This window comes from Idiomarina sp. OXR-189, assembly GCF_034373425.1.
GTDB classification, from domain to species: Bacteria; Pseudomonadota; Gammaproteobacteria; order Enterobacterales; family Alteromonadaceae; genus Idiomarina; species Idiomarina zobellii.
Genome location: NZ_CP139706.1, coordinates 2,413,961 through 2,529,303, shown reverse-complemented (window position 1 = coordinate 2,529,303; position 115,343 = coordinate 2,413,961). Strand labels below are relative to the sequence as shown.

Sequence of the window (115,343 nt, the reverse complement as noted above, 5' to 3'; positions counted from 1 at the left end):
TGTGTTTGCGCAACTAGAGCATGCGTTTGATAACGGCTGGGACCTTCAAATGGATGTTGAGCGCCGTGAAGGTGAGATGGACGGGTATCTTTTGTACTTTTCTGGCTTCCCGAACAAAGAAACGGGAGAAGGTCTGAGTGCGTCTCCTAATCACTATGTGTCCGACCGGGAGCAAACGTCATTCCGTATTTTAGCTTCGGGCCCTTTTGAGTTATTGGGTCGCGAGCACCAGTTAACGGCAGGTGCTCTCTATGCTGAGCAGGATGTTAATGCTACGTCTTATGGTATTACCGATACTATTGTGGTTCCTAGCTTATTTGACTGGGGGAGTGGAGTACCTCAACCTAACTTTAGCGATACACCAGCATATAGCACGCTAGAGTCTCATACTCAGGAAGGCGTTTATGCTGCCGCACAGTTTAGTTTAACGGACGAATTTACCGCGATAATTGGTAATCGTTTAACCAACTACGATTCATTGTCTGAGTCGCCCTGGGCAACAAGTGACTACGAGAACTCAAGCGTCAATACGCCTTATCTCGGCCTTGTTTACGATGTGACTGACATTATTTCCACCTACGCCAGCTACACCGAAATTTTCCAGCCCCAAAATGCATTTAACGCTGACGGCGAGCTGATTGGTCCAGTTGAAGGGTCCAATTCAGAAATTGGTATTAAAGGTGACTTCTTTAACGAAGCCCTAACCGCCAGTTTTGCGCTGTATAAGGTTAAGGAAGATAATTTAGCAATCAATGACCCTGATAATACGGACCCATTGCCGGGCACGACCATTTTTCCTTCCATAGGTGTGGATGGAGCAGAAAGTGAAGGTTATGAGCTGGAGCTAAATGGTAAACCAACAGACGCTTTGAACATTTTCTTCAGCTATACGCATAATGAGTCGACGGATCGCGACGGTTCAGATTATGCACCTTACTTGCCGGAGGACATGGTCAAGGCGAGTGTGCTTTACACCGCTACTGATGCCTTAAAGCTTGGTGTTAATGCAAATTGGCAAAGCGATGTATCTAACCCTGGTATTGGCCCTAATGGCGAAACCTTTACTCAGGACAGCTATACAGTTGTAAACGCTATGGCGAATTACAACTTAGGTAAGAACTTAGATCTAAGCCTGAACGTCAATAACCTGTTCGATGAGAAGTATTACTCAAGTATCGACTTCTATAATCAAGGCTTCTTCGGCGCAGAGCGTAATTTTGAGCTAAGTCTTAAATATGCGTGGTAAGGTAACTGCGTAATCACAGAAAGGGCGGTGCAACAATACTGCCCTTTTCTTTTGGCCGTTGCTAAGAGCTCTTTGGCTTGCTATAAATGCGCGCAAATTTTCTATGAGCCCAACTATATGAGTCAGTCTTCGAATATCGTTGTTATGGTGCGCCCGCATCACTTTGCATCGAACCCGGAAACTATGGGCGATAATGCTTTTCAGTCGCTGGCGAAAGACGGCGTTAACGTTGCTGAAGCGGCATACAACGAAGTGACCGAAGCGGTCAACAAGCTGCGTGAGCACGGTGTTCAGGTGCACTTATTCGAGGATGAAACCACAGAAACACCTGACTCGGTATTTCCCAACAACTGGTTCAGCACTCATGCCTCTGGCGAGCTGGTTCTATACCCTATGTATTGTGAAAACCGCCGCAAAGAGCGTCGTCCGGACATTATTGAATTTCTTCGTAATGAATATGGCTATCAACAGCTTATTGATTTAAGCGCGCAGGAAAACGATGGCGTATTCCTTGAAGGCACGGGATCTATTGTGTTCGACCATGAACATAAGCTTGCTTATGCCGCCCGATCTAAGCGTATGCACGAAAGTGCGCTGAAAGAGCTTTGCCTAAAACTGAATTACAAACCCGTGGCGTTCAATGCAACCAGCCGAGACGGCAAGCCGGTGTATCACACCAATGTGCTTATGGCTGTTGGCAGTGAGTTTGTCATGGCGTCCGCTGAGATGATTCGTGATGACAAAGAACGGCGCCGGTTTATGGATACGGTTGCAGCAAGTGGTAAAGAGCTGGTGCAGTTGACTGAAGCTCAAATAGAGCACTTTGCCGGCAATACTCTGGAGTTAGAGGCAGATGGGCGCAAATTATTGGCTATTTCTGCAACCGCTTATAACGCTTTAAGTGCTGAACAGATCCAAAAACTGGAGCAATGGGTGACACTCGTACCCATTAACGTGCCAACCATTGAGCTGGGCGGCGGTTCAATTCGGTGCATGCTGGCGCAGATTTTTAGCCCAGTTTGACTATAAATCAGTTTTATAAAATAAATTGAAAATATTCTTTGACATTATAATAAATGAGCGTACAGTGGGCGGCGTTGGATAAGAAACAGATAGTTAAACACTCCTCTACGTCACATTATTAGAAGTAATCGTCTCGTCCTGTAGTTTTAAGTTTCACATTTTTTACCCCGCACGATCATCGGCGTCGAGATTGTCTCGGTCCGGTACTTTTATAGTTTTAAAAATTTCAGGATATTATTATGTCTAATACAGTAAACGGTGTTGTTAAGTGGTTTAACGAAGCAAAAGGTTTTGGTTTTATCGAGCAGCAAGGTGGCGCAGACGTATTTGCTCACTTTAGCGCGATTGTAAGCGACGGCTTCAAAACCTTAGCTGAAGGCCAACGCGTTTCTTTCTCAGTGACCCAAGGCCCGAAAGGCCCTCAAGCTGAGAACATTCAAGCGCTATAATCCCTTGCGGATAGAGCCCTTGAAGTCGCTTTAAGCGAACCAAATTTAAGAAGCAGCCTACGGGCTGCTTTTTTTGTGCCTGAATTTTGTGGCGAAACCCCGTAAACTTAAGTTTTAAAATTAATAAGAGCTTCCGCCGTGATACAGCCATTTGACCAACTCATTTGCCCTCTGGATAAGCAGCCTTTGCAACTGAATGAACGCACCTGGCGCTGTGAAAATGGTCACAGCTATGACGTGGCAAAGCAAGGATACGTCAACTTGCTGCCAGTGCAGAATAAGCGCTCGAAAGACCCCGGTGACAGCAAATCGATGGTGCAGGCAAGGCGTCATTTTTTGAGTCAGGGCTTTTATCAGCCATTGGCTGACGCGCTGTCAGATAGTGTGTTATCGGTTGGCGATCAGTCAATTTTAGACGCGGGCTGTGGTGAGGGATATTACCTTCAAAGCATTGTGTGTAAAGCTGAGCAGCGTGACGTATTGTTAGAGGTTGCAGCGCTGGATATCTCAAAATGGGCGGTACAGGCAGCCGCAAAGCAAGATAAGCGCTTGAGTTGGATGGTAGCATCGAATAATGCAATTCCGTTGGCAAACAATAGTGTCGATACTATTTTGTGCGTGTTTGGCTTCCCTGTTGAAGCTGAATTTAAGCGGGTATTAAAACCTGGTGGTCGATTGATTATGGTTGATCCGGCTTCTGAGCACTTAATCGAACTCAAACGAATAATTTACCCAGAAATAAAAGCAAAATCCGAACACTTACCAGTCTCTGAAAAAGGTTGGGTTTTGTCATCAGAAGAGAGAATCAGCTTTAAAGTTGAGTTGCCTGATACTGAAGCCGTACATGACCTACTCACCATGACACCACACCTCTACCGTGCTAGTAAAGAAGGCATAGAAAAGGCAGAAAAGCTACAAAGCTTGGCCATAACGGCTGATGTATGGGTACGTGTTTTTAGCCTTAAATAGTTTGCTAAGATAAACCTCAACATAAAGAAGAGCTTCTGGAGGCTCGGGATGAATACTTTAGAAATTGATCGCCACCCTGTTGCAGTGAATGTATCTGTTACCGAAGCTGCGCTCGAAGTTGAACTGGCTGACGGACGTAAAATTTCGGCTCCCATTGTTTGGTTTCCTCGCTTGGAAGCTGCCACGGAAGAAGAACGTAATGATTGGCAATTATTAGGCAACGGCCAGGGCATTCATTGGCCGCGTCTGGACGAAGATATCAGTGTGCTTGGGCTTTTAAGCACCTAACCCATGCGTGCCGTTGTTCATTCTACAATAACGCCAATATCCAAGGCGGACTGGAACGGGTTGTTCAACAGTGGCTATCCGTTTACGCAATATGATTTCCTGTTGGCGCTTGAGCAGGGTGGTAGTCTTGGGCCGCAGCGTGGCTGGTTGCCCCAGTATGTTGCGGTACATGATAACAGTGACAAACTGATTGCCATTATGCCGTGGTTTAAAAAGACCCATTCCTATGGCGAGTATTTGTTCGACTGGGCTTTTGCTGAAGCCTACGAGCGTTATGGTTTTCAGTACTACCCCAAGCTTATCAACGCCATACCTTTTACCCCGTGTCAGGGACCTCGTCTGGCTACTGCCGAGAGCGTTAATGCTGCTGATGTTCTACCGGTTATTGAATCGGCGTTGATGCAGGAGCACGATGTCAGCAACTTACAATGTCTGTACGTTGAGCCGAACGTAAGCGAGGCACTGGCAGAAGAGGGTTGGTGGCAGCGCTTTGATATTCAGTTCCTCTGGCAGAACCGAAATTATAGCTCCTTTGACGACTTTCTGGGGGCTTTGGTGTCACGCAAGCGCAAGTCCATACGCAAAGAGCGTCAAAAGGTGTCCGAGCAAAATGTCGAAATGAGAACCTGGCATGGCAACGAATTAACTGCAGATTTCTGGCATCAATTCATTGTGTTTTACCAGCGCACCTATTTAAAACGCTCGGGCCATGGCGGCTATTTAAGCCCGGCGACATTTGAGCTTTGGGGTAAGTTATTGGCGGAGCATATTGTGGTTTTTGCGGCTTACCGAAATGACCAAATGGTGGCGGCGTCATTATGCTTCAAAAGTGAAAACACACTTTATGGACGCTATTGGGGCTGTCAGGAAGAGCTTGAATTTCTGCATTTTGAGGCCTGTTATTATCGGGGCATTGACTACTGCATTAACCATAATCTTAATTATTTTGACGCCGGTGCGCAGGGTGAGCATAAGCTGCATCGAGGCTTTGAGCCTGTGCTTCGTGAAGGTTTTTATCGATTTACGCCATCTCCTCTTAACGACGCCATTGAGCAGTATTGTCGGGATGAAAGCACCGCGTTACGCGAGCACCTAAAAACACTGCGAACTTACTTGCCTTATAAAGACCGCGGTTAATACAGCGGCCACACCAGCAATATCATGACCAGAGCCACGGCGGCGACAATCAACGACAAGGGAAGGCCAAGCCGCCAGTAGTCACTAAAGTTATAGCCGCCCGGTCCCATTACTAAAATGTTCGACTGGTGGCCTATTGGCGTCAGGAATGGAACGGCAGCACCTATAGCGACGGCCATTAAAAAGGGATCCATACTGGCGGCGAAGCTGTTCGCCATGCTTATGCCGATAGGTGCCATAAGTACAGCGGCAGCAGCGTTATTAACAATATTCGACAGCAGCATAGTAACAACCAGCAGCAAGGCAACGGCAACAAATTCAGGCGCACCAGAGCTGATATAAAGCACCCCGTTGGCAATGGTATCGGCAGCACCACTGCGCTCTAATGCTGAACCCAGCGGTATGGTTGCTCCCAGCAGCACAATAATAGGCCAGTCGATAGCGTCATATAGCTCTCGCAGGGGTAGAATATTAGTCACTACCATAAGTCCGGCAGCCAATGAGAAGGCGACGGGCACCGAGAGTAATCCAAAGGCGGCCGATAAAATCGTTGCGGCAAAAATACCCAGCGGCAACATCAGTTGCTTAGAAGAGCCAATGCGCAGGCTTCGTTGAGCCAGCGGGAAACAGCCAAAGCGTTGAAACACGTCATTCAATATTTCGGCGTCGCCCTGAAGTAACAGCACGTCTCCAGGTTTGAAACGGATGTTACCGAGCGCTGTCCCCAGTTTTTGACCTTCCCGCGCTACACCCAAAACGTTTATGCCATAGCGACTGCGCAGTTTAATGTCGGCGGCAGAGCGACCAATAAGCCGTGAATCGTGGCCAACAATACCTTCAATGACGGTAATATCGTCAGACTTTAAGAAGCGATCATCAATGTCTTCTTCGGCGTTAAGCTCCAGTCCTGTACCGTCAATAACGTGCTGAATGGTTTCTGCGTTGGCTTCGACAATTAATACGTCTTCGGCTTTTAAACGCAGATACCGGGCGGGTGCAGACCAGCGTTTTTCGCCCCGTTGCAGCGCGACAATAACAAAGTCATCTTCGGTGCGGTTTTCCAACTCATACAGCGTTTCGCCAATAAACCCGGACTCTTCCGGGACATACAGTTCAGTAAGGTAACTGCTGACATCGTACAGAGACTCTGACTTGGACTTGCCACTTTTTTCAGGAACCAACCAGTGGCTGAGTAGCCACATAAATAACAGGCCGGCAACAGCAATACTTAAGCCGACGGGCGTAAACTCGAAAATGCCAAAAGACTCCCCCATGGCTTCCCGGCGAATGTCAGCAATAATAATATTAGGAGGTGTACCCACCATGGTTATCGCGCCGCCAAGCAAAGAGCCAAATGCCATTGGCATCAGTAGCTTCGAGGGGTTATTGCCGCTGGTTCGGGCCAGCTGGAGTGCAACGGGGATCATTATGGCCATGGTGCCGGTGTTGCTGATAAAGGCGGAGCAAATGGTGGTGACCGATGTCAGCGCTATCATTTGAATCCAGCGCTTGTCGCCTGCGCGTTTCATGACTGAAGCTAAAGCGTCAACCACGCCCGAGCGCCATAATGCATGGCTAATGATAAGTACCGCAGCAACGGTGACAACGGCGGCGTTGCCAAAACCACTGAACACTTGGGGAGCTGGGACAAGTCCCAGAATGGCTGCTGACAGAAGCGCCATCATGGCAACTAAGTCATAGCGCCATTTATCAATGACGAACAAGGCCAGCATTGCCAGCAAGATAATACCAATAAGCCATTGATCCAGCATACAAAGCCCGCCGTTTACTATTTATACAATGAACATTGCATAAGTTACGATCGGGTGCAATATTTAGATGAACACCTATTTCAGGAGGCATAACGATGAAGTACCTTAGTTTAGCAAGTGCAGTAGTCGTTGGCCTGGCGGGAATAAGCAGTGCGCCGGCGAACAGTGATGACCACAAAGAATCTGGATTGGCGAATGCTGAAATTCAGGAGTGGCAGGTGCCGTGGGAGGACTCCCGGCCTCGTGACCCTTGGGTGCACGACGGCACGGTCTGGTTTGTGGGTCAGGGAAGCCACTACGCAGCAACTTTTAATCCAGAAACAGAGGAATTCAAACGCTACGACTTGCCTGACGGCGCAGGGCCTCACACCGTTATTGTCGATGACAGAGGCGCTTGGTACGCCGGGAACTTAAAAGAACACATAGGCCTTATTGACCCAGGTACTGGCGATATTAAGCAATTTGAATTACCCGGTAGCGGCCCCAGAGACAGTCATACTATGGACTTCACTGCAGCTGGCGACATTTGGTTTACGGTTCAGGGCGGTAATCAAATTGGCTTTTTAGAAACCAATGGTGGCGAAATGATGCTGTGGGAAGTGCCGACAGAGTCAGCACGACCTTATGGCCTTATCGTTGAAAATGACCGCCCCTGGGCGACTCTGTTTGGTACGAATAAACTCGCAACCGTCGAGAATGGCAAACTAAAAGAATTTGAACTGGATAGAGAAAAGTCGCGACCTCGTCGCCTGGGAATGACCGATGACGGAACGCTTTGGTATGTCGATTATAACCAGGGGTACGTCGGTAGCTATGATCATGTAACTGGCGACAACAAAGACTGGCGTGCACCTGCTGCCGGTAATTCTCGTCCATACGGTATGGCGGTCGACAAGCGTAATGATGTTTGGTTTGTGGAAACGGGTGTGCAGCCGAATTGTCTAGTGGGTTTTGACACAGAAACTCACGAATTTTCAGAGCCTATCGAGCTAGAAAGTGGCGGCGGTACCGTTCGTCACATGTTCTATGACGAAGGCACCGACTCCATTTGGTTCGGCACCGACGCCAATACACTGGGCGTGGTCCGCTTAAGCGAACCACCGGTTGTCACTGCCGATTAATTACATCGGCAACACTTCTAACACGGCAACATAAGAGCCCTGGCGTTTGGTCGCCGGGGCTTTGCCGTTGTTATCGGCGTATTCAGCTTCTAGCCAGTACATACCCGCTTCTTCAACAGAGAAGCTGACTTCGCCTTTTTCGTTGGTTGTCAGCTTGGTTGGCTCTGAACGATCGCGATACCGTTCACCACCTTTCACCAAGACCAGCTCAGTGCCAGCAGCGGCTTTGCCGTCCATTGTAAATTTAAACGTAATGTTTTCGCCGGTGTATAAGTCGTTAGGGTGCGTTACTGGCTCTAACTCTAAGCCTTTACCGGTTGGGCCTAAAGTGTCATAGGTCGGCGCGCCTGACGTTACAAAAGCTTCAACTCGATGTGAGCGTTCACTGACTTCTAAGTCTTTGGCGTCCTGAGGGACTTCTTTATAAAAATCGTCATTGGTTTTTTGCGAGCCACGTGGCGGCCAGTATTGGCGTTCGCCGTTATCGTCTACCCAGCGAGCCGATAATCCTGAACTGGCCGAGTAAACGGTGTATGTGCCTTCTTTTTCGAGCTCTATGTCAAAGACAGAGCGTAGTTTGCCTTTGTAACCGTTCTCTAAAGTCACTGCAGACCCGTCCGGTGCCATAGCTTCGACTCTGTCTAAGCTCAATGGGTAATGATCGGGGTAAAAAATGCCGTTCGCAATTGCGGCATCGAAGGTGACCCACTCAGAGTCGCCGGATACAACGGTAGCGCTTGGTTTAATCCAAACACGGTGTGCTTCACTGCTGGCGCTGGCAAACAGCGTCAACACAGCAAGACTTGTCGTTATTACAGAAGATAATTTCATGCTTAAGGCTCCAGTTTTAGGGACACACGGCCAAGCTCGTGCTCACCGCGGTCTGTTATGGATATTGGGTTGTTAAGGGGTAAAGACAACGGCAAGCGCAGCATTTCACGGCCGCCAAGCTCGCGGGCGGCTTCTACGTATAGGTAATAGTTGCCGTCACTAAGCTCGGGTAATTTACTCAGCATGGGGGTAAGGTCGACCCGCTGAACGCCTGGGCGTCGGGTTGCGCCAGAGACACCATCAATTGGCATATCGGCCATACGGCCGCTGCGTCGCCACCATTGGCGCATGTCTTTCAGCCACTTTTCGCCTTCATTGTTTTCAAGGTTCGTGTCATACCAAACGGCAATGTCGACAACACGCTGATGTCGCTCGTTGGCTAACCAAACCGCGACATAAGGCACGTGATACTCAGCCACAGACAGACGCGGAATTTCTACGGTTAATTCGTTTTCCGCAGCATGAGCAGAACCAATGACGGCGAAAAATGGGATGATGAATCCGGCCAGGACCAGCGGCCAGGTCGATTTTCGGCCCTTACTGTACTTTTTCAAAAGCAATAACCCCGTAATAGTGAAAACAATGCTGGCAATCGCAAAAATATCGATGAATAAGCTCCACAAGAACCCGGTATTTCGGGCTTTATGCAAGTCGTTAAAATAAGCTATCCAGCCCCTGTCGGTAGTTTCAGAATAAAAAGCACCGCTGTCTAAATCGACGCTGAACCAGCTGTCGCCGCCAGGCCGGGGCATAGCGACGTACACTTCGTAATCACTCCATTCAATTTGGGCGTTTGAACTCAAGCTGTTTTGCGTTTTGTCTTCGTACCAGCGGTGAAAAGAAGCTGGCAGAGTGTCATTCCCTGACGCATTCACCAGCCGTTCCAAGTCCTTTTGAGGGAGAGACCCTTCATGGCTTTCTATGCTAGGCGCAGACTCTATCCACCCCGCATGGTTCAAGGTAATACCGGTGACAGAGAACAACAGCATGCCAATAAGACATACCGCCGAACTTATCCAGTGCCAGTCCTTTAATGACCAGCCGCGTTTTCTTGATCTATTTCTGCGCGCCATAAATTACTGCTGTTAGAATTGGCTAAACCAATGCTTTTATTTGATGTTTAATGAATATGGCGTTAGTCTATATGAAAATCATTCTTATTCGCAATTTAGAAATAATGAAGTGATTTTTCAGTTTTTAAACGCAAAGCGTCACTTTTGCCGTAGTCCCTCCAATAGCTGGAGTTAGAAGCAGGAGTTTTCATGAGAAGTACTATTGCCGAAACCGTCACTCAGGTACGCCACTGGAATGACACCCTATTCAGTTTTAGAACCACCCGTAAGCCAAGTTTCACTTTCGAAAATGGCCAGTTCGTAATGATGGGACTGCAACTTGAAGACAAGCCGTTGCTGCGCGCTTATTCAATTGCCAGCGCCAACTATGAAGAAGAGCTGGAGTTTTTCAGCATAAAAGTGCCCGATGGCGCATTAACGTCACGTTTGCAGCATATTCAGGTTGGCGATGAAGTGGTGCTGTCGACGCGCCCTACCGGCACCCTTGTTCCGGGGCATCTGCTACCGGGTAAAAACCTGTATTTGCTGAGTACCGGTACAGGGCTAGCGCCTTTCATGAGTGTGATTAAAGATCCGGATATCTACGAGCAATACGACAAGGTGATTCTCGTGCACGGTGTACGTTATGTCTCTGAATTGGCCTATCAAAAAGAAATCGGTGAAGACTTACCGAATAACGAGTTTTTTGGTGACTGGGTAAAAGAGAAGCTGATTTATTACCCAACCGTTACGCGTGAGCCATTCAGAGATGAAGCACACCAGCAGCGAATTACTGATTTACTGACTTCAGGCACACTGACGCGCACCATTGGCATGCCCGATTTGAACCCCGAGCATGACCGTTTTATGCTGTGTGGTAATGACGCTATGCTGCAAGACTTAATGGCTATACTGAATGAGCGAGGCTTTACAAAAGCCACTTCGCGCAAACAAGGCGATTACGTTATAGAGCAGGCATTTATTGAGAAATAATCAATGAGGTAATCATGAGCTCCTGGCAAAATTTGCTGACAGAGGTTCGTCAATGCACGCTATGCGAACCTGAATTGCCAATGGGAGCTCGGCCGGTTGTCCAGTTACACCCTAATGCGAAGATCTTAGTGGCAGGCCAAGCCCCCGGCCGGCGTGTCCATGCCTCAGGTAAGCCGTTTGACGACCCCAGTGGCGACCGGCTGCGCCAGTGGATGGGCATTGATACAGCCACTTTTTATAACGCTGAAAAACTGGCCATTATCCCAATGGGGCTGTGCTATCCGGGAACCGGCAAGTCCGGCGACTTACCACCGCGCCCAGAATGTGCTCCGGCATGGCGGCAGAAACTATTACAGCAGCTGCCAAATTTAGAATTGACGTTGGCCATTGGGCAGTACGCACAAAGCTGGCACATTGACGAACCAAAACAAACGCTCACCGAGCGAGTAAAAAACTGGGAGAGTTATTGGCCAGAGCTTTTGCCGCTGCCGCACCCAAGCCCACGCAATAATTTGTGGTTAAAACGAAATCCATGGTTTGAGGACAGCATTATTCCGACACTGCAAGAAAGAGTTGCTGTACTACTGAATGCCTGACTACCACCACCGGCCGGTTTCCCGACAGTAACTCTTGTAGGCCTCTCCAAAGGTTTTTGTGAGAATGCGCTCTTCCGGCTGAATTTGAAACTTACTCATGTATGCAACGTATAGCACCAGCCCCCATAACGACAGAATACTGCCTAAAAACACGCCCCAGGCCATTAACATAAAGAAAAAGCCGAGATACATTGGGTTTCGGGTCCGCTGGTAAATGCCTGTTGTGACAAGCTCGGTGCTTTTGTTCGGGTCTCGCGGGTCGACCGTCGTTTTCGCGCGGCGAAAGCTCATAACACCGAGTAAAGGCAGTAATACACCCAGCACCAGTAAGAAAATAGCCGCAGCGCGCTGGCCAACGTAGAAAGCGTTTAACTCTGCGGTATAATGCGCCGTTAACCACATAAGTCCTGCTACTATGGCAACAACAATGACGGGTGGAACTTTGAGCTCTAAAGACTTCATATACAGAAGCCTCCTTTTGGTGATACTAAAATGACAGCCGAGATACCTACGATTATTGAGCAAACCCAGCGTTGGGTGCAACAGCTTATTGTGAAATACAATATCTGCCCGTTTGCGCGCCGCGAAGTTGAGCGCAAAAGTATTCGCTACGTTGTTGCAGAGCAACCGGACATAGCGTCAGTGTTACAACAGTTGCTGGATGAAGCGAAGCACTTAGACGAAACAGCTGAAACCGAGACCACGCTTTTTATTCTTCCCCAGGGTTTCGAAGGCTTTCATGGCTTTTTAGACTTGGTCGACATGGCCGACGCACTGCTTATTGAGGAAGGCTATGAAGGCGTTTATCAACTAGCGCATTTTCATCCGGACTACTGCTTTGACGGTGAGCCCCAGGACGACCCGGCCAATTACACCAACCGCTCTCCATTTCCGACATTGCACTTATTACGCGAAGCGAGTTTAGAAAAGGTGATTGAGCAGTACGAAAACCCGGAGTCTATACCCGAGCGCAATATAGAATTTTGCCGTCGCAAAGGGGCCGAGTTTTTTATAAAGATTTTAAACGGTTAACTTGGGCTGACGAATTGAATGGCGTAGGCTATTCTTTATTGAAGAGTAAAGGTGAGGATTATGCCAGAGCGTCAGCTATCGAATAAAATTCTGGAAAAGCTACCCACTATGGTCGCTTTCATTGATGAAAAGCGGCGCTACCGTTATGTCAATAAAGCTTACTGCCAATTCCTGGGCTTAAAGAAGGAAGAGGTTCTTGGCTACTCTGTGTCTGACGTACTGGATGACGAGTCCTACGCCCGAGTAAAAGTAAAACATGACAAAGTGTTTGATAAAGGAAAGCCGACGTCCTTTTCTGAAACGGTGAGTTTTCGTGATGGCCGCAAGCGCTTTCTCGATGTTCGTTACCTTCCCGAACTGAATGAGGAAAAGAAAGCTATTGGCTTATACGCCATTATTGAAGACGTGACAGAGTACTATGCTTCTGTCGACTTAATGCGCACCATTCATGATGTTATTCACAAGCGCGGCCGTCGAATTGACCCTGTCTCTATTGATGAGTTGTTGAAGTTTGGTGTCGACTATTTAGACGTAGATATTGGCATGGCAAGCTCAATCATCGATGGCGTATACACCATTGAGTGGGTGCAAACGGCAAAGTTAGACCTGGAAGCAGGCACTCAGCTGCCTTTAGAGACAACCTATTGCTCGGTTGTGTTAGCAGAGAACGAGTTGGTTCATACCAACGAAGCCGACAAAGACGAACGCTTTAAAGACCACAAGTCCTTTCAAACTTATGGCCTGCAGTCGTATATCGGTACCCCAATTGTTATTAATGACGTTGTTTGGGGCGTACTGGGCTTTGCTAAGAAAACGACACGCCGGGAAGCTTTCAGTGAGTTAGAAATTGAAATGGTTCGTATGATGGGTACGGCCGTTGAAACCGTTATTGCTGAGCAAGCTGTGCGATCAGATCTCATGCGTCAACGCGATGATATGGCGTTAATTGCTTACACCGACTCCCTTACTGGCTTAAAAAACCTGCTCCGCAGGCATGGAAATGTTAGAGCAGGGGCTGGCAACCCACTATAAAGACAGCTGTTGTGTCGTAGCCGTTATCGACTTTGACCACTTTAAGTCCATTAATGACACCTACGGTCACGACGTCGGTGACCAAGTGCTGATAGCTGGTGCCAACGCTATGAACGACAGCTTAAGAGGCAGTGACACTGTCATTCGGGTCGGTGGCGAAGAGTTTATGATTATCCTGCCCTACACGGACAAAGACAACGCCTCAGCGGTACTAGAACGTGTTCGCGAAGCAGTAGAGAAAACCGTTGTAACCCTGGATTCAGGCGATGTCATTAACCCAACCGTGAGCATTGGGGCGACTACCAGCGAGACAGGTGACGATGTGTCCAGCATTTACCGCCGCGCCGACCAGGCTCTTTACAAAGCCAAGCACGCAGGCCGAAACTGCATTGTTTGGTCAAAGTAGCGTAGCGATCTAATCCGGGCCTTCAATGCGTATGATCAGACAGTTAAAATTGGAGGTGAATTATGAAAGTTTCCGTTATCGGTGCGAATGGAAAAATTGGTCAGCACCTTGTCGACCAGCTGCAGAATGACGATAAACACGACGTTGTTGCTGTGGTGCGGAAACAGAAACAAAAGCAGGCATGGGAAGAGAAAGGTGTTGAGTCCAGGCTCGCAGACTTAGAAGGCTCTGTGGATAATTTGAAAACAGTGCTTAGTGGTATTGAAGCTGTTGTTTTCACCGCTGGCTCTGGCGCTGGCACAGGTGATGATAAAACACTTTTAGTGGATTTAGACGGTGCAGTGAAAACCGTTGAAGCTGCTGAGAACATCGGCGTGAAACGCTTTATTATGGTCAGCGCATGGCAAGCTAATAACCGCGAGAACTGGGCGGAACAGCTACTGCCTTACTACGCGGCGAAGCATTATGCCGACAAAGAGTTAATGCGTAGCAGCCTCAATTGGACGATAGTGCGTCCCGGAGCCTTAACGGATGACCCTGCCAGCGGCAAAGTGGTTGTAGGCGAGTCACTGGCTCCAGGCTCTGTGCCTCGTGAAGATGTAGCGAACGTATTATTTCGCTGCCTCGACGAATCAGGAACAGAACATCAAGCTTTTGATTTGATGTCGGGCGACAGTGACGTTCAGCAGTCCTTACAAGCTATGAAAGAACTCGCTTAACACCTCAACAGTCCGTTCAGTTTTTGCCGGGATGTTGTCCTTAACTGGCAACACCGCATGCACGCTGTACGGACTGCCTTGCCAATCTGGCAGTAAACGCAGTAAGTGACCACTTTCAATGTGGTGTTTAACTTCTGGTTCTGGCAGTAACGCATAGCCGACGCCATCCAGTGTTAGCTGAACCACAGTTTGCATATTGTTCAGCATGATTTTTGGCTGTGGGAACTGAAGCTCTGATGAGTTCGACATATGCCCAATAAAGCAGTCTTCGGGGAGATCCTCAAAACTGTTGATAGTATTCTGCGCAGCCGGGTGTGAAGCGGCAATACAAGGAACCATGTTCCAGTCGGCTAAATGTTTAGCGTAAAGGGCGGAATCAGCCAGTGGACCAATACGAATGGCTAAATCGGCACCAGCGGTAATTAAATCAACAGGTTCGTCGGTCATGTGCAGCTGAAAATGGACGTTTTTAAACTCTTGTTGCAGCTGCTTTAACGGCTCACTAAGCAACCCACCACCAAAACCAACAGGCGCTATCATTTTAATTTGCCCTTGCGGTGTTTTGGTCAGCGCCTCCCACTGTTCCTGATTACGCGCCGCAATGTTCAGCATGTCTAAGCACGACTGATAAAACACTTTCCCGGCTTCGGTCAGCGTTAGCGTTCGAGTGTTTCTGTGGAACAGCGCTATACCGTTGTCTTTTTCCAGGCGCTGTAACTGTTGGCTAACCGCAGATACCGTCATGTGCAGTTCCTTTGCCGCCCCACTCATACTGTTCAGCTCGACAGTTCGGGTAAAAGCCTTCATTGACCGAATCATTTTTGGGTTCATGTTTTAGTCCTGCTTAAAACCTATTTCAGAATTTCGACGTTGATGAATTTATCTTAACATTTATGATCGCCAATGAAAATTATTCTCATTTAACAAAGGGGCGATTTGTGAACGTTATTAAGAATGGCTTGAAACTGGGTGTACTTTCAATGGCTATTTTTTCTGCCTTGGGTACCGCTCATGCACAGGACGGTGCAGACGACGATCGCGAAAAACGACGTCACAAACATAAAGATATGGAGGTCATGGTGGTTACGGCCTCTGGCGTTGCTCAGCATATTAAAAAGGCACCTGCTTCTATTTCTGTCATCGACAAAAGCGAATTGTCACAGCGTTTTTATAAAGACTTAACCGATGCCATGACCGATGCGCCGGGCGTTGTAGTAACTGGCGGTGGTGATCGTCAGGATATTAGTCTGCGCGGGATGGGAGCCGACTACACCTTAATTTTGGTGGACGGTCAGCGTCAGAGCTCTCGTGAAACCCGCCCGAATAGCGATGGCCCTGGTGTGGAAGGTGCCTGGACGCCACCACTGGCGGCCATCGATCGCATTGAGATTATTCGAGGGCCGATGTCTTCACTCTATGGTTCAGATGCAATTGGGGGCGTTATTAATATCATTACGCGTAAAACTCCGGACGAATGGCGCTCTGAAATTAAAGTTGATGGTACGTTGCAGGAACGATCGGAGTCGGGTAACAGCTATCAGACAAATTTTTTTACGGCAGGCTCACTCATAAAAGATACTTTAGGGCTTCAGCTATCAGCAGGCTACACGCGTCGGCTAGAAGATGAAATTGTCGAAGGCTTTCGTGATAAAACGGCGCAAGATGCGGACATGAAACTGGCTTATACGCCAAACCGGGACCATGAAATTCTGTTTGAGGTAGGTACCGCTAAACAGACAATAGATGCGTCTTTGGGAAAAACGGTTGAGCCGCTGGCGCCGGGTGAAGAATGTGGTCGCCGCGGGTGTCCTGAGTCTTCAAGTACCGTCTATGACAGTAGTTCCGTGTCCATTGCTCACAACGGGCAATGGGGGTTAGTGGGCGCCCGCAGCTACTTAAAACGCGACGAATATGAAAACGAAGCGCGTCTAATGACTATTACTAATACCGACTTCCAAAGCCACTGGAATTTACCGCTATTTGATGACAATTCAGTCAATACCGGCGTTTCCTACTTTAAGGAAGAGTTGGAAGACTTAACCAGCAACCAAGTCAGTGATCGTACCCGAGTAGAGGGCTCGCAATGGTCGGTATTTGCAGAAACGGCCTGGCCGTTGTTTAAAGGTTTAGACTTAACTACAGGTGTGCGCTACGACGACGATGATATTTTCGGCGGCCATTGGAGCCCTCGCGTTTACGGTGTTTATAATTTGAGTCGCGCAACAACCATAAAAGGTGGTGTTTCAACGGGGTTCCGAGCTCCAGGCTTACGTGAAACCACACCCGATTGGGGCCAGGTCAGCCGTGGTGGTGATGTTTATGGTAACCCAAATTTAGAAGCAGAAACGTCGACCAACTATGAGTTGGGTTTGTATACCGACTGGAGTCGTCATACATCGACCTCTGCAACCGTCTTTTATAACCAGTTTGACGATAAAATTACTCGTGTCGCCTGCCCTGCAACGATTTGTGACGCTGGGCCTAACCAGTTTGGCTCAATGCCAACGACACGTGTGAATATTGATGAAGCGGTGACCCGCGGGGTCGAGCTGACGGTTGACTCACGGCTGAGTCGTCATTGGTCCGTAAAAGGTAATTATACTTACACTGACTCTGAGCAAAAATCGGGTGAATATGCAGGCGACCCTCTAAATCAATTGCCTAAGCACCTAATACAAACATCGTTAAACTGGAAGCCGAATAAACGATGGAACAGTTGGTTACGTGTGCATTATCGTGGTGAGGAGAGCCAGCCAACAACAGGCCCTTCGCAGGACGTATTGGTTGCGCCTTCCTACACATTGGCGGACTTGGGTGTTAATTACTATGTCACGAGAGACATTAAGTTGGCGGCAGGTATATATAACCTACTAGACAAAGAAATTGGCGTAGAAGAATACGGCTATGTTGAAGACGGCCGACGTCTTTGGTTGTCAGCCGCCTACAGCTTTTAATCGTTAAAGTACGTTATTTAACGCAATACCGATACCGAAGCGAGTTTGCTTGTGGTTGTAGTCAATCAAGCTCTCTCCGTATCCGGTGAAAATTGACGTATAACCAATAAACTTACCGCCGAGTGGAAACGTCCAGTTAAGCTCGGCGGAGCCTCTGCCGGTGTCTATGGCGTGGTTAAGCTTTAAAATGTACTCGAAATCGCCGTCGCTGTATGCGGTAGTGAATTCGTAGTTGCCAACATAGTCCGTAATATTTGGGTTGTCGTCACCACTGGACTGAAGCGGGTCGGTTTTTGCGTCTTCTTGTAGGCGAACCCACGGCTTAAGCGAAAACACAAAACGGCCTTTTTCAACGACAAACTGAGCGTAGAAGCGATTCCAACTGCGCGACAGTGGTTGGCTGCGACCATTCGACAAATGTTCTGCTCCAAACACTAAGGCGGTATTGGTACCAAACGGATGCCAGCCGGTCGGCGTTGCGTAGAAAAACTCAGGCATGTAGTTAGTTTCGCGGAACGGCTTAGAAATATTGTCCGAATAAACTTGCCACCACGACTGCACAGTGAAGCCAAAGAAAAACTGGTCATCTTCGAACAACAAGCTTTCTTTATTGAGCGGTACTTTAAAGCTTAGCTGAAACTTTGACTCGTATTCTTCGAGGTTTTGCTTATAACCTTCTATGTCAGCGTACTGAATGCGGTTGATATTGTTCGTCGTGAGCACGGGAAGCATATAGTTGCGGCGGTGTGGGGTAAGAACGTAAGGGTCAAACTGAGTGACCTTTTCACTTTTCATTCTGTTGGTGAGCACACCTGGCTCTTCCACGGCATCGACTTCAACCACTTCCTCGTCTTCAGCACTGCGTAATTGCTCTTCACACTGGCTGCGAACATCTGCAATGGTCGTTTTCGTTGCTTCTGCCGTATTCATTTTATCGAGTAGGCACTGCTGCATTTCGGACAGCTGCTGTGCGTGAGCCATTGTAAAAAGAAACATACAAGAGGCTGTTGCACTAAGACGAATCCATGTTTTCATAAAGGTACGACTCCAAACGGTAAGCTTCTGTCTACTATAGCGGAATTAACAGTTTTAGATCACTCATTCAGGTGAGTTTTATTATACACTTACAAAAAGTAAGTGATTAAAAAGGAATTCAACTTGCGGGGGAGAAAGCGTATTTCATATCGCGCGCTCGAATTATTCGACAAACTGCCACTTTCGTATCGTTTTGCAGCGGCTTTGCTATTGCCGATTATCGCTATTATCTGGATGTCAGGCTCTAACATTCTGGAGCTGCGTCAGTCGGTAAACAGACTAGATGCGCTGAATGATAATATCACGCTGGTGACGGCGGCTGGTCAGCTTGTGGGCACATTGCAGCGTGAGCGAGGCTTGAGTGTCTTAATAGCTGATGCTGGCGCAGACAGGTTTCGAGCCAGGCTCGCGCAGAGCCGTGAAAGAACCAACCAGCAGTTAGAGCACTTAAAACAGCAGTTGAGCTCGGTCGATATTAACCCCGAAACCCAGTCGCTCTACCAGAGCCTTAAAATAACAACCGACGCGCTTAGTCAGTTACCGGTCATGCGGGAACGTGTCGACAACAAAGTCGCCACGGCTGACGAAGCTATTCAGTTTTATACCAGTGTTATTCAACAAACCAACAGTCAGCTCAGCGAATTAGCGAGCGACTTACCTATTGTTAGCCTTTCCCGGGAAGTAAATGCTTACTTTATATTAAACCGATTAAGAGAGCTGCTGGGGCAAGAACGAGCTATTGTCGGTAAGGCATTAGTCACCGGCGAAATCAGTCAGAATGACATTCGCCAACTGGCCTACAACGCCGGTCGCCAACGTAGCTTACTTATTGGTTTTGAAAGTCAGACCACGGTGGAGCCAGACGGTGAATTGTCAGCGTTAACGACGGAATTTCGACAAAAGCTACTAGCAACACGAATGCCAAATGAGTTACTTCAGGGCATGGACGCTGATGTTTGGATCGCTCAGCAGACACAGCTTATTGCGACCGTTCAAGATGTTGAAGAACGACTAATCTCGAATATTAAAGAGAGTGCGACGAACTCCTACGAGTCGTCCCTCAATGAGCTATGGCGCTACGCCATTATATCGCCGTTGGTGTTGCTGGCCGCGCTATTCTTAAGCTGGCTAATTTTACGCTACGTGCGTCGGCAAATTATGCTGGCCGACTCGGTTTTTCAGCATACGCAGGACCGCATTACTATTACCGACGCCGATGGCCGCATTCTCGATGTGAACCCCGCGTTTACGCGCATTACCGGTTATAAAAAACGTGAAGTGCTTGGCAAGAACCCTCGTTTTTTAAAGTCGGGGCGTCAGGGTAAGTCGTTTTATCGAGCTATGTTCCAGCAGCTGATAAAAGACGGCTTTTGGCAGGGCGAGCTTTGGAACCGCCGTAAAAATGGCGAGTTTTATGCGGAGCTTGCGTCCATGAGCGCCATTAAAAATAAGCGAGGCGAGGTGCAAAACTTTGTGGGCATTAGCTCCGATGTGACCGAACGCAGCTTCGCTCATAAGCGGGAGTTAGAATACCGAACCTACCACGATGCCCTGACTGGCTTACCCAATATTCTGCTGGTGCGCGACCGCTTAGAGCACGCCTTAAGCATTGCCAGCCGTAAAAACGAAATAGTGGTGGTGGCGTCAATAGATGTCGATAACTTCAAGAATATTAATGCTCAGTTTGGCCATACCGTTGGCGACAAAGTGATAGAAAAACTCGCCAAACGCCTTAGCGCAACCTTGCGTGAAGGGGACACTGTTGGCCGCCTCAGCGGCGATGAGTTCTTGTTGGTTATTGAAGGCGGCGAAACCGAACTGAAGGTTAATGAGGTACTCGAGCGCATAAAGTCGGACTTGTCAGAAACCGTTACGGTTGGCTCATACACGATGGATATTACGGTCAGTATTGGGGTTACGGCGTATCCGCAGGACGACAACGATGCCGATACCCTCATTCGCCACTCGAGCCAGTCGCTGCATCAGGCAAAACGTAATGGCCGCGACCGCATAACCTGGTTTGATACTCAAAGAGAGCAAGCGCAGACCCAGTTAACGCAGCTTATTCAGCGCATGGAACTGGCTATGAGCAATAATGAACTCGAGTTGTTTTACCAGCCTAAAGTCAATATGAAAACCTGCGAGGTTATTGGCGTTGAGGCGCTTCTGCGTTGGCGCGACCCTGAACGAGGCCTGGTTCCACCGGGAGACTTCCTGCCTCTTATTGAAGAACATCCGTTCTCCATTGATGTCGGCAACTGGGTGCTCGACGCAGCACTGAAGCAGGTCAATGAATGGTGTTCACAAGGCATTGAGCTGCCGGTGAGCGTTAATATTAACGCGCTGCAACTGCTGGACGACGAGTTCCTGGACTCTGTGAACACTCACTTGCTCCATTACCCCGATGTGTCACCCAAGTTTCTTGAAATAGAAGTGTTGGAAAGCGCCGCCATTGGCAAAATTAATGTAGCCGCCGAGGTGTTGGCGAAATGCAAAAAAATGGGCATTGCCGTGTCTCTGGATGACTTCGGAACTGGCTTTGCCGCGCTCGACTACCTGAAGCGGCTGCCTGCTCAGACTTTAAAAATAGACCAAAGCTTTGTGCGCGATATGCTGACAGACGAAGGCGACCTCGCCATTGTAAAAGGCATTATTGGCCTGGCCGACGCCTTTAACTTCAGCATTATTGCCGAAGGCGTCGAAACCGAACCACAAGGCAAAACACTTGTAGAGCTAGGCTGTGTGCTGGGCCAAGGGTACGGCATTGCGAAACCGATGCCCGCAGAAGACGTGCTGCCATGGCTTAAAAACTGGAAATGCCCTGAAGGTTGGGGTGGGTATGAGGGGTTGTGAGGTGGCAATGTGGTTTTTCCGCGAATGGCCGTTAAGTGCCATTAGCAGACTTTAACGCCTCAAGAAGAGGCGCGATTTACCGCATCCTTCTTGCTTGATTTGTTAGGCAGTAGCGGCTGATTTTTAGATATAATATGACTAGTATAAACAGTAGCCCACCCAATATCTTTTAAGAACCTCTCATCATCAACATAACCTTCAAGCTGTTCAATTAGGGAGTCTAGCCAAGAGTAATATTCCCAGCCCTTACCAATAAGCAGAGATAATTGATTAAACTTAACTTCAATATCTAAGTTGAATTGATATGAGTGCAATGAAGACCAGTCATTAATTCCAATGTAAAGCTTTTCAAAATCACGAGGCCACACACTGCCAAAGCCTTCAAAACTTGGATTCAGTGATAATTCAAAGACTTTCGTGCTTAAAATAATAGCTCCACTTTCTGCCCTTTTTAATGAAGATCCTTCGGGAAGAGTGAGTTCAAAATGGTTAAATATCGCGCCATCTTCTCCGGTAGCCCATACAACTTTTCCAGGGAGGTCATCATCACCTTCTCTTCCCACAAAAGATGCCCTTTCATCCATAGGCTTTGTAAATAGGTCAAAAAATTTATTACCCAATAAAAAATCAGGCAAATCCTCTCTCGAATACTCCTTTAATACAGACTTATCAATGCTATTTTTAGCAAAGTAAGCTTGGATATCCATTGATATTTGATCAAGTAAAGTATATTCGATAGCTTGCTTTACTAGCTGATTGGAGTTTAATTCTTTTCCCGTACTTTCGGGAAACATACACGCTATTGGTTTTTTATCCCATATATTCTTAAGGGCAGGATTTTCCGTAAAGGCAGATCCAAGGTACTCAGAAACCTTAGAGGGTATCTTGTAATTTTCTACTTCTAGGGGAGTAAGCCCTTCATCAGTTTCTTGAAAAGTAAGCGTCCCTTCATATCTGATAGTCCTCTCTAGACTACTCAGAATCCTATGGGCAAGAAAGGTAACTAGTATTAATACGGATGCTATAGAAAGAATGAGCATTGACACTTTTTTAAGTTTAAAAATATCAATAGCAACACTGCCTAAGATGCTTACCGAGAGACCTAGAGCTACAGCTATTAGTAAAATGTCAACAAAGCCGCCTTTTAAAACCAAAAACCTTGATAGGGGATTCTTCTCTTTCAAATGAACCTCTTTTGTCTCTAACTGATGTATGCCTAACCTTTGTATATTGTGCGTGTGCACTTTGTAACTCACTCAATTCATAGTTGTTGACTCTTAAGTTACTGAGTTAACTACGGTTCCAAACTTAGAACCATCTGAATAAGGGAAAGCAATTTGAGCATATTCAGTCACACTTAAACGCACGCACAATATCTAACCTTCATTTTTTGTTATGTCATTGACAGTAAACGACTTAAATACACAAAACAACAACAAAACGCGCAATATTGCCGACGTGAATATGCCATGCACCGCTAGCGACACCCACACTTACGAATAACGGGACGGCTAGTCACTAGTTGGAATTGACTGAAAATAAGAAGGTCCGCTCTTCGCGGACTGTTGACATGAAGTTTCTAAGTTCCACTGAAATGTTGTATAGACTTTTTTAACCGACAAGAAAGTGCAAAAATAAGCCATGTAAGTTATTAAACAGTTAGAAGGTTAAAGAATGCGACAATTTTTCGCTTTTGACCCGCATAAAAGCTTTTTCCAGCTGCGAGTAGTTCAGGCCACTATTCTCCTGGGTTTCTTAACAGCTGCAGTTATTTCCGTAATAATTGCATCTCATTCCAACCTAATAACAAAACTTGATTACGAGGGTTTCAATTTCTTTGTGAAGGCTTATAAAGTGCCGATAGGTGTTCTGGCCTCTTTAATCCCAGTCATAGCTTTATTAGCTGCGAACCACCGTTCCGTGCAAACAAAAGAACAGATACGAGTTACTCAATCAAACAATAACTTTTCAAATTTTTTCAAACACCAACAGGCTTTTGAAGAATATACTTCCTCGATAAATCCAGCTAAATCAAGGATATCGAATTTCAAAACCTTGCACAAAGCGATATTTCCTGATGCTAGGTCGGGGGATTTAGCAGTCGGCAGTAGCTACAGCGAATCTTTAGAGAAGCTATCTTCTGATATCTCAGAGGGGCTAAGCAGATTAGCTCAAGAAACCCCATTTGAGGAAAAAGTCGATGTTGTAATTGAACTAACCGAAATAACCAGAAACTTTGGACTAAGTATATCGGTCAGCACTTCATTTGGAGGGAGTGGCACTCGGGTCAAGTCGTCCTCGGGGCAACAACTAGTAGTTCAGGACGGTGATTTATCTTTTGTACTTAAAGACATTGCGTCCAATTTAAAAAATTTTGTTGAGCTTGCACAGTTTGACTCCGAGTTTTCTGAGCCGGAAAGTCTTGAAGGGGTACGTGGTCGTCTTAAGAAAGCTCCAAAATTGTTGAGTAAACAAAAACCTTCCGGCTCATATAAGTATTCAATATGACGTGAGGGTGAATACCGAATTCTGTCAACGGTGATTGGTCCGTACTTATCCCTTGTATTGTTACTCAAAAAAGACTGCTAAGAGCGAGCAGCGGACTTTTCATCCTCAAATCCGAGGAATCAAAATGAATCTAGTGCTCTCATGCCTCTAAAAACTCTCCCTTTAATTTGGTCTCTGGGAATAAAGCCGATGTAGCGCGAATCTGGACTATTGTCCCTGTGATCACCCAAAATAAAGTAATTACCTTCAGTGACTGTTATTTCTTCAAAGCTGCGAACCGGGCTATTTTCTGGAGTGTAGGTAATCAAATGCTCCGCGCTTCCTAATGTTTCCTTTACAACCAATTGCTCGAGAGTATCTCGGAGAGGAATATCATCAAAAGCGGTTGTAGTGAATTTGGTTAACTACCAACGCCAAGTTTCCGTCTTTTCATATATGACGACAAAGCAGCCGCATCGGGGTGAGTGCTTTCTCGAAGTGCTGAGAACACCCCTTCTTGGTCATCGGTTTTTCGATGCTGCCCCAGCTTTTCCTTGGCGTGAATATCGTCAACAAGAATTTTGAAGCCGACAACCCCCTTGCGGAGCCTTGCTTGATAATCAGGTGGCATCAGTTCCTGATCATCAAGTAACTCAGGCTCATACTTTGCCACTAGTTGACTCATTGCCCGCTCGTTCTCTTCGTCGTCCAGTAGCGTTACAATCCCGTAACAGTGAACTGCTACGTAGTTCCAAGTTGGAACGGCGGGCTTAGACTTATACCATGAGGGGGACACATACGAATGCGGCCCGTTAAAAATGACCATTACACGCTGGTTCTCTAAAGTCTCCCAGTGCGGGTTAGACCTGCCAAAATGTCCATAAAGACAACCGAGCTCTCCCTCTTCTGGTTCAAAAATTAAAGGCAGGTGAGTTCCTGACAAGTCAGGTGAGACCAAAACACCGAACCCATAATCAGAAATAAATTTGCTGATTGCTTCGGCTTCAGTCATTTCCATATTTTTCGGTATATACATAAGTTCCCGTTAGTTGAAGGCAGTTAAACGTTTTAATCAGCCGATACTGCTCAAACATTACCCTTGAGAATCTGATTCAGGCTCTTTGCCTTGAAAGATCCACTTCAATGTCTGGCGGTAAGTTTCAGCAATTGTAGCCGCGTGCGTCCCACCTTCCATGATAAACTTTTTTACTGTCCAGGGCGCACTATCAGAGTCCATCCAGGTATCAGACCACTCTTTGACAAAGTCTTGGCGTGACTGTGTGTCTTTTGTTCCTATGGTAATTGCAACCAGCCCGTCTTTGTTTGCACTTTCTGAAGCCTCAGAAAACAACCTGGAACGCTCGTCCCCAAAGCTTGTATTACTCGCTATTCTCGCCCAAAATAAATCAGGCTCTTGAAGAGCCGACCACAAAACAAAGAAGCCACCATAAGACTGGCCTACTAACACACGTTTACTTTTATCTGTTCTATACTGACTTGAAACTGTCGGGAGTAGCTCATACTTTAAAAACTTCAAGAACTTATCAGGGCCATGTGGCTCATCGCTCTCTTCGCTAGCAAACTCGTGAAAATCAATGTCTCGTTTGTTCACATCACCAAAGCCGCCATAGGCAATACCGACGACAATGGCTTCAGGTATTTGCTCGTCGTACGTTAGAAATAAATGGGTCGGTGCCAACATCGGAAATAAGCTATCACCGTCTAATAAATAGATAACGGGGTAGCTTTTTGATGGATTTTCCTCGTAGCCATGAGGCAACCGAACAAATATGTGGTAAGGACGCCCTACGCTTTCGGAGTCATGCTTAAAATAGTCACCGGCAAGAGCCGGAAGATAGTTGATAGGAGTTTTCGCGTTATCAGAACGTTCGCTTCCATTACTGGGGGCGCTTAATAAAACAAGCAGCAACGCTATAACAAGTTTTAGCATTTGGAATTCCTTTCGTGTTGGGTGATGCGAAATAGTTTCTTAGCAAGACCAACGCACAACATCGTCATGGTCGTAACAACAAAAAACTGTCCGAACATTTGGAGCGCAAACTTAGGCCAAAAGTTAATTTCTTCGGTGAAGAGTGGATGCCAAACATATATCAACGTTAAGCTCCCCGGGAACAGCAGCACCTTAGAGCCGGGCATAGGACCGCCAAGAACATCGTATAAATTCCAACTCAATGCAAATGTTACTGCTCCAATAATGACAGAGATTAAACCCGCATAGACCGCAGTAGTTGTCGTTTTAGTATTCATCATGAATCAACTCGACAGCCGGTGCCGTTTATAAAATTATCTATAACTCTATTAATTTCATCTTTAAGCCACTGAGGACCGTAATCACTCATATTGTTGTGCCGGGATTTTGGTATTTCTGTAACGCACATACTGTACTCTCGAGCCTCTCTCGGTGAAGGCAATACTCCGTCGTCAGCAGGGTAATCACTACCTCGAATCGAGAGGACATTAATATCCTTTCTTCTGGGAAGCGGAACGCGACGATGGTCAAGTGTAATTACAGTATCAATGTAATTCTTGCCCGCATTTGCAAGCCACGAGGAAATATCCCCACCGTTTGAATGACCAATGAGTAGCAAGTCGTTGAAGTTATAGTTTTGGTAAGTAGATGCCAGCCTGTTTTTAATAAAGTTCAGTGTTTCTGCGCCTCTCATCCAGTTTTCGCTTCGAGTTTCATACAAATTACCCGATACCGAAAGCGGAGGATCGTTCTCTAACTCGTGCCCAATAGCTACAACCATGTAACCAAGTTGGTTTAGCTGTTCGGACAAAAAAGTGTATTTAGTATGTGATACGCCGTAACCCGCGCTAAGTAATGCCACTGGGCACTTCTGGGTCTCGTTGCATTGTTCTTTTTCAAGAGGATGCGTAACTTCTATCGGAATATGCCTGTCCCTGGATTCATCATAAACCCTATCGCCTGCAAAACTTAAAGCGCTAAAAAGTAAACTTGCGAATAATGTGAGGAGTTTCAAATTATAGTCCTTTACGATTTGATTTTTGGCGATTCGTGACTGTACTATGGTTTGTAATAAATGTCCGCTTTTCGGTGTGAGTTCAATTGGTCAAAGCGAACACTGCTATTATTATCCGGGAGTTTATTCTGGACTAGAGCAGTTAAAGTAAAGCCAGCAAGCGCTGGCTTATACTTAGTTACATTCCGGACCCATGACACGTTTTAGGTGAGTCAAGACAGTATCCATTGTTTCTTTATTATAACTGTAATGGTCTCCATCCAAATCGATATGCAGCACGGGGTTCTCATAGCTATTATCTGACAACCTTTGTTCAATTTTATTAGCCATTTCGAATGAAGGCCAAATTTGGTCTTGCTTTGCTGAAACCAGCGTGACCGAGCCCTTGATCTTCTCGACAGGAATTGCAGCGTCGCTTAACTCTTTTGGAGAGGCTTCCGATAAAGCGTCAGTAAAGGCATCTCGGTACTCGCCGGTAAAAATACCGGACAGCATATCAAAAGATAATAAAGGGGCCTCAATGTAAGGTAGTGGCTGTCCGTCGATGGTCCAGCTTGAGTAGCTCATTGGTGTTTTCACTGCATTCCAAGCAACATGACTCGGGTATGCAGCAACAATGTGATTAACCGTATTAAAATGACTGCCAAGCAACAAAGATAATTCTGCACCTTTTGAGAAACCGAGAAGTGCAACACACTGACCTTTAATGCTCGGGTCTTCAGTTATTGCCTTAATACGCGCGTCAATTTCGTTTAAAGACAGCTCAATAGGGCTATCGGGCGTTCCCAACGTATCAAAGTAACCCATTGATGCAACAGAGAATCCATAATCGTGATATCTATCCATCAACGGCTTCATATTTGGATTGGCAAAGTAATTACCACCGTCACTTCCTCCTACCAAAATGACTAACGGGTGTGCTTCTCCGTCGCTAATGTAATTGGTGTATAAATCAGGTGCTGGTGCGTTTTCGCAGGACGCAAGAGCCCCCACCAGTAAAAATGGTGTTATTAATTTTTTCATTGTTTTTCCTTATTTTTTAGGGTTAAGCACTACACCTTTAAGTGCCTTTTTAGTTGGCGTGCGCCATTTCGGCTGGTTAATACTTCCAGCTTGGAGTGAATAAATCTTAAGAGCAAGCGCCCATTAAGCCAGCGCTCGGCTTCGCTCAATCGAAGCCGATTAATGATTGCGCCACGATGGACACGGAGAAAGTGTGCTGGCAGTTGCTGCTCCAGCTCAGTTAATGTCTTGTCTAGAGGGTAAGTCTGCGAACCGCAATGGGCCACTTGCGTCCCGTTGTCGATAATAATGGCATCGATATCCTCAACTTTTACGTTTCTCATACGTTGCCCCACCTGACTAATCAATGTTTGTGGCAGCGTTTGGGCTCGTTTTAGTCGCAGCCGCTCAGCGACTCGTTCAAGTGCGAGCTGAAGTCGTTGTAGGCTAATCGGTTTGAGAACGTAATCAGCGGCGGCACCGTTGAAGGCTTCAACGGCATAACGGCTGTGTGCCGTTGTGAAGATAACTTCGCTATTGCAGTGTTCCCGGTTTAATTGCGACAGCACATCGATTCCATTCAGTCCTGGCATATTAATATCGAGTAAAATGACATCGGGTTGTGACTCTGAAAGACGCTGAAAAAGCTCCTCTCCGGACCTTAGCTTGGCTTCAATACGCCACTCGGGTAATGCACTTATAAGCTGATTCAGCTTCAGTCTACTTGCGTATTCATCGTCAACGATAAAAAGGGTATTAATCATGATTGGACATCCAAGCTGATGTTGACAACCGCTCCCTTAGACTCTGGGTTATTCGACAGCTGGATATTGGCATGGCGCATAAGACCAATCCGTCGGATTGTCGTGCTCAAACCGAGTCCCGAATGCTTTAAGTTTTCAAGTTGAGTAGCCAGAACTGTGTCAGGAAAACCGGGACCGTTGTCGCGGATAATAACCTGCAAAGCACTGCCACGAGCTCTACACGCTAACGTTAATTCAATTGGAAGCCGCGTGGCATGTTTAATTGAGTTTTCCAGTATTGGTTGCAACAAAAACGGGGGAATCTGCACATCTAGAGTTGCTTCATCAATGTCTATATCGATTTTCAAATCATCACCGAGCCTAGCACGCTCTATATTCAGCCACTTTTGTAGGATCATTAATTCATGTTTTAGGCTGATGGTATCGACATTATTCGTATCTAGGATATGTCGCAACACGGACGCTAAATCGTGAGTCAGCAGCTCTGCCTTTTTCGGATTCGGCGTAATGAAAGCCGTTAACGTATTAAGGCTGTTAAACAAGAAATGAGGATGCAAGGAGTGCTTGAGTTGATTCAACTCAGCATGCTGGCGCAGCAAACGTTCGGTTTGTAATGCTTTGTAGGCTCTGTAGGCACGATAAAGAATATACGTTCCAATAGCCCAGGGAATTGACATGAAAAAGACGTCAAGCCAACCAAATTCAACACCTGTATAAATGCCTGCTAGAGCAAAGCCCCAGATTCGATAGCCGATATAAAAGCAGCCAAACCATAGAAGCAGCTCATAGAAAATATTGTTGATGCCGAGCCTTTTGATAGCGAATACAGCCGAATAAATAGGTACCCAAAATAGGAAGATAATCGCAACAGCTCCAGCTAACAGAGCGTCATTGGTTCCAACCTGTCCTCGCTGCCACCAGTCGAGAAAGGTAATCGTGGCACTGATAAAACTTAACCCGAGTAATGCGATAAACAGTTCTTTTTTAGTGATTTCTGGCATCGGTATATTCGCTGCTTTGGTTATGTAGACATTATTAAAGCCCTGAAGCTGAGTGTCACTGTGTTTCTGACTGAATGGTTAAAATAAAGGGTTGAATTGTCGCTAGGGTTCGTCCGAGGCTCACTCAGAGCGAACACTTCAAATAACAGAAAAGTTTAATGATTTCGGACGACTTAGTTAATTCGAAAAACATTTAGCAACATTTCCGCACTGGATTTTGGCTTACTGAATGGTACGGTTAACAGTAGTTTAATAGGGACATTAAGAGATCAAGCATGAAATATCTACTAATTGCTGTTACGACGTACCTTTTAAGTTTTACCGCTATGGCATCGGATGCCGTTGAATATCGTACAGAGCTGACTTTTTCACTCGAAAGCTCAGCGTTAAACGCGGTAACTGAGATGCAAATACCAAAGAAGTACAGGAGTAGCGGTACTGTTGCCTTATTTCTGAATAAAGACTTTTCGGTAGAGTCTGTTACTGGGCAGCACATCGAGAGCTTTGAGGTAAAGCAATCGAAGAAGGTGCCTGTTTGGAATGAAGTGATAATTGAGTTTAGTTCGTCAGCTCAAGCAAACAATAAAGCTATACGCATTAAATATGCAGGCACTATTGATAATAACGCTCAGCACGGAAATTTCATTACCTCAAATCAAGTTCACCTGAGTATTGATTCGGCGTGGCATCCGGTATTCAGTGACTTTTCAACGCCAATTATAGGAACTGTTAGCGTCGAATTGGATGACGACTGGGAAGTGTTTGGTCCGGGAAGTGTGACCAGCAGTGGAAACAATTATCAGGTGATAAGTACAGAGCCAACAATCGACGTATCGCTTTATGCAGTGAAAAAGCCGACCAGCATTTATAGCGATGGCTTTACGGTTGTCCACGATGACGTTAACGCCGAGAGGGCAGAATTCGTATTAAATGCAGGTCGCCAATGTTTTGAAAAAATGAACGAGCGTTTTGGGAGGCAGAAACAGCTAAAAGCCGCTCAGGTAGTTCTTCTTGAACGCCCAGGCCCTAGCTTCGCGAGAGGAAACTATATTTCATTAAATTCTCAAACTTTGGGCTCTAAGGTCCATACGCATCAATACTTATGCCACGAAATAGCGCATAACTGGACAAACTTCACAAGCGCCATGTCGCATGACTACTGGATGATTGAATCGTTCGCTGAATACATTTCGGCCAGAGAGGTGGCACGTATTTATGGTGAAGAAGAATTTCAAAATATCGTGGAAAAATGGCAAGCGCGGGCGAAAGGCGAAGCGTTTATTTGGCGCGAAGATACTGCTCGCAGAGCGTCGCACAAAGTTAATTATGGTCTCGGCCCTATCGCTTTAATGAAGTTACAGGAAAAGCTGGGAGAAACTGCTTTTGATGAACTCATTGACTGGTATATGACCAGTGACGTAACCGAGACAGAAGCGCTAATTACAAAAGTGGGAACCTTTGCTGGTGCTGATACCAAGCGTTGGTTTAGCGCTTTATTAGCTGGCAAACATTCGGAATGAATTACTGAAATAATGGTAATTTGTAGTACGGTGGAAATATGGAATCAAAAGCGTTAACCATAATGTTTTTTATTGGGGGGGCTATGTTTCCTCATCACCAAACTCGGACATTCGCAATAACTGACTACTATGCCTTACTGTCAGAATATCTATTTGGCCTCTGACGCTGTAAATGATCCGATAGGCTCCAAATATAACTTCCCTGATGCGACGTCCTCCTACTTCAGGAACGACGCGCCCACTTTCAGGGAAGTCTGATAGCCGCTCCACAATGTCAAACAAACCTTCAACCCACTCAACAGCAGCGCTGGGTTTATCTTCCGCAATATATTGAGATATCTGTTCAACACGCTCTAAGGCGAGGGGAGACCAATTAACCCTCATTGTGCAAGCCTGCTCAGAACTCGTGATTTTGCCTCCTCATGAGAAATACCTTCCCCATTGGCCAGCTGCTCTTCAGCTTTATAAACCTCTTCCAACAACTCTAGCCGTTCTTGCATCTTTTCGTATTCTTGGACGTCCACCAGCACGACAACGCCACGGCCTCTCTGAGTTAACACCATAGGGCGGCGGGTTTCATGTATCTGTTTTACAAATGATGCTACGCCCGCTCGAAATTCGGAAAGGGGGCGGATATCTTCATCGACGCGAACTCTTGTCATGGGAATCACCTAAGTACATTTAGTTGTACTTTTAAGTGTACGCCGATGATTTAGCGTTGGCAAGCAGGGTCTATGAGACATAACCTCTATATATTGTGCGTACGCACATTATATAGATTTAGCTAAACCTCCGACCCACAAGCAAAACCACTACTCCAAGCCCATTGGAAATTGAAGCCTCCCAGCCAGCCGGTTACGTCCAGTACTTCGCCAATGAAGTACAGACCCGGTTGTTTCTGGCTTTCCATGGTTTTAGAGCTAACTTCGTCGACGTTTACGCCGCCTAGGGTGACTTCGGCGGTGCGGTAGCCTTCCGTGCCGTTGGGCTTGAGCTGCCAGCGGTTAAGGTTATCGGCTATGGTCTGGAACTGTGCGTTCGAGGTATCGGCCAGTTTGTTGCTGAGTGGCCATTGGTGGTGCTCGGCTAATGCGGTAACCACGCGTTTGGGGAAGTGTGCTTGTAAAACGGTGTTGAGTTGGCTTTTAGGTTGTTGCTGCTGTTGTGTTTTCAGCCACTCGTAAGCGTCTAAGTCGGGCAGTAGGTTAATGCTCACGGCTTCGCCGGGCTGCCAGTAGGACGACACCTGTAAAATAGCGGGGCCGCTGACGCCTCGGTGCGTAAACAGCATGGCTTCACGGAAATAGCCGTCGTTAGCCTCGGCAGTCACTGGTACGGCAACGCCGGAAAGCTCTGCAAAGCGTTTTTTGTCTTCTTCTTGCAGGGTAAATGGCACTAAGCCAGCGCGTACCGGCACAATGGAGTGCCCAAACTGCTCGGCAATTTGGTAGCCCAGAGGCGTAGCGCCCAATTTAGGCATGGAAAGTCCACCACAGGCAACCACTAGCTTTTCGCTGCGGTATTCACCACGGCTGGTTTCTACGCAATATCCGTCGTCAAAGTCCACCGACACAATCTCTGTACGCAACTGTACCCGCGCGCCGTAGCGGTCGCACTCGCTCATTAGCATGCGCACTATGTCTTTGGCGGAGTCGTCGCAAAACAACTGGCCTAAGGTTTTTTCATGGTAGGGAATGCCGTATTCAGCCACTAACCCAATAAAGTCCCATTGGGTGTAGCGGCTAAGCGCAGACTTACAAAAATGCGGGTTGGATGACAAAAAGTTATCGGGGCCTGCGTACATATTGGTGAAATTACAGCGGCCGCCGCCAGATATCAGTATCTTTTTCCCTGCCTGCTTGGCGTGATCAAGCACTAATACGGACCTGCCGCGTTTAGCCGCATGTGCAGCGCAGTGAAGCCCGGCTGCGCCGGCGCCGATAACAATGACATCCCAGTTCGACATTACTTTTGCAATTGCTCCAAAATGTATTCCGCTTTGCTGACTTCAAAGGCTTTTTCGTCTTCAACGTATAAGCCTTTTACGGTACCGTCGGTAATGATCATGGCATAGCGTTTTGAGCGAATACCGCCAAAGTTGCCAGTGTCCATTGCCAGGCCCAGCATTTGGTTGTAAGCGCCGTTACCGTCTGACAATAACCGAACTTTTTCTCCGATCCCTAATGCTTCGCCCCAGGCCTTCATCACAAAAGCGTCATTTACGGCCACGCAGTTAATGCTTAAAACACCCGCTTCTTCAAGTGCTTCCGCGTGTTCGACATAACCGGGCAAGTGTTTTTCCGAACAGGTCGGAGTAAAAGCGCCGGGTACGGAGAACAATATGTGGGTGCCCTTAGCAAATATCTCTGCCGGGTCGTAATTTTGAATGCCAAGCTCACCTTTGCTGGTCAGTGAACCGGATGGAATTTTATCGCCTTCTTTAATTTGCTGACTCATTGAAACCTCGTTTTATGTAAACATCAAAGCGATGCTTTTTACTCTTAATTTGGCTGTTTGGTTCACGCTCTGCCAGAAACGGTGCGCTGTTTGGGCGCTTAACCACCACCCGGAATTTAGCATGGGCAAGTGCAGGCTCAAGCAGCAAGTCAGCGTCGTTGTCGCTGCCGACCAACTGCTGAAACATTTGCATGTCCTTTTTCACCTGCGCTTTTTGCTTGCCGGTTTTGGGGTACATTGGGTCTAAATACACCACGTCGGGCTCGTGGGTGAAGCCTTTGCCGGAGTATAAGTTGTCTGTGCCTATTAGGTGCATACGCTGACAGGCTTCGCCAATATCGTCGGCTTCTAACTGAGCTCTGTGCAGGCCGTTATCGAGCAGCGCAGCGACCACGGGGTGCCGTTCTATAAGCTGCACGTTGCAGCCTAAACCGGCCAGCACAAAGGCGTCTCGGCCAAGGCCGGCAGTGCCGTCAACCACCGACGGTTTAAACTGCCCGGTGACACCCACTGCTTTGGCTATGGCTTCGTTTTTTAATTGCGTATTCTGAGCTCGGTAGGCCGCTTTACCCTGATGAAAGTCGACCACTAGCGGTGACATTTTTTGTGGGCTTTGCAGCCAGTGCAGGGCTAACTCACCCTCATTCAACCATAGTTGAAAAGCGTCATCGTCTCTGGCTTCCGACGGCAGCCCCCAACGTTCGGCAATAGTTTTTGCGGCAACGATGTCAGCATCGCTGCTTGCTAGTACCGGAACCCGAGCTGTGACGGTCACTGGGCCGCCTTACGTTCCATATCAATGTGTGGAATATCGTCTTCCAGATATTCTTCGCTGATAGGTTCAAAGCCGAAGCTTTTATAAAAGTCGAGCAGATAAACCTGAGCACCCACGCGAATAGGCGCCTGAGGTGCGTACTTCTCAAGATAGTCGATGCTGCGCTGCATAAGCTGAATGCCAAGCTTTTGGCGGCGCACCTTCTCATGAGTTAGCACGCGGCCAATACGCGAGTAGCCAGTGTCTGCGGTGGCAAGGTAAAGACGCGCGTAGGCGACCATTTCATCGGCGGTGTTGCGTGCGTATAAATGCAGTGCGTGTTCATCGGCGCCGTCGGCATCGAGGTACGGACAGGTTTGCTCGACAACGAACACCTCCTGGCGAACTTTCAGTAAGTCGTAGAGATCGTGAAGGGAAAGGTCGTTAAATGCTTTTAAATGCCAGTTCATGTGCCTACTTTCTTCAGTTTTTTATTAATAGATACGACATTGCTTGCGGGTGAATCTGTATTATAGAGCGCAAGCAACTCGGTAACGGGCTTACGACCGTCACCCTTTTGACTAATACTGCGCGACACCGACAAGCTGCTAATATCGGCTTGCTTGTAGAGAGCTCGCGTTAGTTCAGTATCGTGATTGCTAATAAGCACCGGTATGTCTCTTTTCTTAGCCACTTGCGCCGCCCGGCGTGCGAGCTCGTGTTGGTCGGTTAGGCCAAAGCCGCCGGTGGCGTAGCTGGTGAAGTTAGACGCTTGTACTAATGGCGCATACGGTGGGTCGCAATAAATAACGTCGCCCTGACGTGCGCGGCGGAAAACCTGCTCGAACGGTCGACAAATAAACTTGGCTTTGCGGGCTTTTTCGGCAAAATGCTCGAGCTCTTTTTCCGGGAAATAGGGCTTTCGGTAGTCGCCAAAAGGAACGTTAAAAATGCCTTTGCTGTTGTAGCGGCATAAACCGTTATAGCCATGTCGGTTCATATACAAAAACAGCAAAGAGCGGTAGTAAGGGTCGCTGCTGGCGTTAAACTCTGCGCGTAGCGCGTAGTAAGCGTCGGGCTGGTTGTTACGGTCAACGAAAAGCTTGCGGGCGTCCTGAATAAAGGTTTTAGGACGACGCTTCACGAACTGATACAGGGTTATTAAGTCCTGGTTAATGTCGTTCAGCAGGTAACTGTCGTAGTCTGTGTTCAGAAACACGGAGCCGGCACCAACAAAGGGCTCAATGAGCTTTTTACCTTGCGGCAAGCGTGCTGATATTGGCTCGATAAGTGAGTACTTACCGCCTGCCCATTTTAAAAATGCCCGATTCTTCTTCATGCGCCGGCCGTTGGTTGATCCTCAACGGATTGTAACCCAAAGGCCGGGGGATGAAAATTGCTGTGAGTATTAACGTCTCTGAATGTCGGCATGAACGCTGGCAAATGACTTAGCCCAGGGCTCCATTTGTTGAACTGCTTGCGGCAGTTCGCTGGCGGCATTGCGTGCCTGTTCAATGCTATTGTGGCTACCAAAAATAATGACATAGCGGTTATCGGCGCGCTGATACACCTGCGTATTGTCAGTTAAGCCGTAGTCCTGGCGGAAATCTGACAGCAGCTGAGTGTCGCTGATAATACTAATTTGTAAGGTATAACTATCGGTAGGCTGACTCAGTGCCCATTCGGTATTAAACGGTAATTCCTGAGTCTGTGCCGTTTGAGTTGCCGCCGGCTCCGCTTGGGCGGGCTGGTTGGCTGCTGTTTCTGCTGGCGCTTCATTGCTTTCACCAGACTCAGCAACCACGGTGCCTACCGGTTCAGCCTCTTTCGGTTGTTGCTCTTTAATGAAACCAACGCTGATATCACCTTCTGTAATTTCAGCGGCGGCTTTGTTGTTTAGCGTACCCAAAGAAGCTCGATAAGACGATGCCAACTCTTCAGGAACAAGCTCTAAAGAACGCTCGTTAATAGGCTCAAAGGTGGGTAACTCGGTTGTTTGTGGCTCTTCTGCCTGAGCAGGCTCACTCTCGCCCTCGGTTGCTTGTACGGATGCTGCATCAGTCGTCTCTGGCGACGGCTCTGCTTGAGCTGAGCTGTTGAACTGTTCCCATAACGGCAGTAACTGGTCTTTGTTCAGGTAGCCAGCGGCAGCGGTACTGATAAGTGCCGCAATTAAAATAAGAGGCCACAGCTTCATTTTTGAAGGTGTCTTCTCGGTGTCTGACTCGGACGCACTTGCCGGCGCACTTTGCTCTTGTTCTGTCGGCGATGAGTCACGATAGCGCGCCGCCTGAGTGGTTAAAGTCAGTTGCAGGCGCTGCTGAATTTCGCCGGGGTAGCCGTTAATCGAGTTTAAAAACTGTTGAATGCGCTCTAAATTCCAGAAGCTACGTTGCTTTTCTGGCAATAGCGCTTGTACAAAACGGATTTGTTCTTCGTGGCTAAACGGCTGCACTTCAACCATAGCAGGGCCTTGCACGCGAAGGTGTGGTGCCGGGCGTTGCTGCTGTGCCCAACGCGAACTACCGGCAACGATAATGCTGGTGCGTTGGCCAATGGCGCTGAGTTGTGAAACTGTTGATATGCACTCGGCCAGAAAACTTTCAGACAGGTATTCGCCGTTGTCTATCACAATAATGGCGTGGTTCAGGGGGCGTTGGCGCTGAATTTGGCGGCTGAGTGACTCGTCACTAATGCTGATAGTACCAAACAGCTGATTCAGGATTTGCGCCCGCAGACGGTCGTTGGTTGAACGCTCGTTGGCTGAAATGAAAGCGACTTCTGCATAGTCTGACGCTTGCTCCAGAAAAAGCTCTGCAACGGTTGTTTTACCGCTACCTTCAGCGCCGTGCAGCATAATTAAAGACACACTTTGCTGGCATTGTTGATGAAGTTGATCAATCGCCTGCTGCTGGCTCGGTTTATTTTTTACCGGTGCGGCAACAATGTGTTGTGTGGTCGCAAGTGCTTGCATCGTTTCGTTCCTGTCTGTTTAGCCGAATAGAGATAACGCAGGTGCGTTAGCAACATTCAGTGATCACAGCAGCAACGGTGGTGTGCTCTATATCTTTGACAACGTCTGCCTGGCCAATGGCGGTAGGCAATACAAAATGCAGCTGGCCGTCTTTGACCTTTTTGTCACGCTGCATGTACTCCAACCACGACTCCCACGGCATGTCCGGGCAACGGGTTGGCAGTTCAAACGCTGTCAGCAGCTCTTTAATTCGTCGAAAATCTGACGCCGATAGCCGCTGAGTCACTTCTGACAGCTTAGATGCAATTATGATGCCAGCAGAAACGGCTTCGCCATGTGTCCATTCGCCGTAGGTTGTGGCGGCTTCAATGGCGTGTCCAAAGGTGTGACCGAGGTTCAAAAGTGCTCGTAAGCCTTTTTCGCGCTCATCTTTAGCCACGACATCGGCTTTTATTTCACAGCTGCGCTTTATGGCATAGGTTAAAGCGTCAGGATCTTGCTGTTTTAACTCTGCCGCGTGGTGCTCCAGCCAATGGAAAAAGTCGGCGTCATAAATAATGCCGTACTTAACAATTTCCGCCAGGCCACTGCGAAAGTCTCGTTCGGTTAAGGTTTGCAGGCAGTCGATATCGATAGTGACCGACTTAGGTTGGTAAAACGCACCAATAAGGTTTTTACCGTGAGGATGGTTTACGGCGGTTTTCCCGCCCACCGAAGAGTCCACTTGCGACAACAAGGTTGTCGGTATTTGATAAAAATCGACGCCACGTTGAAAAGTCGCGGCCACAAAGCCTGCTAAGTCGCCAACCACACCTCCGCCTAAGGCAATAATGCCGCAGTCGCGGTTGTAGCCTTTACTGATTAACCGGTCCATTATTTCAGCGTAACTGTCGAGGTTCTTAAACTGCTCGCCGTCGCGCATTTCAAAAAAGTCGACATGGTGGTCGGTTAGCACGTTCAGCAAGGGCTTAAGATAGTACTGGCTCACCGTTGGATTGGTGATAATAAACAGCTGTTTATTGAGTTTATGGGCGTTGGTTGTGCGGAAGTTGGCAAGTTGTTCGTTGCCAATATGGATAGTGTAGCTGCGTTCGCCTAATGAGACTTGAACCTCGGCCATGAACGCAGCTCCTTTGTTTTATCCCAGCCCGTTAATGGTATCGAGCTGATCAATAATGTCATTGACGACAAATTTTGCACTTTGGTCGTCAGTTTGTACGGTAATGTCCGCAATTTCTTCGTACAGCGGGTTACGTACGTCAGCAAGCTCTTCTAATACTTCACGCGGGTCGTCGGCTTCTGCAATAAGAGGACGACGTTTATCACGCTGGGTACGTGCTAATTGCTTCTCAATAGGGGTTTTTAAATAAACCACAATACCCCGGGCTGATAAACGGTTACGGCTTTCTTTGCTCATTACCGAGCCGCCACCAGTCGCAAGCACTATGCCCATTTTCTCAGTGAGTTCTTCTATGACTTTCTCTTCACGCGCGCGGAAGCCTTCTTCACCTTCCAGCTCAAACACCCAGCTGATATCCGCACCGGTACGGCGCTCTATCTCTGAATCAGAGTCATAAAAGTCTAAATGTAATTGTCTGGCGATTTGACGGCCAATCGTACTTTTGCCAGCCCCCATGGGCCCAACAAGAAAAATATTACGTTTCTCAGCCATATTCCTGCTTACATCATTGGTTAAAATTAGCTGTAACTCACGAATCCGGAGTGTCTGGAGAATCTCCCAACCCAACGAAAAGAAGCGGGATTATCTCAACTCGGAGTCACTTTAGCAATAGCCATTGGTAGCCGTGTTAGTTTTGCTGCAGAATCGTTGGTGTGACGAATATCATCAACTCACGTTTCTCTTTGCGTTGCTGCTCATGTGAGAACAGACTACCTAACACTGGAACAGACCCTAAGATGGGGACGCGACTGTCATCATTCAAGCTGTGTTCCTGAAATATTCCGCCAAGTACGATGGTTTCCCCATTGCGAGCCAGCACCCGAGTGGACATTTCCTGGGTATCTATGGCGACAGCGGGGCCGGTGGGCGTTGCTACGGTGTCGCCTCGCGTATTTTGGGTAATGGTTAAGTCCATCAGTACATGATTGTTGGGTGTGATCAATGGCGTCACGCTAAGGCCCATAACTGCTTTTTTAAACTGCACCGCGGTGGCACCGTGCGCTGCGGTTTCAACATAGGGAATCTCCGTGCCTTGTTCAATGTAGGCTGCTTGCTGGTTCGAGGTAAATATTTTCGGGCTGGTAATAATTTCGGCTTTATTTTCCTGCTCTAGTGCGGTGAGCTCTAAGTCGAGCAGAATGTCGTCGCTAAGCCGGGCTAAGTTGGCTGAAAAGGTGCCTGCCGGGTTGGTGACAGGTAAGTCGACGTGCATACCTTTAATAAAACCGGCTCCTTCTTCTGGCACCGACAACCCATAGTTAGAAGCACCCCAGCGTACGCCCAGAGCTTTACTCACGTTGGCTTTAACGGTAACCATGCGCGCTTCAATAAGTACCTGTTGCACCGGAATATCTAGTTTCTCAATCACTCGACGAACCGACTCGACTTGCTCGGGCGTGTCGCGAATAATCAACGTATTGGTGCGCTCGTCGACGCTAACGGCACCGCCTTCCGACAAGAAGCTTTGCTGGTCGTTCTTCAGTAACGCGGCTAAGTCTGCGGCCTTGGCAAAGTTGATGCGCAAAAGAGTAGAGGTACGCTCGTCGTTGTCTTCTTGCTCCTGAGGCTCGGTGGTTACCCACAACAAATCGCCCTGCCGCTTTAAATGCAGGCCGTGTGTACTGACGACGCTTTCAAAGGCATTTCTCCAAGTGACACCGTTCAGTTTTAAGGTCGACTCTCCGCTTATGTCGTTACCAATAAGAATATTCAGCTCATGCTGGTCGGCCAGCAGTTGCAGTAACTGTCGAAGCGGCAGGCCGTCCGTAGACAGCGAAACAGGCTCATTTAGCTGCTGCTCAGACAAAAGAAACGTCCAGTCTAAGCGACTCGCGCTCACAGAAGATGTGTGGAATAGAAATAAAGAGGCCAGTAGGCAGGTTGTTATAAAATGCTTCATGAAGCGTCACTTTCCTTGTTGATGCGCAGTTGCTCAGAGTGTTTATGCCAGCAGTCTCCGGACTGTTGCCAGTGAGAAAGGATTAAGCTGTCTGAATGAATTGTGTCGAGTTGGGTGTGTTGTCCTAACCAGTCGCCCTCTAAAGCCGTTACCCACTTCTGGTTTTGGCTTTTAAAAATGGCTTTTCGGTTGGGAGCGGTTTGTATGGCGGTTAACCTTGCATCAGACATTTGAGGCACAACAAAATGAGGCTGTGTGCCGCTAAATGGTTTGTCATAACAGGACAAGGTCGGCACATTAATGGGCTTAAAATGATTAGCGTATATGGGCTTCTCTAATTGGCTGATGCTGTGCTCGGTTTGCCACCGAAATTGCCACTGGAGTACGCCGTAAACATCACTGTTGTTAGCGCCCAGAGCTTCCCAGCGCAGGCTTTCTGTCTCCGGAAAATGTGAATATTGTTTGTATTGAGAACGAACAACTTCAGCGAGGAACCGCGTTGCTTGTTGGGGGTCGGCTTCAATGGTGACCAGCCAGGTGCTGTCTGCAGAGCCAGAGCGTTGGTAGTGAAGGTTAATGGGGTAGCGTTGGACAATATCAGATAACAGCTCATCCACTGGCGCTGACGGACTCAGCTTAGCAGGCTCTCCGGCAAGCGTCGGAATGGGGCTGGCTAACTGCTCTGCGTTATCTGAAATAAGCTCACGTAACCGGTGCGACTGATGTGCGGTAAAAAAATAGGCCGACACAGCGCAAAGAATGCAAATAGCAACAAATAAGATTGACCAGAAGCCGATAGCTTTTGTGACCGAGCTTTTCATGACGATGACCTTTCTAGTACAAACAGCACGCGCTTTTCAGGCAGAAGTTGCTGATGCAGGGAGCTGGCAACTTCCGGGTTTTTCCAGTGCGCGTTCAACCAGTTTTTTAACGCCTCGATTTGGGCGATACGGTCGTATAATGAGGTCACTTCCAGTCGACTGTTGCTCAGCTTAACGCTGGCTTCGCCGGACTCGATAGGCAGTTTCTCTAGAAGCGCGGCAAATGCATTCAGTTCATCACTGACACTTTGTTGCCTGCGCAAAAAGGCGTCTCTTTTAACCTGTGCTTGTCGCTGCTTTTCATAAATGTGTTGTTTGTGCTTGCGGCTTTCTAACTGTTGAGACTGCTGCAGAGCTATTTTATTGGCGTTATCTATAATGGGCTGATAACTGACAATAAACTGCGCCGTTAAGGCAATAGCGCCCAGACACAAGCTAACACCAATAAAACTCAGCGCCGGATGCTTAAAAACATGATAGCGGTTGTCTTTGGAAACCAGGTTTAACGATGCCATTGACTGAACCCTCTGAGAGCTAAGCCGACAAGGGCTATTTCGTTGTCTAAGGCGGACACAGTGGGCGCGGGCTCGTCAGCAAACAGCGGTGCGGTAGATAAAGCAATGTGCTTGCTGAAAGACTGGCTCTCACACGTTGTGCGCAATGCGGATTGCGCGACCTTATCGCCAAAGCTGAATAGCCAGTAGTCATCCATATCAGAGACCCGTTGCAGCAACTCAGCAGTGGCCAGTTTCTCGAACCGTTGAAAGCGGCCACTTTCACAATAAATGAGTGTCGACACCTTTTGGCGCAACTCAGCAATAATCCATTTCATGTTCGAGGAAAAGCGAGCACCTTCCGGCCATAAATACGGAATGAGTGTATTGGTGGCGCGAATTATCGAATGGTAAATAGGCTCAATGACTTTGACCGGAATGTTAAGAGGCGCCAAGTCCGATATCAACTGTTGCAGCGCCCGGTCTGAGCTAATCGCCGCTTCAATTTGACCGCTATCATGCTGAATAAAGTCGTAAGAAAAACCGGCTTCGTTGTCCATAGTTGAGGGCAGCTGCTGTAAAATACTTTCCTCAACACTGACGGTAGAAGATTCGTTAGACAGCTGCTGGTAATGCACGGCTTGATAGTCTAACGCTGATATTAAGCCAGAGCGTTTGAACCGCTGGGTGGTTAATTGGGCGGTCAGTTCGTGGGCAAAGTTCTGAACGGTAAAGCGTCCGTGGCTTCTGTTCAGCTGCAAAATTTTACAATTTTCTTGCTGAATACAGACCGCGATGGGTGTTTGCTCAAGCAGCGACATGAAACAATATCCTTATTGTGTAAAAGCCAGATGCAATCGTAGTGTTCTGAACAAAAATCCGCCATAATATGCGGGTAGGAATTGAACGGTAGGTAGTGTCGGAAAATGCTTATTTTGCCGACAGTTACATTTTAAGTGGTTATGGAGCAGGTCATTGAAGTGGTTTAAAAGGCTACTCTACACAATGTTAATTTGTGTGGTTCTTGGTGGTGCAACAGTTGGTGGACTTTATTTATACGTCAAACCCGAACTGCCTAGTGTCGAAACGCTGCGCGACGTTCGTTGGCAGACCCCAATGCAGGTGTTTACCGCCGACGGGCACCTAGTCTCACAATTTGGTGAGAAGCGTCGTATTCCTATTAAGCTCGAAGATGTACCTCAGCCACTTATTGATGCCTTCCTGGCGACCGAAGACAGTCGTTTTTACGAACACTTTGGTGTTGACCCTATTGGCGTTATGCGGGCGTTTAGCGTGCTCATAACAACCGGTGAAGTGCAGCAAGGGGCCAGTACCATTACTATGCAGCTGGCGCGCAACTTCTTTTTGACGTTTGAACGCGCGCTCATGCGTAAAATTAAAGAGTCCTTTATTGCTGTGCATATTGAACAGCAACTGAGTAAAGACGAAATTCTGGAGCTTTACTTAAATAAAATCACCTTCGGTCATCGAGCTCACGGTATTGGTGCAGCAGCCCAGGTTTATTACGGTAAAGAGCTGCATGAGTTAACGCTGGCACAAATGGCGACGCTGGCAGGTCTGCCGAAAGCGCCCTCTAACCTAAACCCAATTTCTAATCCACAGGCATCAAAAGAACGCCGCAGAGTTGTGCTGCTGCGTATGCTGGATGAAAACAAAATTACTCGCACGCAATTTGATGAAGCGGCCAATGCACCGGTGACAGCGCGTCGACATGGTGCCGAAGTTACCGTGAGTGCTCCTTACCTGGCAGAAATGGTGCGTCAGGAAATGGTCGACCGTTTTGGTGAAGAAGAGGCTTATACTGGCGGTTACAACGTTTACACAACGGTAAAAAGTGATGTTCAGTTAGCCGCTCGTCAAGCCGTGTGGGATAACCTGCATAGCTACGACGAACGTCACGGTTATCGCGGACCTATCAGTATTCTCTGGTCTGAAGAAGAAGGCCAGGAAGCGTTACCTCAAGAAGAAATAGAGCAGTATTTAGAGCAGCTGAAACGCATTGGCGATGTAACACCTGCTGTTGTTACTGGCGTTGAGGAGCAGACGGCAACTGTGATGGTCAAAGGCGCTGGTGCTGTTACTTTGCCCTGGGAGTCGATGCACTGGGCGCGCGAATACCTCAATGAAGAGCGTCAGGGCGAGCCACCAGAAACCGCATCCGATATTATGCAGCCGGGACACGTTATTTGGTTGCGCACCGTTAACGAGCAATGGCGTTTAGCGCAAATACCCGAGCCGAGTTCAGCAATTGCGTCGCTAAGACCAGACGATGGCGCCGCGGCTGCCGTCGTTGGTGGGTATAGTTTCACTCTGAGTCAATACAACCGGGCGCTGCAGGCCGAGCGTCAGGTGGGGTCGAACATAAAGCCATTGATTTATTCAGCGGCGTTTGAAGAAGGATTGACGTTAGCAACGTTGGTCAATGACGCACCCATCAACCAATGGAACCCGGGGTCAGGCATTGCGTGGCGTCCAAAGAACTCGCCCGAGGTCTATGAAGGGCCTATTCGCTTGAGAAAAGGCCTGGCGAAGTCTAAAAACGTGGTATCTGTGCGCTTAATTCGCGAGGTTGGTGTTGAGAAAGTTGCCGACCACATTGCTAAGTTTGGTTTAAAAAGAGATACCATTCCTGAAAATGAATCGCTGTCACTGGGCTCGTTATCGATGACCCCAATGGAAGTGGCACGGGCCTATGCGGTATTTGCGAATGGCGGCTTTTTAGTCGAACCGTACTTTATCGACCGGATTGAAGATATGGATGGCAATACGGTTTATAAGGCTGATCCGGTGCGGGCTTGTTACGACTGCGAAAAGCCAGCTCCTCAAGTTATTAGCGAACAGAACGCGTTTTTGGTTGAGCAGGCAATGAACTCTGCCGTTTGGGGTGGTGGCAGCTGGCCAAATGGCACCGGCTGGAATGGTACGTCCTGGCGTATTCAGCGTTCGAAGCCTATTACTCAGGAAGTGGGTCGTAACATTGCCGGTAAAACCGGTACCACCAATGACGTGCGGGACACTTGGTTCTCGGGTTTCACTTCAGGCTTAGTGACGACCACCTGGGTTGGTTTTGATGACGTTTCAAGAAAGCTGGGACGCACCAGTAAGCACCCTGAAGTTGATTCTAGCCAGCAAGCGATAACAGGCGGTGAAGCCGGCGCAAAAACAGCTTTACCGGGCTGGATACTCTTTATGGAAAAAGCGATTCCTGAATACCCGGCGCGAGAGTTCAGCATACCGCCGGGCGTGGTGAATGTTCGTATCGATTTAGAAACGGGCAAACTGTCGCGTAAAAACGACTATACCTCACGGTTCGAGTACTTTATTAGAGGTACAGAGCCTACGGAGTACGTTCGCGGCGACAGTAACAACGATGATATTTTCGAAGATGAAGGCGGGTTGTTTTAACGCCCGCCTATTGAACCGAAAATTAATGACCGACAGACAGCTTCCCAAGTAGCTGGTTAAGGTCTGACTGCACCCCGCCGGCTGTGACGTGCTTGCCGGCTCCGGGGCCGCTAATTACTAATGGCATTTCCGAATACCAGTCTGTGTAAATCACGAAGATATTCTCGCCTGGAATAAGGTTCGCCAGCATATCGCCCTCAGGTATGTATTCAATACCAATGCTTGCCGTGACTTTATTGTCCTGGCTCACCGAAAAGCTGGCCAGTAAGCGAGGGACTTTTCCGTCTTTCGCTGCTTCTTCCAGCATTTGGTTCATAGGTTCATCCATGTCCGTTACTTTATCCATAAACTCAGCCGCAGAAATGTCCCGCAAATGCTCTGGCACCAAGGACTGAACCTGTATGTCCTGCCAGTCGAGTTTTAAGCCAATTTCGCGCGCAAGAATAAGCAGTTTTCGGACTAAGTCCTGACAGGAGAGATCCTCGCGTGGATCCGGCTCGGTGTAACCTCGGGTCTTGGCTTCTTTGACTAAGTCACTAAAGTTGACGCCTTTGGTGAAGTTTTCGAACAACCAGGACATTGTGCCTGAGAATATTCCAGAAATACTGCGAATTTCATCGCCTGAGTTACGCAGGTCGTTAATGGCATAGTTAAGCGGAAGCCCGGCGCCAACCGTGGTGTTGTATAGCCACTCGCGTTTGTACTCGTGTTGAATGGTGCGTATTTCGCGGTACAAAGCCTCGTCGGCCGAGCCTGCGCGCTTGTTGGCGCTAATAATGTGCATGCCGTTGGCAAACAAGCTTGGGTACAGTTGCGCTATCTGTTTGGCATCGGTTAAATCAATAACGACAAGTTCGTCATAAGGCGCGTTAGGTAGCTCTCTTAGCAGTTCGGTTAACACATAAGGGCGTGCCAAACGGTCAAAGTCGCTGGCCCACTCACCTAAGTCGACCCCGTTGTAATCCAGCCAAAGCTGGCGTGAGTTAGCAATGCCAATAACCCGTACGTCCATGACTTGGTTAATGCGGTCACGCTGTTGACGGAACAACTCGAGCCAGGCACTGCCAATATTGCCGCGACCAATCACTAAAACACCCAAACTGCGGCGATAGTTAAAGAGCTGGCTGTGCAGGCGGTTAAGCAGTCGGCTGTCGAGTGATTGCTCTAAAATAGCAACGGCAGAATCACCTTTTTCACTGAGTACGAAGCGACGAACTTTTTGCTCAGACAGCTGCAGCTTGAAGGTCGAAAACTGATCAGTTTCCTGAATACGGTTGCCCACAATGGCCAGCATTGAGTAGCCGCGAATTTGTGTAATGGCATCGTTGGCATCGACCTTGTCGAGCCACTCGTTAAGGTAGTCAGCATGGTTTTGATGAAAGACCAAATACTGCGTGTGATTTTCCGGCTCTACCCAGCTGACTAGTGGCGTTAAGTCCAGCTCGTCGAGCTTTTTAACAAGTGCTTTGTCGTGCAGCTGTACTTTAAACAGCAACACTTCAGAAAGCGACGTGAATACTTTGCCGCGAGGCTCTGTGTCGTGGAACTGACCAATGCGGGTTTTCTGGTTTTCCACTTTCAAACTGGAACGAACGGAAATGACCATGCGGTTACGGTCGACCGGCTGAAAAGTTCTGGGGTGCAGAACCGGGCTGCCCAGACGAGCCAATTCTTCGGCTTCTGTCCAGTCGAGCGTAGGCAAGCTGACAACTCGTTCGACTTTGCGCGGATCGGCTGAGTAAACACCGGCAACGTCTTTCCAAATCGTGACTTGTTTTACGTCGAGCAAACTGCCGACCAAGGTAGCGGAGTAGTCACTGCCGTTACGACCCAATGTCAGGCTTTCGCCATTTAAACCGCGTGCGATAAAGCCAGTGACAATAAAACGGGTGCCTGAGTGGGGCGCGACACGTTTGAGCAAATTCTCGCGTGATTTTTCGACCTGAATAACGGGTTCAGGGGCATCGGCGGCCAATAAGAAGTCACGGGCATCGATGTAGTCAGCGCGCGTACCTTGCTTTTGTAACAGGGCTGCCAGTAAGCGGGCAGACCAAAGTTCACCGTAAGATAAAAGCTCTGCGTTGTGCGTTATCGTTTCTTCGCCGGCCAGCCATTGTCGCCAACGGGCAAAGTCTGTGCAAGATTGCTTTAGTAGTCGTTCAGCGAGGTCGCCACTTAATAACTCTGTAATAAGCCCCTGCTGAAACTGTTCGAGTTGGTCAAGTAAAATAGATGCCGTGTCGCCTGGATTGTCTTTGGCGTTAATAATGGCAAGTATGCGGTTGGTGGTGTCGCCAGCCGCCGAAACCACAACGAGATCACTGGCGCCGGCGTATTCTGTTACAATACGCGCAACGCGGCGGTAACAGAATGCGTCTGCTAAGCTGCTGCCGCCAAATTTATGTACTTGCACGCTGTCAGCCACGTTTTGTTTTTCTGCGTCAGTGATCGGTACGTCTGTCATCCCATTTTCCTTAATAACTCTGCGTCTACTGTGGCTTTGGAAAGCGCTATTTCCTTAAGGCTAAAATATTGTGACGCAAATGTCAGCAATTTTTAGCCATCTAGACGGATAAAAATTGACGGGGCGGCTCAGTTGGGTACAATTCAATATAACTTATGTGGTTTTGTTATAACGCAGGGCAAAAATAATGAAGTGGAACGGTGAATATATCTACCCATACGCTGAACATGGTCGTAAGAGCCAACAGGTAAAAAAAGTGACGGTGTCTATTCCGACCCGCGTACTGAAAGTTCTTACGGATGAGCGAACTCGCCGTCAGGTTAACAATTTGCGCCATGCTACCAACAGCGAACTACTGTGTGAGGCTTTTTTACACGCTTTTACGGGGCAGCCGTTACCCACAGACGATGACTTGAAAAAAACGAACCCTGAGAAAATACCAAAAGCGGTGCGAGATGAGCTGGAAAAACGTGGTTTGCCCATCCCCACCGACGACGAATTGGACGATTAATCCATCATATAATTGTCCGGCATATCGATTTTGGCGACGCCGGACTTCACTGCGGCCTCCGCAACTGCGCGGGCAACGCGCTGACACAAACGTGGATCAATAGGTTTAGGAATAATGTAGTCTCTGCCGAAGGTTAGCGACTTTTCTCCTGCGCCTTTCAGTACTGAGTCCGGTACTTCTTCTTTGGCGAGTTGGCGAATAGCTTCTACCGCTGCCACTTTCATTTCGTCATTAATAGCGGTAGCCCGTACGTCTAACGCCCCACGGAACATGAACGGAAAGCAAAGTACGTTATTCACCTGATTTGGATAGTCAGAGCGACCTGTCCCCATAATGAGGTCATCCCGCGCAGCCATTGCTACTTCAGGTTTAATTTCCGGATCAGGGTTAGAGCAGGCAAATATCACCGGGTTGGGTGCCATGAGTTTTAACTCTTCCGGGCTTAATAGGTCGGGGCCCGACACGCCAACGAAAATATCTGCACCGTCAATTACGTCTTTTAATGTGCGCTTGTCGGTGTTGTTTGCAAACAGTTGCTTGTACTCATTTAAGTCGTCGCGGCGTGTATGAATAACGCCTTTTGAGTCGAGCATATAAATGTGCTCGCGCTGAGCGCCGCATTTAATCAGCAACTCCATACAAGCAATAGCGGCAGCGCCGGCACCTAAACAAACAATGCGTGAGTCAGCCAGTTTTTTACCCTGAATTTCCAGTGCGTTGAGCATACCGGCAGCGGTAACAATGGCGGTACCGTGCTGATCATCGTGAAAAACCGGGACATTACAGCGTTCAATTAGCGCTTGTTCAATTTCGAAGCACTCGGGCGCTTTAATATCTTCTAAGTTAATACCACCGAAGGTATCGGCAATGTTAGCGACCGTATTGATAAAGTCCTGTGTGGTGCGGTGACTCACCTCAATATCTATTGAGTCCAGCCCGGCGAAGCGCTTGAACAACAGCGCTTTACCTTCCATAACCGGCTTAGAGGCTAACGGACCTAAGTTACCTAAACCAAGAATAGCGGTGCCGTTGGAAATAACCGCGACCATATTGCCTTTTGCGGTGTAACGATAGGCATTGTCCGGGTCTTGTGCTATTTCTCGCACGGGCTCGGCAACACCTGGGCTGTATGCCAATGCTAAGTCTTTACTGGTTTCAGCGGGGGTGGTGAGCTCAACCGATATTTTTCCGGGGGTTGGGTATTCGTGGTAGTCCAGTGCCTGTTGGCGAAAGTCAGTCATGAGGTGCGTTGCCCAATTTGCGTTACTGAGAATAATGACAGTCTATCGCTTCTCAGTGAAGAAACAAATCATACCTCCCGTAAGTTAGCTGGCAGTAAACTTTTAGGGTGGTTAAAAGTACACCGGTTAACTTTTCTTTAACAATAGGCTTTTCAGCGGTGCGGGAAACAAAAAAGGCGCTGTTTAGCGCCTTTTCTAATAAATCTACTCTAAAGTAGCGTTTTCTATAGCTTTTCTTAGGCTTATTTCTTGCCCAGAGCGCCAAAACGCTTCTTAAATTTGTCGACACGACCACCAGTGTCCATTACACGTTGCTTACCAGTGTAGAATGGGTGGCACTCTGAACATACGTCAACCAGCAAGTCTTCGGTGCGGGTAGAACGAGTTTCAAATTTATTGCCGCAAGAGCAAGTTACGTTAATTGCTTCGTACTTAGGATGAATACCTTGTTTCATGGGGTTACCTCAGTTATGGGCCGCATCGCCATTCGATCCAAAGCCGAACACCATGCGCAAAAAAACATCAATGATTTAAGAGCCGCGCATTTTAAGCGATCAACGGCTTGTGATCAAGCAGAATCTATTGCCTTGTATTATCGGTGTCCGCGTTTCAAAATAGAGCCATGACGCAAGCCAATACCAGTGGTGAGCGGCGCTATAAAATTGCGTTGCCACTGCCTCTTAGACAAACTTATGACTACCTGTGCAACAGCCCTGAGCCATTGCCGCAGGGCGTAAGAGTGCGCGTACCCTTCGGACAACGTCAGCTGGTTGGCTATGTTGTCAGTGAAGCAAATGATCCTGCGCCTGAATTTGAGCTGAAATACGTAAAAAACGTGCTCGACTCTAATCGGTTGTGGCCAGACGATGTGTGGCAGCTCGTCAACTGGGCGGCCGATTACTACCATCATTCGTTGGGAGACGCTGCGGCAAACAGTTTACCGGTGCTGTTGCGAAAAGGCGATGCACCCGAGTATTTAACCGAAACCTTCTACGCGTTAACCGACTTGGGGCTGGCACAGTCCATTAACGACTTGAAAGGGGCAACACGACAACAGCAGGTGTTGGCCGCTCTGAAGCACCAACCGCTGCGGCGCAGTGACTTAAGTGATATTGGCGTAAGCTCGGCGGTGCTCAGAACGTTGCAGGACAAAGGTTGGATAACCGTTCAGGAACGGGCACCGAAGAAGCCGAAAGACTGGCGCAGTCAGCAGACGGTATTGCGTGAGGAAGGTCACTCGCTGAATACCGAGCAGGCTGTGGCGGTATCGACCATTAACCAGCAGCGCAAGCATAGTACGTTGTTGCTGGAGGGGGTTACCGGCAGTGGTAAAACAGAAGTGTATTTACAAGCCATGCAGCCAGTGCTGGAACGTGGTGAGCAAGTGTTGGTATTGGTGCCTGAAATCGGCTTGACACCGCAGACCCTGCAACGCTTTAAAGAACGCTTCGATGTGCCTGTGGTGATGCTGCACTCTGCCATGAGTGACCGCGAGCGCTTAAATACCTGGCTGGATGCAAAGCACGGCCATGCTGCCATTGTTATTGGCACCCGTTCGGCAGTGTTTACCCCCTGCCAGAAGCTGGGTCTTATTGTTGTGGATGAAGAGCATGACTTGTCTTACAAACAGCAGGACGGCTTTCGGTATCATGCGCGGGACTTAGCCACGAAGCGTGCGGCGCTTTTAGACATACCACTGGTATTGGGCAGTGCGACAGCCTCATTAGAAACATTAAATAACGCGGTGAGTAAACGCTTCCACTGGCTTAAGTTGGGTCAGCGAGCCGGCGGCGCGGAAATGGTCAAGCACGAGCTTATTGACTTGAAACAGCAACCGGTAAAAGCGGGTATTTCAAAAGCGTTGCAGGAGCAAATTCAAACCGAAATTGAGCGCGGCAACCAGGTGTTACTGTTTTTAAACCGTCGCGGGTTTGCACCGGCATTGATGTGTCACGAGTGCGGTTGGCTGGCGCAGTGTCACCGCTGTGACGCTTATTACACCGTGCATAAGACTCACCAGCAACTGCAGTGTCACCATTGTGGTAGCCAGCAACGAATACCGCGACAATGCGGTTCGTGTGGTTCGCCGCAGCTTATTTCGCATGGGGTCGGCACCGAGCAGCTGGAACACACGTTAAAAGAAATGTTCCCGGGGCGTGGTGTGCTGCGTATTGACAGGGACTCTACACGTCGCAAAGGTCAGCTGGACGAATACCTGCAAAAAGCGACTAATAACGAGTACCCGCTTCTGGTGGGCACGCAAATGCTGGCGAAAGGGCACCATTTTCCCAATGTTACTTTGGTCGCTTTGCTGGATGTCGACGGCGCGCTTTACAGTGCCGACTTTCGTGCAGCAGAGCGCCTGGGGCAGCTGTATACCCAGGTCGCCGGGCGTGCCGGGCGAGAACATAAAGCGGGTAAAGTGGTATTGCAAACCCACCACCCTGAACATGAGCTCATTCAGGACTTGCTCAACAACGGGTATTCGCATTTTGCGTTAACCGCCCTTGCTGAGCGTCAGCAAAGTGAGCTGCCGCCATTTTCATATTTGGCGCTGTTTCGGGCAGAAGCAACCGACCGCGACGCGGTCATACAGGCAATGACTCAAATTCAGCAGTTAATGCCCGACGTAGAAGGGGCTTTTTTATTAGGCCCAATGCCGGCCCTGATGGAACGTAAAGCCGGTCGTTACCGGTATCAATTGCTGTTACATTGTCCTTCAAGGAAGCTGCGATTCCAGCTTATTGAGCACTTGCTGCCGCAAATTAACGCCTTGCCGTTATTGAAGAAAGTACGTTGGTCGCTGGATATCGACCCACAAGACTTTAGCTGATTAACACTTAAGCGGTTTTTTTTATCGGGCGTAGCGATTAAACTATACGCTTTGAATTTGAGCGTCTTGAATTTCCTCTTCGATTTTTCATACAGGTAGTCGCATTAATGAAAGAACAACTTGAACAGTTACTGGCCGAAGCGATTGGTCAACTTAAAGCACAGGGCACTTTGCCTGATGATCTCCCAGTAAACATTAAGTTGGACCGTCCCCGAGACAAATCGCACGGTGATTTTGCGACGAACCTCGCACTGATGTTGGCGAAGCCTGCTAAGTCGAACCCGCGTCAGTTAGCCGAAGCCATTATTGAGGCGATTCCAGAAAATACGTTGCTGGCAAAAACCGATATTGCCGGACCGGGTTTTATTAATTTCACGATTTCACAAGACCAGTTGAAAGATCAGTTGAGCGCGATGTTCAGTAGCGACCGCCTGAACGTCGATGTTGCTGACAATAGCGAAACCATTGTTATTGACTACTCGTCACCAAACCTGGCGAAAGAGATGCACGTTGGTCATTTACGTTCAGCCATTATCGGCGACGCAGTGTCTCGGGTCAGCGAGTTTTTAGGGCATAAAGTCATTCGTCAAAACCATGTCGGTGACTGGGGGACTCAGTTTGGTATGTTGCTGGCGTACATGGAAGCGCTGGACAACCAGTCAGCAGAGTACGAACTGAGCAACCTGGAAACCTTCTATAAAGCGGCGAAACAACGTTTCGACGAAAGCGAAGAGTTTGCTGACCGCGCGCGTCAGTTGGTGGTGAAGCTGCAGTCTGGCGACGAGTATTGCCTGAAGCTTTGGAACCAGTTTATTGATGTATCTCTCAGCCATTGTCAGGACGTTTACGACCGTTTAGGTGTTAAGTTAACGCGCGACGACGTGATGGCAGAAAGTGCCTACAACGATAAGCTGCCGGGCGTTATTGAGCATCTGCGTGAAAAAGGGCTGTTAACGGAAGACGAGGGCGCACAGTGTGTTTTCCTAGAAGAATTTAAAGGCAAAGAAGACGAGCCTCTGCCAATTATTGTTCAGAAAAAAGGCGGCGGTTACTTGTATGCAACCACTGACTTAGCAGCTATTGAATATCGCCAAAAAGTCTTAGGCGGTGACCACCTCATGTACTTTGTCGATGCGCGTCAGTCATTGCACTTTGATCAGATTTTTACACTGGCTCGCAAAGCCGGTTTTGTCGAAGGTGATATTAAACTGGACCATTACGGTTTCGGTACGGTTATGGGCAAAGACGGTAAGCCATACAAGAGTCGAGACGGTGGTGTGACTAAGCTGGCCGACTTGCTGGACGAAGCGGAGCGCCGCGCACTGGAGCTGCTGCAACAAAAAACAACGGACCTAACCGAAGACGAGCAAAAACGCGTTGCTGAAGTGGTTGGCATTAGCTCGGTGAAATACGCCGATTTATCGAAAAACCGCACCAGCGACTACATTTTCGACTGGGATCACATGCTGACATTCGAAGGCAATACGGCCCCGTATTTGTTGTACGCCTTTACCCGTGTGAACAGTATTTTTTACCGTTTGGGTGAGACCGGCTTTGATGAAAGTGCCGACTTCATTTTAGACGACGAGCGTGAACTTGCGCTGGCAAACCAACTGGTTCGTTTCAACGAGGTGTTGGTTCAGGTGCAGAATAAAGCCATGCCGCACTTTTTATGCGGTTATTTGTTTGATTTGGCGGGGCGTTTCTCGAGCTTCTACGAAGCCTGCCCAATTTTGAATCAGGAAGACGAAGCACTGCGCAACAGTCGTTTGAAGCTGGCAAGGTTAACGGCCAATGTCTTGAAACAGGGCTTAGATTTACTGGGTATTCCAACGCTGGAGAAAATGTAGTTGAGTATGGATTACGCGAATCGTAAGCCGAAACAAAACAAGCGCAAGCCGTCGAAGAAAAAAGGCAGCAATAAGAAAACTCAGCGTGGTGCAAAACCGGTTAGTGACAGACAGCCAGTCCCCTGGGCTATCGTGATTATTGCGGTCGCAATTATTGCTGGCTTTGTCTATTTTCTGGTGTCTATTAGCGGCAAGTCTGAGGAACAGGCCAACCAACCTGAAGTTCAGGCACCTCCGGCGGACCTGCTTCCGGAGAAGTCAGCTGAGCGCTGGCGCTATATTGAAGAGCTGGAAAGCAAAGAAGTCGAAGTCGACGTGCCTGAACGCGAAGTGGGACCACAAAAACTTATGCAGTGCGGCTCATTCCGACAGCAGTCTGACGCTGAGCGTTTGCGCGCCCAAATTGCTATGGCGGGGTTAGAGTCGCAGGTTCGTGCCACCGAAGGCAGTAACGGCTTGTGGTATCGCGTTATCCTGGGGCCTTATGAAACCAAGCGTGATGCCGAGCGTGATCGCCATAAGTTGCAGCGTAATCAGGTATTTGGTTGCGCTATCTGGAACTGGAACATCGATTAGTCCCAGCCCACCATTGAAAAATCCTCAAAGGACCCTCAGATACTGGTCATCGTTGTCAGAAATTGACGCAAAGACAAAAAGAGGGTCCAGATTTGACTACTATCGTATCAGTACGCCGCGGTGACAAAGTTGTCATTGGTGGTGACGGCCAAGTATCTCTTGGCAACACTGTAATGAAAGGCAATGCTCGCAAGGTTCGCCGTCTTTATAATGACCAGGTGTTGGCTGGTTTTGCCGGCGGTACAGCGGACGCTTTTACCTTATTCGAACGTTTTGAAGCTAAGCTCGAACAGCACCAGGGCAACCTTATGCGTGCTGCCGTCGAGTTGGCGAAAGACTGGCGCACCGACAGAGCGCTGAGACGTCTGGAAGCGTTATTGGCCGTTGCCGACAAAGAGTCCTCATTGATCATTACCGGGAACGGCGACGTCGTACAGCCAGAGAATGACCTTATCGCAATTGGCTCGGGTGGTCCGTTTGCCCAGTCTGCCGCTCGCGCTTTATTAGAGAATACTGAACTAAACGCCCGCGATATTGTGGAAAAATCACTGACCATAGCGGGTGATATCTGCGTTTACACCAACGGCAATCAAACCATTGAAGAGCAAGAGTCGATTGTCGAAGACAAGATAACTAAGGGGAAAAGTTAAGATGTCGGAGATGACCCCAAGAGAAATCGTTGATGAATTGAACCGCCATATTATTGGCCAGGATAAGGCTAAAAAAGCTGTGGCAGTGGCGTTAAGAAATCGCTGGCGGCGCATGCAGCTCGATGATGACCTGCGTCAGGAAGTGACGCCTAAAAACATTTTGATGATTGGCCCAACGGGTGTGGGTAAAACTGAAATTGCCCGCCGCTTAGCGAAGTTGGCAAAAGCGCCTTTTATCAAAGTTGAAGCGACCAAATTCACCGAAGTGGGTTATGTCGGTAAAGAAATTGAGTCCATTATTAAAGACTTAACTGACGTAGCGGTTAAGCAAACGCGCGAAGAAATGATGCAACGCGTTCGCTACCGTGCAGAAGAAGCGGCAGAAGAACGCATTTTGGACGTGTTGTTGCCGCCGGCGAAAACAACCTCGCAATCGGGTTGGGCGCAGCAGGAAGAGAAGCCAGAGAGCGAAGAGCAACGTGGTACGCGTCAGGTGTTCCGCAAGAAGCTTCGCGAAGGTCAGCTGGACGACAAAGAAATTGAAATTGATTTAGCCATGCCGCAAATGGGTGTTGAGATTATGGCGCCACCGGGTATGGAAGAAATGACGTCGCAGCTACAAAACATGTTCCAGAACATGGGCAGCGACAAGACCAAAGCACGCAAAATGCGTATTAAAGACGCATACAAGCAGTTAGTTGAAGAAGAAGCTGCTAAGCTTCTGAACCCTGATGACGTTAAAGAAGCGGCTATTGAGTCGGTTGAACAGAACGGCATTGTCTTCTTAGACGAAATTGACAAAATTTGTAAGCGTGGCGACACCAGTGGTCCGGATGTTTCCCGTGAAGGTGTCCAGCGTGACCTGCTGCCATTGGTTGAAGGTACGACGGTGAACACTAAGCACGGTATGATTAAAACCGACCATATCCTGTTCATTGCTTCTGGTGCTTTCCAGATGAGTAAGCCGTCGGACTTAATCCCTGAATTACAGGGGCGCTTGCCTATTCGTGTTGAACTGGAAGCGTTAACCAGTGGTGACTTTGTGCGCATTCTGACAGAGCCAAGTGCGTCACTGACGACACAGTATCATGCGCTGCTAAACACTGAAGGTGTGGAAGTCACGTTCACCGAAGATGGCATTCAGCGCATTGCGGAAGTAGCTTTCCACGTGAACGAAACCACTGAAAACATTGGCGCGCGTCGCTTACATACGGTGCTGGAGCGCTTAATGGAAGAAATTTCATTCAACGCGACCGATCATAGTGGTGAAAAGCTAACGGTTGACGCGGCCTATGTGGATGAGCATGTCGGCCAGTTGTCACAAGACGAAGACTTAAGCCGCTTCATCTTGTAACCGTAAAGTAGGACTAATAAGCCGCTGCCACATCGCGTGGTAGCGGTTTTTTATTGCCCTGAATTTGGCGCTCGATGAATTGTTCAGCGAACTGCTGACGCATAGGCGGTGAGTAGAAATAGCCCTGCATCATATCGCAACCCAGTTTTTGCAGAATGTCCTGCTGCTCTTCGGTCTCAATGCCTTCAGCAATGACCCGCTTACCCAAGCCGTGGGCAAGGCGAATCATGGCTTTTAGAATAGTGACATCGTTATTGCTGTGTTGTAGCTCGCTAATAAAACTGCGATCAATTTTAATTTTATTAATGGGCAGCGAACGTAAATACGCCAGCGAAGAGTGGCCCGTGCCAAAGTCATCTATCGCGATACCGTAACCCATTTCACGTAACCGTTGAATCACGCTCATGCCGTTATGTAAGTCTGACATGGCAACGTTTTCAGTAATTTCCAGCTCCAGCCATTCTGGTTCAATACCAAACTCCTGCTGCAGGCGCTCCATTTTCTCAATAAGCTGGAAATGCTGGAATTGGGGCGCCGATAAATTCACGGCAATAGGCCAGCACACTCCAAACAGACGTTTCCAGTGCATAAGAATGTTCGCTGCCTCATTAAGCACCCAATCATCAAGCTCAGCCGACAACCCTAACTGGTCAATGTAGGGCAGGAACTCGACCGGACTCAGTAGGCCTCGCTCTGGGTGTTGCCAGCGAATAAGAGCTTCAAAACCACAAAGCTGTTGATGGTCAAAATCGAATTGCGGCTGCAGGTACAGCTGGAATTCGTTGTCGTTCATTGCTTTACGCAGTACCGGCTCCATATCCACCAGGTGTGAATACATCTCGTCCATGCCGCGTTCGTAAAAAGTCACTTTAGGTTGGTGGGACTCTTTGGACTGCGTAAGTGCGATAGTTGCCTTGTTGATAAGCACTTCTGAGCGGGTTCCGTGTTGTGGATACCTTGAAATACCCACTCCGGCTACGATATTGACGGTTTCATCGTTAACGTCAATGGGTTCAGCAATGCGGCTCTGGATTTCGACAGCAAGATCTTTAATACGACTACGGCTTTTCAGGTGGTCAAAAGCAACGGCAAATACATCACCACTAATGCGGGCAACAGTCAGCGGTTGTTTGTAGAAGTTTTGCAGACGTCTGGCGACCTCCTTGAGGACTTGGTCGCCACCGCGAATACCCATGTTTTCATTAACCACTTTAAAACGGCTGATACCGACTAACATGACCGTTAAATGACGGTTATTACTGCGACAGTACTCAATAAACAACGGAATTTTACTGACTAACTGATCGCGATTAGATACGCCGGTCAGTGCGTCATGAGTATGCAGATACTCGGCACGCTGAATTGCGCGAACGGCGGTATTTCGCTCAGACTCTAACAACCAAATAATGATCCCGACCATAACAGCGGCAATAATTATAACGGTGACTAACGCCTGGAAGCTAAGTAGCCAGTCCAGTGAATTACCGGTAATGGCATACAGGCCATAAAGTACGATGAAGTTCTTTATACCAATGCTGAGAAAGCCTGCAGAAACTAACTTAGGGCCAACACCTGAGCCCAAACGTCGCCACATGAAAACACCGATAACGAATAACGCCAGGCCTGTAACCAGAAAGTGCATAAAGCCGGAATTCGGGCTACTCGATGTGTAGCTAATGGAGGGCTCTAGCCAGAAGTAAGAGATAATGCCGCCAAACAATGACGCGGCATAAGCAACGTACAGCCAGTATTGCTTCGGTTTGTTATTAAAAACAGCACAGCTGGCGCCGAGACCAATAAAGGTTATAGCCAAATACTGTAGGGTCAGAGCAATACCCTGTAAGCCACTGGACCATCCCAGGGTTGATTCCGGATCGACCATGGCGCTGCCGGCTAATAGTGCCCGAATAAGTTCACTGGGACCAAAAGCGAAACAGGCAAACGACCAGTAACGCAGGTAATCTCGGCGGTAGAAGCTATAGTAATACAGAAGTAGGGCTGCGAAACCCAGTAAAAACAACGCTTGTATTGAATGCGTAAAGGTTTCTATGGCCAGACTGGTGATCAGATCGAGCTGAGGCATTAAGATTTAATCTGCTTTTATTATTCTTATAGTTACCTAGATTAAACGGGTTTTTATTCTATAATTCAAGAGGTTCGTTCACTGCTATTGAATCCTTTAGTAATAAGAGGATAGCAGGTATACTCCTAGCCCTAGCCAACAGCGACTTTAGGATACGCTCATGGAATACAATACTTCAGAACTTTGTGACCTATATCCCGACATGGTGGATGTGGTAGAACCCATGTTTGAATCCTACGGCGGACGACCGTCTTTCGGTGGGCGCTTAGTGATTGTTAAATGTCACGAAGACAAAGGCATTATTGAAGAAACAGTCGCCGAAGACGGTGGTGGCAAAGTGCTCTTAGTCGATGGCGGTGGCTCCTCACGTCGTGCACTGATTGATGCGGCCATTGCTGAACAAGCTATGGACAACGACTGGGAAGGCATTGTTTGTTACGGCTCGGTCCGCGATGTCGATGCGCTGGAAGAGTTGGATATTGGCATTCTTGGAGTCGCTTCAATTCCGGTTGCTGCAATGAGCGACGGTATTGGCGAATTTAACGTGCCGGTGAATTTCGGCGGTGTTACTTTCCTGCCTGACGATCACCTATACGTTGACACTACAGGCGTTATCTTGTCACCAGAACCACTTGATATTGAGTAATGAGTGATATTTCTTTTCTGGAACTGACAGACCCGGCGAAATGGGTCAATGTCAGAGAGCATGAAACGAAAATAGGTCAGGCAATACGGGTTCTTTCAGAAGAAGGTACCTACGAAGAGAGTTTAAAAAGTGCCTGGGAAGACGGTCAGCGCGTTGCTTTAGTCGGTATTCCGGAAAGCGTTGGTGTGCGAGGCAATCTCGGACGCGCCGGCGCAGAAGACGGTTGGCAGGCGTTCTTAAAAAGCTTTCTGAACCTACAAAAAACTGGTTTATTATCCACCCACGAATTGCTGTTAGTTGGTGCCGTAAATTGTGCCGACTTGATGGATACAGCAGCAGATTTAGACGCGAAAAACCAACACGACTTAGCGGAATTAAGAGCGCTTTGCGCGCAAGTGGATGCGCGAGTACGGGCTGTTGTAACCCCGCTGTTTGAACAAGGTTTTGAAGTGATTATTATAGGCGGTGGCCATAATAATGCCTACCCGCTGCTGAAAAGCTTGTCGGAAGTCTCTGAAGAGGCTTGCGGCTCCGTCAACTTAGACCCCCATGCAGACTTTCGTCCAAGAGAAGGCCGTCATTCTGGTAATGGCTTTAGCTATGCCTACATGGAAGGGGCGTTAGAGTATTACCATGTGGTTGGCCTGCATCAGGGTAAAAACTCAGCCGAAAGCTTACGACAGCTGCAACACGCCGGTATGCGTTATCACACCTTACACCGACTGTACGAACGCCCATTTTATGAAGTGATGGATGAAGTGGTTGCCAAAGCAGACTCCTGGCAACGTCCGTTAGGTATTGAAGTGGATGTCGATGCACTAAATGCGGTGCCAGCCAGCGCTGTTAACTATGCCGGGTTGAGTTTGGCGCAGGGTTTTCAGTATGTAAAACGCTTGTCTGAAGTCAATGAAACCCGCTATTTGCACTTAGCAGAAGCGGCGCCGTCGCTGTGCAGCGCCGGTTTTGAAGAAGGCATGAAAATATGTGGCCAGCTGCTTAGCGAGCTGACCACGGCTTACTTACACGGTCGTGAGCGACGCCGCTAAACCACAATGTTTGCAGTGGGTTAACCCCGGTTTGGTAGGTTAGCTCTGCTGCATCCTGACATTTCCATAATGCTAAGTCAGCGTAATTTCCTTCAGCGATAACGCCTCGACTGTTTTCTCCCAGAGCTTTAGCCGCATTGACCGTAACGCCCCGCAAGCATTCCTCGGGGGTTAAATGAAAGAAGGTTGCCGCCATTTGTAGCATCAGCGGTAAATTATGGATGGGCGATGAGCCTGGGTTAGCATCGGTTGCTACCGCCATAGGTACCTTGTATTTTCTTAATAACTCAATGGGCGGCTTTTGAGTGTCACGCAGAAAATAAAAAGCGCCCGGTAGCAATACGGCCACAGTACCGTTCTCGGCCATTGCTTTAACACTGTCCTCGTCTAACTGCTCTAAATGGTCAGCCGACAGCGCTTGATACTCAGCCGCCAGTTTTGCGCCTTGTTGATTGGTAATTTGCTCGGCGTGCAGCTTCACAGGCAAGCCAAGCGCTTTCGCTTTTTCAAATACCCGACGAGTCTGCTCTATACTGAAACCAATGCTTTCACAAAAGGCATCAACCGCATCGACAAGGCCTTCCTGAGCTAACGTCGGCAGAATGCTGCTGACAATGTCATCAACGTAGCCGTCGGCGTTATCTTTATATTCGGGCGGTACGGCATGGGCAGCAAGTAAGGTGGTTTTCACCTGTACGGGCAGTTTTTCGGCCAACTGACGAGCGACTTTTAATTGTTTTCGCTCGTTTTCCAAATCGAGACCATAACCAGACTTCACTTCCAGCGTAGTGACGCCTTGTGACATGAGCGTTTCTGCACGCTCTAAGGCAAGAGCCAGTAACTCTTCTTCGCTGGCTTCACGAGTGGCTTTGACGGTACTTTTAATACCGCCGCCCTGCTCGGCAATTTCCTGATAACTGATGCCATGCAGACGCTGCGCAAATTCATTAGCGCGAGACCCAGCCCAGACTAAATGCGTGTGGCAATCGATAAGTCCGGGTGTCAGCAACCCGCCGTTACCATCAACAACGTCCGCGGTTGGCGTTGCCGGGGCATCATAAGCAGGCCCAACAAACTCAACTTTACCGTCGTTAATAATAACCACGGCGTCTTGTATGAGCCCATAACCGGCGTCATCAGACATGGTAGCGGCAGTAATATTTTCGATGCGCTGCATAATAGTCCTTTCTTATTTGCGATGAAAAAAGAATAACAAAACAAGCTTGTATATACAATTATTCTCCACTAAACTTTCCCACCACAACTGCCTGTTTAGCGGTGAGGAATGCGGTGAATAAATTTACGAAAATTAAAGAGCACATTTATCACAAAATTGAGTCTGGCGAGTGGCCCGAAAACCACCCTGTTAGCTCGGAGAATGCCCTTTGTACACAGTTCTCTGTGAGTCGAATGACGGCGCGCAGAGCATTACAGGAACTGGCTGACGAAGGGTTAGTGATACGTACTCAAGGCTCTGGCACTTATGTAGCGCCTATCAAGTCGCAAACGTCATTTATGGCCATTCGTAACATTGCCGACGAAGTGCGCTCACGCGGCCATGACTACCGCGCCAAAGTACACCTGCTGAAAGAGCAGCCGGCCTCAGCACAAATTGCTGAAGCGTTAGAGCTGGAGGAAGGTGCTCCTGTGTATCACTCGCTGATAACGCACTACGAGAACGATCAGCCCGTGCAGTTAGAGGAGCGCTTCGTTAATCCGACGCTGGTGCCTGACTACCTCAAACAGGACTACAGCAAAGTGACGCCGCACGAATATCTCTGTGTGGTGAGCCCACTGACCGAAGCCAGTCACCAAATTGAAGCTATTTTACCGGTTCATTCGGTGTGCCAGTACTTAAGCATAGACCGTCATGAGCCTTGTTTACGAATTTTCCGCCGCACCTGGAGCTCTGGCGGCGTGGTCACTTTTGCCACGCTGACGCATCCGGGCTCTCGCTTTAAATTAGGCGGCCACCTAACGTTTAAGGAGTAACGTATGTCATTCACCCGTTTGGATAAAAGTCGCAAAATAAGCGCACCTCACGGCACCGAGCTAACCACTTGTAACTGGCAGGTAGAAGCGGCCAAGCGCATGCTCATGAACAACCTGGATGACGAAGTGGCGGAGCATCCGCAAGCTTTGGTTGTTTATGGTGGTATTGGTCGCGCGGCGCGTAGCTGGGAATGCTATGACAAAATTGTAGAGACGTTAGAGCGTCTAAAGCCAAACGAGTCATTATTGATTCAGTCAGGTAAACCAGTGGGCGTATTCCCAACGCATGAAGACGCGCCACGTGTGCTTATTGCAAACTCTAACCTGGTGCCCGAATGGGCGAACTGGGACCACTTTAACGAGCTCGATAAGAAAGGCCTGATGATGTATGGCCAAATGACCGCCGGCTCGTGGATTTACATTGGCTCGCAAGGCATTGTTCAGGGTACTTACGAAACCTTTGGCGCGGTTTCTCGTCAGCACTTCGACGGCGACGCTAAAGGTAAGTGGGTACTTACTGGCGGTCTTGGTGGTATGGGCGGTGCTCAACCGCTGGCCGCGACTATGGCGGGCTTTTGTATGCTTGCAGTTGAGTGTGACGAAACCCGCATCGATTTTCGTTTGCGTACCCGTTATGTCGACCACAAAGCCACCAGCCTCGATGAGGCTATGCAACTGATTAACGATGCTAAAGCCAAAGGCGAGGCAATTTCTGTGGGTTTATTGGGCAATGCTGCGGACGTTTATGCAGAGCTTCAAAAACGCGGCGTAACGCCAGATGTTGTGACCGACCAAACGTCAGCGCACGATCCGCTGCATGGTTATTTACCTCAGGGTTGGACACTGGATGACTACAAAGCGAAGCAGGAAAGCGACCCCAGCGGTACAGTAGCGGCCGCGAAAGAATCGATGGCAGTGCAGGTGCGCGCTATGCTGCACTTCCAGAAAGAAGGCGCTGCGGTACTGGATTACGGTAACAACATTCGTCAAATGGCTAAGGACGTTGGCGTTGATAACGCCTTTGATTTCCCGGGGTTTGTACCGGCATACATTCGTCCGCTGTTCTGCGAAGGCATTGGCCCATTCCGCTGGGTCGCGCTTTCGGGTGACCCGGAAGATATTTACAAAACTGACCAGAAAGTCAAAGAGCTCATTCCGGACAACGAGCACTTACACAACTGGCTGGATATGGCAAAAGAGCGTATTAGCTTCCAGGGCTTGCCGTCACGTATTTGCTGGATAGGCCTGAAAGACCGTGCCCGCATTGCTCGCGCGTTTAATGACATGGTTAAAAATGGCGAGTTAAAAGCGCCAATCGTAATTGGTCGGGATCACTTAGACTCAGGCTCGGTAGCCAGCCCTAATCGCGAAACCGAAGCCATGCAGGACGGTTCAGACGCTGTTTCCGACTGGCCGTTGCTGAATGCGCTGTTGAATACAGCTGGTGGCGCGACCTGGGTGAGCCTGCACCATGGTGGTGGTGTTGGTATGGGTTACTCTCAGCACGCTGGTGTGGTGATTGTGGCTGACGGTACAGAAGCAGCGGATAAACGCTTAAGCCGCGTACTGTGGAATGACCCGGGTACGGGCGTTATGCGTCATGCTGATGCCGGATACGATATTGCGAAAAACTGCGCCCGTGAACAAGGGCTTGATTTACCGATGCTGGATACGAAGTAAGGAGGTTGCATGAGTCATTTTGAATTACAGCCAGGAAAGCTGCAGCTAAGCGATTTGCGCAGCTGGTTTTACGAGCATCAGACGCTGAAGCTGTCTGATGAAGCAAACGACAATATTGCTACTTCCGCAAAAACTGTTGCTGATGTTCTGGAGCAGGGACGCGTGGTTTATGGTATTAACACAGGCTTTGGCTTGCTTGCGAATACTCGTATTCCACCTGAGCGTTTGACTGATTTGCAGCGTCGCATTGTATTGTCGCACGCCGCCGGTACCGGTGACTTAATGGAAGACGCTGTTGTGCGTTTAATGCTCCTGCTGAAAATTAATTCGTTGTCGCGTGGCTATTCCGGTGTACGTCAGGTGTTGGTGGATGCGTTAATCAAATTATTAAATGCTGAAGTGTATCCGTGCATACCGGAAAAAGGGTCTGTGGGCGCATCGGGTGACTTAGCGCCGCTGGCACATATGGTACTGCCATTAGTCGGTGAAGGCTCTGTTCGTCATAACGGCGAAATACTGAGTGCCGCAGAGGGTTTAAAAATTGCCGGTATAGAGCCGTTTGAACTGGCGCCTAAAGAAGGCCTGGCCTTACTGAACGGCACCCAGGCATCGACAGCATTGGCCTTGGCAGGTCTGTTCCGAATTGAGCGTAACTACCATGCGGCCATTTTGGTGGGCGCCACATCGGTAGAAGCCGCTATGGGTTCTCGTGCGCCATTCGATGAGCGTGTTCATGCTGTGCGTGGTCAGCCCGGCCAAATTAAAGCCGCCGAAATGTTCCGCCATGTGCTGACAGAAACGTCGGAAATTGCCAAAGATCACGAAGACTGCGAAAAAGTGCAGGACCCTTATTCATTGCGCTGCCAACCTCAGGTTATGGGCGCAGTTCTTGATCAAATGGAGCATGCTTCAGCGATTTTAGAGCGTGAAGCCAATGGGGTCACCGACAACCCGCTGGTATTCAGTGAAGAGCAGGATATTATTTCCGGTGGTAACTTCCATGCGGAACCTGTCGCTATGGCTGCCGATATTCTGGCTATCGCAGCCAGTGAAATTGGGGCTTTGTCAGAGCGTCGCAGTGCGCTACTTATTGATAGTAACCTAAGCAAGCTGCCAGCATTTTTGGTCAATGATGGTGGTGTGAACTCGGGCTTTATGCTGGCGCAGGTGACCGCAGCCGCATTGGCTTCTGAGAACAAAACCTTGGCGCACCCGGCTTCTGTCGACAGTATGCCAACTTCTGCTAACCAGGAAGATCACGTTTCGATGGCGACATTTGCAGCGCGTCGTTTGACCGATATTGCTAAAAATGTCAGTGACATTATTGCTATTGAGTGGCTTGAAGCGGCACAAGGTCTCGACTTCCGTCGTCCGTTGAAAGCTTCGGCAGCGGTTGAAACCGCCTTTAACTGCTTGCGTGAACAGGTGGCTTACTACGACCAGGATCGCTATTTTGCCCCGGACATTAAGGCAGCCAGTGACTTAATTCAGAAGGGTGAGTTAGCGGCAGTGGTGAAACTACCGCATATTTTGTCGTAAGCTTTGGCTCTAAGCGTTAGTCGCGCTTAGCCAATACAACGAAGCGGCCGGTAAATTCAGCGACCGGTCGCTCGTCATCCAAAATTTGCGCCTTCATCATTAAACGCGCATTTTTCCCTTCTTTAAGCGCCGAGAAGTCTCCCGTGACATCGCTTAACCGGGCGACAGCCCGTGGCTCCTGTGTGACCGGCTTATGATAATGGATATTGCCGTCACCCAACACAACTGAGCCTTCCAATTCTCGCTCGAGTAGCTGCAAGTGCAATAAGCCCCAACAGGTTAAAGTGCCCAGTGAATAGATGCTGCCGGCAAACATGGTGCCATGCACATTGATGTTACGTGATAACTGCGCGCGGGTTTCAAAAACACGGCCGGTATACTGATGAATTTTAATACCCATGGCGTCCGAGATAGGAATGTCTTCCTGCCAGGTCTTTTGCAGCTCTGCACACCAGTCAGGACGGTAAATTATACGGTTGTAGTCGTTAAATGACTTGCGTAACTGGTGTTCAGCCATCGGGTTATTGACCGTATCCGCTTCTTCAACAACGCCGTAGCCACACTTTTTATAAAAGCCGATGGTGTTATCGCGCGAGTTAATAACAACGTGGGTGGCGCCCTCCTGACGTGCCGCTATTTCTAACGCGTAAATAATGGCAACGCCATGGCCTTCACCCCGATATTCAGGCGCAACCGCCATAAAGCGTATTTGTGCTTCTTCCGGGCTGTTAAAGTGCAGCCGACCGACAGCGACGGCTTCGTCCGCTTCATTCACCACCATGCGATGGTGGCCAACTTGATCGTACTCGTCCTGCTCAGAGCCTAATGGGCGCTGAAAAGGCTCCCGCAGTACCCGCCAGCGTAAGTAATAATAACGTTCAAGTTCGGTGTCGGTTTGTGGTGTTATAACGCGATACATGGCATTACACCCTTAACTCAAAAGTAACGGGGCCGTCATTGACCAATTCAACCTGCATATCGGCAGCGAACTGACCGGTTTCAATAGGTAAACCGTGTTGTTTCATGGCGTCGCAGAACCTTAAGTATAGTGCTTTCGCCTGGTCAGGTGTTGCCGCGGATGAAAAGCTTGGACGGCGGCCTTTGCGTGTATCTGCTGCCAATGTGAACTGTGACACCACCAGCACAGAGCCTGACTCATCAATAACGCTATTATTCATCTTGCCTTCGCTGTCTGTGAAGACGCGGTAATTGGCAATGCGTTGAGCCAACTTGTCAGCGGCTGCTTCGTCGTCTGCGTGCTCAACACCCAGTAATATGAGCAGCCCTTTATCAATGGCGCCGACTATCTGATCGTCGACTGTAACTTTCGCTCGTGATACGCGCTGAATCAGTCCTATCATGTTAACCCGAGTCTGTTAAAACGAGCCTGTTATGGTCTTTTAAAAAGGGCCTAAGGTCAATCGGAAGTCGGCTCTTCCGGCAGCTGTTGATATTCTTCCAGGCTGACGGTTAACACTGCACCGGTCAGTACAATCATCCAGGACAGGTAAACCCAAATAATGAGAATGGGTACCGTTGCAAGCGCACCGTAAATAGCCTGATAGGTCGGAAATGAGGTGATATACAACGAAAAAAGCTGTTTGCTGAGTTCGAATAAAATCGCTGCAATGGCGGCCCCAAATGCAGCGTAACGCAGTTTAACCTGACGGTTTGGTACCAGTTGATACATTAACGTGAAAAATATGAAAGAGGTGGCTATCGGCACCATCCATAACGTGAAACTGCGTGCACCAGAAATATATTCATCAGCGAACTGACTTAATGAAATAAGGTAAGACGTTGCTGCGAGGCCGGAGCCAATCAGTAATGGTCCCAGAGTTAATAGCATCCAATAAACCGCGAATGAGACCAGCCAGTGGCGCTTATTTACGTCTCGCCAGATATTATTTAACGCCTTATCAATAGCTGACATAAGCGTAATGGCGACAATAAACAAAAAGCCGACACCAACGGCTGTCATTTTTGAGGCGTTAGCAACAAACTCATTAATGTATTCCTGCAGTTGCTCGCCGGAGGTGGGTAACAAATTCGCGAACAACGCCTGTTCCAGGTTGCCTTTTAGCTCTTCAAAGACCGGAAATGCAGAGAAAATGGTAAACATAACGACAAGCAGCGGTACCAGGGACAGCAGACTCACATAGGTTAAGTGCCCGGCAGTCACATTAATACTGTCGCTGTTAAACCGGCGTCCGAAATAAGTTAAAAATCGCCAGGTTTCGCTAACGTAATGTTTCCAGTCTATTTGTTTCATGCGATTGAGCCGCTTACCTGTCCGTTGCGTAGTCATTAAAGACTATCATGATTTAGGATACGCGAAATGGCAATGGTGATATTGGGCGCCGGCGGTGGTCTTGGGCAAGCACTGACAGCTGAGCTCGCTAAGCAATACCCCGAAGAAACTATCGTTACGGTATCGAGAAAAGCGCTGAAATTGTCAGACGAGCGCGTTCGGCATATACAGGTAAAGGATTACAGCGAAGCAGCTTTGCATACCGTTGTGAGTGACTTTAAAAGTCAGGGATTTCAGTTGACGGGGCTTATTTCAACAATAGGCATGCTGCACGACGAAGAGACTTTCCCGGAAAAGAAACTGGGTGACTTAAACGAAGCCAATTTACGCAAGCTTTTTGATGTGAATGCTATTCAGCCAATTTTGGCATTAAAGGCATTCAGCCCAATTTTAGACAGAAAACACACAAAATTCTGGGTTCAGTTGTCGGCTAAAGTTGGCAGTATTGAAGACAATTATTTAGGCGGCTGGTATGCATACAGAGCCAGTAAAGCGGCCGTAAATATGCTGTTAAAGAGCGCTTCCATTGAATTAAAACGCACCCATAAGCGCCTGGTTGTTGCCGCTATTCACCCTGGTACCACCGACACGGCATTGTCCAAACCCTTTCAAAACCGGATACCTGAAGGGAAATTGTACACACCGGAAATGTCTGCTAAAAGAATCATTAAGGTTATCAAAGGAATTCAACCAGAGGACACCGGCAAACTATGGCATTGGGATGGCACAGAGCTGTCTTATTAATGTGGCTATAATTGATCTGATAAGAGAGTTGTTTGGTAGAAGACGATAAGACTTTATTTGCTTTTACGCTGAGAATGTCGGTTAATTGGTAGTAAGGCCTTTCAGTGTAAGGAGTTTTTATGCTTTATATTTTAGCGATTTTATTTCCGCCGCTGGCTATTTTGTTCACGGGAAAAATTTTCCAGGCGATTTTTAACCTCATTATTGCCGTGGTTGGTGTGGTTTTGTTCATTGTCTCGGTCGGTGCCTTAGGTATCGTTTATTTAATTGCGATTATTCATGCCATTATCGCAGTGCACGACTATCGACAACGTAAGCGAGATGAGCGACTAATTAACTCGGTAAGAGGGAAAGACTAATGAAACAGTGGATTATTCCGGCAGTTGCTTTAGTAGCACTGACGGCCTGTCAAAGTGCTTACTACGGCACCATGGAAAAGTTTGGCGTTGAGAAGCGCGACATTTTAGTTGACCGCGTTGACGATGCCCGCGACTCACAAACTGAAGCACAGCAAGAGTTCCGGTCGGCTTTTGAACGCTTGGACGAAATGCTGAACATTGAAGGCGGTGAACTGGAAAAAACTTACAACGCGCTTAATGACGATTATGAGAGCAGCAAAGCAGCCGCTGAAGATGTAAGAGATCGCATTGATGCGGTCGATGACGTAGCTCAGGACTTATTTGATGAATGGAGTGAAGAGCTCGGCGAGTACAGTAATGACAATATGCGCCGCCAAAGTGAACGCCAACTTCGCGAAACAGAACGTCGTTATGCGGAGCTCCTGCGAGTTATGGAACGGGCTGCCGACAAAATGCAGCCAGTACTGGATAAAATGCAAGATAACGTGCTTTACCTGAAGCATAATCTAAACGCCAAGGCGATAGATGCCATTCGTGGTGAATTTAACAGCCTGCAAAATGACATTTCATCATTAATTGCTGACATGGAAGCCTCAATCGAGGAATCGAATCGCTTTATTGAGTCAATGCAGCAGTAATTATTAGGAGACAGTATGACGGTATTATTTATCGGGGGCAGCCGCCGCAAAGAATCACTGAATGCAAAGCTTAAGCATCGATTAGTTGAGGTGGCTGAAAAGCATGGTATACAGCATAAGCTGCTCGACGCCGACGCGCTGGATGCACCGATTTACCATGGGGACCTGGAAGAAGCAGAAGGTGTACCAGAGTCGATGCAGGCGTTGGCGAAAGCCATTGATGCCGCAGACAAAGTGGTGTTAGTGAGCCCTGAATATAATTCGTCGGTATCTCCGTTAATTAAAAATGCGATTGACTGGGTGTCTCGCGTTGATATTGGCGCCTGGGGCAATAAAACCGTTCTGCTGGCGGCCGCGTCACCTGGTGGCCTAGGTGGTTTGAGAGCGGTCAGTCATTTGCGTGACATACTGGCGAACGTGGGGGCGTGGACGGCACCTATGTGTGCAAGCTGTCCTAAAGCGAATGACAGTGCTATCGCCTCAATGGACGAAGAGTTTCTGGTTAATTTCCTGCGCCAGGGAGACAGCAATGAACCTTAGTGGTGTTTAACGCGGCAATCCTTTGACATAAGTGTCTATAGCGGTATTGCCGTACTCAACCAACGGGAAGAAGTCGGGCGCCAGTAACCAGTTGTAAATGAGCCCATCAACTAAAGAAAACAAACCAATAACTGCCGTTCTTGAATTGACAGACTGAGCGATTTCGCCAGCGTCTATGGCTTTTTGGAAAAGACCTTCAACATCATTAATACACTCATTCCGGCCGCTGACGTGGCGAAGTTTTATAGGGTTAACCTCGTCGATATATTCGCACTTGTGCAGCAGTATACTGGCAAGCGATTGTACCTGTGGCTCGTTTTGAACCCTTGCCAAAAACTCTTTAGAGCGGGCTTTTATTTCTTCAAGAATCTCAAACTCACTGGTTTCTGAAATTTGCTCGCGCATTTCGTCGATAGGCAACTTAACGCGCCCCATTAACGACTCAATGAGATCCATTTTATTTTCAAAATGATGGTATATCGCACCACGAGTGACTCCAGCTTTTTCGGCCACTTGCATCATCGACGTTTGGGTTACGCCCTTTTCACTGAACAAGGCTTCTGCAGCGTCCAGTAATTTAGAGCGAGTCTCCATGGCGTCTTCTTTTGTGCGTCTAACCATTGTGAACTCCAATTACTTAACATTCGTTCATTATTATAACGGATTCTGGTTAATCATGCACATGTGTATGTAAAAAGATTAGGCAACTAAATTCAAACATTTGTTCCAAATTGGTTGTCGAAATGGTTTTAGACCCCAATAATGAAGGTATACATTTCAATAAGAAGAGGTGCGGCATGAAAAATGAGCTAGACACAAAACTAATGCTTGATGCTTATGAGAAAATCCAAACCCACGGTGAAGCTCGCCAGGGACGTCATTATTTAGATGGCATTGAAGCTTATACCGACCACGACGGCTATACGGTCTTTTTGGAAGGTTACGGTGTAACGCTGACACTTCAATTCCATAGCTCGTATCACATGAACTATGAAAACGAGTCGCAAGTCGATAAGTTTATTCGTGCAGTAAAAAACATTGCTGACGGTTATGAGACCCCCGGGTACGAACGATGACTGAACACAAAGCTTATACAGCAATGGAGGAAGTCGCTCATGCATTGACGCATGGCATCGGTGCAGTATTAAGCATTGCGGCTTTGGTTGTCATGATACTTTGGTCCGTCGCGTATGGTGATGCTTGGCACGTGGTAGCAGCCAGCATTTACGGGGCTAGTCTTATTTTGCTTTACACGGCTTCGACGCTTTATCACGCGTTTCCCTGGCCAAGGATAAAAGCACTTTTTCAGCAGCTTGATCATGCGGCTATTTATATTCTTATTGCCGGTACCTATACACCCTTTGCACTGATAAACTTACGTGGCGCCTGGGGTTGGACGTTATTGGGCATAGTCTGGGGCATAGCAATAGTCGGGGTTGTGCTTGAACTGGCTATGACCAAACCCATTAAATGGCTGTCACTAAGCTTATATTTAGGTTTAGGGTGGATGGCGCTTATTGCAATAAAACCCATGATAGATAATGTCGATTTTGGTGGCTTAATGCTGTTGGTAGCAGGAGGGCTGGCTTATACTTTCGGCGTTATTTTTTATGTCAGGAAGTCACTGCCCTACCATCATGCTATTTGGCATTTGTTTGTCTTAGCGGGCAGTATTTTTCACTTCTTTTCTATTTTCTATTTTGTTTTGCCGCAACCAGAAATGATGGCAGCCAGTTAGGCTTAGGTAAACAAAGCGTTAGATACAAAAAGCCCCGCATTCAAAGCGGGGCTCTTTCTTTATTTGCTAAACTCTATTTAGCCTTTTGACTCGCGGCCAAGGCGTTTACGCTCGTTTTCTGTTAAAGCACGCTTACGAATACGGATAGATTCAGGCGTAACCTCAACCAGTTCGTCGTCGTTGATAAACTCAAGCGCTTGCTCCAGTGTGTACTTAATTGGCGGGCTCAGTGTTTGAGCGTCGTCAGTACCTGAAGCACGAACGTTGGTCAGCTGCTTACCTTTAAGGCAGTTAACAGTTAAGTCGTTCGAACGGTTATGAATACCAATAACCTGGCCTTCATAAACTTCGTCGCCGTGCGCTGCGAATAATTTACCGCGCTCTTGCAGGTTAAACAGTGCGTAAGTCAATGCTTTACCCTGTGCGTTCGAAATGAGTACGCCGTTCACGCGTTGGCCAATAGTGCCGCCTTTGTGCGGACCGTAATGATCAAACGTGTGATACATCAAACCAGTACCAGATGTCAGTGTCATGAACTCAGTCTGGAAGCCAATTAAGCCACGGCTTGGTACTTCGAAGTCGACACGAACACGGCCTTTACCGTCAGGTGTCATGTTTGTCATCTCGGCTTTACGTAGGCCAAGTTTTTCCATGACCGAACCCTGGTGCTGCTCTTCGATATCAACCGTCAAAGACTCATACGGTTCCATTTTCTTACCGTCTTCTTCTTTGATGATAACTTCCGGGCGAGATACAGCCAGCTCGAAACCTTCGCGACGCATGTTCTCGATTAATACACCTAAGTGCAATTCACCACGGCCTGATACGCGGAATTTATCCGGGTTATCCGTTTCTTCAACGCGAAGCGCTACGTTGTGAACCAGCTCTTGCTGTAAACGCTCAAGAATTTGACGTGAAGTAACGAATTTACCTTCTTTACCCGCGAACGGAGAGGTGTTGACCTGGAACGTCATGGTAACCGTTGGTTCGTCAACGCTTAGCGGTTTCATTGCTTCAGCTGCGCCAACAGCACAAACGGTATCTGAAATTTTCAGTTCGCCCAAACCGGTTATCGCACAAATGTCGCCTGCATGCGCTGATTCAGCGTCAATGCGGTCAAGGCCGAGGTAGTTAAATACTTTACCAATTTTACCGCTACGCTCTTTGCCGTCAGCACCGACAATGGTCACCGGTTGGTTGACTTTCACGCTACCGCGAGTCACACGACCAATACCGATAACGCCAAGGTAGCTAGAGTAATCCAGCTGCGAAATTTGCATCTGTAAGTCAGCGTCAGGGTCTGCGTCTGGGTGGCTAACTTCGTTAACGATAGTTTCGAACAACGGTGTCATGTTGTCGCCAACCGTTTCTTCTTCACGAGTCGCCCAACCGTTTAGAGCTGATGCGTAAACCACTGGGAAGTCTAATTGCTCATCAGTAGCGCCTAAGTTATCGAACAAGTCGAATACTTGGTCCATGACCCAGTCAGGGCGAGCGCCGGGACGGTCGATTTTGTTGATGACAAGAATTGGGTTTAAACCGTGCTCGAACGCTTTCTGTGTAACGAAACGAGTTTGCGGCATAGGACCGTCAACAGCGTCGACCACCAGCAATACGGAGTCAGCCATTGATAATACACGTTCTACTTCACCGCCAAAGTCAGCGTGTCCAGGAGTGTCCAGAATGTTGATGCGGTAATCCTGCCAGTTAACGGCTGTATTTTTTGCCAAAATGGTAATGCCGCGTTCTTTTTCCAGATCGTTAGAGTCCATGATGCGCTCTTCGAGCTCACCACGACTTTCTAAGGTGCCAGATTGTTGAAGTAGTTTGTCGACCAGTGTGGTTTTACCATGGTCTACGTGCGCAATAATCGCAATGTTGCGAAGCTTATTGATATCAAATGCCTGAGTTGTCATTAAGAAAGCCTGTGTTTGTCGGTAGTGAGTGTAAACCCAACCCTTCCGACGGGGGTTTATGAAAAATAGCGGCGTATTCTACCTTCTTAGACTCTATTAAAAAAGACCTGATTGTTTTTTGTTCGCTATTTTTACTGAATAATCGGACAATAGTTTCGAGACTTACTGTGAACTTTTGCACCGTCATGGTGCGTAATGGGCTATAGTGGTGCGAATTTGTTGGTGCGAAATAAATGATTTTAAGCAACCTTTTGATTTATAAAGGAAAGTAAATTGGCATAAGCTTTGCTATACTGTGCCTGTTACTTTTAAAAAGACGCTGTCTACTGGAGGACAACATGTCAGCTGATAAGATTTTCGATACCATTAAAGAAAACGACGTAAAATTCGTCGACCTACGCTTTACCGATACTAAGGGTAAAGAACAACACGTCACTATCCCGGTGTCGCAAATCGATGACGACTTCTTTGAAGAAGGCAAAATGTTTGACGGCTCGTCAATTGCGGGCTGGAAAGGTATTAATGAATCAGACATGGTGCTGATGCCGGACAACGAGTCGGCAGTATTAGACCCGTTCACTGATGAAATGACCCTGAATATTCGTTGCGACATTTTAGAGCCTGAAACGCTGCAAGGTTACAGCCGTGACCCTCGCTCTATTGCCAAACGTGCGGAAGAGTTCTTGCGCAGTTCAGGCATTGCTGATGAAGCTTATTTTGGTCCTGAGCCAGAGTTCTTCCTGTTCAACGACGTTCGTTTCCGTACCGATATGAGCGGTTCGTTCTACAAAATTGATGCCGATGAAGCAGAGTGGAACTCGGGTCGTGAATATTCGGAAGGCAATATGGCGCACCGCCCTGGTGTTAAAGGCGGTTACTTCCCGGTACCTCCGGTTGACTCAGCTCACGACATTCGTGGCACCATGAGTTTGGTTATGGAAGACATGGGTTTAGTGGTTGAGGCGCACCACCATGAGGTGGCGACAGCCGGTCAGAACGAGGTAGCGACCCGTTTCAACACCTTAACGACTAAAGCCGACGAGCTTCAGGTGTACAAATACGTTGTTCATAACGTCGCGCACTCTTATGGCATGACAGCAACCTTTATGCCTAAGCCATTAGTCGGTGATAACGGCTCTGGTATGCACGTACACATGTCACTGAACAAAGGCGGTGAAAACCTATTTGCCGGTGATCAGTACGCTGGTTTGAGTGAAACCGCGTTGTATTACATTGGCGGTATTGTTAAGCATGCTCGCGCGATTAACGCCTTCGCAAACGCATCAACGAACTCATATAAACGTTTGGTTCCTGGTTTTGAAGCGCCGGTTATGCTGGCTTACTCCGCGCGTAACCGTTCAGCGTCCATTCGTATTCCGTTGGTGTCTAGCGCTAAAGCCCGTCGTATTGAGGTACGCTTCCCTGACCCTAGCGCGAACCCTTACCTATGTTTCACTGCGCTACTTATGGCTGGTCTTGACGGTATTCGTAACAAGATTCACCCGGGTGATGCAATGGATAAGGACTTATATAACTTGCCACCGGAAGAGGCAAAAGATATTCCGACCGTTTGTCATTCGTTGGAAATGGCGCTGGAAGCATTAGATAAAGACCGTGACTTCCTGAAGCAAGGCGGGGTCATGGACGATGACATGATCGATGCGTACATTGGTCTGAAGTACAACGAAGTTGAAACACTGAAGAAGACAACACACCCTGTTGAATTCGACATGTACTACAGTGTTTAACAACCTTTAGAGGGCGGTTTATACCGCCCTTTTTATTTGCACCAACATGGTGCATAAGCTAATCTTCCCTTGTGAACATTAACTCATTAATTAATCAGCTGCTGACCGGGATACTCGCTTTAGACGAGAGCCTCACTATTCGTTACGTTAATTCGGCAGCGGAGTCCCTATTTGATCATAGTGCGAAGCGTCTGCTTGGAGAGCCTTTCTCGACGGCTTTTTTTCAGTGCTCGTTAGCCAGTGAAACCATTGCCAATTGCTTTCATTATGAGCAAAGAGTGCTCAATACGGATGCGGAATTCGCTTTGCATTCAGGGCATCGAATTACCGTCGATGTGTGCATTCAGACCATTCAGGATGACGGTCAAACACTGTTGTTGATGGAGCTTCGCAAGGCGGACCAACTGCGCCGCATTAATCAGGAAGACCAGCAGCGGAACCAATTGTTTGCTACCCAGCATTTATTGCGCGGTATGGCGCATGAAATAAAAAACCCATTAGGCGGACTACGCGGTGCGGCACAGCTGCTGGCGCGTGAGCTGAACGACGATTATTTAAAAGAATACACGGACTTAATTATCAGTCAGTCTGACCGTTTGCGTTTTTTGGTCGATCGCCTGTTAGGCCCTATGAAGCCCGGCAAGCGAGAACGGGTCAATGTGCATGAAATAACGGAGCGCGTGGCGAAGACGTTGTCTTATGAATACGGCGATGCACTGAACATTGTTCGCGACTACGACCCGTCATTGCCGGATATTATGATTGTCGAAGAAAGCTGTGAGCAGGTGTTTTTAAACATTGCACAAAATGCAGCCCAAGCGATGAACGGCAAAGGGAAGCTCATTGTAAGAACCCGAGTTGAGCATCAGTTAACGCTTTTCGGAGAGCGTTACCGGCAATGCGCTGTGGTTCACTTTATCGATAATGGTCCTGGCATTTCTGACGAGCTTAGTAACACCCTGTTTTATCCGTTAGTTAGCGGCAGAGCAGAGGGTACGGGGCTGGGACTGTCTCTGGCACAAACCATTGTGCACCAGCATAAAGGCAAAATTGAGGTCAGCTCTGAACCGGGACGTACTCAATTTTCTGTCTATTTACCTTATGTGAGTGAGGGCACAGGAAATGACTGACGCAAGTTTATGGATAATTGATGACGATGAGTCCATTCGCTGGGTGCTGGAAAAGGCTTTTGCAAACAGTCGTTATCATGTACGTACTTTTTCTGACAGCGCTACATTTTTTAGCGAACTTGAGCAGGCTCAGCCCACTGTGGTAATGACGGATATTCGCATGCCCGGTGACGACGGGTTAGTAGTGCTTGAGAAGTTGCAAGAAAGCCACCCTGATATGCCGGTGGTGGTTATGACTGCTCACTCTGACTTAGATACGACAGTCAAAGCCTTTCAGGGCGGTGCGTTTGAGTATTTGCCTAAGCCGTTTGATATTGATGAAGCGCTGACAACGGTAGACCGCGCACTACGGCATGCGGCTGAAAATAAACAAGGTTCGCAGCAAGCTAGAACCGCAAAAGTACCTGAGATTATTGGTGAAGCGCCTGCTATGCAGGACGTATTTCGTGCCATTGGGCGATTGTCGTCATCCAGCGTGAGTGTGCTGTTAACGGGAGAAACAGGGACGGGTAAAGAGCTTGTTGCGCGAGCATTACATAAACACAGTCCGCGAGCAGATAAGCCTTTTATCGCACTGAATATGGCGGCCATTCCAGCTGATCTCATTGAATCTGAGTTGTTTGGGCATGAACGCGGTGCATTTACCGGCGCTGATAAAAAACGCATGGGACGTTTTGAACAAGCCAATGGTGGCACGCTTTTTTTGGATGAAATAGGTGATATGCCGCTGTCAGTGCAAACTCGTTTACTGCGCGTACTTGCTGAAGGACAATTTTATCCGGTGGGGGCACATCAACCCGTAGAGGTCGATGTTAGGGTCATTGCAGCAACACACCGATCATTGGAAGCGCTGGTTGCTAAAGGTCAGTTCCGGGACGATTTGTATCATCGATTAAATGTCATTCGGCTTAAACTACCGCCATTGCGTGAACGGAAAAATGATATCCCTAAACTGATCGAGCATTTTTTAGAAAGTGCTGCAAATGAACTCAATGTGGCGGTGAAAAATCTGTCTAAAGATGCTGTGACGACACTAAAAAGATACCGCTGGCCGGGCAACGTTCGTCAGCTGGAAAATACGTGTCGCTGGTTAACTGTTATGGCTCCCGGTCAACGCGTGGGCGTGGATGACTTGCCGGACGATATTGTGAATAACGGCGATATTAAGTCTGAGTCAACAACGGAAACGAACAGTGAAACTTTGAGCAGTTGGCTGAGTCTATTAAGCGATGAGCTGGCTACAATACCCAATGATAATACTGACGTACTGACTCAGTACCAGCGCCGACTCGAACAAATTGCTTTAGAGCATGCGTTAGCCCGTTTTGATGGGCATAAACAAAAAGCCGCGCTATGGTTGGGTTGGGGGCGTAATACACTCACCCGAAAACGGAAAAACCTGCTAAAGTAAAAGTTCTGTAAATTGGGTCGTATATTGAGCGGTCATTTTGGATCATGAATTTATTTCTGGAGAGAACAACAAGTTATGAGACATTCAGTACTACTCATTGATGATGACAGCGAAATGTCCGTCATGCTGACGGAGTTGTTTAAACGTGAATCTGTTGATCTGACGACCGCTGAAGATGGGGTCACAGGGCTCGATGAAGCCCTCAATGGTGACTACGAACTCATATTGCTGGACGTTATGTTGCCGGGCATTGACGGTATGCAGTTGTTGCAACGCCTGCGCCAGCAACATCGTGATACTGCTGTTTTAATGCTGACCGCTCGCGGCGACGACGAAGATCGTGTTATGGGTCTTGAGCTGGGTGCCGATGACTACTTGCCTAAACCCTTTAATCCGCGTGAACTGGTTGCCCGGGTAAAAGCATTGCTGCGCCGCACGCCAAATACCACAATGCAAAGCGAGAAGTTGTCCGTTTGCGGTATTAATTTGGATCCTGCAACCACCGAGGTTCATTGTGACGGCTCAGAACTGATACTGACGCCCACAGAGTTCGATATTTTACGCTGCTTAATGCAACAGGCTGGACACATGGTCAGTAAAGATCAGCTGTCAGTGGCGGCTTTAGGCCGTAAGATGGAGCCTTTCGACCGCAGTCTCGATGTTCACATTAGTAATATCCGCAAAAAATTACCGACCAAACCGGATCGTATTCAAACCATTCGTGGTCGTGGGTATCGCTTACTTGCGAGTCTATGAAAACACGACGCACGCGGTGGTATCGGTCATTAACCTTAAGGTTGCTGCTGGTTTTCTGGGCGCTGCTGTCGGTTACTGCCGCCAGTGGCTACCTGCTTGCGATATGGAACAAACCTAAGGCGGAGCTCTCTCCGCTTAAACCTGAAATATACCAAACCCTGCAACCTTTGCTCAGTGATGCTCTCACTTTTCACTCTCTTCAGCCAGGCAGACTCATTGCTGGCGACTACCGCGTGGCTGCTCAACTATCCAATACCGGCAGCGAAAAGCTTTTAATGGATGAATTACTGCGCATTAAACATGGCTCAACGTTACTACGCATGCTTGGGCAGGAGCAGCCGCAGCAAATCCCTTTGGATGAACGGCTGTTAATGGGACCTTTTGAGCTTAATGGCAATAAAATATTGGTCACGCGGCCGTTAGGTCCTGAGGAATACGTCGATAAAGAGCAACTTGAGCAAGAGTCGATGCAGGCGCGGGCACTGACCGTAATTATCGGCAGTGGTGTGCTCGCTATTTTGTTAGGTATTTGGCTTATTCGCCCTATTCGCCGAATGATATTAGGTATGCGAGAAGTGGCAAAAGGCAGTGCAAAGCCCGACTTGAAGCGACTGCCAAAGCGGGGGGATGAAGTGGGTGAGCTGGCGCGAGCCTTGTCGCAAACCGCGTTGGACTTAGCCAAGTCGCGAGATGCCCAGCGGCGACTATTAAGTGATGTATCTCACGAGCTGCGCTCCCCAATGGCGCGTATGCAAGTGGCGTTGGATTTAACCGAAACCGATGCGCATGGGGATGATCCTAACTGGCAGCAACTGCGCCGGGACACCGAACGTTTAAGCGTTATCATCGAGCGTATTTTGTCGCTTTCCCGCCTGGAAAATGGACTCATCGAGTTGAACAAGGAAGCGTTGGACAGTGGCGAATTGGTCCAGCAGCTTATTAACGATATGTGCTATCAAAAACCAGAGGTAGAAGAGCGCTTAGTGAAGCTTGGAGATGCCTGGCCAGAGATTGAAACTGATGCAGAGCTTTTCCGTCTGGCGCTTGAAAATATTGTGAGAAACGCCCTGCATTACACCGAAGATAAGGTCGAACTGTCTTGCGAAGTAGGTCGCGACAATATGTGTGTGATAATACGCGACCACGGCCCGGGTGTGGAAGAGTCGACACTTGTTAAGCTATTTGAACCGTTTTACCGTGGTGATCCTGCCCGTCACCATAAAGCGGGTGTTGGTTTAGGTCTTGCTCTCAGCCAAAGAACAGCGGTTGTCCTCGGTGGCAGCCTCACCGCTAAAAACCACCCTGAAGGTGGACTGGAAGTCGTGCTAGAATTGCCAAAACGGTAATTTGAGCAGCACGCATGTCGCTAAACGACCCTCTTAAACAAAAGCCTTCCGATGACTCGCCGAATTGGCGAGCCTTTTTTGATGACACTATTGTGCCTTTTTGGGACACAAAGGTTGAGTCGAAGTATTTTAAAGGTGACGACGGCTTAACGTTGCACTATGCCTCTTATAAACATACTCCAGAAGCGCCGCTGGTTGTTATTAGCCCGGGTCGCATTGAGTCTGCGTTAAAGTATCAAGAATTATTCTGGGAGCTGGCACAGTACGGATTCTCAGTCACTGCTATCGACCACCGAGGACAGGGTTTGTCGAACCGTTTGACAGACAATCCACATCAGGGTCACGTTGACAGTTTTGATGATTTTGTCCGTGATTTTGCACGGTTTAACGATGAAATTGAGAAAGAGTTTGGCAATGTGCCGAAAACCCTGTTCTCTCACTCGATGGGGGGCACCATAGCTACGCTTTATTGCGCTAACTATAAGCATAGTTATCGGTCGCTCATTTTATCAGCTCCTATGTTCTCAATTGATACAGGCGGTGTGCCGTACAGCTTAGCGAAGCTTGTCGTGAGTGTCGGAGCGCGTCTTAACCGCTGGTTTGCGAGACCCTGGTATTTTCTGGGCATGAAGAATTATCAGCGTATTGCTTTTGAGGATAATGTCTTGACGCAAAGCCCGGCACGATACGATGCTTTTCGTGACGGATATGAGGCTCAGCCTAGTGTGCAGCTTGGAGGTCCAACATTTAATTGGTTGTATGAGGCGATAAAAGCTTCGGAGGCTGCGCAGGACGTCGTCAATGAAATAAACATACCGGTGACGCTATTTCGGGCCGGCGCCGACAAAGTTGTTTCGAAAACAGGGCAGTTAGCAGTGGCAGCAAAAGCAACAGAAGGCCACTTCACTTTTAGGACGATAGAAGGGGCGTATCACGAATTGATGATGGAAAAAGACTGTTATCGAACGCTCGTTTTGAACGCTATCGTTGAGCAGACCCTTCCACTATTGCAACAATCTCAGGGTCCATGTGCACAATAATATCGGCTCCCGGGAAGGCTTTCATCAGTTCAGCTTCAACGTCATCCGCAATGGCGTGGGCGCGCAGCAGCGATAAACTGTTATCGAGCTCAATGTGAAGCTGAATAAAGCGAACCGGACCCGCCTCACGAGTCCTTAAGCCGTGGAAACCCTTAACCCCGTCAACCGACATGGTTGCTTCAGCAATTTGTTTTTGGTGTTCCTCAGACAGCTCTCTGTCCATTAATGACTGGAACGCGTCCCAGCCAATCTTTATAGCACCAATTATAAGGTATACCGCAATGCCAATGGCGAATACGCTGTCTGCCCAAAACCATCCCATACTGGTTAGCATAAGAGCGACAATGACGGCCAAATTCAGCAGAATATCAGACTGGTAGTGCAAGTTGTCCGCTTGAATTGCCTGTGACTGCGTTTGTCGTATAGCAATGCGTTGAATAGTGATAAGAACCGCTGTAATAAGTATGGCGATAATAGAAACAATGATGCCGTAACCAGCTTTCGGAACGCTGCCGCCCTGAATGAGCTGCTGCACACTGTGAAAAACTAGCAACATGCTGGAACCGGCAATAAAGGCACTTTGTGCGAGAGCCGCTAATGACTCGGCTTTACCGTGACCAAAGCGATGCTCTTCGTCAGCCGGCTGGAGCGCATAGCGAATGGCAAAAAAACTGAAAATAGAAGCGCCGCTGTCGAGAATGGAGTCTGTTAACGAGGCCAGCATACTGGCAGACTCAGTTTGCAACCAGGCAAACAGTTTTATAGCAATAAGGGTAGCCGCCACAACAACCGATGAAGCACTGGCTAAACGAACCCAAAAAGAGTAATTTTGCTGATAATTTTTCTGCTTTGGCACGGCTTAGGCACACATTAAAAAGAAATATTCTGCTATTCTACCGTTTTTCTAAAAGCGATGAAAATGAGCGATGCTGCATTTAGTTTTATTTGAGCCTGAAATTCCGCCTAATACCGGCAACGTCATACGCTTAGCGGCTAACACCGGTATGCAACTTCACTTAATTAAGCCGCTGGGTTTTGAACTCGATGAGAAAAAAGTCCGTCGTGCCGGTCTGGATTACCACGACCTTGCTAATGTGAACATTCACGAGAATTGGCAGGCGTTTCTGTCCGATGTTGAGCATAACCGCATTTTTGCCTGTACGACGAAAGGCAAAACACGCTATACCGATGTGCAGTATCAAACTAACGATGTGTTGCTATTTGGTCCTGAGACTCGCGGGCTGCCAATGTCCGTTCTGGAAACCTTTCCATCAGAAAACTGGCTGCGGTTACCTATGGCTGATACAAGCCGAAGCTTAAACTTGTCGAATTCGGTCGCTATCTTTGCCTATGAAGCTTGGCGGCAGCTTAATTTTGAGGGGGCTCGTTAACGTTACTAAACAGGTAATTGTCGAACGCTTGCTTTAACGAACGACCCCGTTGTGTGTCAGGAAAGGCGACAAATAACGGGCTCGGCTCAGCGATTAATTGTTGTTTGTAGGGTTTTTCCGTCCAGTCTGGCAGGTTATCCCGGTAGTCGACAACGCCGTTTACTCGTTCCATATCCAGCAACGCAAAGCAATCGAGAGAGCTGTCTGCGCGGTAGAACGGACGTTGTGTATCGACGAGATCTTCAATGAATCGTGGGCCTGATACACAAATAGGTCCTTCGTTTTCTTCTTCTAACATGAACAAATACAGACTGTCGTCATAACCGATGTGGTATTTCGACAGCGTTATGTTCTCAATGTTTTGATTGGCGCGCACCCCTAAAAGCACATCAGCACGGGCCTCTTGAATCATCTGTTTAGCGCGCTGCCAACTGGTTACAACCGGGTGTAGTTGAGCCGCCATTTGCGGAAAAACCTGTTTTGCAAATGCCCAAAGTACACCTGTGCCGTCTGCGTTAGTCAGCCCTTTTTGGACAGGACCCAAAACAACAATTGGCTTAGATGCATCAAGTGGCTGGGCTGGTTTTTCTGCATACACCCCATAGACCTTTTGCAGCTCTTCGATACGACCACTTTCTTTTAGCTTTTGTAACTGGTAAGTCAGCTGTGGAATAAGCCGGGCATGCTCTTCGTTAAGGTAATGAAAACCTTGTTCGATAGAAAGCTGGTGAATAATAAAGTTGGGGTTGCTGCTCAGTGAAGACCCCTGGTATTGAAAGTCTGCCATAAAGGCTGCATCTACCCGGCCAGCCTCAACCAGTTTCACCACTTGCTCTAAATCTGTTGGGGTTACGACAGATGGCGTTTCAGCGAGGTCGTTAACGACTTTGGTGATGGCGTCCATGCCATTGACATAAGCCAGGCTTTCATAATTGCCGGGACGACAGAAGCCACAACGACGGCGGTCAGTTACCGCAACTACGTCGAAAGTAAATAACGGGAAAGGCACGCGACGTAATTCACGGCGTTTGTCTTCCAGTGATGGTGTTCGGCCCAACTCTCCGGCAATAGTACCCTCAGCCGCCAGTTGCTCGCCACGGATTCGAGGCAGCTCAATGTACTCAAGTTGAATACCGAGTTCACGGTACGCTTCTTCAAGCACTGCCGTGACATAATTGGTAAAGGCACTCTCGTCCGGCGCACGAAAGGTGAGCTTTTCCTGGGCCATTAAGACCCCTGAAAATAATGCAGTGAGTAGCGTTAACAACGCTGCCCGGACGATGAGTTTCATAAGTTAAAAATAACCTGAACGCGAACAACAGCGACCTAGTATAACAGCGAATACTAACTATAATAAATGGAGTATTTACGAACGTTTGTTGACACACACAGTCAGAATCTCTAGCGTTTCAGACGTTGTTATCCTATCGGAGTTTTTTATGGTCAAATCGTTGTTGTTTTTAGGTACTGTATTTTCGTTAGCTTTTAGTACTGCGCATGCTAACGAAGATAGCTACCGTCATGTAATGCTGGCGGGCGGTGGTATGTCTGTGTGTTCGAGTATGGCATCGGATAAATGCGATGACGCCGACTGGATAGACAGAGACACCATGCGCACAGACCGTTACCTGAATATTTCTAAGAAATTTCGTTCGAAAGCAACGGCAGAGTCGGTTTGGCCAACTTACCGCGAAGAAACCCGAAAAGAAGTTATTGATGCATTAGCACTGATTCATGATCGTATTAAGGAAGATATTGTCCCGGAGCGTGTGTTCTTAAGAGAGTTTACGCGTCGCGCAACCCAGCAGCTGTATAACAGTTTGTCGGATGCTGAGTGGAATCGCATTATCGATTTACTGGAAATGCCGGTGCCGGACAATATGGCCGAGATGGTGAATTTAGAGGATAACTTGTCTGGTGAATCGCGTGCTATTTACCGTCAGTTTGTGGGTATGGCTGAAACTGTTTCAGATGATGAGCAGCCCACTATTTACTTTTTAACGTCGTCGTCGCGTGACCCTTATGCAGAAATTGACTTTTACACCAGCGTATTCGAGCAACTCGGCGCCAAAGCGAAATGGCTGCCACTTGATTCTGCGGTTATAAAAGCACGCCGTGAAGGCCGCTGTGAAGAATTAGCAGAGATACAAAAAGAGAGTCAGGGCGCTTACGAGCGTGATCGTGTTTACCGCGAGGACTACGAAAAACAAGTCGAGTTTTGTAAAAATCCAGCAGCAACTAAGGACATGTTGGCAGAAGCGGATGCGGTATTTATCAATGATGGCAACGCCAACTTTACGCGTTCGACATTTGTAAAAAGCAACAACCAAATATCGGATGAACTGAAGCAAATTGTCACTTTAGTTCAGCAAAAAGAGCTGGTCATTGGTGGTGTCGGCGCTGGCGCAGCAGTAATGACGTCCAAACCTATGATATCTAACGGAACAACTGCCGAAGCTATTAAGTCAGGAGCCCTTGCCTCTGATCCACCACTGCATGGTTGTGACTTAGACACGACCTGTCCACCGAATACCGGGCCGGATACACTGACGTATCATCCATTAGGTGGTATGAGCCTGTTCCATTTTGCGACCGTTGACTGGGCAATGTCGGGTAACGGTCGTCACGGCCGTTTGTTAAGGCTGGCCGCTGAAACATCAACGCCACTGTCATTAGGCGTTGATGAAGAAACCTCAATGACCGTGAATTTAGAATCAGGTGCGTTTGAGATTCATGGTGAGCGCGGTGTGTTCTTTGTTGAAAATGCTCAGTCAACCGACAGCGCAGTGGCAGGAACCTTTCATTACCTGGTGGCGGGCGCTTCCGGTGTGATTTCGCCATTTGGTCTGCAAACGACTGAGTTCGCGGAAAGTGATAACGTTGTGCAAACAGCACCTACAACGAACTTCCTGAGAGATCGCGGCTTAATCGATTCTATGCGTATTCTGTGTGGAGAGCGCAACCAAGTCAGCTTATTAAATAAGAGTTACCGACTGGTTGCGCAAAAAGGTGAGTCGAGCCGTGTTCAGGCTGCAGGCGGAGAATGCCAGATAGTGAACGGTAGCATCGGCATCGCCTATCAGCCTGAAGAGAAGCTCTAGGCTACGCCAAACTCGCTGCGATAAGCTTCAACTTTTGGTAGATATTCTTTGAACGTGTTGTCATCCTTCAAAAAGGTGATGACATCGTTCAGGCTGACAATGCTAACCACTTTTGCACCAAAGTCGCGTTCAACTTCTTGAATAGCTGAAAGCTCGCCTTTGCCTTTTTCCTGACGATCCAAAGCAATTAATACTCCCGAAAGTTCTGCGCCATTGGCTTGAACAATATCCATTGCTTCGCGAATAGCTGTACCGGCGGTAATCACGTCGTCCACCAGCATTACTTTACCTTCCAGCGCAGAGCCCACTAAGTTGCCGCCTTCACCGTGGTCTTTTTTCTCCTTTCGGTTAAAGCAGTAAGGTGTGTCTTGGTTGTGCTGGTCGTAAAGTGCAACAGCGGTTGCCGTGGCAATAGGAATGCCCTTATAAGCCGGGCCAAATAAAACGTCAAAGTCGATACCTGAGTCGACCAGGGCCTCTGCGTAAAAGCGACCTAAGCGAGCCAAGTCTGAACCTTTATTAAAAAGTCCGGCGTTAAAGAAGTATGGGCTGGTGCGACCCGACTTCAATGTAAACTCGCCAAACTTAAGAACACCACGCTCAATCGCAAATTCAATAAACTCTTTTTGATACGCTTTCATTCGTTAACTTCCTGAACTATTACTGACACTAGGCTAAAGCTTTTTTCTGAATATCGATAAGCTCGCGGATGCTATGGCGCGCCATATCGACCAGACTGTTCATTTCATCAAAGCTGAAGGCTTCGCCTTCGGCAGTGCCCTGAATTTCGATGAATTTGCCGGCTTCAGTCATAACAATGTTCATGTCGGTGTCGGCTTTTGAGTCTTCAACGTACTCTAAGTCGCTGACCGGGTCGCCATCTAAAATGCCTACCGAAATAGCTGCAACCATCTCTTTTAACGGGTTCACCTTAACCATGCCCTGGCTACGCATCCAGTTAAGAGCGTCGACTAAGGCAACACAAGCGCCGGTAATAGACGCGGTACGTGTACCACCGTCAGCCTGAATAACGTCACAGTCGACCGTAATCGTATTCTCGCCCAGCGCCGCTAAGTCGACGCAAGTTCGCAATGAACGACCAATAAGACGTTGGATTTCCAAGGTGCGTCCACCTTGCTTACCACGCGATGCTTCACGCTGAGAGCGGGTATGTGTGGCACGCGGTAACATGCTGTACTCGGCTGTGACCCAACCCTGACCTTTGCCTTTTAAAAAGCGGGGAACGCCTTTTTCAACAGAGGCGTTGCAAAGAACTTTGGTTTCACCAAACTCAATTAATACTGAGCCTTCAGCGTGTTTGGTGAAGTTACGGGTAATGGTTACCGGTCGAATTTGTTGTGCCGTACGGCCACTTGGACGCATGTCATCTCCTTTTTGAGTGAATGTCGCTGTGTAAGAAATTGAACGCAATTGTAGCAGAATTGCACGATTAATGGATCGCGATTCCGTCGACAACGTATTACACTAGACGTAGCAAAATAAATGGACGGGAGGCGGTATGTCGCGTTCAGATGATGAAGAATTTGAGCTGTTTCGTCAGGAAATGACGGATGTAACGCCGTTAGCCGGTGAAGAAGTCGCTGATATTAAGCAGGCTTTTGAGCCAACATTGGCGCAGAAAGAGCGGCGCCGGGCAGCAGAAGCTGAAGAAGCAGAGAATGCTAACTTCTTGTCGACTGAATATGTCGATTTAGTGGAGCCAGATGAAGCCATAGAGTTTCACCGCGACGGTGTTCAGGCTGGTGTATTCAAGCGCCTGAAGCAAGGCCGCTATACTATGGAAGCAAGCCTGAACTTGCACCATCACTCGTTAGCGGAAGCGCGCACAGCATTATTTAATTTTGTGCAGGACTGCCATGCGGCGGGTGTAAGAACGGCTCTGGTGATTCACGGTATGGGTAAGCATTCAAAACCACACCCGGCGCTGATAAAAAGCTATGTGAATAAATGGCTGCGTGAATTGCCGCCAGTGCTTGCGTTTCATAGCGCGCAACGGCCGCACGGCGGCCGCGGTGCCGTGTACATTATGATGAAGAAAAACGCCGAACAGAAACAGAAAAATCGCGAAAAGCACGCGAAAAAATAAGGAAATACAATGATTCAAAGTATGACGGGCTACGCTCGCTACGAACATAAAGCTGACTGGGGCACCGCAACATGGGAAGTCCGCTCGGTAAACCAGCGTTATTTGGAGACCTTTTTCCGCTTGCCGGAAAACTTTCGTTCGCTGGAAAACGCACTGCGCGATAAATTTCGGAAAAATCTGCAGCGCGGCAAGGTTGAATGCAAGTTATACGTGCATATCGATGAAACGCGTCAAAGCGAGTTGTCTATCAATGAAGAGCTTGCGAAAAGCGTTATTGCCAGCGCTAAGTGGGTGAGTCAGCATTCGGCGGCAGGCCAGTTAAACCCAATTGATGTGTTGAAGTGGCCCGGCGTAGTGAACGCGGACGAGCAAGACACCGACGCTCTGCAAAAAGAAGTACTGAAAGCCCTGGATGCGACTATTGCTGAGTTCATAGAGAACCGTAAAAGCGAAGGTTCGGCTATTGATAAAATGCTGCAAGAACGTCTGGATGGCGTTAGTAAACAAGTCGCCTTTGTTCGTGAGCGCATGCCAGAAGTGCTCCAGTGGCAACGTGAGCGCTTACTAACCCGCTTTGAAGAAGCTAAAATAGAACTTGACCCGCAGCGCATTGAGCAGGAAATGATTATGCTAGCGCAAAAAGTCGACGTTGCCGAAGAGCTAGACCGACTGGATGCCCACGTAGAAGAAGCCCGAAAAATACTGAAAAAAGGCGGCCCCTGCGGACGTCGCCTGGACTTTATGATGCAAGAGTTCAACCGCGAAGCAAACACGCTGGCCTCTAAATCGATTAACGCCGATATCACCGCCGCCGCAGTGGAGCTTAAGGTCTTGATAGAGCAAATGCGGGAGCAGATCCAAAACATCGAATGATATTCGCCTTGTTTTATTTACATTCTAAAAGACCTTTTGTATAAGGGTTTTGGCTGATTGCTTTATTCGTTTTAGTTCGTCGTTTTTCGTCCTAAAGCAGTTTTAATTGGTGGGTAATATGGTGGGTGTGCTAGTATCCTAATAACTTAAAGTGGTGGGTAACTAAAAATTTCCTTTGGGAATTAGCACAATGGGTAATTTCAAAGATACGCAGCTAAAGGCGTTAGCTAAGAAGAAGATTGGGCGTCACCACGATGGTGATGGCTTATATTTTGTTGTTCCGAAGTCGGTGAGAAAGAATGAGGATGGGAGTGGCAAAGTAGAGGCCCCAGGAAAGCCATACTGGATGCTTCGGTTCACTTACAATAAAAAGCGTCATGAGATGACGCTTGGTCGTTACCCTGACTTATCGGCAGCTGAGGCCAGACTGGAAGCTGCTCTTAAGAAGCGGCAGGTTAGAGAAGGCCAAAACCCGATCGCTCTAAAGAAACGTGCTGAAGAAGAGGAAATTAAAACGGTAAATGACCTGTTCAAGGATTGGCACGAAGAAAATAAAAGCCGCTTGAAGCATTGGAAAATTCCCGAGAGGGTCTATCGGAAGGATATCTCACCTCATATTGGGGCACTAAACGTTGACCAAGTTACTGCCCGTGATATCCGCCGAGTAATTAAGACAATCAATGACTCTGGGCGTCCGACTATCTCCAACGATGCACTCTTGTATTGTAAGCAGCTATTTAACCACGGCATCAAAATCGATGTAGTAGGAGCTAATCCAGCGAGTGCATTCCAGGTGACGGACGCCGGTGGGATCGAGAAGAGCCGAGATAGAGCATTGACACTAGAGGAAGTTAGGCTAGCTTTTAAAACCTTCCGCGAGAATCAGCATATATTTACCCGCGACAATTACCTGGCATGTGCTTTGCTGGTCTTGTTGGGAGTTCGTAAGTCCGAGTTATGTGAAGCTAGGTGGAATGAATTTGATCTGGATAAGGCGGTCTGGGAGCTACCTAAAGAGAGAAGTAAGTCGGGGGTAGGTCTAACCATTCCCTTACCAGATCTGGCCTTAGAAATGTTTACAGAGCTTAAGACACGCTCGGCAGGCTCTGAATACGTTTTGCCAAGCAGAAGACAGGCTAAACGGCCACATATGGGGCCTGACACTCTTAACCGTGCGATTGGAAAGATGTTTGGTTATGAGCCAGGCAAAAATACCAACCCTCCTAATCTGATGGGCGATATGGAGTACTTCAGAGTGCATGATTTACGCAGGACATGCCGAACCCTTTTGGCTAGTATCGGAGTGCCGGGGCACGTTGCTGAACGGTGCCTAAATCATAAGCTTAAGGGAGTTGAACAAGTTTACGATCGGCATGATTATTTTGAAGACAGGAAGCGAGCATTGAGTGAATTATCACTAGCACTTAGTGGTTTGCTTTAGGTGACGTCAGTAACAGATAGTTCATTCTTTGAAAGTGCAATTATTTAGCTTGAAGCTGATAAGGTTGCTGCGTTCCTCACCTGTGTGTAAAGTGCATTTTTTTTGACAGTATCATGCGAGACTAGCTTGGAAGAGCTTAATGCAGCAGAAGAATCAATAGAATTTGAGAAATTAAATATGAGTTTGCGAAAGTTGATGTTAGAGAAAATATTCGAAACCCCTGAATACTGTCAGAAGATAAAAGCAATAGCTGATGATATCGTTCGGGCTTCCGAAAAATCTGTAAATGAAGCTACTATGGCTACGAATTTCGAGCTTAAGCTTTATGGCTTCATGACTTCTGAGCTCGGCATGCAGTTTGAACCCATAAAAGAGGAGTCGATAAGCACCAAAAGGCACATCAAAAAAGGTCGTATTGACTCTCGAATCGGAACACTAGTGTTGGAGTATAAGCACCACTCAGCGCTATCGAGCCCCAAGGACCGTCAAGATGCGGTTGGACAGCTAAAAAACTATCTGGAGCACCTGCCGAACGAATCACAGTCAAACATTGGGGTTCTAACTGACGGGCTCAAAATAAAATTCATTATTATGAATAATGATATTGTTGAGTCGGAAACCAATTTTGAGGCACTCAACGGGACGCACCTTACCAAAATAATACGAGGCGCTCTGTCGACGGAAAAGAAGGCCCTGACTGCTAAAAACTTAGTAGATACTTTTTGTCAAAGAGGAGGATTAGCTAGCCGTTTAAGCCAAAAACTATTTTCTCTTTCTAAAAGTTCAGCTACCGGTCGCACGCGTATGTTATTTACCGAATGGCAAGCATTATTTCGGTTAGCTCACGATGACGAGTCCAAACAAAAAACTATTGAACAAAGAAGAGAATCTCTAGCCAAGGCTCTCGATACTAAAATAGCTCAGGGTGATAACGTAACAGAGTACTTGGCACTTTATTCAATTCAAACAGCCTATGCGATAATAGTCAAAATCATTGCTAATAAGACTCTTTTAGAGATTAGAGGAACGTCGGGTAGCAGTTCTTTCGAGAGCCTCGCTGAGGCTGGCAAAGAGGCTCTGCGTTCACATATGGAAAACCTCGAGTCAGGGTCACTTTTTAGAAGCGAAGGATTTGGTAATTTATTAGAGGGTGATTTCTTTGCGTGGTACAGCACACAAGAGCAATGGACTGAAGAACTTGCTGGGGTAATACGAGAGGTTTTTTCAGTTTTATTAGAATATGAAAATCAAACTGTATTTTCTAGTGACCAAGTGCAAGATTTATTTAAAGACCTTTATCAAGGTGTAATCCCCGATAAAGTACGTCATAGTCTTGGAGAGTTCTACACTCCTCCATGGCTCGCTGATCATACGGTAAAAGCTGCATTGGGAGAAACATCCGTAGGTAATGGTTGGAGAGCGTTAGATCCATGCTGTGGCAGCGGAACCTTTTTGACGACTTGTATACGAATGGTTCTTGAGGAGCTGGAACACGAGACACCAGCAGAGAAGTTAAGGCAAGTATTGCAACGTGTAAAAGGGCTCGACCTTAATCCTCTTGCGACGCTGACAGCTCGCATAAATTATTTTATTAATATCGCACACTTGGTTGATAACAGTAGTCAGTTTGATGTTCCTGTATTCTTAGGTAATTCAGCTAACCTGCCGAGATCTTGTAGCATAGGCGATGTAGAGTGTGTTCACTACTCTATAAATACCGAGAAAGGTCCAATTGATATCCGCCTACCTAAAGGAATTTTATCTGACTTAGAAAATTTTTCTAAAATCATGTCCGCACTCGAAATCTTTATCGAAAATGAGGACATAGAGGGTGTCTCAGGAACATTAATAGCTGCATGTTCCAAGTCCGAGAGAACTAATCAAGTTCGAGAGGCTATTAATCACCTTAGTGAACAGCTAGTAGGCCTTCAACGAGAGCACTGGGATGGAATTTGGGCTCGGATAATTTGTAATTTTCTAACAACTTATAATTTAGGTCGCTTCGATTTAATAGTCGGGAACCCGCCGTGGATAGACTGGAAAAACTTGCCTCAGGGGTATAGGGAAGAGATTAAAAGTATATGTATTTCGAAAAACTTATTTTCGGGAGATTCGGTTACTGGAGGCATTAACCTCAACATTTGTGCCCTCATAACTAGTGTTACGGCGCAAAACTGGTTGTCTGAAGATGGAGCTTTAGCATTTTTGATGCCTGAAACTATTTTATTTCAGCAATCGTATGAGGGCTTTAGGCGTTTACCAGTTAACGAAGGCGACAAGGAGCTATTTTTTAATCGTGTTTATAACTGGACTAAGGCAGGCCATCCGTTTAGGCCAGTTCAACAGAAGTTTCTTACTTACGTTATTTCTCATAAAGCGGTGGACTATTCTACAGGCGTCCCGGTGACTTTCTTTGAAAAGAAGAGAACAAACGCGAGAAATGGAATAGGAAGCTTAGGCGATTATTCTCATGAGACACGCTTTGATAATGTTAAAAGTGTATTCAATGTTAAGAAAGGTTTAGCAGTAAAACTAAGAGACGACTCGACGAGCTTTACGTATTTTGAAAACGAAAACGATATTGAACTTACTAAGCGTTTAGCTGGTTCGAACCAATACAAAGGGCGAGAGGGAGTTGAAATTTACCCTCAAGAATTGTTTCTATTGGAGGTTGATGAAAGTAAGCCTGAAAGAAATAAAAAAGTTTACGCGACCAATATTCAGAACAGTCGCTCCAAACATAAAGTCTCTCAACAAACGGTTTTAATTGAAAAGAATTACCTTTGCCCTCTCGTTAAAGGAGTTCAAATCGAACGTTTTGGCTTGAAACCGTCCAACATAGTTGTACCGTTTCCTTATAACGACGGAAGTAGATCGCCAGTTTCACTCAGAGAACTGAGTACAAACTCACCGGAACTGATGCGTTACTTCAACAAGAACAAGGGGTATTTTGAAAGCCAGACTAAATATAACGCCCGAATAATCGGTAGTAAGCATGCAACAGAGTTTTATTCTTTAGCTAGAGTTGGTGAATACTCATATGCTGACTATTTTGTTGCATTCAGAGACAATACGAAATGGGGAGCAACTGTAGTATCGAAATTGAGAACTCCATGGGGTGAAAATAAGAGGCCTGTTTTCCAGAATCACGCAGTAACAATAACCCAACGACCTGATGGTAGCTATATTTCTGAAGCAGAAGCACATTACATATGTGCCTACTTTAACAGTGAAATTGTATCGAACTATATTCTCAGATCCAGTGACTCTAGGTCATTCAAAATTAACCCTCCGATTAATTTGGATTTGTTTGATCCGAGTGACGGGAGACATCTAGAACTGTCCAAGTTGTCTAAGACTGCTCACGAACTATATATTCGCCGCAGTCAGGGCGAGCAAGTAGAAGCTGAAGAACAAGCTACTCTTGAATCGATAAATGACATTGTAAAGAAGTTACTAATTGCTGACTAGCGCTTGACGGGTTTAAAGTCCTCGAGAGACTTATAAGCAACTAAGCTATAAGTCTCTTTTTGACTATCGATATGATTTAAACTCGAGAGTAAGGGTAGGCATTCTTTATATAGGTGTGTAAGAAACGACCTTTCGAGCCCTGTCTCATAAGCTCGTCATAGAGAGCTCTAGGTACATTATAATATTGATAGACAGCCCCACTTAGAAACTCTACCTCTAAAGTTTCGGTTGTGTCGTCATAACCAATAGATACCACGTTCGATGATGAAACATAATCTCTGTTCATACGGCAACTACTCCAAATCACCTGAGTCATCGTCAACAGATGACCTTTGAATATTTACTTGATTAACAACAGCTCGGGGTTTTTGTGCGCGCCACGATGCGACTAGTCTCTCATAACTTTCGTTTCTGCGCTTAATTGACCACTGTTGAGAAACTTTAGGGTCACTACTTTTAGGGCGGTGTTCAGGAGTTGGTAAAGTTACCCTACACCTCATCGGTAGCTTTGCTGCCTCGCCCATAATAATAGCTTCGCCGGTCCTCAATACTGGAAGAGAATCCAGTAAGCTCATCAATCCATCTGGAAGAGTACCTTGCACCCTCGCTCTATCCGATGGGTTGGTTAGGCGAAGAGCAAAGTATGTTCCACATTGAGACAAAATGGTCTCATCTACTTCAGATGGCCGCTGGCTTATCACCATAGCACCAACACCATACTTTCTTCCTTCCTTAGCAATTTTTTGGACAGTTTCCGACGCAAGACTTTTCTTACTGGTCGATAAATACCGGTGAGCCTCCTCCATCGCAATCAATAAAGGACGGCTAACTCCGCCCTCAGACTTCTCTCTTCCCCAAAAAATTGATTCATAGATAATCTTTAATATTGAGCCAACTAGTAGCTCCAAAACACTGCTTGGCACACCGGAGAGGTCTAAAATAGTTATAGGTTTATCGCTGCCAAGCCAGCCATGCAGCAGTGTGTCCAAGTCCGCTTTTATGTTTCCATCAATATCAGGACACCAATCGCCGGGATTTAAAAGAAAGCTGAATCTTCTATCGATTAACTTAGACCTTAGAATGTTTAGCTGACGTCTGATCCCTACAGCCTGGGTATTGAGAAATGGCCCATTTGGACCCATCGCATGAGGTTTATAAGTTGGTGCTACTAAATCATCAGCATCGCCAACATCCTGAATAGCAGGTTCATTTCTATTGACTCCCTCGTATGTAGTAAGCTCAAAGTTTATCAAATCGTACCAAAGCTTTTTGAGGCTAAATGGCAAAGGAGTGTCAACTGTTATAGAACTGTCATCTACTCCGTCAAATTTAAGTTTTTGCTGCGTATTTTGTTTTAGTTCAAATATTTTGTCCGTAAATGCGGTTTCTCTCACTCCCTCTACACCACCGGTCAAAAACTCAAGTAGCTCATGAGAATTCAAAGCCCAGTATGGAATTTGCAGTTGTTCCTCTTCGGGGCGTGGATCCACAGAGAAAACATTTGATATGTCGGCAAGAGCTTCTGAGTATTCACCATGGATGTCTAGCAAAAGAATTCTAGAGCTTGGGTAGTCGTGGTCAGAATCAGGGTTTGAGCAAATGGAGCGAAGTAGGCTCGCGGTAGTGGTTGATTTACCCGAACCTGTAGAGCCAAGTATAGCTGAATGACGCGTTACAAGTTCATTGAGTGAAACTTTAGCGGGGATACTTTCGGCGCTGGACAATGCTCCAATCTTTATTTGTCCAAAATCATTGCCTCCGTATATTTTAGCTAAGCTACTCTCGGTTACTGTATGAACATTGTCTCCTATATTAGGGAATTGGCTTATCCCTCTCTCAAAAACCCCTCCGACAGCTTCACCAACTAATTGAATTTGCATCCAGCGGCCGGTGCTATCTACATGTACGCCTTCTTGGTCTGGCATGGCTTTAGCACCGACTTCAGAAACAACACCAAATAAGTCCTGGTAGCCTTGTGGAATACGAACAAAGCTACCTACTTGACCGACTCTATATGTTCTTCCCTCAATTATTGATAACCCTGATGCTATTGACTTTGTCAACTGCACACTTACGCTGGAGCCGGAAACGGATGCGACCTCACCTAAAAATGTTGGATCACGACTAAGCATCTGGCTTCTCATCTGCACTAGAGTGCTCGTTTGAAGAGCTCTCGTGTTTGCTATCAGTTACGGTGGTTTCGTCTAAACTTCGGAACCCAGTCGCCTGAGAGAGAGAGAAGAACCTAGCTAGCTTTACAAAATCTCCTAAGATAAAAGAGCCTTCATGTGACGATGACGACCAGAAGGTTTCTCTAATCCTTTTCCATTCGTCACTAGGGAGTTGTCCCGGTTGCCATTTTCCTTTTACACCGTATATTACGGCTCCGTCGCTCGCATAAACGCTCATATTTGGACGCCGCATTGCGAGTTCGACAGCATTTTCCTCATTACTTATAGATTTATATTGGAAAGCAAGAACAGCAGTATGAGTGTTTGCTGAGAGCGCCTCGTCAATTACTGCTGTAATGTGAGCATCAAAAAATGAAAATCCAGTGCATATAAGTAAACTATCAGGAGTTGTTAAGAACTCTCTGAGTCGTTCAAATAGAGCGGAATATGGTTGTTTCGTAATTTGATTATATTTTAAATGATCTGGATATATCAGTTGTGTGGCATTTCTCTGGCCGGTTCGAATAACTGTATCCCCAGCTATATCCCAACCTAGAGAGCCGTGGATTTTCCATAACCTAGACCATCGAGGTGGCATGCTATCCGAAGATATACTAGTGGGATCGAAGAAGGGCTTATGTGAGCCTGTAAAACCATCAAAATAAGGTAGCTGTGCCCGTTCGAAGGCCTCTTCAAGTAGTAAGTCATAGTTAGGAGAAAAGATTTCGACTGGGTGCTCTCGATATGTGCCACCGATCCAGCTAACTAGCTCTGTGTAGGGGGTTGGTTGCTTAGGTAACTCTGCCGCCACAATCGAGCCAATGTGATCACAGATTTTAGTGGCCAACTCATTGTAATCATTTCCGTTTAAACCATGAATTTTAGCCCGCCCAATGGCTTGAGATAGTTGTCTTATTTTTGTAAGTATCGTTTCTATATTTGGTGATTTACCCAAGTCGGGAAGTAATGTTTCGATTACTTTTTGATCGTCTTCATCCAAACAACTGATAACAGTTTCCGTTAACCCAGATACATCCGGAATTATTGGTTTACCGGATGTATCATAGTTTCCTTGTTTATCAACTTTTATTGACACTGTAGCCCCTGCGCCCAGGAGTATACCGATCCTCTTTTTTCCTTGTGACAATATTTGCCTTAAATCTGACATATACCTGTCGGGATTGTGGATTGACGTCTGGTCCATAACGTACCCCTGCTAAGTTTATTTCCTGGCGTTGGCTCTATTAATTGAGAAACGAACAAACTGAATGTCATTTGTAAAAAATTAAAGCATACATCATCAGCATTGCTTAATATCTATGGCTATTTTAGCTAGTTCCCAAAATACAATAACGGGAACAAGCAAACCCACTAAAAACGGGCTATTTCCCCCTTTATACCCTCTTAAGTACTCAAAATCACGTTTTACAGCAAAAAAGGAACTCGATCATGGCCGAAGTACAAGCGGTTAAAGATCTGGACACCGTGAAGCTGATTAGCTACCTCCTTAAACGAACCTATGGTCAGCAGATTGCTGATGTTTGGGATGTAGGTCTTAATCTTGCTTTGCGGATATCAGACCTACTATCTATTAAGTTTGAAAACATTAACGATGAGCGTCTCGCCCTAGTTGAAGGCAAAACGTCAAAACAAGCGACTATAAAACTCAACGACAAGGCACGGTCAATCATCACACGAATAAAAGATGAGCACCCAGAGCACGTTTATCTTTTTCAGTCTTACCGAAATCAATGGTCCAAAACTGTGTCGGCTAAACCATTGAGTCGTCGATATGTGTCGAGGGCTTTTGCGGCTATTGGTGAAGAAGTAGGTGTTGACTTAGGTACACACTCAATGCGAAAGACCCGAGGTTATCACCTTTATAAAAACACGAAAGATATCGCTAGGGTAATGAAGATGCTGCGTCATAGCTCTGAGGCCGTGACATTAAGGTACATCGGCATTACCCAAGAGGATGTGGATCGCGACTTTGCTGAACTAGAGCTTTAAGGACCTTCGGGTCCTTTCTGTTAAATTTTTTGTCTAGCCTTGTGATAAGGGCCCTCATAAAGCCTTCGCCTTTGGAGACCCCTGGGTTAAGTGCCCGTATGCGTTCGCCTACGTTCAGGTGCAAAGAAAAATTAATCAAACCTATATCACCTGATGGCAGTTACGGCTGCAGTTAATTAACTGTCATTTAGGAGACTAATTATGTCGAACGTAACGGTGGTACACACCAAATCAGAACTTGAGCGAGCAATCGAAAGGCAAGATAAAACTATTGCTGTAAAAAGCGCCTCACTGGCTAATGACATAAAAACAGTCAAGTCAGCATCATCGGGTGCTTTTGCATTAGCCGTTGGCTCTGCAGGCGTTTTCGCCACGAACTTTTGGAATCCTCTTGGCTGGGGTTCAGGCATTATCGGAACGCTATCTACGGGCTCACTGATCACAGCGATTATAGCGATTGGTCTCAGCACGACGTTGCTATTCGCTATTTACAACGACTACTCGATAAAGGGGCGAACATCGATACGAATGGCTGGTGGTAACAGCATTGATGCTGATCTCGTTATGGAGAGGGAGTAGATATGGGTAGCATGAGACGAAACATTATCGCTGTTAAAACGCGTCCTGGTGAGGTTCGCTTTGTTTCTGTTGCATCAATTGAACGTGTAGAAGCGTTCGGCAACTACGTGAAGATTTACTTTGGCAACGAGCATGTGCTGCATCGAGCAACACTGTCGGACATGGAAGAGATACTAGATGATAGGTTCATTCGCATACACCGCAGCCACATAGTAAAGCGTGACCATCTGCGAAAGCTTTTATCATAGCTGGGTCGATACCAGGAAGTCGAGTTGGCTGACGAAACAGTACTGCCGCTAGGTGGTAACTATAAGCGCCAGCTAATGCTCGAACTTGGCTTATAAGGAATAGGCTCAGGGTGAAGTCACCCTGGGCTTATTTTTTGTCTTCGGTGTCTGTGTCACTGCATCGTCTCGCATAATGACGACGTCTGCTGGCGCGTCGATACCAAGCTTTACCTCGCCATCTTTTACCTTACAGACGGTAATCATTACGTCGTTGCCTATTGTTAGCTTTTCGGATGCCCTGCGGCTTAGAATTAGCATGTTGAAGTCCTTTTCCAATACGAATAAATGCCCCTAAGTGCAAAACATAATATCACCATTAGAAAAGCTTCATAGCTTGAACCTTAGTCTGCTTGTCGCTCAGAGCTGACACTCCGGAATCAGTGTTCGGTCAATGTATTAATCCACTGAATCGCATCCTCGACAGGACGCGTAGAAGACTCATCGACAGCTATTCTTCCACCGAATAGTTTACCATTCTTACTTGCCATCGTTGCTGTCGTAATATTTAAGGTTGCCCCATTACTTAGATTAAACTGTCGGTTAGCTGTCGACATACCACACGATGGTTTGCCAAAAGAGCGTATATTAGGTTTATCTTCAAAAGCGACTAATAATGACTCCCCAGAGCTCGCTGTTTGTTCGCTACTTAACACTGCTATTGGCATGTTTGCATCTCCCACTGAAGATTTTTCAATTCCAACCATAAACTGATTATTGAGAAAACTTTGTCCGTCATAGGTTCCCCAAGCAGTTTTGGATCCGTCAGGTTTCACAAAATAACCATGTACTCCGTTGCTTAGCAGTGGCGCTATTCCAGCTAACATCGGCCACATATTCCCACCCTTGTTATACCGAAGATCGATAATCCAGGCTTTTGTATCGCGGTCTTTCTGTCTATTGATCTCATCACGCAATCCTTTGATATAGCGAAGTTTAGTCTTCTCTGAGGAGGCATTGAAGCTATTGACGCGTAGGTAGCCAATGTGTCTAGGAATGATAGGTAAGTCATAGGTATTCGTTGCAACACATTCAAACTTTCTTTGCATCACAAACTTTGGTTCAACGGCACTTTTATAAAATGTATGGCCGGTATCAGCTCGCTTTAAGATGAGAGTTAGTGCCTCGCGTAAACTATCTCTGGTAAATGGACGTTCAATACTATCCAAATCAGACTTTAATAAACGCAGTTTACCTGGTCACGCGTAACAACATGCTCCTTCATCAAATTCAGAACTTCATATGCTGTCGCTTCAGGAGTTACATCCTCGCCAAGCACTGAATCTTGAGCGTGTACCGAAAATGTAAGTAGCTTTAAGAGCAGAAAAACGCGAAATATAAGCACCGACTTGAACCTCACTCCAAGTGAAAAAGTTAGGTTACACTAAAATGTGAATACAAATAAAATCAGCTTTTACTATTTCTCCTGTCTGTGGCTCAGCTCCTTGCCATGAATAGTTTTAGGGAAGATCGTGTCAGGCAGGTTTGAGCGATGAACGGACCATTGGGCTTTTTGCTTATTCCAACTAGTGAATCGCTTTTCTATCATTAATAACGAAGGATGACGTGAACCAGGCACGGCATGCTTATTTCTGAAATACTGCGCGTGTTGTTATTGTGCTGTGTATCTAAGTCGTTTACTATCAATGACATAGCAAAAAGTAAAAATTAGATATTGTCCGCTAGGCAGAGTGTGACTGAGCATGCTCAATTTGCCTTTGCTAAGCTGGAGCCTTTCAAGGAACTAATGCTAGATTTATCAGTAATTTAACAACCGAAATTATCGGCTGAACGAGTTCCTAAGTGGGCCCGCGCAATATATAAATGTTACGCAAGTGCTTAAATTATCTCCGACGCGATTTTGACGAAAATTTTTTAACGGAGATACGATGAGATTCATAACCGGTACGGCTACCGGCGTGCTATAGCAATGCCAGGTACAGACGGCTTTCGTTATTACTGCGCCTTCACTGCAGACTCTCGCAGGATGGGTTGATGAGGCCAACCACGAGGCATTTTTCATTGAGATGGAAGATAGGACTAAGCTTGAGGTGCTGGACTGGGGTGGTGATAACAAGCCGGTACTGTTTTTACTGGCAGGAATGCCCATGAACTCTCATACCTATGATGAATTTGCGGCACATTTTACGGACGACTTTAGGGTCGTTGCCTTGACTAGAATTGGGCACGGAAATTCTGAGCCCCCCAAAAACGGTGACTTTTCTATCGAGAGGCTGGCGACGGACATTATTAGCTCGTTGGACAGCTTAGACATTGAGAAAGCTATTTTTGCAGGTCATTCATTTGCAGGCTTTGAGCTCACTTATCTGGGTAAGCATTTTCCAGAGCGCGTGAACGGACTCATCTATATCGACGCAGTGCAAGCGTATGAACATATCCCTGAAATAGGAGAACACTGTCCTGATGTTGCGCAAGCAAGCATTGATATCTTTAAGTATAAAGAAAGCTTTTATAACACACAGCGGGTGCTTGATGATGACGGGAACTACCTGCCGTTTGCAGACCTCAACACTTTGAACAAGCTTTTTGAGCACGACAACGTGACGCCGGATTATAGAGGTATCACGGTTCCCTCCATTTCAATAAATCATATTCCGGAGCAGACAAAAGATTTACTGTTAGGTGTGGGAGAGCCCGGGCAGGCTTGTTTTGAAGCGCTGAATAAGATGAACTACCTGGGTATTGCCAGGTTCGTGAGCCAAATGGAAAACGCAGATGTGGCCGCGATACAGCGAAGTCAGCACGTGATTCACATGGTGACTCCCGATAAGTTAGCTGCAATCATGAAAAACTGGATTGCGCGTGAAATAACAACCAGCCAATAAGTTCAAGTAAGCGTTTTGGCGTAGTCTGTCAGCGTTGAGAAGCCAGTGTTGCAGGGTATAAGCGAGCATTGCAGTTAGCGATTGAAACAGGGAACGTCGAATATGAAAGCTATCGCACCTTTTCTTATCCTGATGATGCTTAGCGGCTGCGCGTCACAAAAGGTCTTCTTGAATGACTATGAGTTCAATGACTCAAGTGTTCAGCAATAAGAAAGTTTCACAAGAACGCTTGGGCATAGCTCAAATTTTCTGCCACCAAATATCTAGCTTTCTCGCGCGAAGGTGAGGAGTTAAAGGATAGTCGTGTTACCGGACGGTCAGTTCTGAGCGAGAAGCGGAAGTTCTTTTCCATCGCATACTAAAATTCAAGCTGTTTCAATAGATTTGCAGCAGACAAATGCGTCGTCTAGTATCAGGTTTTCCTAATCTGATTTTGGCAGTTATTAAGAGTGTAACGCAATAGGGGCTTTAATGAAGATAGCAGTCATACTAGGAAGTTCGCGTTCGGACGGAAATACCCGACAGCTCACTGATAAATTTGTAGCGCAAACCAATGCTGTCTTCTTTAACTTAGCGGATTACAAAATATCAGCTTACGATTATACGCACGAAAATAAAGGCGACGACTTTTTACCACTTATTCGTGAACTAGTTAAATTTGATCATCTAGTGTTTTCCTCACCCGTTTATTGGTATTCAATGTCAGCACTACTAAAGACTTTCTTCGATCGTTTGTCAGATCTTTTAACTGTGAACAAAGAGCTTGGTCGGCAGCTAAAAGGCAAGTCATGTTCAGTCTTGTCAACGGGCTTCGACATTGAATTGCCTCAGTGTTTTGCGCAGCCATTTGAACTGACTGCTAACTACATGCATTTGGTTTACAAAGGTTGTGACTATATTTCCATACAATCGGAATCAGACTTGTTGAACGTAAATAGATGTGTGACTGAAGCTTTAAAAAAGCTAAATTAAAACGGATTCGTAAAGTATTCATTAACAGTATAAGCGGCAACAGGCACTAACCGGACTGTCAGCTTTGAGCGAACAACGGACCTTGCTGCTACGCTTAAGGAAGCAAATTTATACCAAACTGTTTTAGCAATAAGGAAAACAGCCAAAAGCAAATTATCGTTACTATTGAGCTGATTAGTAATGATAGCCAAAAGCTATAGCGTTGCATCAGAGCTGGAAAAAGTAAAAACATGGGCAATGTTGGAAGTACATACCAAAAGGTGTACCAAGCATGATTGGCTATTTTCTCAGCAGGTTGCTTTTCAATATATAACCAAATCATGGTCAGAATGGTTACTGTCGGTAATGCGACTATCATTGCGCCTAGTTTATCACTTCGTTTTGCGAGCTCTGATGCCGCTACGATGACAGTTGCGGTGATCAAATATTTAGTTATTAGCCAACCCATACACAATCCTCAAATTTAAAAACCGATTGCCTATCGGTTTTTGTTGTGGCAATATAGCCAGCGAATTAAATAGAGTAAAGTATTATGCAATTAGGTGAACTAGAAAAGTTAGTGCTTCAACATTTCTGGAATGTCAAAGAGGCGGACGCAAAGCAAGTACATAAAGTACTGGGGCTAGCTCGTGGTAATTCGTTAAATACTATCCAAAGCACGCTTGATAGATTATTTAAAAAAGAGCTGCTCAAGCGCACTAAACAAGGCCATGCCTATTGCTATTCAGCTAGAGTGGATAGAGAAGGCTTAATTGCTCAGCTTATTTCAAATGTGACTAGTGACTTTGTTGAAGATGGTGAAAATAGCTTAATTGCAGCGTTCAGTTCTGCTTCAGCACAGCTTAATGACGAACAACTCGATACATTAGAAAAAATGATCGAAAAACAACGCCAGTTAAGAAAGGAACTTTCTTAATTATGTTAGTTGGAGATATGGCAATCGCACTAAACTTGCTCAGTGTTGCAGTGCTTGCGTTTGTGATCGGTATTGCAACTGTTGCTGTCGTATCTTGTTTTGTGTTGTTCAGACTCAATCAAGTCAGTTTTAATAGTCAAAAATTTATTTTGTGGTCACTTGTAAGTGCGCCTTGGTGGATAGCACTTTCTTGTATCGGTTACTTTATGCTTTACTCTTTAGGGTTTGATACAGTTTTCAACATAAGCTGGTTCGAAGATTTTGCCCATTGGCACCATATCGATATATTCAGTTTTTCAAGTTGGCACGCGTTAACCTTACTTTTGGCATTAATCTATTTAGCATGGCGCGTAACTCGGACTATCTTTGCTAGAACTAAACAGTCCATCGCATTATCGAGTTTACTAAGCTTTACTGATGCACAAGATGCTATGACGACGAATGGCAACCAATATTACCTAATGCCAGTTAAAGTACCCGTTGCCTTTACTACAGGTTTTATATCGCCCAAGATCTATGTATCAACCGGACTACAAACCCAAGTTAGCGAAGAACAACTTAATATCATCGTTAATCATGAACTTGCCCATGTAACCGCAAGAGATCCGTTATTTAAAGTGCTATTCACGGCATTTGCCAGCTTCTATCCGTCAGGTATAAAACAAGCCCTAATCGAGCAATATGTCTTGATGACGGAGAAGTTAGCCGATAATGAGGTCACTAAAGAATACGACAACCTTAATGTCGCACAGACACTGATTGATGTCGCTAGACTTCAAAAAGCACTTCCTACGGATTGCGATCAGGCGTCTGTTAGCTACTTCGGACATGATTACACAAGTCTTCGTGTTGAGGGTTTATTAAATCCAATTAATAAACCGTCACTTACTACTATCATCATTACTCTAGCATTATTGGCAACTATGCCAGTACTAGCGGCATCCACTGTCGATAGTTTTCATCACTTTATCGAAACTTTTTTCATCCATTAATTAAGGATATGGAATGAGATTTAACCCATATAACAGTAAAAGCAACGTAAAAAAACCGATAGGCTATCGGTTTTTGGCTGTTGGTATAGCTGTAAATGTAGCAACCGGGCTTGCTTTAACAATGCCAACTCCCGCATTTGCTAATTCACAAAACCAGCAGCAAATACAGTCGTCACATCAGATTATTAATCTGAGCAAGGCTGTAACCATGACCTTAGAGAGTCATCCTGAACTAAAAGCCTTGGTAGCTAAAGAAGCTGTGTGGCAAGGCAATATAGAGCAAGCTGGCATTGGAGAACGCCCTCAAATAGGTTTAATGATTGAGGATGCGTTAGGGACAGGTGAGCATAGTGCATTAAAAAGTATGCAATCAACGCTCACATACTCTTGGTTGCTTCAACAAGAGCAAATTGATGGCAGAGTTAATGCGGCAAAAAAACAAGCAAGTGCAGTAATAGTAGAACAAAAAATAAAAGCGCTCGATTTATCTGCGATGGTTGCTAAGCAGTTTGTTGAAATCTTGATAAAGCAAGAGCGCTTGAAACTCAATCAATTAGCGGTATCTCAAGCACAGGAAGTGGTTGACGCGATTGCCAAAAGAGTAAAAGCAGGCAAAAGTTCTAATGTTGAAATGCGCTTGGCTCAAGCTGAGTTGGTTCGAAGAAATCTCGCAGTCGAAGATTTAGAGCACGAATTAAAAGCCAGCCATTATCAACTGTCATCCTTGTGGGGTAAACCTCAGGTAGAGCTTAAGTTAACGGGGAATTTAATGCTTAAGCCGGAAATCCCATCGGTAGAAAGCCAACTAAACAAACTTAAGCAAATCCCGCAAATACAAAAGTTTGTTAATGAACAACGTATCGCCCAGTCTCAAATGGAACTTACACGCATTGAAGCAAAACCTCAGTGGCAATTTACTGCGGGATTAAGACGATACGAAGCGACCAATGATTTTGGTTTAGTGGCAGGTATCTCTATTCCTTGGGGAAGTGAAAATAGCAATGCAGGAACAATAGCTGCCTTACGCGCAAAACAAGATGTGCTGGCAAGTCAGCAACAAGCATTAATGCAGAAACTTGATGCACAGCTATATGTGCTATTGCAAGAAATGGCGCATTCCCACCATGTCATTGAAACGATTCAAGCACAAATTATTCCCGAACTAGAAACCGCATTGACTGAAGCAGGTCAGGCATTTGATATCGGCAAGCTTAACTACAACCAGTGGAGTGATATCCGTAGAGAGCTACTTAGCGCCCAAAATCAGTTACTTGATGCTTATCAATCTTTACACTTACAACATATTGAAATTCAACGTCTAACTGGCGTGTCCATTAGTGATAGCGAGTAGAACCGTGAGCAAACTTATGAAAAATAAAAATATCCTGTCGTCATTGAGCTTGGCGATCCTTATATCATTATCAGGTGTCGTTGCACCTAATGCTGTTGCATCATCAACACCTGCGGCTGAGCAAGCTGAACCAGAAAAAGGTCCACACCGTGGCCGCATGTTACGAGATGGTGATTTTGCAATTGAACTCTCTATTTTTGAAACAGGTGTGCCACCAGAGTTTCGTGTTTGGGCGACTAATGATGGACAGCCTATCGATCCAAATAAAGTCGATTTAAACGTAAAATTAATTCGTTTAGGCGATGGCACTGATGATATTAACTTCAAAGCCCAAGGTGATTTTCTTCGCGGTGATATGGTGATTTATGAGCCTCACTCTTTTGTTGTTGCCATTGAAGCAACTTATCAGGGTAAAAAGTACAATTGGCGCTATGACAACTTCGAGGGGCGCACCACAATTGAACAGGCAGTTGCCGATGCAATGGAAATCAACACTGAAATTGCAGGCCCTGCAACCATTCATCAAACCATACCCGCTTATGGCAAATTAAGTTTACCTGTGGACGCTAAGCGAAACATTGCAGCCCGTTTTGATGGTGAAATCACCAAACTGCATGTCAATTACGGAGAAACCGTTAAAAAAGGTCAAACTCTGTTTACCGTAGAAAGTAATGAAAGTCTTAAACCCTACGTTATCAAAGCTCCAGCTAGCGGTGTCGTTACTCAGCTATTTGCAAACGCGGGGGAGCAAACGGGCGGTAGAACTTTACTGACCATTACTAATTTCACTCGCCATATTGCCAAATTAGCGGTTTATCCTTCGGATTATTCCAAGGTGAAACTGGAAACGCCAGTTACGTTAAACGTTGAAGGCCATGAGGAAAGCTTTGCAGGTAAGGTGTCATTTATTGAGCCTAGCGTGAGAGATGATCAGGCAAGAATTGTTTGGGTCGAATTAGAAGATAGTAACCTTGCCGAAGGAAGTTTTGTAAAAGCTGACATTGAAGTTGCAACCATTGATGTGCCACTGGCTGTAAAGCGTGTTGGCTTACAAGGTTTTAGAGACTTTACTGTTGTTTACGCCAAAGTGGGTGAACAGTATGAAGTTCGTATGCTTGAGTTGGGCCGCGCTGGAGGCGAATGGATTGAAGTATTAGGTGGCCTAAAAGCGGGAACCGAATACGTGACTGACAATAGCTATATTTTAAAAGCCGACATTGAAAAGTCTGGCGCATCACACGATCACTAGGAGCGTATAAATGTTGGAGTCAATTTTACGCTTTTCAATAAAGCGCAAATTCCTTGTTATGGTGATGGTGCTAGCTGTGTCAGGTTTGGGGATATGGAATTTTACCAAACTACCGATTGATGCAGTGCCCGATATCACCAATGTACAGGTAATGATCAATACTGAAGCGGCTGGGTTTACGCCATTAGAAGTTGAGCAAAGGGTAACTTTTCCGTTAGAGACCGCGCTGTCGGGTTTACCGGGGTTAACCTATACCCGCTCAGTTTCTCGTTATGGTCTATCTCAAGTGGTAGCAATATTCAGTGATGATACTGATATCTATTTTGCTCGTCAGCTTGTAAATGAGCGTTTATCAGCCGCTCGCGCTGAGTTACCGCAAGGCTTAGAGCCTCAACTTGGGCCAATTGCGACAGGTCTTGGTGAAATATTTATGTTCACCGTTGATGCTGAACCTGACGCGACTCATGCTGATGGTACGCCAATTACACCAATGGATTTAAGAACCGTACATGACTGGACCATAAGACCACAGTTAATGCGTGTGCCGGGTGTGGTAGAAGTGAACCCGATTGGCGGATTTGAGCGTGAAATATTAGTCGCTTTTAAACCTGAAAAGTTACTTGCTTTTGGGCTGTCACAAGCCGATGTGGTTGATGCAATTTCGCAAAACAACCAAAACCAAGGTGCAGGCTTTATTGAGCAAAATGGCGCACAGTGGTTGTTAAGGCTGCCCGGTCAGGTTACTGATATGACAGCTATTGGTAATATTCCGCTTAAGTCGCTTGATGGTTCATCAATTTATATAAAAGACGTAGCCGATATTGAAAACGGCAAAGGGCTAAGAACTGGTGCTGCTACACAAAATGGTCGTGAAGTGGTAATGAGTACGGTGTTCATGCTTATTGGTGAAAACAGCCGCACCGTTGCCCATGCCGTGGGAGAAAAGCTCAAAGAAATTAACGCCACTTTACCAGAAGGTATTGTCGCAACCGCTGTTTATGATCGCACTAAATTAGTTGATAAAACCCTGCAAACGGTTCAGCTTAACCTGACCGAAGGGGCGGTTCTGGTTATCGTTGTACTTTTTGTCTTGTTAGGGAATTTCCGAGCCGCATTCTTAACGGCCTTAGTGATCCCTTTTGCCATGTTAATGACAGTGACAGGTATGGTACAAACTCGCGTGAGTGCAAACCTGATGAGTTTAGGCGCGTTAGATTTTGGCTTGTTAGTCGATGGTGCCATTATCATTGTAGAGAATTGTCTTCGCAGGCTAAGTCAAGCAGGAAACAACCCTCTGCCGCTAAAAGAACGCATGGAACTCGTGTTCGAAGCAACAAAAGAAGTTATACGCCCAGCTCTATTTGGCGTGTTTATAATCACCGCTGTTTACTTACCCATTTTTGCCTTAGAAGGCGTTGAAGGCAAAATGTTCCACCCGATGGCGATCACCGTGGTTATCGCGTTACTTAGTGCTATGGTGTTATCGGTTACCTTTGTACCAGCTATGGTTGCCTTGTTATTTAAAAAGCCCGTGAAAGAAAAACATAGCCCAATAATTCGTGGTGCTGCGGTTCTTTACAAGCCTGCTTTGAACTGGGTATTAAAAGCCCGTTGGTTAGTGGTTGTAGCCGCAACAGTATTAGTGGGTTTCTCAGGATATCAGGCAACTAAGTTAGGTAGTGAATTTGCGCCTAATTTGGATGAAGGTGATATTGCCATGCACGCACTGCGAATTCCGGGTACGTCACTGTCTCAAGCAATCGCGCTTCAGGAATCTTTAGAAAATAAAATTAAACAAATGCCAGAAGTTGAACGCGTCTTTGCCAAAATAGGTACAGCCGATGTGGCAACTGATGCCGTTCCGCCAAGTGTCGCAGATAACTTTATTATCCTGAAACCTCGCGAGTTGTGGCCTGATCCTGACAAAACGAAAGTACAAATCGTAGAAGAGCTAGCCGCGCTAGTAGAGCCAATTCCGGGTAACCGCTATGAGTTCTTACAGCCAATACAAATGCGTTTCAACGAATTGTTAGCTGGGGTCAGAGCGGAACTTGCAATAAAAGTGTTTGGTGATGACTTTGATACCTTGACCACGTTAGGCGATGAAATAGAGGGCGCAATTTCTCAGGTTGAAGGTGCCGTTGATATACAAGTCGAGCAAACCACTGGGTTACCTATGCTTAATCTTGTACCAAATCGTGAAAAACTGATGCAGTTTGGCATTAGTATCAGCCAAGTACAGTCTCAAGTGGCAACGGCTATGGGCGGCACTGTTGCAGGTAAGTTTTATCAAGGCGATGTGCGCTCTGATATTGTGGTGCGTCTTGCAGAGTCTAAGCGTAATAATATTGATGCTCTTCCTTATTTACCTATCACTCTGGTTGATGGTCATTCAGTACCGCTTAAAGAACTGGTTGATATTGAGCTGATATCGGGTGCTAACCAAATAAATCGTGAAAATGGTAAACGTAGAGTGGTTGTGACTGCCAATGTTCGCGGAAGAGATTTAGGAAGTTTTGTTGCAGACATCCAAGCAGCCATTAATGAAAATGTTGAAGTACCTGCTGGTTACTGGGTGGAATATGGCGGCACTTATCAAAAACTGCAATCCGCTTCAGAGCGCCTAAGTATTGTTGTACCTGTCACTTTAATCATGATTGTCGGTTTATTAATCCTCGCGCTTAACTCGTTTAAAGACGCCATGATCATCTTTACGGGTGTTCCGCTTGCATTAACAGGTGGTATTGCTGCGCTGTTATTACGTGATATTCCATTCTCAATCTCGGCAGCTGTCGGCTTTATTGCTTTATCGGGCATCGCCATCCTTAATGGATTGGTGATGGTGTCATTTATTAGAGAGTTGCGCAAAGATGGTTTAGTACTCGATAAAGCGATATTTGATGGTGCACTGACGCGTCTTCGACCTGTGTTAACAACGGCACTTGTTGCATCATTAGGTTTTATTCCTATGGCGTTAAATACAGGCATAGGCTCGGAGGTTCAGCGACCTCTGGCAACAGTGGTCATTGGTGGCATTATTTCATCAACGATTTTGACGCTGTTTGTCATTCCTGCCCTGTATAGAATTTTACATAAAGAAAAGGAGTCTATTTTGACTGATGTTGAAGTATTGGAGTCACAAGATGCCAAGTAACATAATGAGAGTAATAATGTATTTGACGACTGCGCTGTTAGCACTCGTCAGTGTTGAAGCCTTTGCTCATGGGGTAGATGATACCACCAGAGCATTTTTAGAGCAGAATACGGGGGGGCAGTTTATTCCCTTTCTGTATATCGGTGCTAAACACATGGTAACGGGCTACGACCATTTATTATTTCTAGTCGGTGTGATCTTCTTCCTCTATCGCAGCCGTGACGTACTGTTGTACGTCACCATGTTTACTATCGGACATAGCACAACGTTATTATTTGGCGTATTAAGCGATATTCAAGTCAATGCTTATTTAATCGATGCCATTATCGGATTTTCCGTAATTTATAAGGGCTTCGATAATCTAGGTGGCTTTAAGCGTTGCTTTAATTGGCAGCCTAATACCCAATGGGCGGTGCTGATTTTTGGCCTATTTCATGGCTTTGGTTTAGCGACAAAATTACAAGAGTTTAGCCTAGCTGATGAAGGTCTTATTACTAACCTGATTGCCTTTAACTTAGGTGTTGAACTTGGTCAATTTGCTGCGCTCGCACTTATTTTGATCATGATAAATGCTTGGCGAAAACTGCCTTCATTTCAACGCTTTTCGACAGTCACAAATACCGCACTAATGAGCGCTGGTGTAATGTTAATGGGTTTACAACTTACTGGTTACTTCACCATTTAATCGATTTTTAACGTATAGAAATACAGAAAACAGAAATAAAAGAGAATTTTATGCAACATACAGTTAGTACCAAAACACTCGTTAAAGCGAGTATCTCAGCAGTCGTTGTCGCGGTTATTGCACTGGTTACCTTTATCTTACCAGCAGAGTACAACATAGATCCGACAGGTCTTGGTGGCAAGTTAGGTTTAACAGCACTGGCACAAGCGGCGGAAATGGAAGCGGCTCCAGTAGAAAAGACCAAGGGAAGCGATGAGTTTCAAGCTATAGAAGTGACTATCGCACCGGGGCGAGGCGTAGAATATAAATTTTATATGAAACAACATGACAAAATGACCTATGAATGGTTAACCGATGGTGAGTCATTATATTTCGACTTACATGGCGAACCTGAAGGTGACACAACGGGATATTTTGAAAGCTACGCCATTGCTACTACTAATGAAATGAAAGGCAGCTATACCACGCCATTTACTGGCTCTCATGGTTGGTACTGGAAAAACAAATCAGATAAACCAGTGTCAGTACAGCTACTGGTTAAAGGACAGTATGAAGTTATTGGCCTTAAACAATAACGAATTTAACTTTACGAATTTCATACGAAATGGAGACTAAAATGAACAAACTAATATCAATCGTTGCGCTTTGTGGTGCCTTGCTAACTGGTAATGTACAGGCACATGGCGATCATGGTGTCATCAGCGGTCAGAAAGCTGTTAGCATCGCTGCAACACATATTCAAAAGATGACTTTTAAAGACGCTGGTTTTGGAGTTGGTAAGTTAGATGAGTCATGGAAAAACATTGATAAGTCGCAACTTTCGATTGCTAGCGTTGAAGACAATTTCTACGTTGTTAGTGCGTCTAACCCTAGTAAAGAAGATAAGCTTTACTTCCAAATTGCAAAAAACGGTCAAGTTATAGCGGTTAAAAATAAAAACGACTTTTAATCACTTAAAGGGCACCTTTTGATACATGCATAAGGTGCCTTTGTTTTTGTATCTAAAGTCCGCTTTTGGCACATAGCGGCCCTTTGGCCGCTATGAAATGTCTATTACTCACACTCCGACCATTCAGTCTCACCAATGTCCTTACACTCGACCTCAGACGTCCCATCAGGGAATGTTGTCTTACGTCGCCAGGTTGGCCCTTCTGGTGATGTGTATATACGCTGAGTATCGACTAGGTTCTCACCATCCATTACGCGAGTGCGTGTTTCGACGGACGCGAACGTTTCCAGAAGCGTTGCGGCATCATAGTCTTCTGACATGCTGAACTCATAGGACGTTGCGTCAGCCAGAATTGAGTCAATGTTCAATTCGGTTTTACGCTCTTGGAAGTCCTGCATGTAGTCAAACTGTGTGAACGCGCCAGCATCGCTGTCGTACCGTAAGGTATAGGTGTAGCTTTCGCCCAGGTTTTGGTCTAAGTCAGTGAGCTGACTGACTGTGATACGCTTCGAGCGAACATCGATGCAGCTGTCATCGTTATTGGTAATTTCCACTTTTTCGGTTTCAGTCGCATCGGTGTTGGCGATGTATTCAAAAATATCAGCCGTGTTGCAGGTTTCATTGAAGTACGCGACTTCAACGGATGCGTCACCGATGGTTTTGAAAGATGAACGTCGATTGTACGTATAAATGACGTCAAAGCGTTGTTCAAAGTCATCGCTTACAATCTGTGTCTTAGCACTGACACGGGCATTGTCCGACCATTCACCGTCAGCGGTATCGGATGCCGGGGTAAAGATATACTCTTCACGAACCCAGTCCTCACCCTCTTTCAGGTAGCTAATCAGCGGTACCGCGTTGGGGCTTTCATCGGTAATGGATTTCGTCTCAGCCAGAGACATCTTAAGGCCTTTCACGATTTTCTGAGCCAAGTTATAGGCATCAGTATCACCGGAATCGACGAAGTCACTATAAATGGTCTCTTGCGAGATGTTGTAGTCTTCAACGATTTTAGCCAGTGTCTGGTCCATGCGGTCCTTGAACTGTGAAATCAGCTCGTTGTTATTAAGGAGTTGTTCACACGCCAAAACAGGGTCAGCGTTACCATCTTCTAACGCAAAGTCATTCTGAAAGGTCTCCCACAGAATGGAGGTTAGCGGTGTGATGTTGGCACTGTCGAACGCATCTTCGTTAATCGGTGGAAGCGTCATGGTGTAGGCTTCTTCGACTTCACCTAAGTCTTCATCGATGGCTCCAACGGGCACGTCAACAACGATAGGCGCATAGGTAATGCATTCCTCGACACTTTCATCAATGTCAGTGAGTTCCAGCTTGTAGTCACCGGCATCGGTCGATTCGCCATTCGGCTCACCGTCATCCAGTTGACCATTACCATTGATATCTACGAATACTGTGGCTCCCTTAACGTAGCCATCAATCACCTTACCACTGATAGTAGGGCCGCTGGCCGTATTGTCACCACCGCCATTATCACCGCCACCACTGCCAGTGTCAGGTGGTGTCGTCGTATCCGGTGAATCACTTCCACCGCCGCAAGCTGTTAATGCAAGCACTGTCGTCAGTGCGAGTGCTAATTGTGTTAACTTCATAATGTATCCTTCACGTTTATTCCATTCGCTTTCGCTATTTTCGAAGTTGCTCGTCGGTATAACCGCGAGACTTAAGGATTTGACGAGCGACGGCTTTGTCTTTTGAGTCAACCGTCGACGACCAAGACTTGTCTGTCACCATTTTGAGAAGCTCCGAGTCGCTTTTACGCTTGAGTTTACTCAGTCTGTTGCTGACATCCTTCGTCTGCTTTGTGCCTTCGGACAATGCCTTCTTGCCTAAATCAAATATTGCGTCCCAAAATCCCATGACCGTATTCCTAATAAAAAAGCGGAGTGAGTGCTCCGCTGTACTATTTACTCATCATCAACTTTGCCATCACCATCACAGTAAGGGCATTCAATCCGTACACGTGAGTCGCCTCCACAGGTGGGGCAGTTTTCTGGATGAGGACCGCCGCCGTAATCCAGTGGACAAGGAATCTCACCGCGACCTCGACATTCGGGACAGTTAACTTGTGACACTTTATTTCTCCTTTTTAGATTAGTGAGCCTAAAAAGCATCTCAATGTTTACTATATGAGTCAATAGGTAGCTTATAGAGCGTTATTAGTTCTTCGTCTTGGTGTCAAGATTAACGAAATCCCAAACGGTGTGAACGTCAATGGACATCAAGGCTGCATTTGGAAAAGCGGTGAAGTTGAGAAGAGTAGAGATAGATCTGTCACAGGAAGATATGGCAAATAGCGCTGGGATGGCGCGCTCGTTTATCTCTAAAGTCGAGCGAGGCGATGCAAATCCCTCTGTGACTTCAGTAAAGAAAATTGCTGATACCTTGGGGGTGTTGCCTTCAGACCTGTGGCTAAAAGCTGAGGACTACCTATCAAAATAATGTATCGGATTTAACGCAACTAGTTTTTGATAATCAAGTTCACGCTGCTTTTGCAACTCACGCTCATAGTCATCCCAAACGTAGCCAGGGGCAGTAAGGCAACAGCGTTCGTAGCTCTCGTCAACAGCACCCCTTAATATTGCCATCCATCGGTGATTGTCTAACCCTAGCTCCGTTCTCGGCAGCCTCTCGTGAACAGAGCGCTCACAAGAAAATGCGTTCAAAAGGATTTTTTGCCGAGTGAAGGCTAGAAAAAACACGTACTCAAGCCTCTCGTTATTATAGGTATCTTTAAAGTGGCTCCATAGTGCTGGGTCATCCGAGTCAATGGGATACTTGCTTAAACGAAGGTAAGTCAATGCCGTTACGAAAGCGGTATCGACTAACTGTTCGTAGTTCTCTACCCAGCGACATTTTCGTAGGGTGATGGCATAATCGACCGCCACCTGAATGGCATCCGCTTCGAATAGTCCGTGGCTAATGCATCGACTTCTTTGGTTTACCTCTTCGCATACTGCTGAAAGCTTATCCATGTCTACCGGGAATGCTTTGTGTCTGTGCAGCCGGTGGTGAATTTCCTGCAATTGTGCAGGGGTGAACGTATGGATCCACATAATTGTCTCCAAATGGTTTGTGTTTGAATTTTAAGGGGTTAGGCAGGGGTAAAGCTGACTCTAAAGTGGAATCAGCTTCGGAGTGTTAGTTGTCGTGTTGTTTAGTCGTCCTCGTTTTCATTATTCTTCGGTGCTTTGTCTACGTCAGTGACGTTGAGTTGCTCTGCAATGGTGGAAGCATCGTTTGGCGCAATGCGTTTATTAGACGTAATATTTATTTGCCCCTCGTTCAGTTGGACATAGCTGTTGAGATATTTCTTCAGCGAGCCAATGCCAATCTGGGTATGCAATC

General features: G+C 47.0%; 115 protein-coding genes (2 of these 115 running past the window's edge). 61 read left to right on the top strand and 54 right to left on the bottom strand.

Translation table 11 applies throughout. The features are described 5' to 3' along the window. The 6 genes from UM402_RS12430 to UM402_RS12405 all read left to right on the top strand — a co-directional run. On the top strand, window positions 1–1,246 hold the 3' portion of the coding sequence (locus tag UM402_RS12430) for a TonB-dependent siderophore receptor (protein WP_058578571.1). It extends 896 nt beyond the left edge of the window; the window shows 1,246 of its 2,142 coding nt (coding positions 897–2,142); its start codon lies off the left edge, out of view; its stop codon occupies window positions 1,244–1,246. A gap of 117 nt (window positions 1,247–1,363) precedes the next feature. Further along, on the top strand, window positions 1,364–2,269 hold the full coding sequence (gene ctlX, locus UM402_RS12425) for a citrulline utilization hydrolase CtlX (RefSeq protein ID WP_058578570.1): 906 nt from the start codon (window positions 1,364–1,366) through the stop codon (window positions 2,267–2,269). A gap of 239 nt (window positions 2,270–2,508) precedes the next feature. Then, a complete protein-coding gene (locus UM402_RS12420) occupies window positions 2,509–2,718 on the top strand; it encodes a cold-shock protein (protein WP_053953437.1) in 210 nt (69 codons plus the stop codon). Between the two features lie 138 nt (window positions 2,719–2,856). Then, window positions 2,857–3,687, top strand: coding sequence for a putative RNA methyltransferase (locus tag UM402_RS12415; RefSeq protein WP_058578569.1), 831 nt, complete (start codon window positions 2,857–2,859; stop codon window positions 3,685–3,687). A gap of 48 nt (window positions 3,688–3,735) precedes the next feature. Beyond that, window positions 3,736–3,975, top strand: a complete 240-nt coding sequence (locus UM402_RS12410) for a DUF2442 domain-containing protein (protein WP_053953435.1) — start codon at window positions 3,736–3,738, stop codon at window positions 3,973–3,975. 3 nt (window positions 3,976–3,978) lie between these two features. Next, window positions 3,979–5,112, top strand: coding sequence for a GNAT family N-acetyltransferase (locus tag UM402_RS12405; RefSeq protein WP_058578568.1), 1,134 nt, complete (start codon window positions 3,979–3,981; stop codon window positions 5,110–5,112). On the opposite strand, the gene UM402_RS12400 is transcribed toward UM402_RS12405, so the two are convergent. Further along, complete coding sequence (locus tag UM402_RS12400; RefSeq protein WP_058578567.1) at window positions 5,109–6,884, bottom strand: SLC13 family permease; 1,776 nt, start codon at window positions 6,882–6,884, stop codon at window positions 5,109–5,111. The two genes, UM402_RS12405 and UM402_RS12400, sit on opposite strands and share 4 nt — an antisense overlap. A 95-nt stretch (window positions 6,885–6,979) precedes the next feature. On the opposite strand from UM402_RS12400, the gene UM402_RS12395 reads away from it, so the two are divergent. Continuing rightward, window positions 6,980–8,005 carry a hypothetical protein gene (locus UM402_RS12395; RefSeq protein WP_058578566.1) on the top strand — a complete coding sequence of 342 codons (1,026 nt, stop codon included), beginning with the start codon at window positions 6,980–6,982 and terminating at the stop codon, window positions 8,003–8,005. Here the strand turns inward: UM402_RS12395 and UM402_RS12390 are convergent, their stop codons facing one another. Both UM402_RS12390 and UM402_RS12385 read right to left on the bottom strand, forming a co-directional pair. Continuing rightward, window positions 8,006–8,836, bottom strand: a complete 831-nt coding sequence (locus UM402_RS12390) for a DUF4198 domain-containing protein (protein ID WP_058578565.1) — start codon at window positions 8,834–8,836, stop codon at window positions 8,006–8,008. A 2-nt stretch (window positions 8,837–8,838) separates the two neighbouring features. Next, entirely contained in the window at window positions 8,839–9,909 is a 1,071-nt protein-coding gene (locus tag UM402_RS12385) for a PepSY-associated TM helix domain-containing protein (protein ID WP_058578564.1), read from the bottom strand. 189 nt (window positions 9,910–10,098) lie between these two features. Here UM402_RS12385 and UM402_RS12380 point away from each other — a divergent pair, with 189 nt between their 5' ends. Continuing rightward, the gene (locus tag UM402_RS12380) at window positions 10,099–10,881 is read left to right on the top strand and encodes a ferredoxin--NADP reductase (RefSeq protein WP_058578563.1); all 783 of its coding nucleotides are present in this window, start codon (window positions 10,099–10,101) and stop codon (window positions 10,879–10,881) included. 14 nt (window positions 10,882–10,895) lie between these two features. Then, a complete protein-coding gene (locus UM402_RS12375) occupies window positions 10,896–11,477 on the top strand; it encodes a uracil-DNA glycosylase family protein (protein ID WP_058578562.1) in 582 nt (193 codons plus the stop codon). Here the strand turns inward: UM402_RS12375 and UM402_RS12370 are convergent, their stop codons facing one another. Beyond that, the gene (locus UM402_RS12370) at window positions 11,478–11,939 is read right to left on the bottom strand and encodes a methyltransferase family protein (RefSeq protein WP_058578561.1); all 462 of its coding nucleotides are present in this window, start codon (window positions 11,937–11,939) and stop codon (window positions 11,478–11,480) included. A 30-nt stretch (window positions 11,940–11,969) separates the two neighbouring features. Between UM402_RS12370 and UM402_RS12365 the strand changes: the two genes are divergently transcribed. The 4 genes from UM402_RS12365 (at window position 11,970) to UM402_RS12350 (ending at window position 14,666) form a co-directional block, all read left to right on the top strand. After that, window positions 11,970–12,509: a DUF1415 domain-containing protein gene (locus UM402_RS12365; RefSeq protein ID WP_058578560.1), complete on the top strand. Its 540-nt coding sequence runs from the start codon at window positions 11,970–11,972 to the stop codon at window positions 12,507–12,509. 60 nt (window positions 12,510–12,569) lie between these two features. Then, on the top strand, window positions 12,570–13,541 hold the full coding sequence (locus UM402_RS12360) for a PAS domain-containing protein (protein WP_322295350.1): 972 nt from the start codon (window positions 12,570–12,572) through the stop codon (window positions 13,539–13,541). Further along, window positions 13,510–13,947 (top strand): GGDEF domain-containing protein, encoded by a 438-nt coding sequence (locus tag UM402_RS12355; protein ID WP_322295349.1) that lies wholly within the window; start codon window positions 13,510–13,512, stop codon window positions 13,945–13,947. The genes UM402_RS12360 and UM402_RS12355 overlap by 32 nt, the downstream gene beginning before the upstream one ends. Before the next feature lie 62 nt (window positions 13,948–14,009). After that, on the top strand, window positions 14,010–14,666 hold the full coding sequence (locus tag UM402_RS12350; RefSeq protein WP_058578559.1) for an SDR family oxidoreductase: 657 nt from the start codon (window positions 14,010–14,012) through the stop codon (window positions 14,664–14,666). On the opposite strand, the gene UM402_RS12345 is transcribed toward UM402_RS12350, so the two are convergent. Continuing rightward, window positions 14,640–15,497, bottom strand: coding sequence for a LysR family transcriptional regulator (locus UM402_RS12345; RefSeq protein WP_058578558.1), 858 nt, complete (start codon window positions 15,495–15,497; stop codon window positions 14,640–14,642). The genes UM402_RS12350 and UM402_RS12345 overlap by 27 nt on opposite strands. Before the next feature lie 149 nt (window positions 15,498–15,646). Here UM402_RS12345 and UM402_RS12340 point away from each other — a divergent pair, with 149 nt between their 5' ends. Further along, entirely contained in the window at window positions 15,647–17,620 is a 1,974-nt protein-coding gene (locus UM402_RS12340; protein ID WP_416182889.1) for a ligand-gated channel protein, read from the top strand. A 3-nt stretch (window positions 17,621–17,623) separates the two neighbouring features. On the opposite strand, the gene UM402_RS12335 is transcribed toward UM402_RS12340, so the two are convergent. Continuing rightward, window positions 17,624–18,655 (bottom strand): phospholipase A, encoded by a 1,032-nt coding sequence (locus UM402_RS12335; protein WP_058578556.1) that lies wholly within the window; start codon window positions 18,653–18,655, stop codon window positions 17,624–17,626. A gap of 123 nt (window positions 18,656–18,778) precedes the next feature. On the opposite strand from UM402_RS12335, the gene UM402_RS12330 reads away from it, so the two are divergent. Next, a complete protein-coding gene (locus tag UM402_RS12330) occupies window positions 18,779–21,508 on the top strand; it encodes an EAL domain-containing protein (RefSeq protein ID WP_058578555.1) in 2,730 nt (909 codons plus the stop codon). A 59-nt stretch (window positions 21,509–21,567) separates the two neighbouring features. Here UM402_RS12330 and UM402_RS12325 read toward each other — a convergent pair whose 3' ends face one another. After that, on the bottom strand, window positions 21,568–22,692 hold the full coding sequence (locus UM402_RS12325; protein WP_058578554.1) for a hypothetical protein: 1,125 nt from the start codon (window positions 22,690–22,692) through the stop codon (window positions 21,568–21,570). A gap of 490 nt (window positions 22,693–23,182) precedes the next feature. Here UM402_RS12325 and UM402_RS12320 point away from each other — a divergent pair, with 490 nt between their 5' ends. Further along, window positions 23,183–24,016, top strand: a complete 834-nt coding sequence (locus UM402_RS12320) for a hypothetical protein (protein ID WP_058578553.1) — start codon at window positions 23,183–23,185, stop codon at window positions 24,014–24,016. 119 nt (window positions 24,017–24,135) lie between these two features. On the opposite strand, the gene UM402_RS12755 is transcribed toward UM402_RS12320, so the two are convergent. The 8 genes from UM402_RS12755 to UM402_RS12285 all read right to left on the bottom strand — a co-directional run bounded on the left by UM402_RS12755 (window position 24,136) and on the right by UM402_RS12285 (window position 29,767). Next, window positions 24,136–24,246, bottom strand: a complete 111-nt coding sequence (locus tag UM402_RS12755; RefSeq protein WP_416182888.1) for a S26 family signal peptidase — start codon at window positions 24,244–24,246, stop codon at window positions 24,136–24,138. A 170-nt stretch (window positions 24,247–24,416) separates the two neighbouring features. After that, window positions 24,417–25,031, bottom strand: a complete 615-nt coding sequence (locus UM402_RS12315; RefSeq protein WP_058578552.1) for an FMN-binding negative transcriptional regulator — start codon at window positions 25,029–25,031, stop codon at window positions 24,417–24,419. A 57-nt stretch (window positions 25,032–25,088) separates the two neighbouring features. Beyond that, a complete protein-coding gene (locus tag UM402_RS12310) occupies window positions 25,089–25,946 on the bottom strand; it encodes an alpha/beta hydrolase (RefSeq protein WP_058578551.1) in 858 nt (285 codons plus the stop codon). Continuing rightward, the gene (locus UM402_RS12305; protein ID WP_058578550.1) at window positions 25,940–26,266 is read right to left on the bottom strand and encodes a hypothetical protein; all 327 of its coding nucleotides are present in this window, start codon (window positions 26,264–26,266) and stop codon (window positions 25,940–25,942) included. Before UM402_RS12305 ends, UM402_RS12310 begins: the two co-directional genes overlap by 7 nt. Then, window positions 26,263–27,000: an alpha/beta hydrolase gene (locus UM402_RS12300; protein ID WP_058578549.1), complete on the bottom strand. Its 738-nt coding sequence runs from the start codon at window positions 26,998–27,000 to the stop codon at window positions 26,263–26,265. The genes UM402_RS12305 and UM402_RS12300 overlap by 4 nt, the downstream gene beginning before the upstream one ends. 174 nt (window positions 27,001–27,174) lie before the next feature. Next, entirely contained in the window at window positions 27,175–28,023 is an 849-nt protein-coding gene (locus tag UM402_RS12295; RefSeq protein WP_058578548.1) for an acyl-CoA thioester hydrolase/BAAT C-terminal domain-containing protein, read from the bottom strand. Window positions 28,024–28,052: 29 nt separating this feature from the next. Further along, window positions 28,053–28,766 carry a LytR/AlgR family response regulator transcription factor gene (locus UM402_RS12290; RefSeq protein ID WP_058578547.1) on the bottom strand — a complete coding sequence of 238 codons (714 nt, stop codon included), beginning with the start codon at window positions 28,764–28,766 and terminating at the stop codon, window positions 28,053–28,055. Beyond that, the gene (locus UM402_RS12285) at window positions 28,763–29,767 is read right to left on the bottom strand and encodes a sensor histidine kinase (RefSeq protein ID WP_058578546.1); all 1,005 of its coding nucleotides are present in this window, start codon (window positions 29,765–29,767) and stop codon (window positions 28,763–28,765) included. The genes UM402_RS12290 and UM402_RS12285 overlap by 4 nt, the downstream gene beginning before the upstream one ends. Before the next feature lie 275 nt (window positions 29,768–30,042). Here UM402_RS12285 and UM402_RS12280 point away from each other — a divergent pair, with 275 nt between their 5' ends. Beyond that, window positions 30,043–31,287 carry a hypothetical protein gene (locus UM402_RS12280; RefSeq protein WP_053953409.1) on the top strand — a complete coding sequence of 415 codons (1,245 nt, stop codon included), beginning with the start codon at window positions 30,043–30,045 and terminating at the stop codon, window positions 31,285–31,287. A gap of 81 nt (window positions 31,288–31,368) precedes the next feature. Here the strand turns inward: UM402_RS12280 and UM402_RS12275 are convergent, their stop codons facing one another. From UM402_RS12275 to UM402_RS12210, 14 genes are all read right to left on the bottom strand, one after another. Continuing rightward, a complete protein-coding gene (locus tag UM402_RS12275; protein ID WP_053953408.1) occupies window positions 31,369–31,671 on the bottom strand; it encodes a type II toxin-antitoxin system RelE/ParE family toxin in 303 nt (100 codons plus the stop codon). Beyond that, window positions 31,668–31,949, bottom strand: coding sequence for a type II toxin-antitoxin system Phd/YefM family antitoxin (locus tag UM402_RS12270; RefSeq protein ID WP_053953407.1), 282 nt, complete (start codon window positions 31,947–31,949; stop codon window positions 31,668–31,670). The genes UM402_RS12275 and UM402_RS12270 overlap by 4 nt, the downstream gene beginning before the upstream one ends. A gap of 122 nt (window positions 31,950–32,071) precedes the next feature. After that, window positions 32,072–33,253: an NAD(P)/FAD-dependent oxidoreductase gene (locus UM402_RS12265; protein WP_058578545.1), complete on the bottom strand. Its 1,182-nt coding sequence runs from the start codon at window positions 33,251–33,253 to the stop codon at window positions 32,072–32,074. After that, window positions 33,253–33,744: a peroxiredoxin gene (locus UM402_RS12260; protein ID WP_058578544.1), complete on the bottom strand. Its 492-nt coding sequence runs from the start codon at window positions 33,742–33,744 to the stop codon at window positions 33,253–33,255. Before UM402_RS12260 ends, UM402_RS12265 begins: the two co-directional genes overlap by 1 nt. Continuing rightward, the gene (locus UM402_RS12255) at window positions 33,728–34,519 is read right to left on the bottom strand and encodes a class I SAM-dependent methyltransferase (RefSeq protein WP_058578543.1); all 792 of its coding nucleotides are present in this window, start codon (window positions 34,517–34,519) and stop codon (window positions 33,728–33,730) included. The genes UM402_RS12260 and UM402_RS12255 overlap by 17 nt, the downstream gene beginning before the upstream one ends. Continuing rightward, a complete protein-coding gene (locus UM402_RS12250; protein WP_058578542.1) occupies window positions 34,516–34,968 on the bottom strand; it encodes a GNAT family N-acetyltransferase in 453 nt (150 codons plus the stop codon). The genes UM402_RS12255 and UM402_RS12250 overlap by 4 nt, the downstream gene beginning before the upstream one ends. After that, window positions 34,965–35,837: a Dam family site-specific DNA-(adenine-N6)-methyltransferase gene (locus tag UM402_RS12245; RefSeq protein ID WP_058578541.1), complete on the bottom strand. Its 873-nt coding sequence runs from the start codon at window positions 35,835–35,837 to the stop codon at window positions 34,965–34,967. The genes UM402_RS12250 and UM402_RS12245 overlap by 4 nt, the downstream gene beginning before the upstream one ends. A 69-nt stretch (window positions 35,838–35,906) precedes the next feature. Beyond that, window positions 35,907–37,472 carry an AAA family ATPase gene (locus tag UM402_RS12240; RefSeq protein ID WP_058578540.1) on the bottom strand — a complete coding sequence of 522 codons (1,566 nt, stop codon included), beginning with the start codon at window positions 37,470–37,472 and terminating at the stop codon, window positions 35,907–35,909. A 46-nt stretch (window positions 37,473–37,518) separates the two neighbouring features. Next, complete coding sequence (gene aroB / locus UM402_RS12235; protein WP_058578539.1) at window positions 37,519–38,592, bottom strand: 3-dehydroquinate synthase; 1,074 nt, start codon at window positions 38,590–38,592, stop codon at window positions 37,519–37,521. Between the two features lie 18 nt (window positions 38,593–38,610). Continuing rightward, entirely contained in the window at window positions 38,611–39,144 is a 534-nt protein-coding gene (gene aroK / locus UM402_RS12230; protein ID WP_053953400.1) for a shikimate kinase AroK, read from the bottom strand. 136 nt (window positions 39,145–39,280) lie between these two features. Further along, entirely contained in the window at window positions 39,281–40,552 is a 1,272-nt protein-coding gene (locus UM402_RS12225) for a type IV pilus secretin PilQ (protein WP_058578538.1), read from the bottom strand. Further along, window positions 40,549–41,373, bottom strand: a complete 825-nt coding sequence (locus UM402_RS12220) for a hypothetical protein (protein ID WP_058578537.1) — start codon at window positions 41,371–41,373, stop codon at window positions 40,549–40,551. The genes UM402_RS12225 and UM402_RS12220 overlap by 4 nt, the downstream gene beginning before the upstream one ends. Then, entirely contained in the window at window positions 41,370–41,888 is a 519-nt protein-coding gene (locus UM402_RS12215) for a hypothetical protein (RefSeq protein WP_058578536.1), read from the bottom strand. The genes UM402_RS12220 and UM402_RS12215 overlap by 4 nt, the downstream gene beginning before the upstream one ends. Then, window positions 41,876–42,688 (bottom strand): hypothetical protein, encoded by an 813-nt coding sequence (locus UM402_RS12210; RefSeq protein ID WP_058578535.1) that lies wholly within the window; start codon window positions 42,686–42,688, stop codon window positions 41,876–41,878. Before UM402_RS12210 ends, UM402_RS12215 begins: the two co-directional genes overlap by 13 nt. Before the next feature lie 154 nt (window positions 42,689–42,842). Here UM402_RS12210 and UM402_RS12205 point away from each other — a divergent pair, with 154 nt between their 5' ends. After that, window positions 42,843–45,293, top strand: coding sequence for a penicillin-binding protein 1A (locus tag UM402_RS12205; protein ID WP_058578534.1), 2,451 nt, complete (start codon window positions 42,843–42,845; stop codon window positions 45,291–45,293). Window positions 45,294–45,315: 22 nt separating this feature from the next. Here the strand turns inward: UM402_RS12205 and UM402_RS12200 are convergent, their stop codons facing one another. Next, the gene (locus tag UM402_RS12200) at window positions 45,316–47,757 is read right to left on the bottom strand and encodes a bifunctional aspartate kinase/homoserine dehydrogenase II (RefSeq protein ID WP_058578533.1); all 2,442 of its coding nucleotides are present in this window, start codon (window positions 47,755–47,757) and stop codon (window positions 45,316–45,318) included. A gap of 187 nt (window positions 47,758–47,944) precedes the next feature. On the opposite strand from UM402_RS12200, the gene metJ reads away from it, so the two are divergent. Then, entirely contained in the window at window positions 47,945–48,268 is a 324-nt protein-coding gene (metJ, locus tag UM402_RS12195) for a met regulon transcriptional regulator MetJ (protein WP_053953393.1), read from the top strand. Here the strand turns inward: metJ and UM402_RS12190 are convergent. Together UM402_RS12190 and rpmE are read right to left on the bottom strand one after the other, a co-directional pair. Continuing rightward, window positions 48,265–49,509, bottom strand: coding sequence for a malic enzyme-like NAD(P)-binding protein (locus tag UM402_RS12190; RefSeq protein ID WP_058578532.1), 1,245 nt, complete (start codon window positions 49,507–49,509; stop codon window positions 48,265–48,267). The genes metJ and UM402_RS12190 overlap by 4 nt on opposite strands. A gap of 242 nt (window positions 49,510–49,751) precedes the next feature. Further along, window positions 49,752–49,964 (bottom strand): 50S ribosomal protein L31, encoded by a 213-nt coding sequence (gene rpmE, locus UM402_RS12185; RefSeq protein ID WP_053953391.1) that lies wholly within the window; start codon window positions 49,962–49,964, stop codon window positions 49,752–49,754. Window positions 49,965–50,131: 167 nt separating this feature from the next. Between rpmE and priA the strand changes: the two genes are divergently transcribed. From priA to hslU, 5 genes are all read left to right on the top strand, one after another. Next, window positions 50,132–52,342, top strand: coding sequence for a primosomal protein N' (priA, locus tag UM402_RS12180; protein WP_058578531.1), 2,211 nt, complete (start codon window positions 50,132–50,134; stop codon window positions 52,340–52,342). Window positions 52,343–52,449: 107 nt separating this feature from the next. After that, window positions 52,450–54,192, top strand: coding sequence for an arginine--tRNA ligase (gene argS / locus UM402_RS12175; protein ID WP_058578530.1), 1,743 nt, complete (start codon window positions 52,450–52,452; stop codon window positions 54,190–54,192). A gap of 6 nt (window positions 54,193–54,198) precedes the next feature. Further along, window positions 54,199–54,768: an SPOR domain-containing protein gene (locus UM402_RS12170; RefSeq protein ID WP_058578529.1), complete on the top strand. Its 570-nt coding sequence runs from the start codon at window positions 54,199–54,201 to the stop codon at window positions 54,766–54,768. A gap of 92 nt (window positions 54,769–54,860) precedes the next feature. Next, entirely contained in the window at window positions 54,861–55,418 is a 558-nt protein-coding gene (hslV, locus tag UM402_RS12165; RefSeq protein WP_058578528.1) for an ATP-dependent protease subunit HslV, read from the top strand. A 1-nt stretch (window position 55,419) separates the two neighbouring features. Further along, a complete protein-coding gene (gene hslU / locus UM402_RS12160) occupies window positions 55,420–56,772 on the top strand; it encodes an ATP-dependent protease ATPase subunit HslU (RefSeq protein WP_058578527.1) in 1,353 nt (450 codons plus the stop codon). A gap of 13 nt (window positions 56,773–56,785) precedes the next feature. Here hslU and UM402_RS12155 read toward each other — a convergent pair whose 3' ends face one another. Continuing rightward, on the bottom strand, window positions 56,786–58,855 hold the full coding sequence (locus UM402_RS12155; RefSeq protein ID WP_058578526.1) for a putative bifunctional diguanylate cyclase/phosphodiesterase: 2,070 nt from the start codon (window positions 58,853–58,855) through the stop codon (window positions 56,786–56,788). Window positions 58,856–59,015: 160 nt separating this feature from the next. On the opposite strand from UM402_RS12155, the gene rraA reads away from it, so the two are divergent. Together rraA and UM402_RS12145 are read left to right on the top strand one after the other, a co-directional pair. Continuing rightward, on the top strand, window positions 59,016–59,501 hold the full coding sequence (gene rraA, locus UM402_RS12150) for a ribonuclease E activity regulator RraA (protein ID WP_053953384.1): 486 nt from the start codon (window positions 59,016–59,018) through the stop codon (window positions 59,499–59,501). Next, on the top strand, window positions 59,501–60,547 hold the full coding sequence (locus UM402_RS12145; protein WP_058578525.1) for a formimidoylglutamase: 1,047 nt from the start codon (window positions 59,501–59,503) through the stop codon (window positions 60,545–60,547). The genes rraA and UM402_RS12145 overlap by 1 nt, the downstream gene beginning before the upstream one ends. Here UM402_RS12145 and hutI read toward each other — a convergent pair. Beyond that, complete coding sequence (gene hutI / locus UM402_RS12140; protein ID WP_058578524.1) at window positions 60,498–61,724, bottom strand: imidazolonepropionase; 1,227 nt, start codon at window positions 61,722–61,724, stop codon at window positions 60,498–60,500. The two genes, UM402_RS12145 and hutI, sit on opposite strands and share 50 nt — an antisense overlap. A gap of 113 nt (window positions 61,725–61,837) precedes the next feature. On the opposite strand from hutI, the gene hutC reads away from it, so the two are divergent. Genes hutC through hutH form a run of 3 tightly spaced genes read left to right on the top strand, consistent with a single transcriptional unit; the run spans window position 61,838 to window position 65,758 of the window. After that, a complete protein-coding gene (gene hutC / locus UM402_RS12135) occupies window positions 61,838–62,539 on the top strand; it encodes a histidine utilization repressor (RefSeq protein WP_053953381.1) in 702 nt (233 codons plus the stop codon). 3 nt (window positions 62,540–62,542) lie between these two features. Beyond that, window positions 62,543–64,219 (top strand): urocanate hydratase, encoded by a 1,677-nt coding sequence (gene hutU / locus UM402_RS12130; RefSeq protein ID WP_058578523.1) that lies wholly within the window; start codon window positions 62,543–62,545, stop codon window positions 64,217–64,219. Window positions 64,220–64,228: 9 nt separating this feature from the next. Then, window positions 64,229–65,758 (top strand): histidine ammonia-lyase, encoded by a 1,530-nt coding sequence (gene hutH / locus UM402_RS12125; RefSeq protein WP_058578522.1) that lies wholly within the window; start codon window positions 64,229–64,231, stop codon window positions 65,756–65,758. 16 nt (window positions 65,759–65,774) lie between these two features. On the opposite strand, the gene UM402_RS12120 is transcribed toward hutH, so the two are convergent. Genes UM402_RS12120 through UM402_RS12110 form a run of 3 tightly spaced genes read right to left on the bottom strand, consistent with a single transcriptional unit; the run spans window position 65,775 to window position 68,030 of the window. Next, window positions 65,775–66,677, bottom strand: coding sequence for a bifunctional GNAT family N-acetyltransferase/hotdog fold thioesterase (locus UM402_RS12120; protein WP_058578521.1), 903 nt, complete (start codon window positions 66,675–66,677; stop codon window positions 65,775–65,777). Window positions 66,678–66,681: 4 nt separating this feature from the next. Further along, on the bottom strand, window positions 66,682–67,119 hold the full coding sequence (dtd, locus tag UM402_RS12115; RefSeq protein WP_058578520.1) for a D-aminoacyl-tRNA deacylase: 438 nt from the start codon (window positions 67,117–67,119) through the stop codon (window positions 66,682–66,684). A gap of 56 nt (window positions 67,120–67,175) precedes the next feature. Further along, window positions 67,176–68,030, bottom strand: a complete 855-nt coding sequence (locus tag UM402_RS12110) for a virulence factor BrkB family protein (RefSeq protein ID WP_058578519.1) — start codon at window positions 68,028–68,030, stop codon at window positions 67,176–67,178. Between the two features lie 66 nt (window positions 68,031–68,096). Between UM402_RS12110 and UM402_RS12105 the strand changes: the two genes are divergently transcribed. From UM402_RS12105 to UM402_RS12090, 4 genes are all read left to right on the top strand, one after another. After that, entirely contained in the window at window positions 68,097–68,813 is a 717-nt protein-coding gene (locus tag UM402_RS12105) for an SDR family NAD(P)-dependent oxidoreductase (RefSeq protein ID WP_058578518.1), read from the top strand. A 119-nt stretch (window positions 68,814–68,932) separates the two neighbouring features. Continuing rightward, the gene (locus tag UM402_RS12100) at window positions 68,933–69,172 is read left to right on the top strand and encodes a hypothetical protein (protein WP_053953375.1); all 240 of its coding nucleotides are present in this window, start codon (window positions 68,933–68,935) and stop codon (window positions 69,170–69,172) included. Further along, window positions 69,172–69,810, top strand: coding sequence for a DUF2959 domain-containing protein (locus UM402_RS12095; RefSeq protein WP_058578517.1), 639 nt, complete (start codon window positions 69,172–69,174; stop codon window positions 69,808–69,810). Before UM402_RS12100 ends, UM402_RS12095 begins: the two co-directional genes overlap by 1 nt. Window positions 69,811–69,825: 15 nt before the next feature. After that, entirely contained in the window at window positions 69,826–70,350 is a 525-nt protein-coding gene (locus UM402_RS12090; protein WP_058578516.1) for an NADPH-dependent FMN reductase, read from the top strand. Window positions 70,351–70,356: 6 nt separating this feature from the next. On the opposite strand, the gene UM402_RS12085 is transcribed toward UM402_RS12090, so the two are convergent. Then, window positions 70,357–70,971, bottom strand: coding sequence for a TetR family transcriptional regulator (locus tag UM402_RS12085; RefSeq protein WP_058578515.1), 615 nt, complete (start codon window positions 70,969–70,971; stop codon window positions 70,357–70,359). Window positions 70,972–71,147: 176 nt separating this feature from the next. Between UM402_RS12085 and UM402_RS12080 the strand changes: the two genes are divergently transcribed. Beyond that, on the top strand, window positions 71,148–71,426 hold the full coding sequence (locus UM402_RS12080) for a DUF3081 domain-containing protein (protein WP_058578514.1): 279 nt from the start codon (window positions 71,148–71,150) through the stop codon (window positions 71,424–71,426). After that, on the top strand, window positions 71,423–72,088 hold the full coding sequence (gene trhA / locus UM402_RS12075; protein ID WP_058578513.1) for a PAQR family membrane homeostasis protein TrhA: 666 nt from the start codon (window positions 71,423–71,425) through the stop codon (window positions 72,086–72,088). The genes UM402_RS12080 and trhA overlap by 4 nt, the downstream gene beginning before the upstream one ends. 77 nt (window positions 72,089–72,165) lie before the next feature. On the opposite strand, the gene typA is transcribed toward trhA, so the two are convergent. Further along, entirely contained in the window at window positions 72,166–74,004 is a 1,839-nt protein-coding gene (typA, locus tag UM402_RS12070; RefSeq protein ID WP_058578512.1) for a translational GTPase TypA, read from the bottom strand. Window positions 74,005–74,342: 338 nt separating this feature from the next. Here typA and glnA point away from each other — a divergent pair, with 338 nt between their 5' ends. From glnA to UM402_RS12040, 6 genes are all read left to right on the top strand, one after another. Further along, window positions 74,343–75,752, top strand: coding sequence for a glutamate--ammonia ligase (glnA, locus tag UM402_RS12065; protein WP_053953368.1), 1,410 nt, complete (start codon window positions 74,343–74,345; stop codon window positions 75,750–75,752). 71 nt (window positions 75,753–75,823) lie between these two features. Continuing rightward, window positions 75,824–76,882 carry a nitrogen regulation protein NR(II) gene (glnL, locus tag UM402_RS12060; RefSeq protein ID WP_058578511.1) on the top strand — a complete coding sequence of 353 codons (1,059 nt, stop codon included), beginning with the start codon at window positions 75,824–75,826 and terminating at the stop codon, window positions 76,880–76,882. Then, window positions 76,875–78,293, top strand: coding sequence for a nitrogen regulation protein NR(I) (gene ntrC, locus UM402_RS12055; RefSeq protein ID WP_058578510.1), 1,419 nt, complete (start codon window positions 76,875–76,877; stop codon window positions 78,291–78,293). Before glnL ends, ntrC begins: the two co-directional genes overlap by 8 nt. Before the next feature lie 75 nt (window positions 78,294–78,368). Beyond that, complete coding sequence (locus tag UM402_RS12050) at window positions 78,369–79,049, top strand: response regulator transcription factor (RefSeq protein ID WP_058578509.1); 681 nt, start codon at window positions 78,369–78,371, stop codon at window positions 79,047–79,049. Continuing rightward, the gene (locus tag UM402_RS12045) at window positions 79,046–80,395 is read left to right on the top strand and encodes a HAMP domain-containing sensor histidine kinase (protein WP_322295348.1); all 1,350 of its coding nucleotides are present in this window, start codon (window positions 79,046–79,048) and stop codon (window positions 80,393–80,395) included. Before UM402_RS12050 ends, UM402_RS12045 begins: the two co-directional genes overlap by 4 nt. Window positions 80,396–80,409: 14 nt before the next feature. Continuing rightward, complete coding sequence (locus tag UM402_RS12040) at window positions 80,410–81,435, top strand: alpha/beta hydrolase (RefSeq protein WP_058578507.1); 1,026 nt, start codon at window positions 80,410–80,412, stop codon at window positions 81,433–81,435. Here UM402_RS12040 and UM402_RS12035 read toward each other — a convergent pair. Beyond that, window positions 81,377–82,291 (bottom strand): cation diffusion facilitator family transporter, encoded by a 915-nt coding sequence (locus tag UM402_RS12035; protein WP_058578506.1) that lies wholly within the window; start codon window positions 82,289–82,291, stop codon window positions 81,377–81,379. The two genes, UM402_RS12040 and UM402_RS12035, sit on opposite strands and share 59 nt — an antisense overlap. A gap of 70 nt (window positions 82,292–82,361) precedes the next feature. Here UM402_RS12035 and trmL point away from each other — a divergent pair, with 70 nt between their 5' ends. Continuing rightward, window positions 82,362–82,826: a tRNA (uridine(34)/cytosine(34)/5-carboxymethylaminomethyluridine(34)-2'-O)-methyltransferase TrmL gene (trmL, locus tag UM402_RS12030; protein WP_058578505.1), complete on the top strand. Its 465-nt coding sequence runs from the start codon at window positions 82,362–82,364 to the stop codon at window positions 82,824–82,826. Here the strand turns inward: trmL and UM402_RS12025 are convergent. Next, window positions 82,804–84,117 (bottom strand): hypothetical protein, encoded by a 1,314-nt coding sequence (locus UM402_RS12025; protein WP_058578504.1) that lies wholly within the window; start codon window positions 84,115–84,117, stop codon window positions 82,804–82,806. The genes trmL and UM402_RS12025 overlap by 23 nt on opposite strands. A gap of 148 nt (window positions 84,118–84,265) precedes the next feature. On the opposite strand from UM402_RS12025, the gene UM402_RS12020 reads away from it, so the two are divergent. Further along, on the top strand, window positions 84,266–85,927 hold the full coding sequence (locus UM402_RS12020; RefSeq protein WP_058578503.1) for a cyanophycinase: 1,662 nt from the start codon (window positions 84,266–84,268) through the stop codon (window positions 85,925–85,927). Here the strand turns inward: UM402_RS12020 and pyrE are convergent. Then, a complete protein-coding gene (pyrE, locus tag UM402_RS12015; protein WP_058578502.1) occupies window positions 85,924–86,568 on the bottom strand; it encodes an orotate phosphoribosyltransferase in 645 nt (214 codons plus the stop codon). The genes UM402_RS12020 and pyrE overlap by 4 nt on opposite strands. A gap of 28 nt (window positions 86,569–86,596) precedes the next feature. Next, the gene (gene rph, locus UM402_RS12010; protein WP_058578501.1) at window positions 86,597–87,310 is read right to left on the bottom strand and encodes a ribonuclease PH; all 714 of its coding nucleotides are present in this window, start codon (window positions 87,308–87,310) and stop codon (window positions 86,597–86,599) included. Window positions 87,311–87,446: 136 nt separating this feature from the next. On the opposite strand from rph, the gene smrA reads away from it, so the two are divergent. From smrA to UM402_RS11990, 4 genes are all read left to right on the top strand, one after another. After that, window positions 87,447–88,034, top strand: coding sequence for a DNA endonuclease SmrA (gene smrA / locus UM402_RS12005; protein WP_058578500.1), 588 nt, complete (start codon window positions 87,447–87,449; stop codon window positions 88,032–88,034). A 9-nt stretch (window positions 88,035–88,043) separates the two neighbouring features. Continuing rightward, the gene (locus UM402_RS12000) at window positions 88,044–88,907 is read left to right on the top strand and encodes a YicC/YloC family endoribonuclease (protein WP_058578499.1); all 864 of its coding nucleotides are present in this window, start codon (window positions 88,044–88,046) and stop codon (window positions 88,905–88,907) included. Window positions 88,908–89,097: 190 nt separating this feature from the next. Next, window positions 89,098–90,348, top strand: a complete 1,251-nt coding sequence (locus UM402_RS11995) for a tyrosine-type recombinase/integrase (RefSeq protein WP_322295347.1) — start codon at window positions 89,098–89,100, stop codon at window positions 90,346–90,348. Between the two features lie 126 nt (window positions 90,349–90,474). Further along, window positions 90,475–93,819, top strand: a complete 3,345-nt coding sequence (locus UM402_RS11990) for an N-6 DNA methylase (RefSeq protein ID WP_322295346.1) — start codon at window positions 90,475–90,477, stop codon at window positions 93,817–93,819. Window positions 93,820–93,895: 76 nt separating this feature from the next. Here the strand turns inward: UM402_RS11990 and UM402_RS11985 are convergent, their stop codons facing one another. The 3 genes from UM402_RS11985 to UM402_RS11975 are packed head-to-tail and all read right to left on the bottom strand — an operon-like array spanning window position 93,896 to window position 97,194. Then, window positions 93,896–94,105, bottom strand: coding sequence for a KTSC domain-containing protein (locus UM402_RS11985; protein ID WP_322295345.1), 210 nt, complete (start codon window positions 94,103–94,105; stop codon window positions 93,896–93,898). A gap of 7 nt (window positions 94,106–94,112) precedes the next feature. Further along, window positions 94,113–95,951 carry an ATP-binding protein gene (locus UM402_RS11980; RefSeq protein WP_322295344.1) on the bottom strand — a complete coding sequence of 613 codons (1,839 nt, stop codon included), beginning with the start codon at window positions 95,949–95,951 and terminating at the stop codon, window positions 94,113–94,115. Beyond that, window positions 95,944–97,194 carry an SIR2 family protein gene (locus UM402_RS11975; protein ID WP_322295343.1) on the bottom strand — a complete coding sequence of 417 codons (1,251 nt, stop codon included), beginning with the start codon at window positions 97,192–97,194 and terminating at the stop codon, window positions 95,944–95,946. The genes UM402_RS11980 and UM402_RS11975 overlap by 8 nt, the downstream gene beginning before the upstream one ends. A gap of 245 nt (window positions 97,195–97,439) precedes the next feature. Between UM402_RS11975 and UM402_RS11970 the strand changes: the two genes are divergently transcribed. From UM402_RS11970 to UM402_RS11960, 3 genes are all read left to right on the top strand, one after another. After that, window positions 97,440–98,000 (top strand): tyrosine-type recombinase/integrase, encoded by a 561-nt coding sequence (locus UM402_RS11970; protein WP_053953351.1) that lies wholly within the window; start codon window positions 97,440–97,442, stop codon window positions 97,998–98,000. Between the two features lie 201 nt (window positions 98,001–98,201). Then, window positions 98,202–98,579 (top strand): hypothetical protein, encoded by a 378-nt coding sequence (locus UM402_RS11965; RefSeq protein ID WP_322295342.1) that lies wholly within the window; start codon window positions 98,202–98,204, stop codon window positions 98,577–98,579. A gap of 2 nt (window positions 98,580–98,581) precedes the next feature. Beyond that, window positions 98,582–98,827 carry a LytTR family DNA-binding domain-containing protein gene (locus UM402_RS11960; protein WP_322295341.1) on the top strand — a complete coding sequence of 82 codons (246 nt, stop codon included), beginning with the start codon at window positions 98,582–98,584 and terminating at the stop codon, window positions 98,825–98,827. Between the two features lie 105 nt (window positions 98,828–98,932). On the opposite strand, the gene UM402_RS11955 is transcribed toward UM402_RS11960, so the two are convergent. Further along, complete coding sequence (locus UM402_RS11955; protein ID WP_322295340.1) at window positions 98,933–99,124, bottom strand: carbon storage regulator; 192 nt, start codon at window positions 99,122–99,124, stop codon at window positions 98,933–98,935. Window positions 99,125–99,243: 119 nt separating this feature from the next. Continuing rightward, complete coding sequence (locus tag UM402_RS11950; protein ID WP_322295339.1) at window positions 99,244–100,032, bottom strand: S41 family peptidase; 789 nt, start codon at window positions 100,030–100,032, stop codon at window positions 99,244–99,246. A gap of 858 nt (window positions 100,033–100,890) precedes the next feature. Between UM402_RS11950 and UM402_RS11945 the strand changes: the two genes are divergently transcribed. Both UM402_RS11945 and UM402_RS11940 read left to right on the top strand, forming a co-directional pair. Beyond that, window positions 100,891–101,709, top strand: coding sequence for an alpha/beta hydrolase (locus UM402_RS11945; protein ID WP_322295338.1), 819 nt, complete (start codon window positions 100,891–100,893; stop codon window positions 101,707–101,709). Between the two features lie 471 nt (window positions 101,710–102,180). Continuing rightward, complete coding sequence (locus tag UM402_RS11940) at window positions 102,181–102,681, top strand: flavodoxin family protein (RefSeq protein WP_126752673.1); 501 nt, start codon at window positions 102,181–102,183, stop codon at window positions 102,679–102,681. A 94-nt stretch (window positions 102,682–102,775) separates the two neighbouring features. Here UM402_RS11940 and UM402_RS11935 read toward each other — a convergent pair whose 3' ends face one another. Beyond that, window positions 102,776–103,129 (bottom strand): DUF3147 family protein, encoded by a 354-nt coding sequence (locus tag UM402_RS11935; RefSeq protein ID WP_322295337.1) that lies wholly within the window; start codon window positions 103,127–103,129, stop codon window positions 102,776–102,778. 84 nt (window positions 103,130–103,213) lie between these two features. Between UM402_RS11935 and UM402_RS11930 the strand changes: the two genes are divergently transcribed. The 8 genes from UM402_RS11930 to UM402_RS11895 are packed head-to-tail and all read left to right on the top strand — an operon-like array spanning window position 103,214 to window position 111,977. After that, entirely contained in the window at window positions 103,214–103,597 is a 384-nt protein-coding gene (locus UM402_RS11930; RefSeq protein WP_322295336.1) for a BlaI/MecI/CopY family transcriptional regulator, read from the top strand. A 2-nt stretch (window positions 103,598–103,599) separates the two neighbouring features. Next, window positions 103,600–104,589: a M56 family metallopeptidase gene (locus UM402_RS11925; RefSeq protein WP_322295335.1), complete on the top strand. Its 990-nt coding sequence runs from the start codon at window positions 103,600–103,602 to the stop codon at window positions 104,587–104,589. Window positions 104,590–104,602: 13 nt separating this feature from the next. Continuing rightward, window positions 104,603–105,940: a TolC family protein gene (locus tag UM402_RS11920; protein WP_322295334.1), complete on the top strand. Its 1,338-nt coding sequence runs from the start codon at window positions 104,603–104,605 to the stop codon at window positions 105,938–105,940. A 16-nt stretch (window positions 105,941–105,956) separates the two neighbouring features. Beyond that, complete coding sequence (locus UM402_RS11915; protein ID WP_322295333.1) at window positions 105,957–107,189, top strand: efflux RND transporter periplasmic adaptor subunit; 1,233 nt, start codon at window positions 105,957–105,959, stop codon at window positions 107,187–107,189. Between the two features lie 10 nt (window positions 107,190–107,199). Continuing rightward, a complete protein-coding gene (locus UM402_RS11910) occupies window positions 107,200–110,343 on the top strand; it encodes a CusA/CzcA family heavy metal efflux RND transporter (RefSeq protein ID WP_322295332.1) in 3,144 nt (1,047 codons plus the stop codon). After that, entirely contained in the window at window positions 110,333–111,028 is a 696-nt protein-coding gene (locus UM402_RS11905; RefSeq protein WP_322295331.1) for a HupE/UreJ family protein, read from the top strand. Before UM402_RS11910 ends, UM402_RS11905 begins: the two co-directional genes overlap by 11 nt. Before the next feature lie 50 nt (window positions 111,029–111,078). Then, complete coding sequence (locus UM402_RS11900; RefSeq protein WP_322295330.1) at window positions 111,079–111,603, top strand: hypothetical protein; 525 nt, start codon at window positions 111,079–111,081, stop codon at window positions 111,601–111,603. 41 nt (window positions 111,604–111,644) lie between these two features. Then, window positions 111,645–111,977: a DUF6488 family protein gene (locus UM402_RS11895; protein WP_322295329.1), complete on the top strand. Its 333-nt coding sequence runs from the start codon at window positions 111,645–111,647 to the stop codon at window positions 111,975–111,977. A gap of 104 nt (window positions 111,978–112,081) precedes the next feature. On the opposite strand, the gene UM402_RS11890 is transcribed toward UM402_RS11895, so the two are convergent. The 3 genes from UM402_RS11890 to UM402_RS11880 are packed head-to-tail and all read right to left on the bottom strand — an operon-like array spanning window position 112,082 to window position 114,070. Further along, window positions 112,082–113,587 (bottom strand): hypothetical protein, encoded by a 1,506-nt coding sequence (locus UM402_RS11890; protein WP_322295328.1) that lies wholly within the window; start codon window positions 113,585–113,587, stop codon window positions 112,082–112,084. Window positions 113,588–113,621: 34 nt separating this feature from the next. Next, the gene (locus UM402_RS11885; RefSeq protein WP_322295327.1) at window positions 113,622–113,855 is read right to left on the bottom strand and encodes a hypothetical protein; all 234 of its coding nucleotides are present in this window, start codon (window positions 113,853–113,855) and stop codon (window positions 113,622–113,624) included. Between the two features lie 47 nt (window positions 113,856–113,902). Further along, window positions 113,903–114,070 carry a hypothetical protein gene (locus tag UM402_RS11880; RefSeq protein ID WP_157980635.1) on the bottom strand — a complete coding sequence of 56 codons (168 nt, stop codon included), beginning with the start codon at window positions 114,068–114,070 and terminating at the stop codon, window positions 113,903–113,905. 139 nt (window positions 114,071–114,209) lie between these two features. On the opposite strand from UM402_RS11880, the gene UM402_RS11875 reads away from it, so the two are divergent. Beyond that, complete coding sequence (locus UM402_RS11875) at window positions 114,210–114,437, top strand: helix-turn-helix transcriptional regulator (protein WP_322295326.1); 228 nt, start codon at window positions 114,210–114,212, stop codon at window positions 114,435–114,437. On the opposite strand, the gene UM402_RS11870 is transcribed toward UM402_RS11875, so the two are convergent. Together UM402_RS11870 and UM402_RS11865 are read right to left on the bottom strand one after the other, a co-directional pair. Further along, window positions 114,422–115,051 carry a hypothetical protein gene (locus UM402_RS11870; RefSeq protein WP_322295325.1) on the bottom strand — a complete coding sequence of 210 codons (630 nt, stop codon included), beginning with the start codon at window positions 115,049–115,051 and terminating at the stop codon, window positions 114,422–114,424. The genes UM402_RS11875 and UM402_RS11870 overlap by 16 nt on opposite strands. Before the next feature lie 101 nt (window positions 115,052–115,152). Next, window positions 115,153–115,343, bottom strand: the end of a protein-coding gene (locus UM402_RS11865) for a hypothetical protein (protein WP_322295324.1). The gene runs 511 nt beyond the window's last position; 191 of the gene's 702 nt are visible here — the last part of the coding sequence; its start codon lies beyond the right edge, outside the window; the stop codon is at window positions 115,153–115,155.

Bases quoted from the DNA above. Each gene is read 5' to 3' on its own strand.
- UM402_RS12090 (WP_058578516.1), top strand. From the start codon at position 69,826: ATGACGGTATTATTTATCGGGGGCAGCCGCCGCAAAGAATCACTGAAT.
- UM402_RS12080 (WP_058578514.1), top strand. From the start codon at position 71,148: ATGAAAAATGAGCTAGACACAAAACTAATGCTTGATGCTTATGAGAAA.
- UM402_RS12265 (WP_058578545.1), bottom strand. From the start codon at position 33,253: ATGTCGAACTGGGATGTCATTGTTATCGGCGCCGGCGCAGCCGGGCTT.
- UM402_RS12365 (WP_058578560.1), top strand. From the start codon at position 11,970: ATGACAGCCGAGATACCTACGATTATTGAGCAAACCCAGCGTTGGGTG.
- UM402_RS12095 (WP_058578517.1), top strand. From the start codon at position 69,172: ATGAAACAGTGGATTATTCCGGCAGTTGCTTTAGTAGCACTGACGGCC.
- UM402_RS12155 (WP_058578526.1), bottom strand. From the start codon at position 58,855: ATGCCTCAGCTCGATCTGATCACCAGTCTGGCCATAGAAACCTTTACG.
- UM402_RS12295 (WP_058578548.1), bottom strand. From the start codon at position 28,023: ATGAAAAAATTAATAACACCATTTTTACTGGTGGGGGCTCTTGCGTCC.
- UM402_RS11875 (WP_322295326.1), top strand. From the start codon at position 114,210: ATGGACATCAAGGCTGCATTTGGAAAAGCGGTGAAGTTGAGAAGAGTA.
- UM402_RS11985 (WP_322295345.1), bottom strand. From the start codon at position 94,105: ATGAACAGAGATTATGTTTCATCATCGAACGTGGTATCTATTGGTTAT.
- UM402_RS12305 (WP_058578550.1), bottom strand. From the start codon at position 26,266: ATGATGAATACTAAAACGACAACTACTGCGGTCTATGCGGGTTTAATC.
- UM402_RS12340 (WP_416182889.1), top strand. From the start codon at position 15,647: ATGGCTATTTTTTCTGCCTTGGGTACCGCTCATGCACAGGACGGTGCA.
- UM402_RS12040 (WP_058578507.1), top strand. From the start codon at position 80,410: ATGTCGCTAAACGACCCTCTTAAACAAAAGCCTTCCGATGACTCGCCG.
- UM402_RS12290 (WP_058578547.1), bottom strand. From the start codon at position 28,766: ATGATTAATACCCTTTTTATCGTTGACGATGAATACGCAAGTAGACTG.
- UM402_RS11955 (WP_322295340.1), bottom strand. From the start codon at position 99,124: ATGCTAATTCTAAGCCGCAGGGCATCCGAAAAGCTAACAATAGGCAAC.
- UM402_RS11945 (WP_322295338.1), top strand. From the start codon at position 100,891: ATGGAAGATAGGACTAAGCTTGAGGTGCTGGACTGGGGTGGTGATAAC.
- UM402_RS11900 (WP_322295330.1), top strand. From the start codon at position 111,079: ATGCAACATACAGTTAGTACCAAAACACTCGTTAAAGCGAGTATCTCA.
- UM402_RS12350 (WP_058578559.1), top strand. From the start codon at position 14,010: ATGAAAGTTTCCGTTATCGGTGCGAATGGAAAAATTGGTCAGCACCTT.
- UM402_RS11890 (WP_322295328.1), bottom strand. From the start codon at position 113,587: ATGAAGTTAACACAATTAGCACTCGCACTGACGACAGTGCTTGCATTA.
- UM402_RS12200 (WP_058578533.1), bottom strand. From the start codon at position 47,757: ATGACAGACGTACCGATCACTGACGCAGAAAAACAAAACGTGGCTGAC.
- UM402_RS12245 (WP_058578541.1), bottom strand. From the start codon at position 35,837: ATGAAGAAGAATCGGGCATTTTTAAAATGGGCAGGCGGTAAGTACTCA.
- UM402_RS12370 (WP_058578561.1), bottom strand. From the start codon at position 11,939: ATGAAGTCTTTAGAGCTCAAAGTTCCACCCGTCATTGTTGTTGCCATA.
- aroK (WP_053953400.1), bottom strand. From the start codon at position 39,144: ATGGCTGAGAAACGTAATATTTTTCTTGTTGGGCCCATGGGGGCTGGC.
- UM402_RS12120 (WP_058578521.1), bottom strand. From the start codon at position 66,677: ATGTATCGCGTTATAACACCACAAACCGACACCGAACTTGAACGTTAT.
- ntrC (WP_058578510.1), top strand. From the start codon at position 76,875: ATGACTGACGCAAGTTTATGGATAATTGATGACGATGAGTCCATTCGC.
- argS (WP_058578530.1), top strand. From the start codon at position 52,450: ATGAAAGAACAACTTGAACAGTTACTGGCCGAAGCGATTGGTCAACTT.
- UM402_RS11975 (WP_322295343.1), bottom strand. From the start codon at position 97,194: ATGGACCAGACGTCAATCCACAATCCCGACAGGTATATGTCAGATTTA.
- trmL (WP_058578505.1), top strand. From the start codon at position 82,362: ATGCTGCATTTAGTTTTATTTGAGCCTGAAATTCCGCCTAATACCGGC.
- hslU (WP_058578527.1), top strand. From the start codon at position 55,420: ATGTCGGAGATGACCCCAAGAGAAATCGTTGATGAATTGAACCGCCAT.
- UM402_RS12360 (WP_322295350.1), top strand. From the start codon at position 12,570: ATGCCAGAGCGTCAGCTATCGAATAAAATTCTGGAAAAGCTACCCACT.
- UM402_RS12145 (WP_058578525.1), top strand. From the start codon at position 59,501: ATGAGTGATATTTCTTTTCTGGAACTGACAGACCCGGCGAAATGGGTC.
- UM402_RS11870 (WP_322295325.1), bottom strand. From the start codon at position 115,051: ATGTGGATCCATACGTTCACCCCTGCACAATTGCAGGAAATTCACCAC.
- UM402_RS12025 (WP_058578504.1), bottom strand. From the start codon at position 84,117: ATGAAACTCATCGTCCGGGCAGCGTTGTTAACGCTACTCACTGCATTA.
- UM402_RS11885 (WP_322295327.1), bottom strand. From the start codon at position 113,855: ATGGGATTTTGGGACGCAATATTTGATTTAGGCAAGAAGGCATTGTCC.
- UM402_RS12385 (WP_058578564.1), bottom strand. From the start codon at position 9,909: ATGGCGCGCAGAAATAGATCAAGAAAACGCGGCTGGTCATTAAAGGAC.
- UM402_RS11970 (WP_053953351.1), top strand. From the start codon at position 97,440: ATGGCCGAAGTACAAGCGGTTAAAGATCTGGACACCGTGAAGCTGATT.
- UM402_RS12240 (WP_058578540.1), bottom strand. From the start codon at position 37,472: ATGCAAGCACTTGCGACCACACAACACATTGTTGCCGCACCGGTAAAA.
- UM402_RS12285 (WP_058578546.1), bottom strand. From the start codon at position 29,767: ATGCCAGAAATCACTAAAAAAGAACTGTTTATCGCATTACTCGGGTTA.
- rraA (WP_053953384.1), top strand. From the start codon at position 59,016: ATGGAATACAATACTTCAGAACTTTGTGACCTATATCCCGACATGGTG.
- priA (WP_058578531.1), top strand. From the start codon at position 50,132: ATGACGCAAGCCAATACCAGTGGTGAGCGGCGCTATAAAATTGCGTTG.
- UM402_RS11895 (WP_322295329.1), top strand. From the start codon at position 111,645: ATGAACAAACTAATATCAATCGTTGCGCTTTGTGGTGCCTTGCTAACT.
- UM402_RS12410 (WP_053953435.1), top strand. From the start codon at position 3,736: ATGAATACTTTAGAAATTGATCGCCACCCTGTTGCAGTGAATGTATCT.
- UM402_RS12420 (WP_053953437.1), top strand. From the start codon at position 2,509: ATGTCTAATACAGTAAACGGTGTTGTTAAGTGGTTTAACGAAGCAAAA.
- trhA (WP_058578513.1), top strand. From the start codon at position 71,423: ATGACTGAACACAAAGCTTATACAGCAATGGAGGAAGTCGCTCATGCA.
- UM402_RS12405 (WP_058578568.1), top strand. From the start codon at position 3,979: ATGCGTGCCGTTGTTCATTCTACAATAACGCCAATATCCAAGGCGGAC.
- UM402_RS12260 (WP_058578544.1), bottom strand. From the start codon at position 33,744: ATGAGTCAGCAAATTAAAGAAGGCGATAAAATTCCATCCGGTTCACTG.
- UM402_RS12320 (WP_058578553.1), top strand. From the start codon at position 23,183: ATGCGACAATTTTTCGCTTTTGACCCGCATAAAAGCTTTTTCCAGCTG.
- UM402_RS12085 (WP_058578515.1), bottom strand. From the start codon at position 70,971: ATGGTTAGACGCACAAAAGAAGACGCCATGGAGACTCGCTCTAAATTA.
- UM402_RS12215 (WP_058578536.1), bottom strand. From the start codon at position 41,888: ATGGCATCGTTAAACCTGGTTTCCAAAGACAACCGCTATCATGTTTTT.
- UM402_RS12335 (WP_058578556.1), bottom strand. From the start codon at position 18,655: ATGAAAACATGGATTCGTCTTAGTGCAACAGCCTCTTGTATGTTTCTT.
- UM402_RS11940 (WP_126752673.1), top strand. From the start codon at position 102,181: ATGAAGATAGCAGTCATACTAGGAAGTTCGCGTTCGGACGGAAATACC.
- UM402_RS12100 (WP_053953375.1), top strand. From the start codon at position 68,933: ATGCTTTATATTTTAGCGATTTTATTTCCGCCGCTGGCTATTTTGTTC.
- UM402_RS12395 (WP_058578566.1), top strand. From the start codon at position 6,980: ATGAAGTACCTTAGTTTAGCAAGTGCAGTAGTCGTTGGCCTGGCGGGA.
- UM402_RS12210 (WP_058578535.1), bottom strand. From the start codon at position 42,688: ATGTCGCTGCTTGAGCAAACACCCATCGCGGTCTGTATTCAGCAAGAA.
- UM402_RS12315 (WP_058578552.1), bottom strand. From the start codon at position 25,031: ATGTATATACCGAAAAATATGGAAATGACTGAAGCCGAAGCAATCAGC.
- UM402_RS11915 (WP_322295333.1), top strand. From the start codon at position 105,957: ATGAAAAATAAAAATATCCTGTCGTCATTGAGCTTGGCGATCCTTATA.
- UM402_RS12225 (WP_058578538.1), bottom strand. From the start codon at position 40,552: ATGAAGCATTTTATAACAACCTGCCTACTGGCCTCTTTATTTCTATTC.
- pyrE (WP_058578502.1), bottom strand. From the start codon at position 86,568: ATGAAAGCGTATCAAAAAGAGTTTATTGAATTTGCGATTGAGCGTGGT.
- UM402_RS12000 (WP_058578499.1), top strand. From the start codon at position 88,044: ATGATTCAAAGTATGACGGGCTACGCTCGCTACGAACATAAAGCTGAC.
- UM402_RS12310 (WP_058578551.1), bottom strand. From the start codon at position 25,946: ATGCTAAAACTTGTTATAGCGTTGCTGCTTGTTTTATTAAGCGCCCCC.
- UM402_RS12020 (WP_058578503.1), top strand. From the start codon at position 84,266: ATGGTCAAATCGTTGTTGTTTTTAGGTACTGTATTTTCGTTAGCTTTT.
- UM402_RS11965 (WP_322295342.1), top strand. From the start codon at position 98,202: ATGTCGAACGTAACGGTGGTACACACCAAATCAGAACTTGAGCGAGCA.
- UM402_RS12050 (WP_058578509.1), top strand. From the start codon at position 78,369: ATGAGACATTCAGTACTACTCATTGATGATGACAGCGAAATGTCCGTC.
- UM402_RS11920 (WP_322295334.1), top strand. From the start codon at position 104,603: ATGAGATTTAACCCATATAACAGTAAAAGCAACGTAAAAAAACCGATA.
- metJ (WP_053953393.1), top strand. From the start codon at position 47,945: ATGAAGTGGAACGGTGAATATATCTACCCATACGCTGAACATGGTCGT.
- UM402_RS12400 (WP_058578567.1), bottom strand. From the start codon at position 6,884: ATGCTGGATCAATGGCTTATTGGTATTATCTTGCTGGCAATGCTGGCC.
- UM402_RS12250 (WP_058578542.1), bottom strand. From the start codon at position 34,968: ATGAACTGGCATTTAAAAGCATTTAACGACCTTTCCCTTCACGATCTC.
- UM402_RS11910 (WP_322295332.1), top strand. From the start codon at position 107,200: ATGTTGGAGTCAATTTTACGCTTTTCAATAAAGCGCAAATTCCTTGTT.
- UM402_RS11935 (WP_322295337.1), bottom strand. From the start codon at position 103,129: ATGGGTTGGCTAATAACTAAATATTTGATCACCGCAACTGTCATCGTA.
- rpmE (WP_053953391.1), bottom strand. From the start codon at position 49,964: ATGAAACAAGGTATTCATCCTAAGTACGAAGCAATTAACGTAACTTGC.
- UM402_RS11925 (WP_322295335.1), top strand. From the start codon at position 103,600: ATGTTAGTTGGAGATATGGCAATCGCACTAAACTTGCTCAGTGTTGCA.
- UM402_RS12380 (WP_058578563.1), top strand. From the start codon at position 10,099: ATGAGAAGTACTATTGCCGAAACCGTCACTCAGGTACGCCACTGGAAT.
- UM402_RS12270 (WP_053953407.1), bottom strand. From the start codon at position 31,949: ATGACAAGAGTTCGCGTCGATGAAGATATCCGCCCCCTTTCCGAATTT.
- UM402_RS12375 (WP_058578562.1), top strand. From the start codon at position 10,896: ATGAGCTCCTGGCAAAATTTGCTGACAGAGGTTCGTCAATGCACGCTA.
- ctlX (WP_058578570.1), top strand. From the start codon at position 1,364: ATGAGTCAGTCTTCGAATATCGTTGTTATGGTGCGCCCGCATCACTTT.
- UM402_RS11960 (WP_322295341.1), top strand. From the start codon at position 98,582: ATGGGTAGCATGAGACGAAACATTATCGCTGTTAAAACGCGTCCTGGT.
- typA (WP_058578512.1), bottom strand. From the start codon at position 74,004: ATGACAACTCAGGCATTTGATATCAATAAGCTTCGCAACATTGCGATT.
- UM402_RS11930 (WP_322295336.1), top strand. From the start codon at position 103,214: ATGCAATTAGGTGAACTAGAAAAGTTAGTGCTTCAACATTTCTGGAAT.
- UM402_RS12220 (WP_058578537.1), bottom strand. From the start codon at position 41,373: ATGAAAAGCTCGGTCACAAAAGCTATCGGCTTCTGGTCAATCTTATTT.
- hutU (WP_058578523.1), top strand. From the start codon at position 62,543: ATGTCATTCACCCGTTTGGATAAAAGTCGCAAAATAAGCGCACCTCAC.
- dtd (WP_058578520.1), bottom strand. From the start codon at position 67,119: ATGATAGGACTGATTCAGCGCGTATCACGAGCGAAAGTTACAGTCGAC.
- UM402_RS11995 (WP_322295347.1), top strand. From the start codon at position 89,098: ATGGGTAATTTCAAAGATACGCAGCTAAAGGCGTTAGCTAAGAAGAAG.
- UM402_RS12345 (WP_058578558.1), bottom strand. From the start codon at position 15,497: ATGAACCCAAAAATGATTCGGTCAATGAAGGCTTTTACCCGAACTGTC.
- UM402_RS12045 (WP_322295348.1), top strand. From the start codon at position 79,046: ATGAAAACACGACGCACGCGGTGGTATCGGTCATTAACCTTAAGGTTG.
- hutI (WP_058578524.1), bottom strand. From the start codon at position 61,724: ATGCAGCGCATCGAAAATATTACTGCCGCTACCATGTCTGATGACGCC.
- UM402_RS12190 (WP_058578532.1), bottom strand. From the start codon at position 49,509: ATGACTGACTTTCGCCAACAGGCACTGGACTACCACGAATACCCAACC.
- hutH (WP_058578522.1), top strand. From the start codon at position 64,229: ATGAGTCATTTTGAATTACAGCCAGGAAAGCTGCAGCTAAGCGATTTG.
- UM402_RS12170 (WP_058578529.1), top strand. From the start codon at position 54,199: ATGGATTACGCGAATCGTAAGCCGAAACAAAACAAGCGCAAGCCGTCG.
- UM402_RS12355 (WP_322295349.1), top strand. From the start codon at position 13,510: ATGTTAGAGCAGGGGCTGGCAACCCACTATAAAGACAGCTGTTGTGTC.
- rph (WP_058578501.1), bottom strand. From the start codon at position 87,310: ATGCGTCCAAGTGGCCGTACGGCACAACAAATTCGACCGGTAACCATT.
- smrA (WP_058578500.1), top strand. From the start codon at position 87,447: ATGTCGCGTTCAGATGATGAAGAATTTGAGCTGTTTCGTCAGGAAATG.
- UM402_RS12105 (WP_058578518.1), top strand. From the start codon at position 68,097: ATGGCAATGGTGATATTGGGCGCCGGCGGTGGTCTTGGGCAAGCACTG.
- UM402_RS11980 (WP_322295344.1), bottom strand. From the start codon at position 95,951: ATGCTTAGTCGTGATCCAACATTTTTAGGTGAGGTCGCATCCGTTTCC.
- aroB (WP_058578539.1), bottom strand. From the start codon at position 38,592: ATGGCCGAGGTTCAAGTCTCATTAGGCGAACGCAGCTACACTATCCAT.
- UM402_RS12390 (WP_058578565.1), bottom strand. From the start codon at position 8,836: ATGAAATTATCTTCTGTAATAACGACAAGTCTTGCTGTGTTGACGCTG.
- UM402_RS12110 (WP_058578519.1), bottom strand. From the start codon at position 68,030: ATGAAACAAATAGACTGGAAACATTACGTTAGCGAAACCTGGCGATTT.
- UM402_RS12275 (WP_053953408.1), bottom strand. From the start codon at position 31,671: ATGAGGGTTAATTGGTCTCCCCTCGCCTTAGAGCGTGTTGAACAGATA.
- UM402_RS11905 (WP_322295331.1), top strand. From the start codon at position 110,333: ATGCCAAGTAACATAATGAGAGTAATAATGTATTTGACGACTGCGCTG.
- UM402_RS12280 (WP_053953409.1), top strand. From the start codon at position 30,043: ATGAAATATCTACTAATTGCTGTTACGACGTACCTTTTAAGTTTTACC.
- glnA (WP_053953368.1), top strand. From the start codon at position 74,343: ATGTCAGCTGATAAGATTTTCGATACCATTAAAGAAAACGACGTAAAA.